Annotated in this window: 103 protein-coding genes and 7 tRNA genes; 45 read left to right on the top strand and 65 right to left on the bottom strand. The window is 58.6% G+C overall.

Annotated features, from left to right (window positions below):
* The first annotated feature begins 364 nt into the window (after window positions 1-364).
* On the top strand, window positions 365-490 hold the full coding sequence (locus B5G42_RS18810) for a hypothetical protein (RefSeq protein ID WP_275532422.1): 126 nt from the start codon (window positions 365-367) through the stop codon (window positions 488-490).
* Between the two features lie 130 nt (window positions 491-620).
* On the opposite strand, the gene pepT is transcribed toward B5G42_RS18810, so the two are convergent.
* Entirely contained in the window at window positions 621-1,832 is a 1,212-nt protein-coding gene (gene pepT, locus B5G42_RS00540) for a peptidase T (RefSeq protein WP_087265672.1), read from the bottom strand.
* 113 nt (window positions 1,833-1,945) lie between these two features.
* Here pepT and B5G42_RS00535 point away from each other — a divergent pair, with 113 nt between their 5' ends.
* Entirely contained in the window at window positions 1,946-2,893 is a 948-nt protein-coding gene (locus tag B5G42_RS00535; RefSeq protein WP_087188234.1) for an alpha/beta fold hydrolase, read from the top strand.
* Window positions 2,894-2,935: 42 nt separating this feature from the next.
* Here the strand turns inward: B5G42_RS00535 and B5G42_RS00530 are convergent, their stop codons facing one another.
* Window positions 2,936-3,274 (bottom strand): histidine triad nucleotide-binding protein, encoded by a 339-nt coding sequence (locus B5G42_RS00530; protein WP_087188235.1) that lies wholly within the window; start codon window positions 3,272-3,274, stop codon window positions 2,936-2,938.
* Between the two features lie 116 nt (window positions 3,275-3,390).
* The gene (gene rpmB / locus B5G42_RS00525) at window positions 3,391-3,579 is read right to left on the bottom strand and encodes a 50S ribosomal protein L28 (protein ID WP_087188236.1); all 189 of its coding nucleotides are present in this window, start codon (window positions 3,577-3,579) and stop codon (window positions 3,391-3,393) included.
* Between the two features lie 524 nt (window positions 3,580-4,103).
* Here rpmB and hprK point away from each other — a divergent pair.
* The 8 genes from hprK (at window position 4,104) to B5G42_RS00485 (ending at window position 11,948) form a co-directional block, all read left to right on the top strand.
* Window positions 4,104-5,057, top strand: a complete 954-nt coding sequence (gene hprK, locus B5G42_RS00520; protein ID WP_087188237.1) for an HPr(Ser) kinase/phosphatase — start codon at window positions 4,104-4,106, stop codon at window positions 5,055-5,057.
* An 89-nt stretch (window positions 5,058-5,146) separates the two neighbouring features.
* The gene (locus B5G42_RS00515; protein ID WP_087265669.1) at window positions 5,147-6,589 is read left to right on the top strand and encodes an MBOAT family O-acyltransferase; all 1,443 of its coding nucleotides are present in this window, start codon (window positions 5,147-5,149) and stop codon (window positions 6,587-6,589) included.
* A gap of 15 nt (window positions 6,590-6,604) precedes the next feature.
* Complete coding sequence (locus tag B5G42_RS00510; protein WP_087265667.1) at window positions 6,605-7,624, top strand: SGNH/GDSL hydrolase family protein; 1,020 nt, start codon at window positions 6,605-6,607, stop codon at window positions 7,622-7,624.
* A 104-nt stretch (window positions 7,625-7,728) separates the two neighbouring features.
* Window positions 7,729-8,229, top strand: a complete 501-nt coding sequence (locus tag B5G42_RS00505; RefSeq protein WP_087265664.1) for an RNA polymerase sigma factor — start codon at window positions 7,729-7,731, stop codon at window positions 8,227-8,229.
* Window positions 8,210-9,394, top strand: coding sequence for a DUF4179 domain-containing protein (locus B5G42_RS00500; protein WP_087265662.1), 1,185 nt, complete (start codon window positions 8,210-8,212; stop codon window positions 9,392-9,394). The genes B5G42_RS00505 and B5G42_RS00500 overlap by 20 nt, the downstream gene beginning before the upstream one ends.
* 209 nt (window positions 9,395-9,603) lie before the next feature.
* Window positions 9,604-10,329 (top strand): 30S ribosomal protein S2, encoded by a 726-nt coding sequence (gene rpsB / locus B5G42_RS00495; RefSeq protein ID WP_087188242.1) that lies wholly within the window; start codon window positions 9,604-9,606, stop codon window positions 10,327-10,329.
* 80 nt (window positions 10,330-10,409) lie between these two features.
* Entirely contained in the window at window positions 10,410-11,324 is a 915-nt protein-coding gene (gene tsf, locus B5G42_RS00490) for a translation elongation factor Ts (RefSeq protein WP_087265659.1), read from the top strand.
* Window positions 11,325-11,477: 153 nt separating this feature from the next.
* Window positions 11,478-11,948, top strand: a complete 471-nt coding sequence (locus B5G42_RS00485) for a GNAT family N-acetyltransferase (protein ID WP_087189608.1) — start codon at window positions 11,478-11,480, stop codon at window positions 11,946-11,948.
* 55 nt (window positions 11,949-12,003) lie between these two features.
* On the opposite strand, the gene B5G42_RS00480 is transcribed toward B5G42_RS00485, so the two are convergent.
* Window positions 12,004-12,675, bottom strand: coding sequence for a Crp/Fnr family transcriptional regulator (locus B5G42_RS00480; protein WP_087265658.1), 672 nt, complete (start codon window positions 12,673-12,675; stop codon window positions 12,004-12,006).
* A gap of 104 nt (window positions 12,676-12,779) precedes the next feature.
* On the opposite strand from B5G42_RS00480, the gene hcp reads away from it, so the two are divergent.
* A complete protein-coding gene (gene hcp, locus B5G42_RS00475) occupies window positions 12,780-14,417 on the top strand; it encodes a hydroxylamine reductase (protein ID WP_087265656.1) in 1,638 nt (545 codons plus the stop codon).
* Window positions 14,418-14,452: 35 nt separating this feature from the next.
* Here the strand turns inward: hcp and B5G42_RS00470 are convergent, their stop codons facing one another.
* The 5 genes from B5G42_RS00470 to B5G42_RS00450 all read right to left on the bottom strand — a co-directional run bounded on the left by B5G42_RS00470 (window position 14,453) and on the right by B5G42_RS00450 (window position 17,114).
* A complete protein-coding gene (locus B5G42_RS00470; protein ID WP_087265653.1) occupies window positions 14,453-14,929 on the bottom strand; it encodes a TspO/MBR family protein in 477 nt (158 codons plus the stop codon).
* 48 nt (window positions 14,930-14,977) lie between these two features.
* The gene (locus B5G42_RS00465) at window positions 14,978-15,583 is read right to left on the bottom strand and encodes a hypothetical protein (RefSeq protein ID WP_087265650.1); all 606 of its coding nucleotides are present in this window, start codon (window positions 15,581-15,583) and stop codon (window positions 14,978-14,980) included.
* Entirely contained in the window at window positions 15,571-16,083 is a 513-nt protein-coding gene (locus B5G42_RS00460; RefSeq protein ID WP_087265648.1) for a flavodoxin family protein, read from the bottom strand. The genes B5G42_RS00465 and B5G42_RS00460 overlap by 13 nt, the downstream gene beginning before the upstream one ends.
* Window positions 16,084-16,229: 146 nt before the next feature.
* On the bottom strand, window positions 16,230-16,811 hold the full coding sequence (locus B5G42_RS00455) for an HD domain-containing protein (RefSeq protein ID WP_087189425.1): 582 nt from the start codon (window positions 16,809-16,811) through the stop codon (window positions 16,230-16,232).
* 72 nt (window positions 16,812-16,883) lie between these two features.
* On the bottom strand, window positions 16,884-17,114 hold the full coding sequence (locus B5G42_RS00450; protein WP_242961078.1) for a hypothetical protein: 231 nt from the start codon (window positions 17,112-17,114) through the stop codon (window positions 16,884-16,886).
* Between the two features lie 26 nt (window positions 17,115-17,140).
* Here B5G42_RS00450 and B5G42_RS18045 point away from each other — a divergent pair, with 26 nt between their 5' ends.
* From B5G42_RS18045 to deoC, 3 genes are all read left to right on the top strand, one after another.
* A complete protein-coding gene (locus B5G42_RS18045; RefSeq protein WP_162611021.1) occupies window positions 17,141-17,299 on the top strand; it encodes a hypothetical protein in 159 nt (52 codons plus the stop codon).
* 313 nt (window positions 17,300-17,612) lie between these two features.
* On the top strand, window positions 17,613-18,740 hold the full coding sequence (locus tag B5G42_RS00445) for a DUF362 domain-containing protein (RefSeq protein ID WP_087265644.1): 1,128 nt from the start codon (window positions 17,613-17,615) through the stop codon (window positions 18,738-18,740).
* Window positions 18,741-18,764: 24 nt separating this feature from the next.
* On the top strand, window positions 18,765-19,430 hold the full coding sequence (gene deoC, locus B5G42_RS00440) for a deoxyribose-phosphate aldolase (protein ID WP_087265642.1): 666 nt from the start codon (window positions 18,765-18,767) through the stop codon (window positions 19,428-19,430).
* A 218-nt stretch (window positions 19,431-19,648) separates the two neighbouring features.
* Here deoC and ptsP read toward each other — a convergent pair whose 3' ends face one another.
* The 6 genes from ptsP to B5G42_RS00410 form a co-directional block, all read right to left on the bottom strand.
* Entirely contained in the window at window positions 19,649-21,361 is a 1,713-nt protein-coding gene (gene ptsP / locus B5G42_RS00435; protein ID WP_206406148.1) for a phosphoenolpyruvate--protein phosphotransferase, read from the bottom strand.
* Between the two features lie 40 nt (window positions 21,362-21,401).
* Window positions 21,402-21,665: an HPr family phosphocarrier protein gene (locus tag B5G42_RS00430; RefSeq protein WP_087189431.1), complete on the bottom strand. Its 264-nt coding sequence runs from the start codon at window positions 21,663-21,665 to the stop codon at window positions 21,402-21,404.
* Between the two features lie 55 nt (window positions 21,666-21,720).
* On the bottom strand, window positions 21,721-23,640 hold the full coding sequence (locus B5G42_RS00425) for a PTS fructose transporter subunit IIABC (RefSeq protein ID WP_087265640.1): 1,920 nt from the start codon (window positions 23,638-23,640) through the stop codon (window positions 21,721-21,723).
* A gap of 21 nt (window positions 23,641-23,661) precedes the next feature.
* Window positions 23,662-24,564, bottom strand: coding sequence for a 1-phosphofructokinase (gene pfkB, locus B5G42_RS00420; protein ID WP_087265637.1), 903 nt, complete (start codon window positions 24,562-24,564; stop codon window positions 23,662-23,664).
* Window positions 24,561-25,310, bottom strand: coding sequence for a DeoR/GlpR family DNA-binding transcription regulator (locus B5G42_RS00415; RefSeq protein WP_087189434.1), 750 nt, complete (start codon window positions 25,308-25,310; stop codon window positions 24,561-24,563). The genes pfkB and B5G42_RS00415 overlap by 4 nt, the downstream gene beginning before the upstream one ends.
* Before the next feature lie 264 nt (window positions 25,311-25,574).
* Entirely contained in the window at window positions 25,575-25,757 is a 183-nt protein-coding gene (locus B5G42_RS00410) for a hypothetical protein (protein ID WP_087189435.1), read from the bottom strand.
* Between the two features lie 145 nt (window positions 25,758-25,902).
* Between B5G42_RS00410 and B5G42_RS00405 the strand changes: the two genes are divergently transcribed.
* A complete protein-coding gene (locus B5G42_RS00405) occupies window positions 25,903-26,583 on the top strand; it encodes a Crp/Fnr family transcriptional regulator (protein WP_087265635.1) in 681 nt (226 codons plus the stop codon).
* A 201-nt stretch (window positions 26,584-26,784) separates the two neighbouring features.
* Here B5G42_RS00405 and rpoD read toward each other — a convergent pair whose 3' ends face one another.
* The 6 genes from rpoD to csaB form a co-directional block, all read right to left on the bottom strand.
* Window positions 26,785-28,131, bottom strand: a complete 1,347-nt coding sequence (rpoD, locus tag B5G42_RS00400) for an RNA polymerase sigma factor RpoD (RefSeq protein ID WP_242955465.1) — start codon at window positions 28,129-28,131, stop codon at window positions 26,785-26,787.
* Window positions 28,124-29,914, bottom strand: a complete 1,791-nt coding sequence (gene dnaG, locus B5G42_RS00395; protein WP_087265633.1) for a DNA primase — start codon at window positions 29,912-29,914, stop codon at window positions 28,124-28,126. The genes rpoD and dnaG overlap by 8 nt, the downstream gene beginning before the upstream one ends.
* 127 nt (window positions 29,915-30,041) lie before the next feature.
* Window positions 30,042-31,046, bottom strand: coding sequence for a deoxyguanosinetriphosphate triphosphohydrolase (locus tag B5G42_RS00390; RefSeq protein WP_087265631.1), 1,005 nt, complete (start codon window positions 31,044-31,046; stop codon window positions 30,042-30,044).
* A gap of 96 nt (window positions 31,047-31,142) precedes the next feature.
* Window positions 31,143-31,838 (bottom strand): HAD family hydrolase, encoded by a 696-nt coding sequence (locus tag B5G42_RS00385; RefSeq protein ID WP_087265630.1) that lies wholly within the window; start codon window positions 31,836-31,838, stop codon window positions 31,143-31,145.
* Between the two features lie 65 nt (window positions 31,839-31,903).
* Window positions 31,904-32,980 carry a glycosyltransferase family protein gene (locus B5G42_RS00380; RefSeq protein WP_242961077.1) on the bottom strand — a complete coding sequence of 359 codons (1,077 nt, stop codon included), beginning with the start codon at window positions 32,978-32,980 and terminating at the stop codon, window positions 31,904-31,906.
* Entirely contained in the window at window positions 32,977-35,208 is a 2,232-nt protein-coding gene (gene csaB / locus B5G42_RS00375) for a polysaccharide pyruvyl transferase CsaB (protein WP_087265628.1), read from the bottom strand. The genes B5G42_RS00380 and csaB overlap by 4 nt, the downstream gene beginning before the upstream one ends.
* A 122-nt stretch (window positions 35,209-35,330) precedes the next feature.
* Between csaB and B5G42_RS00370 the strand changes: the two genes are divergently transcribed.
* From B5G42_RS00370 to B5G42_RS00360, 3 genes are all read left to right on the top strand, one after another.
* Window positions 35,331-35,846, top strand: a complete 516-nt coding sequence (locus tag B5G42_RS00370; RefSeq protein WP_087265626.1) for a DUF4330 domain-containing protein — start codon at window positions 35,331-35,333, stop codon at window positions 35,844-35,846.
* 77 nt (window positions 35,847-35,923) lie between these two features.
* Window positions 35,924-36,478, top strand: coding sequence for a phosphatase PAP2 family protein (locus tag B5G42_RS00365; protein WP_087265624.1), 555 nt, complete (start codon window positions 35,924-35,926; stop codon window positions 36,476-36,478).
* Between the two features lie 2 nt (window positions 36,479-36,480).
* Window positions 36,481-37,026 (top strand): GNAT family N-acetyltransferase, encoded by a 546-nt coding sequence (locus tag B5G42_RS00360; RefSeq protein WP_087265622.1) that lies wholly within the window; start codon window positions 36,481-36,483, stop codon window positions 37,024-37,026.
* A gap of 45 nt (window positions 37,027-37,071) precedes the next feature.
* Here B5G42_RS00360 and B5G42_RS00355 read toward each other — a convergent pair whose 3' ends face one another.
* Both B5G42_RS00355 and B5G42_RS00350 read right to left on the bottom strand, forming a co-directional pair.
* Window positions 37,072-38,265 carry a coenzyme F420-0:L-glutamate ligase gene (locus tag B5G42_RS00355; RefSeq protein ID WP_087265619.1) on the bottom strand — a complete coding sequence of 398 codons (1,194 nt, stop codon included), beginning with the start codon at window positions 38,263-38,265 and terminating at the stop codon, window positions 37,072-37,074.
* 107 nt (window positions 38,266-38,372) lie between these two features.
* Window positions 38,373-39,257: a LysR family transcriptional regulator gene (locus B5G42_RS00350; RefSeq protein ID WP_087265617.1), complete on the bottom strand. Its 885-nt coding sequence runs from the start codon at window positions 39,255-39,257 to the stop codon at window positions 38,373-38,375.
* A gap of 111 nt (window positions 39,258-39,368) precedes the next feature.
* Here B5G42_RS00350 and B5G42_RS18040 point away from each other — a divergent pair, with 111 nt between their 5' ends.
* Entirely contained in the window at window positions 39,369-39,512 is a 144-nt protein-coding gene (locus B5G42_RS18040) for a hypothetical protein (RefSeq protein ID WP_158094701.1), read from the top strand.
* 83 nt (window positions 39,513-39,595) lie between these two features.
* Here the strand turns inward: B5G42_RS18040 and B5G42_RS00345 are convergent, their stop codons facing one another.
* From B5G42_RS00345 to B5G42_RS00335, 3 genes are all read right to left on the bottom strand, one after another.
* The gene (locus B5G42_RS00345; RefSeq protein WP_087265615.1) at window positions 39,596-40,801 is read right to left on the bottom strand and encodes a hypothetical protein; all 1,206 of its coding nucleotides are present in this window, start codon (window positions 40,799-40,801) and stop codon (window positions 39,596-39,598) included.
* Window positions 40,801-41,280 (bottom strand): RNA polymerase sigma factor, encoded by a 480-nt coding sequence (locus B5G42_RS00340; protein WP_162611020.1) that lies wholly within the window; start codon window positions 41,278-41,280, stop codon window positions 40,801-40,803. The genes B5G42_RS00345 and B5G42_RS00340 overlap by 1 nt, the downstream gene beginning before the upstream one ends.
* Window positions 41,281-41,471: 191 nt before the next feature.
* Window positions 41,472-41,545 (bottom strand) — tRNA-Gly (locus B5G42_RS00335).
* A 193-nt stretch (window positions 41,546-41,738) separates the two neighbouring features.
* Here B5G42_RS00335 and B5G42_RS00330 point away from each other — a divergent pair.
* Entirely contained in the window at window positions 41,739-42,374 is a 636-nt protein-coding gene (locus B5G42_RS00330; RefSeq protein ID WP_087265611.1) for a TetR/AcrR family transcriptional regulator, read from the top strand.
* A gap of 53 nt (window positions 42,375-42,427) precedes the next feature.
* Here B5G42_RS00330 and B5G42_RS00325 read toward each other — a convergent pair whose 3' ends face one another.
* The gene (locus B5G42_RS00325; RefSeq protein WP_087265609.1) at window positions 42,428-43,702 is read right to left on the bottom strand and encodes an adenylosuccinate synthase; all 1,275 of its coding nucleotides are present in this window, start codon (window positions 43,700-43,702) and stop codon (window positions 42,428-42,430) included.
* Window positions 43,703-43,995: 293 nt separating this feature from the next.
* On the opposite strand from B5G42_RS00325, the gene B5G42_RS00320 reads away from it, so the two are divergent.
* From B5G42_RS00320 to B5G42_RS00270, 11 genes are all read left to right on the top strand, one after another.
* A complete protein-coding gene (locus B5G42_RS00320; protein WP_087189093.1) occupies window positions 43,996-44,304 on the top strand; it encodes a YerC/YecD family TrpR-related protein in 309 nt (102 codons plus the stop codon).
* On the top strand, window positions 44,294-45,040 hold the full coding sequence (locus tag B5G42_RS00315; protein ID WP_087265607.1) for a class I SAM-dependent DNA methyltransferase: 747 nt from the start codon (window positions 44,294-44,296) through the stop codon (window positions 45,038-45,040). Before B5G42_RS00320 ends, B5G42_RS00315 begins: the two co-directional genes overlap by 11 nt.
* 4 nt (window positions 45,041-45,044) lie before the next feature.
* Complete coding sequence (hslO, locus tag B5G42_RS00310) at window positions 45,045-45,923, top strand: Hsp33 family molecular chaperone HslO (protein WP_087265601.1); 879 nt, start codon at window positions 45,045-45,047, stop codon at window positions 45,921-45,923.
* A 105-nt stretch (window positions 45,924-46,028) separates the two neighbouring features.
* Window positions 46,029-46,104 (top strand) — tRNA-Val (locus B5G42_RS00305).
* A gap of 36 nt (window positions 46,105-46,140) precedes the next feature.
* Window positions 46,141-46,217, top strand: a tRNA-Asp gene (locus B5G42_RS00300).
* Window positions 46,218-46,220: 3 nt separating this feature from the next.
* Window positions 46,221-46,296 (top strand) — tRNA-Phe (locus B5G42_RS00295).
* A 92-nt stretch (window positions 46,297-46,388) separates the two neighbouring features.
* A tRNA-Gly gene (locus B5G42_RS00290) sits at window positions 46,389-46,464 on the top strand.
* A gap of 41 nt (window positions 46,465-46,505) precedes the next feature.
* Window positions 46,506-46,579: transfer RNA gene (locus B5G42_RS00285), tRNA-Cys, on the top strand.
* Window positions 46,580-46,828: 249 nt separating this feature from the next.
* On the top strand, window positions 46,829-48,007 hold the full coding sequence (locus B5G42_RS00280; protein ID WP_162611019.1) for a transglutaminase domain-containing protein: 1,179 nt from the start codon (window positions 46,829-46,831) through the stop codon (window positions 48,005-48,007).
* Window positions 48,008-48,061: 54 nt separating this feature from the next.
* On the top strand, window positions 48,062-49,855 hold the full coding sequence (locus B5G42_RS00275) for a hypothetical protein (protein WP_087265597.1): 1,794 nt from the start codon (window positions 48,062-48,064) through the stop codon (window positions 49,853-49,855).
* A 95-nt stretch (window positions 49,856-49,950) separates the two neighbouring features.
* Window positions 49,951-50,430, top strand: coding sequence for a GNAT family N-acetyltransferase (locus tag B5G42_RS00270; protein ID WP_158094699.1), 480 nt, complete (start codon window positions 49,951-49,953; stop codon window positions 50,428-50,430).
* Between the two features lie 51 nt (window positions 50,431-50,481).
* Here B5G42_RS00270 and purD read toward each other — a convergent pair whose 3' ends face one another.
* The 9 genes from purD to purE all read right to left on the bottom strand — a co-directional run bounded on the left by purD (window position 50,482) and on the right by purE (window position 59,726).
* Window positions 50,482-51,738 carry a phosphoribosylamine--glycine ligase gene (gene purD, locus B5G42_RS00265; protein WP_087265595.1) on the bottom strand — a complete coding sequence of 419 codons (1,257 nt, stop codon included), beginning with the start codon at window positions 51,736-51,738 and terminating at the stop codon, window positions 50,482-50,484.
* Window positions 51,739-51,980: 242 nt separating this feature from the next.
* A complete protein-coding gene (locus B5G42_RS00260; RefSeq protein WP_087189086.1) occupies window positions 51,981-53,153 on the bottom strand; it encodes a phosphoribosylaminoimidazolecarboxamide formyltransferase in 1,173 nt (390 codons plus the stop codon).
* 19 nt (window positions 53,154-53,172) lie between these two features.
* Complete coding sequence (locus tag B5G42_RS00255; RefSeq protein WP_087189085.1) at window positions 53,173-53,880, bottom strand: IMP cyclohydrolase; 708 nt, start codon at window positions 53,878-53,880, stop codon at window positions 53,173-53,175.
* 4 nt (window positions 53,881-53,884) lie between these two features.
* Complete coding sequence (gene purN / locus B5G42_RS00250; RefSeq protein ID WP_087265592.1) at window positions 53,885-54,517, bottom strand: phosphoribosylglycinamide formyltransferase; 633 nt, start codon at window positions 54,515-54,517, stop codon at window positions 53,885-53,887.
* On the bottom strand, window positions 54,514-55,557 hold the full coding sequence (gene purM, locus B5G42_RS00245; protein ID WP_087265591.1) for a phosphoribosylformylglycinamidine cyclo-ligase: 1,044 nt from the start codon (window positions 55,555-55,557) through the stop codon (window positions 54,514-54,516). The genes purN and purM overlap by 4 nt, the downstream gene beginning before the upstream one ends.
* Window positions 55,558-55,578: 21 nt before the next feature.
* Window positions 55,579-57,000 carry an amidophosphoribosyltransferase gene (purF, locus tag B5G42_RS00240; protein WP_087265589.1) on the bottom strand — a complete coding sequence of 474 codons (1,422 nt, stop codon included), beginning with the start codon at window positions 56,998-57,000 and terminating at the stop codon, window positions 55,579-55,581.
* Between the two features lie 52 nt (window positions 57,001-57,052).
* A complete protein-coding gene (locus B5G42_RS00235; RefSeq protein WP_087189081.1) occupies window positions 57,053-58,474 on the bottom strand; it encodes an amidophosphoribosyltransferase in 1,422 nt (473 codons plus the stop codon).
* Between the two features lie 3 nt (window positions 58,475-58,477).
* A complete protein-coding gene (gene purC / locus B5G42_RS00230; protein ID WP_087189080.1) occupies window positions 58,478-59,197 on the bottom strand; it encodes a phosphoribosylaminoimidazolesuccinocarboxamide synthase in 720 nt (239 codons plus the stop codon).
* A gap of 37 nt (window positions 59,198-59,234) precedes the next feature.
* On the bottom strand, window positions 59,235-59,726 hold the full coding sequence (gene purE, locus B5G42_RS00225; RefSeq protein ID WP_087189079.1) for a 5-(carboxyamino)imidazole ribonucleotide mutase: 492 nt from the start codon (window positions 59,724-59,726) through the stop codon (window positions 59,235-59,237).
* A 381-nt stretch (window positions 59,727-60,107) separates the two neighbouring features.
* Here purE and cls (B5G42_RS00220) point away from each other — a divergent pair, with 381 nt between their 5' ends.
* Window positions 60,108-61,640 (top strand): cardiolipin synthase, encoded by a 1,533-nt coding sequence (gene cls / locus B5G42_RS00220; protein WP_242961076.1) that lies wholly within the window; start codon window positions 60,108-60,110, stop codon window positions 61,638-61,640.
* A gap of 41 nt (window positions 61,641-61,681) precedes the next feature.
* On the opposite strand, the gene B5G42_RS00215 is transcribed toward cls (B5G42_RS00220), so the two are convergent.
* Window positions 61,682-63,781: a glycogen debranching protein gene (locus B5G42_RS00215; RefSeq protein ID WP_087265587.1), complete on the bottom strand. Its 2,100-nt coding sequence runs from the start codon at window positions 63,779-63,781 to the stop codon at window positions 61,682-61,684.
* A gap of 56 nt (window positions 63,782-63,837) precedes the next feature.
* A complete protein-coding gene (locus tag B5G42_RS00210) occupies window positions 63,838-66,084 on the bottom strand; it encodes a hydratase (protein ID WP_087265585.1) in 2,247 nt (748 codons plus the stop codon).
* 191 nt (window positions 66,085-66,275) lie between these two features.
* Here B5G42_RS00210 and B5G42_RS00205 point away from each other — a divergent pair, with 191 nt between their 5' ends.
* Window positions 66,276-67,781: an N-acetylmuramoyl-L-alanine amidase family protein gene (locus B5G42_RS00205; RefSeq protein ID WP_087265583.1), complete on the top strand. Its 1,506-nt coding sequence runs from the start codon at window positions 66,276-66,278 to the stop codon at window positions 67,779-67,781.
* Between the two features lie 59 nt (window positions 67,782-67,840).
* Here the strand turns inward: B5G42_RS00205 and B5G42_RS00200 are convergent, their stop codons facing one another.
* The 6 genes from B5G42_RS00200 to larA form a co-directional block, all read right to left on the bottom strand.
* The gene (locus tag B5G42_RS00200) at window positions 67,841-68,554 is read right to left on the bottom strand and encodes a FadR/GntR family transcriptional regulator (protein WP_162611018.1); all 714 of its coding nucleotides are present in this window, start codon (window positions 68,552-68,554) and stop codon (window positions 67,841-67,843) included.
* Window positions 68,555-68,775: 221 nt separating this feature from the next.
* Entirely contained in the window at window positions 68,776-69,918 is a 1,143-nt protein-coding gene (locus tag B5G42_RS00195; RefSeq protein ID WP_087265579.1) for an acyl-CoA dehydrogenase, read from the bottom strand.
* Window positions 69,919-70,056: 138 nt separating this feature from the next.
* Entirely contained in the window at window positions 70,057-71,061 is a 1,005-nt protein-coding gene (locus tag B5G42_RS00190; RefSeq protein WP_087265577.1) for an electron transfer flavoprotein subunit alpha/FixB family protein, read from the bottom strand.
* A 14-nt stretch (window positions 71,062-71,075) separates the two neighbouring features.
* Window positions 71,076-71,882 (bottom strand): electron transfer flavoprotein subunit beta/FixA family protein, encoded by an 807-nt coding sequence (locus B5G42_RS00185; RefSeq protein ID WP_087265575.1) that lies wholly within the window; start codon window positions 71,880-71,882, stop codon window positions 71,076-71,078.
* A 22-nt stretch (window positions 71,883-71,904) separates the two neighbouring features.
* Window positions 71,905-73,326, bottom strand: coding sequence for an FAD-binding oxidoreductase (locus B5G42_RS00180; protein ID WP_087265572.1), 1,422 nt, complete (start codon window positions 73,324-73,326; stop codon window positions 71,905-71,907).
* A gap of 60 nt (window positions 73,327-73,386) precedes the next feature.
* Entirely contained in the window at window positions 73,387-74,661 is a 1,275-nt protein-coding gene (larA, locus tag B5G42_RS00175) for a nickel-dependent lactate racemase (protein ID WP_087265570.1), read from the bottom strand.
* A 380-nt stretch (window positions 74,662-75,041) separates the two neighbouring features.
* On the opposite strand from larA, the gene B5G42_RS00170 reads away from it, so the two are divergent.
* On the top strand, window positions 75,042-76,601 hold the full coding sequence (locus B5G42_RS00170; RefSeq protein WP_087189241.1) for an L-lactate permease: 1,560 nt from the start codon (window positions 75,042-75,044) through the stop codon (window positions 76,599-76,601).
* Window positions 76,602-76,653: 52 nt separating this feature from the next.
* Here the strand turns inward: B5G42_RS00170 and B5G42_RS00165 are convergent, their stop codons facing one another.
* Window positions 76,654-77,355, bottom strand: a complete 702-nt coding sequence (locus B5G42_RS00165; protein WP_087265568.1) for an ATP-binding protein — start codon at window positions 77,353-77,355, stop codon at window positions 76,654-76,656.
* Between the two features lie 132 nt (window positions 77,356-77,487).
* Entirely contained in the window at window positions 77,488-77,736 is a 249-nt protein-coding gene (locus B5G42_RS00160) for an IreB family regulatory phosphoprotein (RefSeq protein ID WP_087189243.1), read from the bottom strand.
* Window positions 77,737-77,979: 243 nt separating this feature from the next.
* On the opposite strand from B5G42_RS00160, the gene B5G42_RS00155 reads away from it, so the two are divergent.
* On the top strand, window positions 77,980-78,447 hold the full coding sequence (locus tag B5G42_RS00155) for an RNA polymerase sigma factor (RefSeq protein ID WP_087265566.1): 468 nt from the start codon (window positions 77,980-77,982) through the stop codon (window positions 78,445-78,447).
* Window positions 78,448-78,449: 2 nt separating this feature from the next.
* Window positions 78,450-79,925, top strand: a complete 1,476-nt coding sequence (locus B5G42_RS00150) for a serpin family protein (protein ID WP_087265563.1) — start codon at window positions 78,450-78,452, stop codon at window positions 79,923-79,925.
* A 41-nt stretch (window positions 79,926-79,966) separates the two neighbouring features.
* Here the strand turns inward: B5G42_RS00150 and cls (B5G42_RS00145) are convergent, their stop codons facing one another.
* The 10 genes from cls (B5G42_RS00145) to B5G42_RS00100 form a co-directional block, all read right to left on the bottom strand.
* The gene (gene cls / locus B5G42_RS00145; protein WP_242961075.1) at window positions 79,967-81,511 is read right to left on the bottom strand and encodes a cardiolipin synthase; all 1,545 of its coding nucleotides are present in this window, start codon (window positions 81,509-81,511) and stop codon (window positions 79,967-79,969) included.
* A 25-nt stretch (window positions 81,512-81,536) separates the two neighbouring features.
* Window positions 81,537-85,013: a DNA polymerase III subunit alpha gene (locus B5G42_RS00140; RefSeq protein ID WP_087265561.1), complete on the bottom strand. Its 3,477-nt coding sequence runs from the start codon at window positions 85,011-85,013 to the stop codon at window positions 81,537-81,539.
* A 30-nt stretch (window positions 85,014-85,043) separates the two neighbouring features.
* Entirely contained in the window at window positions 85,044-85,574 is a 531-nt protein-coding gene (locus B5G42_RS00135; RefSeq protein WP_087265559.1) for a hypothetical protein, read from the bottom strand.
* Window positions 85,575-85,609: 35 nt separating this feature from the next.
* A complete protein-coding gene (gene whiA / locus B5G42_RS00130; RefSeq protein WP_087265557.1) occupies window positions 85,610-86,503 on the bottom strand; it encodes a DNA-binding protein WhiA in 894 nt (297 codons plus the stop codon).
* Window positions 86,504-86,515: 12 nt separating this feature from the next.
* Entirely contained in the window at window positions 86,516-87,532 is a 1,017-nt protein-coding gene (locus B5G42_RS00125) for a gluconeogenesis factor YvcK family protein (protein ID WP_087189249.1), read from the bottom strand.
* Between the two features lie 13 nt (window positions 87,533-87,545).
* The gene (rapZ, locus tag B5G42_RS00120) at window positions 87,546-88,406 is read right to left on the bottom strand and encodes an RNase adapter RapZ (protein ID WP_087189250.1); all 861 of its coding nucleotides are present in this window, start codon (window positions 88,404-88,406) and stop codon (window positions 87,546-87,548) included.
* Window positions 88,407-88,417: 11 nt separating this feature from the next.
* Complete coding sequence (gene murB / locus B5G42_RS00115; RefSeq protein WP_087265555.1) at window positions 88,418-89,332, bottom strand: UDP-N-acetylmuramate dehydrogenase; 915 nt, start codon at window positions 89,330-89,332, stop codon at window positions 88,418-88,420.
* A 63-nt stretch (window positions 89,333-89,395) separates the two neighbouring features.
* The gene (locus B5G42_RS00110) at window positions 89,396-90,145 is read right to left on the bottom strand and encodes a glycoside hydrolase family 25 protein (protein ID WP_087265552.1); all 750 of its coding nucleotides are present in this window, start codon (window positions 90,143-90,145) and stop codon (window positions 89,396-89,398) included.
* A 115-nt stretch (window positions 90,146-90,260) separates the two neighbouring features.
* Window positions 90,261-91,550, bottom strand: coding sequence for a branched-chain amino acid transport system II carrier protein (brnQ, locus tag B5G42_RS00105; RefSeq protein WP_087265551.1), 1,290 nt, complete (start codon window positions 91,548-91,550; stop codon window positions 90,261-90,263).
* A 115-nt stretch (window positions 91,551-91,665) separates the two neighbouring features.
* On the bottom strand, window positions 91,666-91,836 hold the full coding sequence (locus B5G42_RS00100) for a DUF362 domain-containing protein (protein ID WP_087189254.1): 171 nt from the start codon (window positions 91,834-91,836) through the stop codon (window positions 91,666-91,668).
* A gap of 328 nt (window positions 91,837-92,164) precedes the next feature.
* On the opposite strand from B5G42_RS00100, the gene B5G42_RS00090 reads away from it, so the two are divergent.
* From B5G42_RS00090 to malQ, 3 genes are all read left to right on the top strand, one after another.
* Window positions 92,165-94,657, top strand: a complete 2,493-nt coding sequence (locus tag B5G42_RS00090) for an ATP-dependent Clp protease ATP-binding subunit (RefSeq protein WP_087265546.1) — start codon at window positions 92,165-92,167, stop codon at window positions 94,655-94,657.
* On the top strand, window positions 94,642-95,157 hold the full coding sequence (locus B5G42_RS00085; RefSeq protein WP_087265544.1) for a DUF4358 domain-containing protein: 516 nt from the start codon (window positions 94,642-94,644) through the stop codon (window positions 95,155-95,157). Before B5G42_RS00090 ends, B5G42_RS00085 begins: the two co-directional genes overlap by 16 nt.
* A gap of 102 nt (window positions 95,158-95,259) precedes the next feature.
* Entirely contained in the window at window positions 95,260-96,738 is a 1,479-nt protein-coding gene (malQ, locus tag B5G42_RS00080) for a 4-alpha-glucanotransferase (protein WP_087265542.1), read from the top strand.
* A gap of 88 nt (window positions 96,739-96,826) precedes the next feature.
* Here the strand turns inward: malQ and B5G42_RS00075 are convergent, their stop codons facing one another.
* From B5G42_RS00075 to B5G42_RS00065, 3 genes are all read right to left on the bottom strand, one after another.
* Window positions 96,827-97,309, bottom strand: coding sequence for a GNAT family N-acetyltransferase (locus B5G42_RS00075; RefSeq protein ID WP_087266053.1), 483 nt, complete (start codon window positions 97,307-97,309; stop codon window positions 96,827-96,829).
* Window positions 97,310-97,374: 65 nt separating this feature from the next.
* The gene (locus B5G42_RS00070; protein WP_087265540.1) at window positions 97,375-98,349 is read right to left on the bottom strand and encodes an HAAS signaling domain-containing protein; all 975 of its coding nucleotides are present in this window, start codon (window positions 98,347-98,349) and stop codon (window positions 97,375-97,377) included.
* Window positions 98,342-98,668: a PadR family transcriptional regulator gene (locus B5G42_RS00065; RefSeq protein WP_087265538.1), complete on the bottom strand. Its 327-nt coding sequence runs from the start codon at window positions 98,666-98,668 to the stop codon at window positions 98,342-98,344. The genes B5G42_RS00070 and B5G42_RS00065 overlap by 8 nt, the downstream gene beginning before the upstream one ends.
* Window positions 98,669-98,916: 248 nt before the next feature.
* Between B5G42_RS00065 and B5G42_RS00060 the strand changes: the two genes are divergently transcribed.
* The 4 genes from B5G42_RS00060 (at window position 98,917) to B5G42_RS00045 (ending at window position 105,178) form a co-directional block, all read left to right on the top strand.
* On the top strand, window positions 98,917-101,853 hold the full coding sequence (locus tag B5G42_RS00060) for an acyl-CoA dehydratase activase (protein ID WP_087265537.1): 2,937 nt from the start codon (window positions 98,917-98,919) through the stop codon (window positions 101,851-101,853).
* Between the two features lie 19 nt (window positions 101,854-101,872).
* A complete protein-coding gene (locus B5G42_RS00055; RefSeq protein ID WP_087265535.1) occupies window positions 101,873-103,183 on the top strand; it encodes a 2-hydroxyacyl-CoA dehydratase in 1,311 nt (436 codons plus the stop codon).
* Entirely contained in the window at window positions 103,176-103,739 is a 564-nt protein-coding gene (locus B5G42_RS00050; RefSeq protein WP_087265533.1) for a GNAT family N-acetyltransferase, read from the top strand. Before B5G42_RS00055 ends, B5G42_RS00050 begins: the two co-directional genes overlap by 8 nt.
* 98 nt (window positions 103,740-103,837) lie before the next feature.
* The gene (locus B5G42_RS00045; RefSeq protein ID WP_087265530.1) at window positions 103,838-105,178 is read left to right on the top strand and encodes an MATE family efflux transporter; all 1,341 of its coding nucleotides are present in this window, start codon (window positions 103,838-103,840) and stop codon (window positions 105,176-105,178) included.
* A 53-nt stretch (window positions 105,179-105,231) separates the two neighbouring features.
* On the opposite strand, the gene B5G42_RS00040 is transcribed toward B5G42_RS00045, so the two are convergent.
* The 3 genes from B5G42_RS00040 to B5G42_RS00030 are packed head-to-tail and all read right to left on the bottom strand — an operon-like array spanning window position 105,232 to window position 108,186.
* The gene (locus tag B5G42_RS00040) at window positions 105,232-106,455 is read right to left on the bottom strand and encodes an aspartate kinase (protein ID WP_087189413.1); all 1,224 of its coding nucleotides are present in this window, start codon (window positions 106,453-106,455) and stop codon (window positions 105,232-105,234) included.
* 52 nt (window positions 106,456-106,507) lie between these two features.
* Entirely contained in the window at window positions 106,508-107,719 is a 1,212-nt protein-coding gene (locus tag B5G42_RS00035; RefSeq protein ID WP_087265528.1) for a homoserine dehydrogenase, read from the bottom strand.
* A 26-nt stretch (window positions 107,720-107,745) separates the two neighbouring features.
* Window positions 107,746-108,186 (bottom strand): ACT domain-containing protein, encoded by a 441-nt coding sequence (locus B5G42_RS00030; RefSeq protein ID WP_087189411.1) that lies wholly within the window; start codon window positions 108,184-108,186, stop codon window positions 107,746-107,748.
* 174 nt (window positions 108,187-108,360) lie between these two features.
* Between B5G42_RS00030 and ytvI the strand changes: the two genes are divergently transcribed.
* A complete protein-coding gene (gene ytvI / locus B5G42_RS00025; RefSeq protein ID WP_087265524.1) occupies window positions 108,361-109,443 on the top strand; it encodes a sporulation integral membrane protein YtvI in 1,083 nt (360 codons plus the stop codon).
* 32 nt (window positions 109,444-109,475) lie between these two features.
* On the opposite strand, the gene B5G42_RS00020 is transcribed toward ytvI, so the two are convergent.
* Window positions 109,476-109,865: a PaaI family thioesterase gene (locus B5G42_RS00020; RefSeq protein WP_087189409.1), complete on the bottom strand. Its 390-nt coding sequence runs from the start codon at window positions 109,863-109,865 to the stop codon at window positions 109,476-109,478.
* 10 nt (window positions 109,866-109,875) lie between these two features.
* A complete protein-coding gene (locus B5G42_RS00015; protein ID WP_087189408.1) occupies window positions 109,876-110,445 on the bottom strand; it encodes a xanthine phosphoribosyltransferase in 570 nt (189 codons plus the stop codon).
* A gap of 617 nt (window positions 110,446-111,062) precedes the next feature.
* Between B5G42_RS00015 and B5G42_RS00010 the strand changes: the two genes are divergently transcribed.
* Window positions 111,063-111,156, top strand: a tRNA-Ser gene (locus B5G42_RS00010).
* 40 nt (window positions 111,157-111,196) lie between these two features.
* Here the strand turns inward: B5G42_RS00010 and B5G42_RS00005 are convergent.
* The coding region (locus B5G42_RS00005) for a tyrosine-type recombinase/integrase (protein ID WP_242961074.1) at window positions 111,197-112,510 on the bottom strand (1,314 nt) is incomplete at its 5' end.

Here is a 112,510-nt window from a genome sequence, read left to right as displayed (position 1 = left end):
CAGACGGCTAAACCGCCCATATACTTTACTCCTGACAAATTAAAGTATATGGTCGTCTCTGCTTTTTTCAAGAGGTTTCAGTGATTTGTCTATAACTTGTTTTTATCAAGTCACTGAAAATCTTTTGGAAAGGAGGACGAGCGTTTGAATAATGACATGAAGTTAGTTCGAACTGAACGGGACGATTCGTCGGTTACTTACGTTTACACGGCATATATCACTACTCGTAGTGGTAGACGGATTTATGCCAAGGCGTATGGCCTGAATGCGTTCCGCATTCCTGTTCAGGCTAGCAAGCAGTAACTAATCTCTAGGGAGGATGTTGGCGGTTTCATCCCCCTCATCGTTGAAAGGAGACCATTCAATGGCAGTACACCATGGTGGCAAAGTAGGAAAAGCCGCTAAAACACTTGCAACCAAGTCATCTACCAGCAAGGCCAAAAGCAAGGCAGGAAAAACTCTTGCAGAGCATAAGGCAAAAGAGCATTAAGCATTCCCAATAAAATACCCACCCTTGATTTCTAAAAAATCAAGGGTGGGTATTTTTCTAGGCCGTAAAAAAACCTAACTTAATGACATTGCTCCGTTCGGAGGGGACTTTTTCATGATTGTTCAAAGGTTCAGGCCTTCACCAGATGGACCAGCACGTCGGTCATCTTGTGCAGGGCGTCCACCGGGATATACTCGTGGACCCCGTGGAAGTTGACGCCGCCGGTACACAGATTGGGGCAGGGAAGACCCATATAGCTGAGCCGGGCGCCGTCGGTACCGCCCCGGATGGGCACCTCCAGGGGCGTGACCCCCACCGCCTCCATGGCGGCCCGGGCCCGATGGATCAGGTACATATGGGGCTCGATCTGCTCCCGCATATTGTAATAGGAATCCTTCAGCTCCAGCTCCACCGTGCCGGCGCCGTATTTGGCGTTCAGATAGTCGGCAATGCGGGTCAGGCAGGCCTTGCGGTCCTCAAACTTGGCCCGGTCGTGGTCCCGGATGATATAGGAGAGGGTGGCGGTGGTCTCGTCGCCGGACATCTCGCACAGGTGGTAGAAGCCCTCGTAGCCCTCGGTGTGGGCAGGGGTCTCTGCGGGAGGCAGCAGATTGACCAGCTCCACGGCCATGAGAATGGCGCTCTTCATCTTGTTTTTGGCCGAGCCGGGGTGGATGTTCACGCCATGAATGGTGATCTGAGCGCTGGCGGCGTTGAAGTTTTCATACTCCAGCTCGCCCAGTTCGCCGCCATCCACGGTATAGGCCACCGCCGCGCCGAAGCCCGCCACGTCGAAGTGGTCGGCACCGCTGCCCACCTCCTCGTCGGGGGTGAAGCCCACGGCAATGCGGCCATGGGGGATCTCGGGGTGGAGGGTGAGATATTCCACAGCGGACATGATCTCCGCCACACCGGCCTTGTCGTCGGCTCCCAGCAGGGTGGTGCCGTCGGTGACGATCAGATCCTGGCCCACATATTTGGACAGGCTCTCAAACTCGGCGGCCTTCATGGTGATCTGCTTTTCCTCGTTGAGGAGGATGTCGCCCCCCTCATAGTGGACAATGCGGGGCTTTACATCGGCGCCGGGGGCGCTGGGGGAGGTGTCCATGTGGGCGATAAGGCCCATGCAGGGGATGCCCTCACAGCCCGGAGTGGCGGGCAGCCAGGCGTAGACGTAGCCGTATTCGTCCATGTGGGCGTTGTGCAGACCCATCTGACTCAGTTCCGCGGCCAGGGTCTCCCCCAGTACCTTCTGCTTTTCGGTGGTGGGAGTGGTCTGGCTGTGTTCGTCCGACTGAGTGTCGTAGGTAACATACTTCAAAAAGCGTTCCGCAGCGTTCATGTTCCGCGTCCTTTCTCCCGGTTTCCGTCCCTTGCTCTTGACGGATACCGGGCAATGGAATAGACTAAACTAAATAGCACCCAATATTATACCATAAGAGGAGCCGGATTTCTATGGTGACGACGCAGGAATTTACCTTCCCCTCCAGCGATGGAGTCCATCTGGTGGGAGCCACCTGGTGGAAAGGGGAGACGGAGCGGCCCAGGGCTATCGTGCAGCTGGTCCACGGAATTTCGGAGTATATCGGCCGGTATGACGATTTTGCCCGGTTTCTGGCAGAGTGCGGCTACTGGGTGGTGGGTCACGACCATCTGGGCCACGGCCGCACGGCGACGGACCCGTCGGAGTACGGCTGGTTTGCCGACAAAGATGGGTGGAAGTATGTGCTGAAGGACACCCGCACCCTGCGGCGGTTGGCAGGGGAGGCCTGCCCGGAGGCTCCCTATTTTATCATGGGTCACTCCATGGGCTCCTTTGTGGTGCGGGGTTATCTCAGTTACTGGCCGGGTACAGTGGACGGGGCCATCCTGTCGGGTACAGGCCAGGAAGCGCCCGCCAAAGTGAACGCGGGGCTGGCCCTCTCCGGCCTGCTTCTGAAAACCAAAGGCCCCAGGGCCCACAGCAAACTGCTGGACAACCTGTCCGTTGGGGCCTACAACAAGCAGTTCAAGCCCACCCGCACCGGGGCGGACTGGATCTCCCGGGATCAGGCGGTGGTGGACGCCTACTGCGCCGACCCCCTGTGCCAGTTCCTGCCCACGGTGAGTATGTTCCACGACATGATGCACGGGCTCAATCTGCTGGCCAGGAAGAGCACGTTGGCCCGGCTGGACCCGAATACGCCGGTATACTTCTTTGCCGGAGACCGGGACCCGGTGGGCCAGCAGGGCAAAGGTGTCAAAAAAGTGGCCCGCTGGTTCAAGGAGGCGGGTGTAAAGGATGTTGCCGTCAAGCTTTACCCGGAGGGCCGCCACGAAATGCTCAATGAGACCAACCACCAGCAGGTCTATGAGGATGTGCTGGCCTGGCTGGAGGGGCATTTAAAGAAGAAAGAGGCATGACAAAAGCGGCCGCGCACAGCGCGGCCGCTTTTCTTTGGGGGATTAGCCCGGAGGCCAGGTCATATCCCGGCCTGCCAGCACATGGAAGTGCAGGTGGTGGACCGACTGGCCCGCCTGCTCTCCGCAGTTGGACACCACCCGGAAGTCGGTGATGCCAAGCTGGGCGGTCACTTTGGAGATGACCTCAAAGATATGGGCCACCACACCGGCGTTGTCGGCGGTGATCTCGCCGCAGGAGCCGATGTGGGCTTTGGGGATCACCAGGAAATGGGTGGGCGCCTGGGGATCGATGTCATAGAAGGCAAAGACCTGATCGTCCTCGTAGACCTTGTTGGACGGGATCTCCCCGGCGGCGATCTTACAGAACAGACAGTCGCTCATAGCAGGACCTCCTCATTTGTCAAGCTGGGTCCAGTATAGCACAGAAGGGAGGGCTTGTCATGCCTGAAAACGAAAAAAGGACCGCCCGACTGGGCAGTCCTTTTTCTATCGGTCAATCACACAGCGCGGGTGACCTTACCCGAACGGAGGCATCTGGTGCACACATAAACGTGCTTGGGCGTGCCGTTGACGATCGCCTTGACGCGCTTCACATTGGGCTTCCAGGGGCGGTTGGTGCGGCGGTGAGAGTGGGACACCTTAATACCGAACACGACACCCTTGTCGCAAAATTCACATTTGGCCATTCACTTATACCTCCTCGCTCGTCAGGATACGCTTACAAAAGCATCGAACGATATGATAGCAGAACTTTCGAAAAAATGCAAGTGCTTTTTTCAAAATGACTGGAATTTTTCTGCAGGGGCCTGTACACAGGTTCTTACCACACCGCTTCTTTTGGCAAATTGCCTTCCCGGTTGCAAATCGGGAGGAGAGAATGGTATAATAATGTCTACTGAATAAACCGCGATGCGGTTTATTCGCGCGGAGGTAGCCGCGCAATTTCATAAAAACAGCTCGAAGTGGCCGTTTTTATGAAATTCAGCCATTGTTACAATGCGTATTTCCGTTGGCGCGTCTCAACGCACCAACGGAAAGTGCGAGGTTTTTTGGACGAGATCGTCCAAAACCCTTGCACTTGAACAAAGCCATTTGGCCTTGAAAACCTTGGTTTTCAAGGTTTGTGGCTTTGTTCAGTACGCATTATAATAAAACAAATCGCTTTGAAATGACCGGCGGGGGACAACCCGCCTTTATAGGAGGAAGAGCTATGGAAAGCTTGTACACCGTCAAACTGGGCGAATTGATCAAAAAGTTTAATCTGGAGGTGCTCCGCGGGGCGGAGGGCTATGAGGACCAGGCTATCTGCACGGAGGACGTGAATCGTCCCGGCCTGCAGCTTACCGGATTTTTTGACTACTTCGATCCCCATCGGCTCCAGGTCATTGGCAAGGTGGAGGATACCTACCTCTCGGGCCTGACACCGGATCAGAGGCGGGAGAGCTTTGAGTTGCTGCTGAGCCAGGATATTCCTGCCCTTATCGTCTCCCGGGGCATTGATCCCTTCCCGGAGTGCATGGAGATGGCGGAGAAATATGACCGGACGGTGCTTCGCAGCCAGGACACCACCAGTGTGCTCATGAGCACCATCATTGCCTCCCTGAAATCCTACCTGGCTCCCCGCATCACCCGCCACGGTGTGCTGGTGGAGGTATATGGCGAGGGCGTGCTGCTGCTGGGCGAGTCCGGCGTGGGCAAGAGTGAGACCGCCATCGAGCTGGTGAAGCGTGGACACCGCCTCATCGCCGACGACGCGGTGGAGATCAAGCAGACTGTCACCGGCGGCCTGATGGGTACTGCGCCCGAGCTCATCCGCCACTATATCGAACTGCGGGGCATCGGCGTCATTGACGTGCGCCGCCTCTTCGGTATGAGCGCTGTTAAAGAAGAGGCGGAGATCGACATGGTCATCAGCCTGGAGCAGTGGAAGGACGGGGCCATGTATGACCGGCTGGGCCTGGAGAACCTGTACACCACCATTCTGGACGTACAGGTGCCCTCCCTCACCATTCCGGTGAAGCCGGGCCGGAATCTGGCGGTCATCATCGAGGTGGCGGCCATGAACAACCGCCACAAGAAGATGGGCTACAACGCCGCTCTGGAGTTCACCAAGCAGATCAACGAGCACTTTGACCAGGCCATGAGCGCCCAGATGAACAAGTAATCCCTCAGATCACGGCCCGCCGCGGCGGACTTCGGAGCCAGAGGCCCCGGAGCAAAGCCCGGCGGGCTTTTTAAAGGATGTGACCGCTCTTGACCTTTTTATCCCTGCCCTTCTTCTGCTTTTTTCCGGTAACAGCGCTGGGCTATTTTCTGCTGCCCCGGAAGGTGCGGAACCTGTGGCTGCTGTTGGCAAGCTGGTTTTTCTATCTGTGTGCCAAGCCGGTCTATCTCACCCTGCTGCTCTTTGTGATCCTCACCTCCTATGTGGCGGGGATCTCCCTAGGAAAGAAGAAAAAGCGGTGGGTGTTGGTGCTCTGCCTGCTGACCGACGTGGTACTGCTTTTCCTATTCAAATATGTCAACTTCGCCCTATCTATGGTGGGAGAAGTTCTTCACGGCATGGGGATTGCCTGGAATGTGCCGGTACTGGACATTGTGCTGCCGGTGGGTATCTCCTTCTACCTCTTCCAGGCCATGGGCTATGTAATCGACGTATGGCGGGGCAAGGCGGAGGCCCAGGGAAATTTCCTGCTCCATGCCCTGTTTCTCTCCTTCTTCCCCCAGGTAGTGTCCGGCCCCATCGGACGGGCGGCAGAGCTCACCCCTCAGTTCCGGCAGCCCCACCCCTTCGACTGGGACAGGTTCCGGCAGGGACTGGTGCGCTTCCTGTGGGGCGCTTTTAAGAAGATGGTGCTGGCCGACCGGCTGGCGGTGCTGGTTAACACCATCTTTGACGCGCCGGAGAGTTTTGGCGCAGTGCAGGTGATGGGAGCGGCGGTGGCCTTTTCCCTTCAGATCTACTGTGACTTTTCCTCTTACACAGACATGGCCCTGGGGGTGGCCCACAGCATGGGCTTCACCCTGCGTGAGAACTTCGATACCCCCTATTTTTCCCGCACCATTGCGGAATTCTGGCGGCGGTGGCATATGTCCCTGACCAGCTGGTTCCGGGACTACCTCTACATCCCCCTGGGCGGCTCCCGACGGGGCGCGGCCAGAAAATATCTGAATGTACTCATCGTCTTTGCAGTCAGCGGCCTGTGGCACGGGGCGGCCATGACCTTTGTAGTGTGGGGCGTGCTCAACGGCCTCTATCAGGTGATGGGGGCGGTTACTGCGCCCCTGCGGGATGGCGGGTACCGGCTGCTCCACATCAGGGAGGACGGTCCCTTCCGGCATGGGGTGCAGATCCTGATCACCTTTCTGCTGGCCACGGTGGCCTGGGTGTTCTTCAAGGCCAGTTCTCTGTCCAATGCCCTGGCGGTTCTGGGCGGGATGCTCCACGGCCCTCTGTGGGTGCGCCAGAGCATGGGCCTGGACCGGTGGGAGCTGCTGGCGGCCGCTGCAGGGCTTCTGCTGCTCTTGCTGGTAGATTTGTTGAGCAAGCGATACAATCTATGGAAGACCTATTTGCAACAGCCCCGGCTGGTACGGTGGTGCATCCTGTGGGTGCTCCTCTTTGGCTGCCTGATCTTCGGCAGCTATGGAGCAGGGTATGACGCTCAGGATTTTATGTATGGATTTAGTTTTTAAGGAGGGGATACACCAATGAAGCGCCTGAACAAGGGGAAAGAGTGCTTCTTTGCCCTCCTCTTCCTGCTGCTGACGGCAGTGATGGTCAATTTTATCTCCGACGTTCTGCGGCCCTCACAGACCATGTACGGAGCCACCTGGAGTGCCTTCCGGGCGGAACCGGAGGACAGCCTGGACGTGATCTATCTGGGCAGCTCCTTTGCCTACTGCGATTTCAACCCCTCGGTGGTGTACGATGCCTCCGGCCTGACGGGGTATGTGATGGGAGGCTCGGAACAGCCTCTGTCCATTACCTATTGGTATTTGAAGGAGATTTTCCAAACCCAGTCTCCCTCCGCCGTGGTGCTGGAGGGTACCTCTCTGTACTTTAAGCAGTACCAGAACTATACCCAGCAGAATGTGAGCCAGATGCCCTTCTCGGTCAACAAACTGGGCGCTATTTTCACAGCGTCTGAGGAGGACCTGCGGACCGGACTGCTCTTTGACCTGTCCCTCTACCACAGCCGGTGGAAGGAGCTGCGGAAAAGCGACCTGAAAAAAGCGGTAATCCCGGTACAGGGGGACCACTACAAGGGCTTTACGCCGGTGGATCAGGTACTGGACGGCGTGGGAGAAACGGTGGTGGAAGGTAACCGCACAGTGTCGGAGGAGGACTACGCCGCCAACCTGGAGTGGCTGGGCAAGATCCTGGCCCTCTGCCGGGAACACGGTGCCCAGCCCATCATTACCTTCAATCCCAGCTATACCCGCTGCACCCAGGAACAGTACGCCCGCAATACGGCAGACATTCTGGCTCTGGATGGGGAGACGCTGGTATACAACTGGTCGGACAGCTTCGAGGAGATGGGGCTGATCCCCACGGAGCATCTCTACGATGGCGGCCACCTGAACCAGGACGGGGCAGCTATTTTCTCCGCCTGGCTGGGCCGATTCCTGACAGACGAGGTGGGGCTGGTCCCCAGAACTCAGACTACGGAAAATACCGCTGCCTGGCAGGAATCTGCCGCCTGGTGGCGGGAGAAAAACCAGAGCTGACTTGAAAAACCTCCGGCTTCGGCCGGAGGTTTTGTCACGTTTGGCTTTGCCCAGGTGTATTCCAGGTGAACGCGTTCCAATCCACAAGGCAAGGAGGGAGGACCATGGAAGGACAGGACAGGGAGGCGCTGGCCCGGCGGCTGGTGGACACTTATTCCGATCAGCTGCTGCGGCTGGCCTACTCGCTGCTGAACAATGTGCCGGACGCACAGGATGTGTGCCAGGAGGCGCTGCTTAAGAGGCTGGACCACGCCCCCATCTTTGAAAGCCGGGAGCACGAGCGGGCCTGGCTGATTCGGGTGACCATCAATCTGTGCAAAAATTTGCGGCGCAGTCCCTGGCGTACCCGGACAGTGGGGCTGGATACGGTGGCCGAACAGGCGGCTTTCCAACCGGAAGAGGGGGGCGTGCTGGAGGAGGTCCAGCAGCTACCTGCCAAGTACCGGGAGGTATTGGTGCTCTATTATTATATGGGCTATGACACCAATGAAATTGCGGATATCCTGGGTATCCGGGCGGATGCGGTACGGGCCCGGATGAGCCGGGCCAGACAGAAGCTGAGACTGGGATTGGAGGTACAGGGCTATGGCAAGCTATCGAGATGAACTGGACCGGCTGAAATTTTCGCCGGAGGAAAAGAATGAACTGACCCGCCGCCTGACGGCGGAGCGTGCGACCACGACGGCGCGGCGGATGCGCCTGCCCTACCGGGTTCTGGTGGCTGCGGCAGCGGCCATCTCCCTGCTGGTGGGGGCGGTAGGCGCGGTATCTCTGGCAGGGGTATCTCCCGCCTTCCGGGAACTGTTTGGTATTACCGATGATGCTCAGGCCCAGCAGCTGGGCGCGGAGCAGTTGAATCTGGTCTTTGAGGATCAAAATGGCTCCGGTGCCTCCATTATCGTCAAAGAGGTGGTCAAGGATCAGGAGCGGGTCTATGTGATGCTGGACTTCACCGCTCCGGCAGGGGTGGTGCTTCCCATACCGGAGGAGACGGCGGACGGCCGGAACTTCTGGCTGGGGGAGGAAGAGGGGGACTGCTCCGCAGCCTTCTATGGAGATGAGGCTTGCACCCAGCGGGTGGACCCCCGCAGCTGGGGCTGGGGGTTCCGGGCAGTGGACGATACGGATACCACCGACCAAGTGATCCCCCTGATGCTCCAGATTACCTGCGATGAGACCCTGCCTGAAGAAGCGACCTGGCTGAAGGTTACCCACCTGTCCAACCTGTGGGCACTGGAAGACGGGAAAGAGACCTGTGTGCTGTCCGGAATGGACTTTACCCTCGCCATTCCGATCGAGACCACGGCGGAGATCTACTCCTTTGAGGGGCGCTGCGGCGTAAATCTGAACGGCGTCACGCTGGCCACGGCGGAAAATCTGACCATCTCACCGGTCAGCGTGGCCATGGATCTGGTGATCCCAGACGGGGCGGCCTACGATGCTGCGTTCGAGGCCCAGGGCCCCTGGCAGGTGTATGTGCTGCTGGAGGACGGTACCCAGGTGTGGACCAAGTTTGAAAAGGGCGGCGGCGTTCAGGATGTGTTCCACGACGACGCGGGGCAGACCTTCTTCCGGGCTGACCACGTCCGCTTTGAGTTGGACTCCCCCATTGATGTGGCCCAGATCAAAGATATCGTCTTTGTAGGCGACAACAGTCTGGCGTATGGGGAGGAAGAGAGTGACGCGGTGATCCACTTCCGCTTCACCCCCCACTATTTCCGTAACGAGACCTACTGGAACCAGGTCAATGAAAGGTGGAAGAACAGCTGAATCCAGGCGAAAAAGAGCTCGGAATGATCCGGGCTCTTTTTCATTTTTTGCTGCGAAAAAATCCTTGCAAAACTGGAAACACTGTGATATTATATTCGGGCATGATTACGCACACCCGCGGACGGGGGGCCAGGTGCTTCCGCTTGGAGGTTGGCCGGCTCCGAATGAACCGGGTGGAGGAATCAACAATTAAAGGAGGAATTTTTACCATGGCAGTCGTATCTATGAAGCAGCTTCTCGAGGCGGGCGTTCACTTCGGTCACCAGACCCGTCGCTGGAACCCCAAGATGGCCACCTATATCTACACCGAGCGCAACGGCATCTATATCATCGACCTGCAGAAGACCGTGAAGAAGCTGGAGGAGGCCTATAACTTCGTCCGTTCTCTGGGCGAGTCCGGCCAGACCCTGCTGTTCGTGGGCACCAAGAAGCAGGCTCAGGAGGCTATCAAGGAAGAGGCTGAGCGCGTTGGTATGTACTATGTCAATGCCCGTTGGCTGGGCGGTATGCTCACCAACTTCAAGACCATGCGCGGCCGCGTGGAGCGTCTGAACCAGCTGAAGAAGATGCAGGAGGACGGCACCTTCGATATGCTCCCCAAGAAGGAAGTCATGAAGCACCTGGGCGAGATCGCCAAGCTGGAGAAGTACCTGGGCGGCGTCGTGGAGATGAAGAAGCTCCCCGGTGCTCTGTTCGTGGTTGACCCCCGCAAGGAGCGCAACGCCATCAACGAGGCCCGCAAGCTGAACATCCCCATCGTGGCTATCGTGGACACCAACTGCGATCCCGACGAGATCGACTATGTGATCCCCGGCAACGATGACGCCATCCGCGCCATCAAGCTGATCTCCGGTGTGATGGCCAACGCCATCCAGGAGGGCAAGCAGGGCCAGGACGCCGCTGAGGAGACCGAGAAGACCGAGGCCGCTGAGTAATTTACCCAAACAAAGGACAGGAGCGCCCGCCCGCGCGGGCGGGCGCTCCTTTTTATAATTGAGATGGAGGTAATGTGATCATGGCAATCACTGCAAAAGACGTACAGGCCCTGCGCGAGATGACCGGCGTGGGCATGATGGACTGCAAGAAGGCCCTCACCGAGGCCGAGGGCAACATGGATAAGGCTGTTGAGATCCTGCGCGAGAAGGGTCTGGCTGCTTCTCAGAAGAAGGCTGGCCGCATCGCCGCCGAGGGTATGGCTTACGCTACCGTGGTGGACGGCATCGGCGTGGTGGTCGAGGTTAACGCCGAGACCGACTTCGTGGGCAAGAACGAGAAGTTCGTCGACTTCGTGAAGGGTGTTGCCGCTGTTGTGGCCGCCAACAAGCCCGCTGACCTGGACGCTCTGATGGCTCTGCCCTATGGCAACGGCCGCACCGTGCAGGAGGAGCAGCAGGAGATGGTGCTGGTCATCGGCGAGAACATCAAGGTCCGCCGCTTTGCCTTCTTCACCGATGGTATCTCCGTGCCCTATGTCCATGCCGGCGGCAAGATCGGCGTGCTGGTGAACCTGGAGACCAGCCTGTCCGCCGAGCAGGTTGAGACCGTTGGTAAGGACGTGGCCATGCAGATCGCCGCTCTGAATCCCCGCTTCTGGGATAAGAGCCAGGTGGATCAGGCCACTCTGGACGAGGAGAAGAAGATCCTGCTGGTCCAGATGGAGAACGATCCCAAGATGGCTTCCAAGCCTGAGAAGGTGAAGGAGGGCATCGTGGCCGGCAAGCTGGGCAAGTTCTATAAGGAGAACTGCCTGCTGCAGCAGGAGTTCGTGAAGGACAACTCCATGACCGTGGAGCAGTATATCGCTTCCGCTGCCAAGGCTCTGGGCGGCGCTGTGACCTTCAAGAACGCTGTTCGCTTTGAGAAGGGCGAGGGCATCGAGAAGAAGCAGGAGAACTTCGCTGAGGAGATCGCCAAGCAGCTGGGCAAGTAATTGCATCAGAGAAACGAAGCGCCGGGCACGCAAGTGTCCGGCGCTTTTCCGTGCTGATGAAGTTCTCCTGTACCCGCCTGCCCTTGACGCAGACAGGAAAAGCCCCTATAATGAAGGCGTTCCAACAGGCAAAGTGCAAATAGGAGGGCTGTCATGCAGGAAGAGATCAAGATCCTGAATCTGGCCGATGTACCGGAGTATATGGAGGAGGTTTCCCAATGGCTGTGGCTGGAGTGGGCCAAGGCCGACGGGTATTCTCTGGATGAGATCGTTTATCGCACAAAGTATGCTTCCCAGCGGGACACGGTGCCCCAGATGTTGGTGGCAGTCATGGGAGACAAGCCGGTGGGTGTGGTGTCCCTGTGGCTCAATGACGCCAAAACCAGACAGGACCTGTCGCCCTGGATGGCGACTCTGTATGTGAAGGATGAGTACCGCAATCTCCACATCGGACAGCGGCTCCAGGCGGCCAGCATTGAGGCTGTTAGAGCGCTCAAACGTTACCCCTGCCTTTATCTTATTACCAAGTTGGAGAACTACTACGAGAAGATCGGCTGGAAGTTCGTGGACCGTATCCCGGTGGGTGAAGGCGCCACGGAAAAGGTATACCGTTACGATCTGTGAAACTAAAAACCACATGAAACGGGCCTGCCGCATTTGCGGCGGGCCCGTTGTTGTTTCAGAGATGAGACAAATCGGAGGTGAGGGTAAAGCGGTTTCTCTCCACCACCAGCAGCCCGTCCCGCTGCATTTTGCTCAACTCGTTGGACAGAGCGCTGCGCTCCACGTTCAGATAGTCGGCCAGCTGCTGACGGTTGAAGGGAATGGTAAAACTGGGGCTGCCGCTCCGGCGGGCCTGGTAGGACAGATAGGAGAGCAGTCGCCCCCGGATGGTTTTGGAAGCGGTGTGGAAGATCTTCCGGGACAAATTCAGATTTTTCTGGGCGGACAAAAGGAGCAGGTTTCGGATCAGCTTGCTGTGGTGGGCGCAGGTATGGGGGCATACTTGTAACACTCGTTCAACATTGAGGAAGAGTACCTGGCTCTCCTCTGCTGCCACTACATCCACCATCAGAGGTTCTCCCGGTACACAGGCATAGGTTTCGGCAAAAATCTGTCCAGGGCCAATTTTGTCCAATACAGTGGTGTTGCCCCACAGGTCGTCGGTCTGGATCAGTATGCTGCCAGAGAGTACCATGCCCAGATCAGTGACATAATCTCCGCTATGGTAGATCTGCTCCCCCTTGGCATATCCTCGCTCCATTGCGCCGAGGCAGTTCAGCATGGCCTCCGCCTCCTGGGGAGATGTTCCCCGGAACAGGGCGGTGTTGGCCAGCAAGGTTCCCTTCATATTTCCCTCCTGAGTGTTGTTTTAACAACAGACTTGTTGATAATATTATACTATACTAAGCCCACAACGGCAAGCGGGCCGTGCAAAACCAGGAGGGCTTATCAATGGAACACAATATGTTTTGCTATCAGTGCCAGGAGACCGCCGGCTGCACCGGCTGCACCCGGGTGGGTGTTTGCGGCAAGACCGCCGATGTGGCGGCTATGCAGGATCTGCTGGTCTATGTGACAAAGGGGTTGTCCGCGGTGACCACCGCCCTGCGGGCGCAGGGCCTGCCGGTGGAGCGGTCGGTCAATCACCTCATCACCTTGAATTTGTTTACCACCATCACCAATGCTAATTTTGATAAAGAGGCCATTGAGGCCCGCATCCGTGCCACCCTTGAGGCCAAGACGGATTTGCTGGCCCGGGTAAAGGAACGGGAGAGCCTGCCTGAGGCCGCCCTGTGGGACGGCTCCGGGGATTGGACGGTCAAGGCTGCCCAGGTGGGAGTACTGTCTACTGAAAATGAGGACATTCGCTCTCTGCGGGAGCTCATTACCTACGGCCTCAAAGGCTTGTCCGCCTACTCCAAACACGCCAATGCGCTGATGCAGGACGATGACGAGGTGGACGCCTTCCTTCAGCGGGCTCTGGCGGCTACCATGGATGACGGCCTCACCGCCGACGACCTGGTGGCCCTGACTCTGGAGACCGGCAAATACGGCGTTCAGGGCATGGCCCTGCTGGATAAGGCTAACACTGGGGCCTACGGCAATCCGGAGATTACCAGGGTCAACATCGGCGTGGGCAAGAATCCGGGTATTCTGGTATCCGGCCACGATCTGAAAGACCTGGAGCAGTTGCTGGAGCAGACCCAGGGCACCGGCGTGGATGTGTATACCCACTCGGAGATGCTGCCTGCCCATTACTACCCCGCCTTCAAGAAATATTCCAACTTTGTGGGCAACTACGGCAATGCCTGGTGGAAGCAGAAGGAGGAGTTTGAGTCCTTCCATGGCCCCATCCTCATGACCACCAACTGCATCGTGCCGCCCAAGGAGAGCTACAAGGACCGGCTGTATACCACCGGAGCCACCGGATTCCCCGGCTGCAAGCACATCACCGGCGGTGTAGGGGAGAAGAAGGACTTCTCCGCCCTCATCGAGCACGCAAAGAAATGCGCTCCCCCTGAGGAGATCGAGACCGGCGAGATCGTGGGCGGCTTTGCCCATGCTCAGGTGCTGGCCCTGGCCGACCAGGTAGTGGAGGCTGTTAAGAGCGGCGCCATCAAAAAGTTTGTGGTGATGGCAGGCTGTGACGGTCGGGCCAAGAGCCGGAACTACTACACCGAGTTTGCCAAGGCCCTGCCTCGGGACACGGTGATCCTCACTGCCGGCTGCGCCAAGTACAAGTACAACAAGCTGGACCTGGGGGACATCGGTGGAATTCCCCGGGTGCTGGACGCGGGCCAGTGCAACGACTCTTACTCTCTGGCGGTCATTGCCCTGAAGCTGAAGGAGGTCTTTGGGCTGGACGACATCAACGACCTGCCCATCGTGTACAACATCGCCTGGTATGAGCAGAAGGCGGTCATTGTGCTGTTGGCGTTGCTGTACCTGGGGGTGAAAAACATCCACCTGGGGCCCACGCTGCCCGCCTTCCTCAGCTCCAATGTGGCCAAGGTGCTGGTGGACAACTTTGGTATCGCCAGCATCGGTACCGTGGAAGAGGATATGAAGCTGTTTTTTGGGGAGAACTGAATAGAAAATCCGGCAGGCTATGCCTGCCGGATTTTTTATCGATTGAGATACCAAACACCCAAGTTGAGGTAGGCGGCAAAACTCACCCACAGCAGGTAGGGGAGCAGCAGCCAGGCGGCAATGGGGTCAATCTTGCGGAAGGTGAGGAACATCCAAAGGATCAGCGCCCATAGCACCACCAGCCAAATGAGGGCAAAGCCGAAGGCCTGGAGATTGAAGAACAGGATACTCCAGAAAAAATTGAAGGCCAGCTGTACGACATAGAGCGCCAGTCCCCGGGTTCGGAGGTCCGACGGCGGCGAGAGCCAGATCCGGGCGGCGGCGATGGCCATCAGGGCAAAGAGAATGCCCCAGACAATGGGAAAGACGATGGCAGGCGGGGACAGGGGCGGCTGTATAATGGACTGACTGTAGGCCTGAGCTCCGTCCCGGGTGAGCCAGCCAGAGAGAAAGCCTATTCCCTCCGTGATGAGGATAAACAGGGCATAGATTTTCCAGGGAACTTGTTTCATATCGTATCACCTGGAGTCAGTATATACAGGGCCGCGCCCCATTATACCTTACGGGCCTTCGATGTCCATGGTGGCCATCTGGGTCTGGGAGTTCCCGAATTGCGCGCCCCGGCTCAGCCAGTACCGGTTGGCGGCCCGCAGGAACAATCCCTTTGTCAACGGCATGGTGATGGAAAGCTGAACAGAGCGGCCTTTTTGAATGGATCGGGCCAGCTTTTGGATCTTTCGACGAGCCATCCCCATAAACGGAGTGGTTGGGAAGGCCTCGCCGCAGCCCATCCGCAGAACACTTCCCAGCTTATGCCCGCCCCGTTTACAGAAGAGCCGGATCATGTCTATCGCCACATCGTTCTGATGGGGCTCCCGAAAGCCGCAGTTAATGATCACATGGACGGTAAGGGGGGCGGTAGGCTGCTCCAGCATGGCCTTCAAAAATTCCATCAGACCGGAAGGTAGGCCATCGGTATAGAGGGGAAAAACCAGCAGCAGGTCGGAGCATTCCCTCAACTGTTCCAGGCAGGCGGTGTGCTGCCGCTGGAGTACGCTGTACTGTTCATATGAGCCGGACCAGGCGGACAAAAAGGCCTGAATGTATTGCTTGGAGTTGGATTTAGGGGCCCGGGGGCTGCCGTTGATAATCATCAGTTTGCCCATGTCTGTACCACCTTTCCGGCCAGCTCTTCCGCCTGGGCCTGGGAATCTGCAAAGTGAATGGTGTAGTGCTCTGCAAGCGTGTTCAGAGCATTGCGGGCCAACCAGCGATCGAACACGGCCTGCTCCTCCTTATCCTGAGCTCCGTAGGCCACCACCGTCAGTTCTTTTGGCTTCACGGCACGCTGGACGTGGTGACTTTCTCCGTGGTGAAGGCGGATAAAGGCCTGTTGATTGGGGAGGGAACGCTCCATCAGCCGCTTCATGGGCAGATCATAGCAGCCCAGAAACAGATGACCGACCACCAGCAGTCGGTCACAGCGGGCAATATCCGGGTAGATGGACGGGGCGTCATCCCGAATGACGCAGCGTCCTGGCGTCTTGATCCAGCAGCCGAAGCAGCCAACGCAGGGAGCAATCGCCTGTTTCGCCACGTTGACCAGCCGTAAATCACTACCTGCGGGCAAGGAAGAGAGGGGGCAGTCTGTCAATATCAGGTCCATGGGTATGCTACGCTCCTTTTTTCTGTGGGTATACAACAGCTAACAGTATATCATAGATGAGGCGGAAAACCTAGTAAAATAATATGAATAAAGAAAAAAGAAGGACCTGCTGTCGGGAGGGGCAGCAGGTCCTTAGATCAGTGAGCTCAAAGGTCGGCGCACTGGGCCTCAATGGAGGCCTCACAGTCCTTCATGGCCTGAAGGGTGCGCTCCAGCAGGTCGTTCAGTTCCCAGCCCAGCAGTTGGGCGCCCTGGGCGATGGTTTCCCGGGAGCAGCCGGCGGCAAAGCGTTTGTCCTTGTACTTCTTTTTCAGACTGGATAACTCCATATCCTGCACGCTCTTGGAGGGACGCATGAGGGCGGCAGCCCCGATCAGGCCGGTGAGCTCGTCGACAGCAAAGAGAACCTTCTCCATCTGGTGCTCCGGCTCTGCGTTGCCCTCGGTCATACCCCAGCCGTGGCTGACCACCGCGTGGATGAGGGCGGGGTCCAGGCCTTGCTCCTCCATGATCTCCCGGACCTTGACGCAGTGCTCGTCGGGATACTGCTCAAAGTCCAGATCGTGGAGGAGTCCTGCTGTGGCCCAGAAGTCAGCTTCCGTCTCATAGCCCAGCTGACGGGCAAACCAGCCCATGACAGCCTCTACGGTAAAGGCGTGACGGAGATGGAAGGGTTCCTTATTGTATGTTTTCAGCAGGTCCAGGGCCTGCGCGCGGGTCAATTCCATGATAACGGCCTCCTTTTGTGCTTTGTCACATTATAGCACAGAAGAACGCCCGATGCAAAGCAATGTGCAGATCTATGGCTGCACCGGCGGAGGAAGAAAGGTTTGCCCGCCGATACCCTCCAGAGGAAAGAGGGGCGCGTGGTAACGGGCAGCAAAGCGCTCCAGCTGGTCCATGGAGTCAATCTGGCGGTATTGAGCGCTGATGCGGTCCTGTACATGAGCGGGCAGGTGGTCAAAGTATTCCTGCGCTCTGGAATTGTGGCGAAACAGGACATAAAGATCCCTGTAATATGCTCTCATCATATCACCCCGAAGTTAGGATGTGCGGTATGAAGCTGCTCTATAGGTGGAAAAATGAAGGAGTTGCTGCAAGAATAGGTTCGTCGATTTGGCCAGGAAAAAAGATGAATGAAAAAAGGCGGAAAATGGGTGCTGATATTTGCGGCAAACCTGGAAAAAACGACACTCTGAAAAGGCAATCAAAATAGAATGATAGTTTACATAATTAAATGCATGAGAGGCGGAAATATGAGGGCCAGAATGGAGATGTCTGATTTGTGGATGAATTTGTCCACATATCCACAGAGATTTCCACAATGGGGAAAAGAAGAAAAAGGAAACTGCCTGGTTTTCGGTAACATAATGCAAAAATAAGGCGCAGATGAAAGAAAGTGGAGAGGGCCTTTCAAAGCGGGGAGGCTAAAAGGGGGTGCACAAGAAAAGCACTTGCGGTTCCTGGAAAACCGGTATAAAATAAGTTGAATAAACATTACAGTGTAAACCGGGAGGAATGTTACACCTATGGAACAGGCAAAGGTATACTACTCTGACCTGCGCTGTCAGCCTGGGAAAAACCTGCTGAATAAGTTGGAGAAGCTGATCCGCACTGCCGGGATCGGCGAGATCGATTTTGACCATAAGCTGGTAGCTATCAAGATGCACTTCGGAGAGCCGGGCAATCTGGCCTTTCTGCGGCCCAACTACGCGAAAGTGGTTGCGGATGTGGTAAAGAGTCTGGGCGGCGTGCCCTTCCTGACCGACTGCAACACCCTGTATCCCGGCCGGCGGAAGAATGCCCTGGAGCATCTGGATGCCGCTTTTGAGAATGGTTTCTCTCCGCTGTCTACCGGCTGTCAGGTTATTATCGGCGACGGCCTGCGTGGTAACGATGATGTGGAGGTGCCTGTGGAGGGCGCGGAGCACATCACCACGGCCAAGATCGGCAAGGCCATTATGGAGGCTGACGTGATCATTTCTCTGTCCCACTTCAAGGGTCATGAGCAGACCGGCTTTGGCGGTGCCATTAAGAACCTGGGCATGGGCTGCGGTTCCCGCCGGGGCAAGATGGAGCAGCACGCTCAGGGTAAGCCGGTGGTCAATCAGAAGCACTGCGTAGGCTGCCGGAAGTGTTCCGCCCAGTGTGCCCATGATGCCATCTCCTACGGGGAGGACCGGAAGGCTTCCATTGATCAGAATAAGTGTGTGGGCTGCGGTCGCTGCATCGCAGTGTGCAACGCCGACGCCATCCACGCGGGCTACGACGCCGCCATGGAGGAGCTGAGCTGCCGTATGGCGGAATATGCTAAGGCAGTGGTGGACGGCCGTCCCCAGTTCCATATCAGCCTGGTCATCGATGTGTCCCCCTACTGTGACTGCCACAGCGAGAATGATCTGCCCATCCTGCCTGACGTGGGGATGTTTGCTTCCTTCGATGCCGTGGCGCTGGATCAGGCCTGTGCCGATGCCTGCCTGCGTCAGACTCCCATCCCCGGCTCCGCACTGGATGAACAGATGCACCGGTCCGGCTTCTGCGACCACCACGACCACTTTATCAACAGTATGCCGGAAACTGACTGGAAGGTTTGTCTGGCTCACTGTGAAAAGATCGGTGTGGGGACCCGTGCCTATGAGCTGATCGAGGTAAAATAACGCCCAAAGAAAGGAAGATTTGACATGGACGTAAAGGAGATTCTGACCCACTGTGACCACACGCTGCTCAAGCAGGAGTCTACCTGGGGGCAGATCAAGGCCGTGTGTGACGATGGCCTGAAGTATGAGTGTGCCTCCGTCTGCATCCCTGCCTCTTTTGTCAAGCAGGCAGCTGACTATGTGGGAAACGATTTGAAGATCTGCACCGTCATTGGTTTCCCCAACGGCTACTCCACCACCGCAGTTAAGGTTTTTGAGACTGAGGACGCTATCCGCAATGGCGCTGATGAGATTGATATGGTCATCAATATCGGCTGGGTCAAGGACCAGCGGTGGGATGACCTGCTGGAGGAGATCAAGTCGATCAAGGCCTCCTGCCAGGGGCGTATCCTGAAGGTCATCGTGGAGGCCTGCCTGCTCACCCAGGAAGAGAAGGTCAAGATGTGCCAGATCGTCACTGAGGCGGGGGCCGACTATATCAAGACCTCCACCGGTTTTTCTACCGGCGGCGCTACCCGGGAGGATGTGGCCCTCTTCAAGGCCAACGTGGGTCCCCAGGTGCGCGTCAAGGCTGCTGGAGGTATCCGCACCCTTCAGGACGCTGAAGACTTCATCAACCTGGGCGCCGATCGCCTGGGTACTTCCGCCATCGTCAAGCTGGTAAAGGGCCAGACCCCTCAGGGCTACTGAGCTGGTCAAGCGTTCAGAACACAAAAAGGCTTCCCTGCACGACAGCGCGGGGAAGCCTTTTTGAGCGTATTCACAAAATCAGGAAACCTGTGACACTGGTCAAATCCGATCCGCCAGGGCGACCGCTTTTGAACCAAGCGGTTGAATCCTGACAGAGCGGCCCCCGGCTTTTGCGGGGGGCCGCTCTGTTTGATGAGGAAGAAGGAAAAAGGATAGGTTTAGTCTTTGACTGCCGACTGGAGATAACCCTCCACGCCGGAGGCGGTGGACAGGCTCATGGCCTCTTGGGTTACCTGGGCTGCCTGGGCAGCGTGCCAGCGATGGATCTGGGCGCGGGTGGCCAGTACAGCGGAGGAACTGACGGAAAACTCATCCAGTCCCCAGGTCATGAGCAGGGGAATGAGCCGGGGATCGGCGGCAGCCTCGCCGCACATACCCACCGGAATACCAGCCTCTTTTGCCGCGGTAATCACGCTGCGGATGGAACGGAGGACAGCGGGATGGAAGGTGGTGTACAGATTTTCTACCTGAGCATTGCCCCGATCCACCGCCATGGTGTACTGGGTCAGGTCATTGGTACCGATGGAGAAGAAGTCGCACTCCCGTGCCAACAGGTCGGCGATGAGGGCGGCAGCGGGAGTCTCCACCATGATACCCAGGGGGATGTCCTTGTGGTAGGGCAGACCCTCAGCTTCCAGCTCGGCCTTGCAGGTCTCCAACAGAGCCCGGGCGCCGCGGATCTCCTCCAGAGAGGTGACCAGGGGCAGCATAATCTTGATGTTCTTTTCCTCAGCGCCTGCCCGCAGCAGGGCCCGAAGCTGGACCTTGTACAGGTCGGGGTTGTCCAGGCAGTAGCGGATGGCCCGGTGGCCCAGGAAGGGGTTGTCCTCGTGTGCCATCCCCAGGTACTCTACCGCCTTGTCGCCGCCTACATCCAGGGTGCGGATGATAACCTCTTTGCCCGCCATGATGCGGGAGACAGCCAAATAGGCCTCATACTGTTCAGTTTCAGTAGGCACGCTGTTCCGGTCCATGAACAGGAACTCGGTGCGGAACAGGCCGATGCCCTCGGCGCCAGCTTCCGCGGCTGCGCCAGCCTCCGCGGGGGAGCCGATGTTGGAGTACAGGGCGTAACGGTTGCCCTCGGCATCCACGGTCTCCCGGTCCCGGTAGACAGCCAGCAGGGCCTTTCTGCGGAGGAACTCCTCCTGCTTGGCCAAATACTCGGCCAGAGTGCGCTGGTCCGGGTTGACCATGGCGGTCCCTTCGCTGCCGTCCACGATGACGTTGTCGCCGTCCTTCAGCTGCTCCATGACCCGGGGCACGCTGAGTACGGCGGGCAGCTCCAGGGCCCGGGCCAGGATGGCGGAGTGGCTGGTCCGACCGCCCACCTCGGTGAGGATGGCTGCAACGTGCTCCTTGTCCAGGCCCACCGTCATAGAGGGCGTCAGATCATGGGCTACCAGCACACTGCCTGCGGGCAGATGACTCACATCCACGCCGGTGACCCCCAGCAGGATGGCCAGCATCCGGCTGCGGATGTCCCGCACATCGGTGGCGCGCTGGCGCATGAGCTCATCGTCCACTCCGGCGAACATCTCGGCGTACATGGTGCACACCTGATCCACCGCTCCCTCGGCGCACTGGCCGGCATCAATGACCTCCTCCATCTGGCTCTGCATAAAGGGGTCGCTCAGCATCATGATCTGGCCGGTGAGGATCTCGGATTCCTTTTCTCCCACCTGTGCCCGGATGTGCTCCGCCATGGCGGTGGTCTTCTCGTTAAACTGGGTGATAGCTGCCTGGAGCCGATCTTTCTCTACCTCTTTGCCTCCGTATTTCACGGCGGAGTAGTCCAGACTTTGCTCCCGGACGCAGACGGCCTTACCGATGCCGATCCCGTCCGAAGCGGCGATGCCCCGTAAGATCATAGCGGTCTCCTCCTGTTTGTCGGTTCGGGGGTCCGGGCGATCACTCGCCCAGACCGGATTCCACCAGCTCCACAGCGGCCTTCAGAGCGTCGGCCTCCTGCTCGCCGCAGCACTGGATCTCGATCTCGCTGCCCTGCTTGATGCAGGCGGCCATCAGATGCATGATGCTCTTGGCGTTGATGTTCTTGCCGTTGAAAACGATGGTGACGTCGCTCTTGTACTTGGCCATGGTATTGACAAAGAGCTGAGCGGGACGCATATGCATACCCTGAGGATTGACGATCTTAGTCTTAGCGGTAACCATAGTAATACTTCCTTTCTGTATTCAGTCAAATGGGATGGATGAGGTGATAATTTGGTTAAGCCTTTTTCTTTTTGAGCAGGCCCAGCAGAATCATGCCGACCAGAGAGCCAACCACAAGGGCGACCACATAGCCCAGGATATTGGTCATGACGGGGAAGACGAAGATGCCGCCGTGAGGTGCGGGGAGGGCGCAGCCAAAGGCCATGGACAGAGCGCCGGCCACACCGGAGCCCACAATGCAGGCGGGCAGGACACGGAGAGGATCGCTGGCGGCGAAGGGAATGGCACCCTCGGTGATGAAGCACAGGCCCATGATGTAGTTGACCACGCCGGACTTGCGCTCATCCTCGGTGAAACGGTTGCGGAAGAAGGTGGTGGCCAGAGCAATGGCGATGGGGGGCACCATGCCGCCGATCATGACGGCAGCCATGATATCAGAACCCTGTCCGGCGGCCATGGTGGCCAGGGTGGAGGTGCCAAACACATAAGCGGCCTTATTGAAGGGACCGCCCATATCCACGGCCATCATACCGGCCAGTACGATACCGAGCACGATCTTGCTGCCCTCGCCCATGGCCTCCAGACCGGAGTACAGGGCGGTGTTGATGGCGCCCACAATGGGATTGATGAGGCACATAAACAGGCCGATGATGAGAAGTCCCACCACGGGGTAGATCAGGATGGGCTTGAGGCCCTCCAATGCCCGGGGCAGCTTGTCGCAGACCTTCCGCATACCCAGCATCAGGTAGCCGCCGGCAAAACCGGCAATGAGAGCGCCCAGGAAGCCTGCGGAGACGGAAGTGCCGGAGGGGGAGGCGAAGGTAGCGCCGGACACGGCCAGTGCGCCGCCTACAAAGCCGACCATCAGGCCGGGCCGGTCGGCAATGGACATGGCGATGTAGCCGGCCAGAATGGGCAGCATGAAGTTGAAGGCCACGCCGCCGATGTTTTTGAACCATGCGGCAATGGGGGTGTTGGTGCCGAAGTTGGCGTAGTCAATGGAGGCGTCGTCCAGCAGGAAGGCCAGAGCGATGAGAATGCCGCCGCCGATCACGAAAGGCAGCATATGGCTGACGCCGTTCATCAGCTGCTTGTACAGCTTGCGGCCAAGGCTTTCATTGGAGGTCTCCTGAACCACCTGGCCGGCGTGATGATAGATGGGGGCGTTGGGTGCCTGACGGATCAGCTCCTCCGGCTTGTGGATGCCATCGGAGACGGGTACACGCAGGACGGGCTTACCGTTAAAGCGGGCCAGATCAACCTCTTTGTCGGCGGCAATGATGATGCCGTCACAGGTGTCGATCTCTGCCTGGGTCAGAATGTTTTTGGCGCCGCCGGAGCCCTGGGTCTCCACCTTGACGGAGATACCGATCTCTTTGCCCTTTTTCTCCAGAGCCTCGGCAGCCATATAGGTGTGGGCAATGCCGGTGGGGCAGGCGGTGACAGCCAGGATGCGGGGACCGGCTGCGGGGTTTTCAACAACGGAGGCGGGGGTTTCTGCGGGGACCTCTTCAGGGAATTTGGCAGCTTCGTATTTATCGATGACTTCCATGAAGGTTTTGGGGTCAGAGGCGGCGCGCAGCTCGCTGACAAAGTTGAAATCCATCAGCAGCACCATCAGATGGGAGAGAATCTCCAAATGCAGATCCCCGTCCATGGGAGCGGCGATCATGAAGAAGAGGTCGGAGGGCTGGCCGTCCATGGCTCCGTAATCCACGCCTTCTTTCAGAATGCAGGCGGCCAGACTGGGGGATTTGACGCAGGCGCTTTTGGCGTGGGGCACGGCAATGCCCATCTCAATGGCGGTGCTGGTCTGGGACTCACGAGCCAGAATGGCCTGCTTATAGGTCTCCCGATCGGTGAGACAGCCACTTTTGCTTTGCAGGTCCACCAGCAGATCGATGGCGCCTTCCTTATCGGCGGCAGACGCTCCCAGTGCGATTTTTTCCGGGCTCAGCAGATCGATGATGCGCATGGTAGTGAGCTCCTTTCTGATTTAGAAGGTATGGATCAGTGCCATGATTTGTTCTTTGGTGGCCAGTCCGTCGGCAAAGGCAGTGGCGGAACCGGCAGCAGCGCCCAGACGCTGGGCATAGGCGTAGTCGCCGGTTTCCAGCCAGCCGGCCAGGAAGCCAGCTACCATGGAGTCACCGGCCCCCACCGAGTTGCGAACCGTACCCTTAGGTACGCCCAGACGGTGGCAGTTTCCCCGCTCGTCCACCAGCAGGGAGCCGTCTCCTGCCATGGAGACCAGTACGTTGCGGGCACCCTTGGCCTGCAGCTGGGCGGCGCAGTGCCGGATCTCGGTATCGGTGACAGGAGTCTTCCCGAAAATCTCACCCAGCTCGAGATTGTTGGGTTTGATGAGGAAGGGGTGATAGGGGAGTGCGCTGCACAGCAGATCCCGGGTGCTGTCCACCACAAACTGAATCCCCCGATCTTCCAGCCGGGCCAGAATCTGCTCGTACACGTCGTGAGACAGGGCGGCAGGCACGGAACCGGAGATCACCAGGATGTCCCCGGCCTCCAGCCGGTCCAGCTTATCTTGCAGAGACCGCAGAGCCACCGGCCCGATGGTAGGACCCTGGCCGTTGATCTCAGTCTCGTCGCCTCCCTTGACCTTGACATTGATGCGGGTCAGCCCATCGGGAAGCCAGATGAAGTCGGTGCGGATGCCCTGGCTCCGGAGACCCTCCTCCAGGGCCCGGCCGGTGAAGCCGGCCAGGAAACCAAGTGCTATGTTTTCCACACCCAGGGCGGACAAAACAGTGGACACGTTGATGCCCTTGCCGCCATACTGGATCTCCTCGCTCTGGGTGCGGTTGATCTGGCCCGGACGCAAAGCGTCCATCCAAACCACATAGTCCAGAGCGGGATTAAAGGTTACTGTATAGATCATGCGGATACCTCCTTGATCACCGTGTGTTCCAGATAGCTGGGGTCGGGCAGATGCTCGGTAATGATAGTGGCCTTTTCCAGAGGAAGTACAGTCACAGTGGATACCAACTCAAATTTGCTGCTGTCGGCCAGTACAAAGGTGAGGTAGGACTGCTCGGCGGCTTTGGTCTTGATGGCGGCCTCTTCCGGGTCGGGGGTGGTGAAGCCTTGACGGATGGTAATGCCGTTAATGCCCAGGAAGGCCTTGGTAAAGTTGTACTTACCAAGCTCCTCCAACGCGCCGGTGCCCACCACAGCCCAGGTGCCCGGCTTAAGATAGCCGCCCAGCACATAGCCGCGCAGCCCCAGTTCCATCAGCCGTTGGGCGCAGGCAATACCGTTGGTGACAAAGGTGGCGCGGGAGCCCTTTAAATACTCCAGCATCCGTACCGTGGTGGTACCTGCGTCCAGGTAGACCACGTCGTCATTGTTGATAAGCTCGGCGGCATAATGGGCGATGAGATCTTTTTCATCCCGGTGGAGCAGGGACTTGGTGGTTACGTCCGGTTCTTCCCCCTGAAAGGTGCTGCTGGTCAGAACCGCTCCGCCGTGTACCTTGTTTAGTCTGCCCTGGCGGGCCAGAATGGTAAGATCCCGCCGGATGGTGGCCTCTGATGCGCCGGTGAGCTCGCACAGACGCGTTACGCTGGCAGCCCTGCTGTTGGTCAGTTCCTGTAGGATGGTTTCAAAACGCTGCTCTGCCAACATTGAGAATCCCTCCTCTACGCTCTAGTTTGATTGAAAATGACTGTTCTATCTTGTGACTTCAATATAGCACTGATAACAATCATAGTCAATCATAATCAATCAAGTTTACACACAAAAAATCAGACTGCTTTTTAGACAGTCTGACGAATTGATCGGGGGCGTCCTCTGGTAAAATCCAGCTAAAAAAGAAAACTCAAGATAGGAAACAAGCAAAAACGATCAAAAAAGGTGCGCCGGTGGAGAAAACACACCGGCGCATAGATATTACTGGAGCAGACCCATAATCATGGTAACGATTCCGGCTACCAGGAGCACAGCTCCACCCACTTTTGTAGTGATGCTGGAGCGCATCCGCCGAAAAACGGTTTGCAGTTTTTCAAAGGGGATCAGAAGGAAAATCAGGCCCAGGATGATGAACAGAGCGCCCAGGGAGAAATAGACCATCATGGTTTCACCCACCGTTTCTTATGGAGTAGTTCCATCTTACCAGTTCTGGCCTGGTATTGCAAGAGTTCCTTGTATTTCGAAGGGACATCTGATAGGATAACAGAGAAATCAGGTGAGGAGCCGAGAACTTCAATGGAGGGCATCCATGCGGGAATATGGGGGAGCGCTGCGCCGGACGGCGCTGTTTCGCGGAATGGAAGAGGAGGAGCTGTTTGCTCTGCTGGATTGTATGGGCGGCGGTGTGCGGCGGTATCCGCGGGGGACTGCGGTGCTTCGAGCGGGAGATCCAGCTACCCATTTGGGCGTAGTGCTGGTCGGTCAGGTGCAGGTGAGCCGCATCCGACCTGACGGGCAGCGGATCGTGATGGGGGAGATGGGGCCAGGACGGCTGTTTGCCGAGTCCTATGCCTGTGCCGGGGCGGAGAGTTTACCGGTCACCGTTACCGCCACAGCGGATACAGCGGTGCTGCTGCTGGATTGTAGGCGGCTGTCTACCCCCTGTGCCTCGGCCTGCGGAGCCCACGGAAAACTGATCCACAACCTGCTGTGGGTGCTGGCGGAGAAAAATCTGTTTCTCACGGGGAAACTGGATCACCTCTCAGGACGAACCATTCGGGAGCGGCTGCTCTCCTACCTGGAGGAGGAGGCAGCCCGCACCGGTCGGACCACGGTAGTGGTGCCCTTTGACCGCCAGGCGCTGGCGGACTACCTCTGTGTGGATCGAAGCGCACTATCCCGCACCATCGGCCAGCTGCAAAAGGAAGGAGTGCTGGAGGCCGACCGCCGGCGATTCCGTCTGAAGGGGCTGCCAGAGTCTCAGAAATAAGAAAGCGGGCCTGTTGCAAAATGCGCAGCTCGTACAAAGACCCGTCATTCCGAGAAAAACGGCCGCCCGGTGGGCGGCCGTTTTTCGTGGGAATCCGCCCCTTTTGCCGAGGAAACGGATTGCCACGCCAGTGTGCGCACTGGCTCGCAATGACAGGCTTGTGCAAAACAGCTATTTTGCAACAGGCCCGCTTTTCGTTTGTTAGTTCAGGAAATCCTTCAGCTTCTTGGAGCGGGAAGGATGACGCAGTTTACGCAGGGCCTTGGCCTCGATCTGACGGATACGCTCACGGGTGACCTTGAACTCCTTGCCCACTTCCTCCAGGGTGCGGGTGCGGCCGTCCTCGATGCCGAAGCGCAGCTTGAGCACCTTCTCCTCGCGCTCGGTGAGGGTACCCAACACGGAGACCAGCTGCTCCTTCAGCAGGGTGAAGGAAGCAGCCTCAGAGGGCTCGGAGGCGTCCTCGTCGGGGATGAAGTCGCCCAGGTGGGAATCCTCCTCCTCGCCGATGGGGGTCTCCAGAGAGACAGGCTCCTGGGCAATCTTCAGGATCTCCCTTACCTTGTCCACCGGCATATTCATCTCCTCGGAGATCTCCTCGGGGGTGGGATCGTGGCCCAGCTCCTGGAGAAGCTGACGGGAGACACGGATGACCTTGTTGATGGTCTCTACCATATGGACGGGGATACGGATGGTACGGGCCTGATCGGCAATGGCCCGGGTAATGGCCTGACGGATCCACCAGGTGGCGTAGGTGGAGAACTTGTAGCCCTTGGTGTAGTCAAACTTCTCCACGGCCTTGATGAGACCCAGGTTGCCCTCCTGGATCAGGTCCAGGAAGAGCATACCGCGGCCCACATACCGCTTGGCGATGGATACCACCAGACGGAGGTTGGCCTCGGCAAGGCGCTGCTTGGCCGCCTCGCCACGCTTCACCAGACGGCGAAGCTCCTTGATGTCGTCCTCAGACAGGGCGATCTCCTCGCCGGCCTCCTTGGCCCGCTCCATATCCTCCAGCTGCTCCTTGGCAGCGTCACCGGCGCCCATATCCTGGGCCAGCTGTACCTCCTCATCGGGGGTGAGCAGGTTGACTTTGCCGATCTCCTTCAGATACATACGGACCGGATCGTCAATGCCGAAGGAGTCCACCAGAGTGTTGGGGTCTACGATCTCCTCTTCGGGCAGGTCTTCGATTTCATTGAGCTCCTCCAGAGGAGGCATGGTGTCGTCGGCCAGCTCGGGCAGATAGTCGTCGCCTACCGTGTCGATGCCCAGGTTCTCCAGGGTATCGTAGATCTTGTCCATCTGCTCGCTTTCTAGATCCAGGTTCTCCAGCACGTCCATCAGTTCGCTGGAGGAGAGCTTGCCGTTTTTCTTGCCGCGCTCGATCAGCTCCGCCAGTTTTTCGGCGCCCTGGACGCCTTCCACCACCTTCATGACCTCGATCTTGCCCTGCTCCATCTTCTTCGCGTTGTCGCGGGCCAGCTTGGCCTGATCCTCCAGGGTCAGGGTGAGCTCTTTTTTACCGGTGGTCTTCTTTTCACTCATGCGGTTGTCCTCCATATGATTTTTTCTCTCTGAATTTATCCCGGGCTGCCAGCAAAGGGTCAAGCCCGACGCCGCCCCGCTTGGCGGCTTCTGTTTCGATGATCTCTAAGTAGTCGCGCAGCGCTTGGCTGCGATTGGAACGGGTCTCCGGTTGTTCCAGAATCCCGGTGATATGACTCATCTCCTCTGGGTCCAGCGATCCGGACAGCGCGCCCAGTTGTAAGCTGAGCCCTTGGCTGTGCCGCTGCTTGAGCAGCACATAGAGCTTGGCCAGCAGGGGAGAGGAGAACTGGGACGGGTCCAGTCCATCTGTCTCGGGCAGCAGGCCCGGGTCCAGCAGCAGCAAGCGGATCACACCCTCCTCCGCACGAGCGGAGCGGATATTCTCGTAGTGCAGCTGCCTGGATTTGGGCTGGAGCTGAACGGCGGGGGTCAGGTCCTTTTTTGCCTGGACTTTTCTGGCCCGCCAGGCCCGGTCCTTTCGGTAGCGGGCTACCTCCTGGGCCATGGCGGTTCCGGAAATGCCGGCTGCTGCTGCTGCTTTATTGCCGTAGATTTCCCGCTCAATAGGGCTTTGAAGGGCGGCGATGGTGGCCACAGCTTCCTTTAGATAGGCCAGCCTGCCCTCTTCGCTTGACAGGTCATGTTTTGCCTGCAGGCTGTCCAGCCGGTAGTCGTTTTGTCCGGCGCTGCCATTGAGGCACTTCTCAAAAGCGGCAGGGCCAAACTTTTTAACGAAATCATCCGGGTCCTGTTTGATGGGCTTGCCCTCGGCATCAAAAGCGTTGGGCAGCTGAAGTACCCGGACGGTGAGGTTGGCGTTTTTCAAAATGTTAAGCACCCGGTCGGTGGACTGCTTGCCGGCGGCATCATTGTCGTAGCAGAGCACCAGCTCCTTGGTGTACCGGGCCAAAATGCGGGCGTGCTCCTCAGTGAGGGCGGTTCCCATGGTGGCAACCACATTATCAAAGCCCGCCTGGTGCAGGGTGATCACGTCGATGTTGCCCTCCACCAGAATCAGGTTGGGCCGCTTGGTGTTCTTGGCGAAGTTGAGGGCGTAAATGAGACGGCCTTTTTTGAAGAGCACCGTCTCCGGAGTGTTCAGGTACTTGGCGCCCTCCAGTCCGGGGAGCAGGCGGCTGGTGAAGCCCACCACCTCGCCCCGCACATCAATGACCGGGAGCATAAGCCGGGACCGGAACTTGTCATAGATGCCGCCGTTCTTTCCGGCTACTGCCAGACCGGCGTCAATCAGATCCATTTTGGTGTAGCCCTTGGCAGTCATGGCCTTTGTGAGGGCATCCCACTGATCGGGCGCGGCCCCCAAACCGAACCGGGTAGCGGTACGGGGAGAGATCTGCCGTTGGGCGATATAGTCCCGCACCTGCTGGCCGCCGGGACCAATGAGATAGTCGTGGTAGAAACGGGCTGCGTCTTTGGACAGCTCCAGCAGTCGGGACCGCTTTTTGCGATAGGCCTCGTTTTCTCCGGCCTCCGGCACCTCAAGACCTGCCCGCTTGGCCAGCAGCTTTACCGCGTCCAAAAAGGGGAGATTCTCCATCTCCATGACAAAGGAAATTACGCCGCCACCCTTGCCGCAGCCGAAGCAGTGGTAGATCTGCTTATCGGGAGAGACGGAGAAGGAGGGGGTCTTTTCGTTGTGGAAAGGGCACAGGCCCCACAGGTTGTTTCCCTTTTTCGTGAGGTGGACATAGGAAGAGACCACGTCGGCAATGTCGCTGCGGGCCACCAGATCGTCAATGAATTGTTCTGGTATCGCCACAGGCATCCTCCTTCCGACTATTTTTTCCAATCAATGCCAATTTCATACGCTGGTATATGTAAAGTTAAATGCCCTTACGGCACAAACGCCTTTAAAAGCATTTATACTCTAATGGTGTAAGCATAAATCACTTTACGCTCCAGGACTTCGGGATGAAAGCGTCGCTGAACTGATCCACGGCATATTTATCGGTCATGCCGGAGATATAGTCGCATACGGCGCGCTCTACGCCCTCCTCCACCCGGATGTCCTGATATTCCGGAGGCAGCTTGTCCGGGTCCTTCACATAGTACTCAAACAGGCGGCGGATCATGTCCTGGGCCTTTCCCTCCTCGCCCTTGGCTACCGGGCTGCGGTAGACATATTCAAACATGAACTCCCGCAGTTCATTCATAGCGTCCCGGCAGGCGGGGGACTGGACAATGTCATTCTTTCCGGCGGACTGGGTGATGATGTCCACCGTCAGAGTGTTGATTCGCTCAGAGTGGGTGAAGCCCAGTACCTGGGAGACCGAGAGGGGCAGGTCCATGGGATAGATGATCTTGCCCCGCATGGCGTCGTCAATGTCGTGGTTGATGTAGGCGATCTTGTCGGCCAGCCGCAGCAGACGGCCCTCCAGGGTCTCGGCCCGGTCGGAGCCGGTGTGGCAGAGAATGCCCCGGCGCACCTCGTAGGTCAGGTTGAGTCCCTCGCCGTCCCGTTCCAGACGGTCCACTACCCGAAGAGACTGCTCGTTATGGGCAAAGCCTCCGGGCATGATCTCATTGAGGACCCGCTCTCCGGCGTGTCCGAAGGGGGTGTGGCCCAGATCGTGGCCGTAGGCGGCCGCTTCTGCCAGATCCTCATTGAGGCGTAAGCCCCGGGCGATGGTGCGGGCAATGCGGCTGACCTCGATGGTGTGGGTCATGCGGGTGCGGTAGTGGTCCCCCTCCGGCTCCAGAAAGACCTGAGTCTTGTGCTTGAGCCGCCGGAAGGCCTTGGAGTGGACAATCCGGTCGATATCCCGCTGAAAGCAGGTTCGGGTGGGGCATGGCTCCAGAGGTACCAGACGTCCCCGGGAGCGGGCGGACAGGCAGGCATAGGGGGAGAGCAGGGCCGCTTCGGCGGCTTCGGTCTGTTCACGCAGTACCATGGGCGCTCACCAGCCTCTCAGCAAATTTCAACCTTTACTCTTTATACGCCGCGGCCTGGATAAAACCCTTCTTTTTTTGTAAATTTTCTATTGTGCTCACAAATCCCCCTGATGAGGGCGGCTGGATTCGTCATTTTGCTCGCCGGTAAGCAGGGCCAGAAGCTCGGCGGGGGTAGAGATGATCTGCTGTGCACCCTGTTCGGTCAGAAATTGCGCGTCACGGAAGCCCCAGCTCACCGACAGACAGGGCAGACCGGAATTGCGGGCGGTCTGGATATCCACCTCGGAGTCGCCTACATAAACGGCCTCTTCAGGCTGAGCGCCCAGTTCCTTCAATGCGCGGAGCACCGTGTCGGGAGCAGGCTTGCGGGCAACTCCCTGGGATTCACCAATGGCCACCTTTACCCGATCGCCAAAGTAGGTCTGACACAGGCCTTTGACAGCGCCGTCAAATTTGTTGGATACCACTGCCAGTTTGATCCCGGCCTGATTCAGACCGTCCAGCAGCTCCAGCACACCGGCGTAGGGAGCGGTGCGGTTCTCCATGTTCAGCAGGTAGTGGGCCCGGAAATCAGCCAGACACCGGGCCTCCAGTTCTTCAGGGGTTCCCTCGGGCACGGCACGGTGAATGAGCAGGCCTACGCCGTTGCCCACAAAGCGGCGTACCTCATCCAAAGAGCGGGCGGGCAGTTTGTGGAGGGCCAGAGCATAGTTGGTACTGTCGGCCAGATCCTGAAGGGTATCCAGCAGGGTGCCGTCCAGATCGAAAATCACGGTGGAATAGGGAATCATAACAAGCCTCCTTATCAGCAATGGCAGGAAATGCGGGCGGTCCGTGGGACCGCCCGCATTGTGGGTCAGTAGAGTCCGTTGGCAGAGAGAATCTGGGTAACCTGCATGGCACGGTTGGACCAGGCGGCGGCAGCCCCATGTTCCCGCCGGCGGACGGCAGGCCAACCATCCGGTTCTTCCAGAGCACGGATGCACAGCCGCACAAACTCGCCGGGGCTGTGGGCGGCGTAGATTACGTCAGGGAAATGCTCCACATGGTCGGGGTAGAACATAGCCACAATGGGCTTGCCGGAAGTGAGATATTCATAGACCCGGCTGGGTACGATGTCGGCGCCGTAGTCAGACTGCCGCAACAGATGGAGGCACACGTCGAATCGGGACAGATAGTCTGGAATATCCACCGGCAGCTGGCGGCCCAGCAGACGGACGTTGGGCAGGGCCTCCAGGGTGCGCAGCTGGGGATTGTAGGGCTCTACCTGCCCTACAAAGACAAAAGTGCACCGGGGCAGAGCCCGGGCGGCCTGGATGGCCGGTGTCAGGTCAAGATCCTCCCAAATGGTGCCCACAAAGCCCAGAATGGGACCGGTGAGGTCGGCCAGGGGAGCGGGGCACTCATTGTCTGGCCGGGAGAACATGGGATAGCTTACCCCATTGGGAAGCAGGGCAATGTTGTCGCTGCAGGGGGAGAGGTGGTCCACCAGCCCCTCGGAGGCGGCAAAGATCACGTCGGCAGCCAAGGCCAGGTCGCTCTCCCACTCGGGTGGAGTGTCCAGCCAGTCCTGGGCGCAGTCATATACCAGCCCCTGATGGGGGATGGCGTCCAGCAGATGGACCTGCTCCGGGGAAGTGCACCAGAGCAGGGGCTCCCGAAAGCGATGCATATCCATCAGCTTAAGAATATGGCGGGTCAGCTTGCGGTCCCGGACAAACCGGAGCAGCCGCTGATCCTCGGAGGCCTCGGGAGCAGGCGGGAGAGCGTATACGGTCAGGCCGGGGCGTACTTTGCGGCCGGGCTTGCGGTAGTTCCGGGAAGGCGGCTCCAGAAAGAGAATCTTGGCATCCTTCAACCGGGTCATCAGCTGCTGGGTGCGGGTGGGGATGGTGCTCCAGGGTTGGGAGGAGAGGCACAGGATCTGTTTCAACGGGACACACCCTCCAAAAGCCGGCGGGCAGTCTCCTGGTTGCGTTCCTCTACCTGGCGCAGCCGCTCCACGCCGCCGGACAGGAATTCGGTGTCTCCGATTCGGGCATAGACTGCGTCGATGTAGCCGCACAGGGATTCCGCCGTCACCTTATCCAGGTCGGTGTACAGATCCTGGCCGATATAGGAGAGGAAAGAGCTGATTTTCTGGTCGTATACCACGCCCACCAGAGGCACACCCTGGCCGGCGGAAAAGACGAGGGCGTGCAGCCGCATAGAGATAACCGCCTGCATCCGTGCAAACAGACCGATAGTGTGGTCGGAACTGCCGGTATGGGTAAGAATATGGTGGGGGGCCTTCATATACTTAGCAGCCAACTTGGCGGCATCCACATCCAGACGCCGCTCAATGGGCAGAAAGACGGGGGTCAGGCCGTATTTCTCATAGGCGTAGTCGGCGGCGGCGGCAAAAACGGGGGCCTTGGCCTCAAAGCCCGGCCAGGGCCGCAGGGCAAAGCCGATATATTTGCCGTTGGGATCGATGCCCTGGCTCTCCAGAATGCCGTCCACCACGGGCGCGGGAGCGGCGGGCAGAATGACCGTGGGGTCGGCGGAGAGAATGATTTCCGGGTGGGTGACCTTCATGTCGGTCAGCTCCTCACGGGAGTGAGTATCCCGCAGGGTGATGGCGTCCACGCTCTTCTGGAGCACCTTGGAGGCCCGTTTCCGATTGGAGGGGGAGTGGATGGGACCGATGCCGCAGCCGTACATCATAACCTGATTGCCCAGCCGCTTGGCCCAGGAGATGGTGAAGAGATAGAACCACAGGGAACGATGGCTGGTTACGTCCTGCATCAGGGAACCGCCGCCGTTGATATACAGCTTGGTTTTTCGCATCCGCCACAGGAACTTGGGGAAGGCAAAGGTGTAGATGGAGTTGACACGATAGGTGCGCCGGGTATCTTCCGGGCTGCGGGAGAGCACCCAGATGGGAAGGTCAGGGTCCACCTGGCGCAGCTCGGTGACAATGGCCTCCAGAATGGCATCGTCGCCGGCGTTGCCCCGGCCATAGGCTCCGCATACCAGAGCGCCATCCCGCCGGCCGGTCTTGCGGGCCTGGCGGCGGAGAATGGTGTCATAAATGGAGAGCTGCCGCTGGAGGGTACTCTCCAGAGAGTAGTCCTCCTTGGCCCTCTGATAGAGCCGCTGGCCCATATGCTGGCGCAGCTCCGGGTCCTGAGCCAGCGCAATGAGGTGGCGGGAGAGTCCCTCCGCGTCCCCTGCCTCAAAGAGGAAACCGTGGATACCATGCTCGATCAGGTAAGGCACGCCGCCTACCCGGCTGGCCACTGTGGGCAGGCCCGCCCGGGCGCCTTCGGTGAGGGAGTAGGGGAAGGTCTCGGAGAGAGAGGTGAGGGTATTGATGTCCAGAGCATTGTAGAAGCTGTCGGTGTCGGACACCCAACCGGCAAAGCAGACCTGCTTGGCTACTCCCAACTGGTTGGCCAAGTCCTTCAGCATTCCCATCTGCTCGCCATCACCGGCGATAAGCAGCCGCAGATGAGGGCAGACTTTATAGGCCAGAGCAAAGCCGCGGATCAGAGTAGCAATATCCTTGACTGGGTTGAGGCGGGCGGCAATGCCCACCACAACGGAGTCCTGGCCGGCGTCCAGCCCCACGCTCTTCCAGTATTCCTCCCGGGAGAGGGCGGGGGTACGGGGGGCAAAATCGATGCCGTTGTAGATGGTGAACAGCTTGTCCGGATCAAAGCAGCGGGAGATGAGCAGATCGGTCATGGCATCGGACACGCCGATGCGGTAGTCCAGCTTCCGCAGAGCGATGGTGTTGATGGTGCCGTAAGTGATGCGGGAGAAGGGGCGGCCCAGGTAGTCCAGTCGATAATCGGAGTGGACAGTGGTAACCACGGGCAGACCGGTGGCCTTCCGCAGCAGAGCGCCCATCAAATTGCCCCGGGCGCCGTGACAGTGAAGGATCTGATAGCCCCCCTCCACGATCATCTTTTTCAGGGTGTTGCGGGTTTTCAGCAGATTGTGTCCAGGCAGGACCACAGTGGGAATGCCAAGTTCCCGGGCCTCCTGAGCAAATGGACCTTCCATAAAACATACCATGGTAACATCGATGGTATGGGCAAGATTTTTTAGCAGGGAATGAACGTGGGTCTTGGCGCCGCCGCTGTCGCCGCCGGAGATGAGGTGCATGACCTTCATGGAATCAAAACCTCCAAAGAAAAAAGAAAGTACTTGTGTCTCGGTGGGGATCTATGATACAATAACCCGGTACCATTGTACCAAGTGCGACATGAATTTACAACCTCGGAGGCTGCAAAAAGATGATAGACGAAAAGGGAAGACTGTTTGGTAAAATCAACATCGTGGATCTGCTGGTGATCCTGGTGGTTATTATTGCGGCAGTGGTTTTGGGTATGAAGTTCCTCAAGCCGGGCAGCAGTGGTGTTGTAGGCGGAGGTTCCACCACCACCCATGTGGAGTATACCGTGCTGGTAGAGAGCGTCCAGCCGGCGGTTTATGAGAGCATCAAGGAGAATTATATCCCCTCCACCCTGATGGCCTCTGGCGAGCTGCTGGACGGCCAGGTCACCGCTGTGGAGGCTAAGCCCCACGGCGGAGATGTGACGGTGAGCACGTCTGGCGACACAGTGGCCTTTACAAATGACAAGGGCCTGCTGGATCTGACCTTCACGGTTGAGTGCAATGTGGCCAACCCCATTACCACTGAGATTGGCACCCAGGAGGTGCGTGTGGGTAAGAACCACATCCTCAAAACCGATAAGTTTGAGCTGAATGGCGTGGTCCTGGACTGCACCTGGAGCGAGAACGCCGAGTAAACCGGCTGAGATCGATCAAAATAGAGAGGGCGGCGGTCATGGTACCGCCGTCCTTTTTCCAATAGGAGGAACTTATTATGCCCCAATGTCTGCTGCAGATAGACGGCGGTATTCTGCTCTGGATCCAGAACTTCCTGCGCTGTGCTGTGCTGGACCCGATCATGATCATTTATACCCAGATGGGTGATGCTGGCATCCTGTGGATTGTGCTTTCTGTGGTGCTGCTCTGTATTCCCAGGACCCGCAAAGCGGGTTTTGTCAGTTTGATAGCCATGTTGCTGGGCCTGCTGTGTACCAATGTGGTGCTCAAGCATCTGGTGGGCCGTACCCGGCCCTGGCTGATGGTAGAAGGGCTGATTCCGCTGGTGGCAGAGAACGACCCCAATTCCTTTCCTTCGGGCCATACCTGCGCCGCCTTTGCGGCGGCCTCTGCCTGGTGCCGTACCCTGCCCCGGCGGTGGATGAAGATCGTCGCCGTGGTAATGGCGGCTCTGATGGGCTTCTCCCGGCTCTATGTGGGAGTTCACTTCCCTACAGACGTGTTGGCCGGTATGGCGGTTGGCCTGCTGTGCGGCTGGCTGGCCTGGCTCATCTGGAAGCGGCTGGCCGCCTGGCGGGGCTGGGAGGCATAACCATGCGGGCGGAAGAAATGCAGACCACTCTGCGGAATGGAAGCCGGTGTCTGCTTCGCAGTCCCCGCCCGGAGGACGGGGAAGCGGTGCTGCGCCATCTGCGCCGGGTGGCAGCAGAGAGCCCTTTTACTGCCTTTCTGCCGGAGGAGATCAGCAATACCCTGCGGGAGGAGCAGGCCTTTCTCAAGCGGCAGCTGGCCAGTCCGGGCAGACTGATGTTGGCCGGATTTGTGGAGGGCAGGTTGATTGGGCTGGGGGGCGTGGGCCCTGCGGCAGCCAACCGAAAATGCGGTCACCGGGCTGAATTGGGATTATCTGTCCGCTGCCGCTGGTGGGGGCAGGGCCTGGGCCGGATGCTGATGGATGGACTGTGCCGGGAAGCCAGGCATATGGGCTATGCCCGCATGGAGCTGTCAGTGATGGAAGACAATGTCCGGGCGGTGGCCCTCTATGAGAACTGTGGGTTTGAGCGTTTTGGCCTGCTGCCCGATGCCTACCGTACAGAGGGAGACAGTCAGGCCGCCATTTTGATGAGCAAGGTATTATAAAATGGACGCCAGTCCCTATGGGACCGGCGTCCATTTTATATGTGCTTATTCGGTGGTGTAGTTGTCGAAATAGCCCTGGATGTAGACAATGGGGGTGCCCTTGTCGCCGGAGCCGGAGGTCAGATCGCACAGAGAGCCGATCAGATCGGTCAGGCGGCGGGGGGTGGTGCCCTGAGCAGCCATCTTACCCACCAGGGAGCCGTCCTTCTTCTTGATCTCGCCCTTAATGGCCTCGCGCAGAGCCTCGCCGGACAGAGCGGCAAAGTCATTGTCAGCCAGGTACTTCAACTTCAGCTCGTTGGGGGTGCCTTCCAGACCGGCGGTGTAAGCGGGGGAGACCACCGGGTCGGCCAGCTCCCAGATCTTGCCCACGGGGTCTTTGAAGGCGCCGTCGCCGTAGACCATGACTTCAACGTGCTTGCCGGTAGCCTTCAGAAGCCGGGCCTGGATTTCCTCCACCAGATCCTGGCAGGGACGGGGGAAGAGCTTCACCTTGTCCTCGGTGGACTTGTTGGAGCCCAGCAGGCCATAGTTTTCATTGTAGCCGCTGCCGTTGATGGGAGCGGTCATGATCTCATCCAGGCAGAACACCTTCTCGGCGCCGGCGGCAACCAGGCGGCGCTTGGTGCGGGCGCGGGTGTGGATGTCGCAGGCCAGCACGTTCTTGGTGTAGGCCAGAATAGCCCGGGGATCGTTGGCGAAGATGACCTCCACCTCAGCGCCAGACTCACGGATCAGATTGGAATAATAGTCCACATAGTCCACGCCGGTAAAGGGGTGGGTGGTGTAGCCGAACAGCTCGCGGTAGCGCTCCAGAGAGAGCACATCCTTGTAGGGGTCCACACCCTTTTCGTCCATCACGTCCTCATCAATGAGGTGATTGCCCACCTCGTCGGAGGGATAGGACAGCATCAGGACCACCTTCTTGGCGCCCTTGGCGATGCCGCGCAGGCAAATAGCAAAACGGTTGCGGCTGAGGATGGGGAAGATCACGCCAATGGTCTCTCCGCCCAGCTTTGCCTTTACATCGGCGGCAATATCGTCCACCGAGGCATAGTTACCCTGGGCGCGGGCCACAATGGCCTCAGTCATGGCGACTACGTCGCGGTCGCGTACGGAGAACGCGCCATCGTTGACCGCCTCCAGGACAGACCCGGTGACGATCTCGGCCAGGTCATCTCCGCTGCGGATAATGGGGGCGCGGATACCCATGGATACGGTGCCGACCATCCGGCTCATAGAACAACACTCCTACTATAGTTGGATTCGCTGCGGTATTCCCGTAACATTGAAATTATACTATATTTTTTTCTGCTTGTAAAAGGTTTTTTCTTTGCAAACGAACTTTATTCGACGGATACCCACTGCCGGACCACGTCAAGAAAACGGGCGGTCAGAGGGGAAAGCGGCTTGCCCCGGCGAACGGCCAGGGTGATGTCCCGATAGCGGGGATGTTCCAGAGGGATGGCGGCGAAATTGCGGCCGGTACCCTGCAGAACCAGTTCTGGTCGGATACTGACACCCAGCCCCTGCTCCACCATGGCCAGGATGGCAAAGTCGTCGTTGACGGTGTAGCGCAGGTTGGGATGGATGCCCTCCTCCTGGAAGATCTCTCCGATCTCCACATCCCGCTCCTCAGGAATCCAGATGAAAGGGTCCTGGGCCAACCGTTCTATGGGATAGAAGGGGGCGTGTGCCAGAGGGTGGTCCGGTGGGAGCACCGCCATAAACTGATCACGGCGCAGGGGAAAGACCTCCAGATCGTCTCCGGCGGGCAGTCCCAGAAAACCACAGTCTGCCTGCCCCTGGCGGATCAGGTCCTCCACCTCTGCAAACTCCCACTTGCTCAGTAATTCAAAATGGATGCCGGGATAGCGCTGGAGAAAGAGCTTCATAATAGGAGGCAGCCAGTGGATGGATACGCTGGCGAAGGTGCCCACCCGCAGGGTGCCACGGGTCAAACCGTGGAGATGGGCAGCCTGCTCCTCCAACTCCTTCTGGGCGTTGCACACAGCTCGCAGATATGGAAGCAGTGACTCACCGGCTGCACTTAGATGCACGCCGCCCCGTCCCCGGACCAGCAGCTCCATGTCCCATTCCTGTTCCAGCGCGGCGATCATCCGACTGGCCGCCGATTGGGTGTAGCCCAACGCCTCAGCTGCCTTGGTGATTCCACCCAGTTCTACTGTTTTCAGCAGGATCTGATACTTGATCAGGCTCATATCAATCATTCCGTTTCATCATGAATTTCATGAAAAAGATTCGTTTGCATCATAGTAAACTCTATTGTATACTATAACCAGAAGGAAGGCAAGAGCGAACGACAGAAAGGAGCGATTTCCATGAAGAAGAACAACGCAATGGTAATGAATCGGAAGAACAACGGCTATGAGCTGATGGGAAAGGGTATGTCGGTCAACGTCATGCGCACCTATTGGAAGGGAAGCCCCTGGAAAGCGCTTCGGGACTGCGTCCGCAGCGTATAATTTGATCTTTGCTCCGGTTGGGGAGAACCGATAGAAGCCCGGAGGGTCTGCCGAATGGCAGGCCCTCCGGGCGGTTTTTTATATTATGCCCCCAAGTCTGCTGCCTGAGGGAAGGGATAGGTTGTGCTGCCGATGGTAATGGATTCCACCTGGCTCAGGTCAAAGGCCTGGGCAGGGGTAAAGCGGAAGACATGGATGCCGTCCCGACTAGACCCGGGGTAGGGACTCTCGCCAGATCCCCAGGTTCCGGCATAGGCGCTGGGAATCTGAGTAATCAGCTCCGAAGTGCCGTCCCGGTAGTTCAGCCGTGCATCTGCCAAAATTTCCTTTACGCTGACCAGCCAGCTGCCGCCGTATGTGTCCCTGACCAGATAACCCTCCAGCTGCGGGGGCAGCTCTATGTCGGAAAGCTTCTCCAGATCCAGAAGTACCTCCGCACCGGAGACGGCTGTCCACTCCTCCAGAGTGGGGGTCTGCATCTCCAGTTCAATATAACCTGCGCAGATGGAGATTTGATAGATGGTGCCCTCCTGGGTATATTCGGAAAATTCCGGCTGGTCGGGCCGCAGACCCCAGGCTTCCTCCATCTGCCGGGTGGTATTGACCACTGTAATGTCTGCCGGGCAGCTGAGGGTCTGGCTCTCGGTCACCGGTATGATCACCGGGCCGTAAGCAGCGATGGGCTTAAAGTTATGATTGAGGTTCATGCTCACTTCTACCTGTTTCAGCTCAGGATCTTCTAAAGTCATGGATACCTTGACAAGAGAGGTTTGCGTATCTGGGTCGTAGCTGGCCTGCTCCAGATTAAGGGTGCTGCATCCCTCGAAACCGCCCCGGGGCCCCCATTCATATTCCGGCGAGTTGTCCGCAAGAACCACACCTGCCTCCTGGGATACCGGAGAAGCCGCAATGTAGGCATACAGTTGGTTCCCGCTGCACATGGTTGCTACCAGAGTGGCCTGGGGCTCCGACTGGGTGACAGTCTGAGTGGGAGCATCATATTCTGTCCATTCTTCGATGGGGTCCTCCTTGGATATGCCCATATCTGCCCGTGCTGCGTCCCGCAGCGTAAGCACCACCGCAAAGGCGGTGAGGCAGCAGAGAGACGCAATAATTGCTGCCACCAGCAAGCCCCGGGTCAGGCGGCGGGTTCTTCCTGTTTTATGGTTCTGTTTGAATCGTTTCATCGTCAACTCCTCAATCCTGGCAGGGGAGAGGGGGGTGGTATCAGTTAAGAGAATGCTGTCCTCCTGATAGTGGTCCAGCAAATCAAAGATCTCCCGTTTCATCAGCCTGCTCCCCCTTTCGTCAAAGCTTCCTTGAGTTTCATGCGACCGCGCCTCAGCTTGGTTTTTATGGTGGATTCGTTCAGGGCCATGTGATCTGAGATCTCTTTGATCGATTGGGCGTAATAGTAATGCCGGAGAAAGATTTCCTTGTCCTCTGGGGGCAAAGCGTCCACTGCTTGGCGGACCAGACGCCGCTCCTCGTCCTGCTCCATGGCCTCTGAAAGGTCATTTGGGGCTGGAATATCCACACTGTTTTCTTCCAGGGATATGGTGCGGCCCATCTGGCGGAGTTTGTTTTTCGCTTTGTTTCTGGCGACCGTGCCCAGCCAGCCCTTGACATGACCGGCCTTCAGATCGGCGGCCTGTTCCCATGCGGCAAGGAACACATCGGAGACCACTTCCTCTGCGTCCTGGGGAGACATGGCATCCCGAAGAATGTTCCATACGATAACGGAAATATACGGCACATAGCGCTCCATCAGTGCCTTTAGACCGGATGGGTCGCCGGCTTTTATGTTCTGTAAGATCATTGATTCTCTCATATATGGCCCCCAACTTATGCGAAAGCAGCTTTCACTTATAATATCACACGGATACTGCTTCTGGTTTCATCTGCGAACCTCGGGGGGTAAAAACAAAAAGAGACACGACGTATGTCGTGTCTCTTTTCTGGAGCAGGTAAAGGGAATCGAACCCTCATATTCAGCTTGGGAAGCTGACGTTCTGCCACTGAACTATACCTGCATGGGCTTATTGACTTAGGCATTATAGCATATGCCCTTATATTTGGCAAGAATTTTTTTGTGACAGCGTTCTCATTCTTTCGCTATGAGCGCTGAAAAATCACAAAAAACCTTGCAATCTATTCCAATCCGTGATATCATTTCTTAAACCAAAGGTATAATAACTGAAAGGGTATGGAAAGGTTGGAAGTACGATGAGCAAAAAACAGGCATTGACTGAATTCCATCGGGGCTCCATCCTGGCCGCTGCCGAGCGGCTGTTTGCGGAAAAGGGCACCGAAAAGACCACCATGGATGACATTGCCCGAGAGGCCGAGTACAGCAAGGCGACTTTGTATGTCTATTTTCAGAGCAAGGAGGAGATCATCAACGCAATCCTCCTCAGTGGGATGGTGCTGCTGAAGAAGAAGCTGCATGAGGCCATTGAGAGCCACAGTGATTGGTTCCAGGCCTATGACGCGGTGTGCCAGGCGATCGTGCGTTTCTATGATGAAAATCCCACTGCCTACGATGCCGCCACTGGTTCTATCCCCCTGTCTCAGGATGGCGACACCCTCCAGAAGGGGTTGTCCGATATCCTGCGGGTCAGCGATGAGATTGAACAGGAACTGGCTGATTTCCTGGTACGGGGTGCAGCGGACGGCGCGGTGCGTTCTCAGCTGCCTCCCATGGAGACCGTTCTCCTGTTCTGGTCTGCTCTCTCCGGTATGGTACATACCGCTGAGCAGAGGGAGAATTACATCCAGCGCACCTTGGGCCTGACCCGGGAGGAGTATCTCCAGCACGGTGCCCGGCTGCTGCTGGCCTCCCTGACCAAAGCGAATATGTAAGTACTGTATACAGTATGAACCCGGTCCGGATTTCCGGACCGGGTTCTCTGTTTTTATCGATAGCAGATCTCGTGGCGCTTGGGGCCGGTGGAGACGATGGTGATGGGACACTCGATCTCCTTCTCCAGGAAGGTCACATAATCCTTGGCCTGCTGGGGCAGGGCATCAAAGTCGGTAACGCCCCGGATATCGCACTTCCAGCCGGGCAGAGTGGTATAGACCGGCTTGGCCTGATCCAGCAGGGCGGGTACCGGGAAGTCCCGGGTCACTTTACCGTTGATCTCGTAGCCAGTACATACCTTGATCTCATCCAGATAGCCCAGACAGTCAATGGCGGTGAGAGCCACCTGAGTGGTACCCTGCACCATGCAGCCGTACCGGGTAGCCACGGCGTCAAACCAGCCCACCCGGCGGGGACGACCGGTGGTAGCGCCGTACTCGCCGGCGTCACCGCCCCGGCGGCGCAGCTCCTCGGCCTCATCCCCGAAGAGTTCGCTGACGAAAGCGCCGGCGCCCACGGCGGAAGAATAGGCCTTGGTTACAGTCACGATGTCGGAAAATGCCGTGGGAGGTACTCCGCCGCCCACAGTACCGAAGCCGGCCAGCGTGTGGGAGGAGGTGGTCATGGGGCAGATGCCCAGGTTGGGATCCTTCATGGAGCCCAGCTGACCCTCCAGCAGCACCTGCTTGCCCTCCTTCAGGGCCTGGTGCACAAAGCTGACCGCGTCGCCCACGTAAGGCTCCAGGATCTTCTTATAGCCCATCAGTTCCTCAAACAGATCCCTGGGGTCCAGAAGAGGCTTATGATACAGATGCTCCAGAAGAACGTTTTTCAGGGCACAGATATGTTCCAGCTGAGCCTTGAGCCGGTCCTCATACCACAGATCGGCCACCTGAATACCGATTTTGGCATACTTGTCGGAATAGAAAGGAGCGATACCGGACTTGGTGGAGCCGAAGGCGGCGCCGGCCAGGCGTTCCTCCTCGCAGCTGTCCAGCAGCACATGGTAGCTCATCAGCAACTGAGTCCGCTGATCCACGATAATGTGGGGGGCAGGTACGCCGCCGTCCTCCAGATGCTTGAGCTCAGCAGCAAATTTCGTTACATCCAGGGCCACACCATTGCCGATGATGTTGGTGGTGTGGGAGTAGAATACGCCGGAAGGCAGCTGATGCAGAGCGAATTTACCATAATCGCAGATAATGGTATGGCCTGCGTTGGCGCCTCCCTGGAAGCGGATGACTACATCGGACTTCTCCGCCAGCAGATCGGTGATCTTGCCCTTGCCTTCGTCGCCCCAGTTGGCGCCTACAATTGCTTTCACCATATTGGATTCCTCCTGCCGCGGGGATTCGCGCATTGGCCTTTTCCCGTCGGCAATCCATGGGGATATCATTCCCCATGCGGTATTATAGTACGCTTTCTCCCTTGAATCAAGGCAAAAAAAGAGAAAAAATGTCATAAAATGATTGGCATCACCTTCCAGAACACCGCGTTTTGTTGGAAAAGCAAAAAAAGAGGTTTACTTCCACACTTCACTTTGATAAAATAAGAGAAACGGGCGGCTAGGAAGCTGCCCGCCGGTTTCCGAAAGAGAATCATCAGGAGGTCAAACACTCTATGACGAAAAACGAAAAGCGGGAACACAGTGATCTGCTGTATGAAGCGATCCTCACCCTGAAGGACCTGGACGAGTGCCGGAAGTTCTTTTCCGACCTCTGTACGGTGGCGGAACTGCGGGCCATGGAACAGCGTTTTGAAGTGGCAATGCTGTTGTCCGAGGGCATGATCTACAATGACATTCTGGAGCGCACCGGCGCTTCCAGTGCCACCATCAGCCGGGTGAACCGGTCTTTGCAGTACGGTGCCGACGGCTATCAGGCCGTGCTGCCCCGGATCAAGGAGAAGCAGAGCGGCAATGGCGTATGAATATCTGGCCGGCTGTTATGACCGTTTTACAGCCGACGTTCCTTACGCCGCTTGGGCCGACTACCTGGAGAAGCACTTTGCCCGCAGTAAGCTGCCCATCCATACTGTGCTGGATCTGGCCTGCGGTACTGGTACCCTGACCTGTGAGTTGGCCCAGCGGGGGTACGAGATGATCGGCGCCGACCTGTCAGAGGAGATGCTGGCCCAGGCAGCCGAGAAGGCCCGGGACGTGGAGGGGATTCCTCCTATCTTTCTGCACCAGGCCATGGAGAAGTTGGACCTGTATGGTACCATCGATGCCTGTGTCTGTTGTCTGGACAGTGTAAACTATGTTACCCAGCCCAAAAAACTGGCGCGGGCCTTTCAGCGGGTCCATACCTTTTTGATGCCGGGAGGACTGTTTCTCTTTGACATCAATACCCCGGACAAGCTGAGGGGGCTGGACGGTCAGCTTTTCATGGATGAGGACGAGGACGCCTGCTGTATCTGGCGGGCGGAATACTCGCCCCGCCGGCGTATCTGTACCTACGGCTTTGATATCTTCTGCCGGGAGGAGAATGGACTGTGGAGCCGGATGGAGGAGGTCCATGAGGAATACGCCTATGAGCCGGAAGAGCTGGAGCAGATGCTGCGCCAGGCCGGTTTTCGGCAGATCAAGCAATATGGCGAACTGAAGATGCGCCGCCCCGGACCGGGGGAACAGCGCATCTTTTTCGCCGCACGAAAGGAATTTTAAACGTATGTCAGATTCGATCATTCGCGTTCTGGCCAAGGACGCTCCCGTCAAGGCCTCGGCCATTTCCGCCCGGGCCATGGTGGAGCGGGCCAGACAGATCCATAAGACCCTGCCGGTGGCTACTGCGGCTCTGGGCCGCTCCCTGATGGCCGCCTCCATGATGGGCAACCAACTGAAGGAGGAAAACGGCTCTGTTACCCTGCGGATCAAGGGCGACGGACCTCTGGGGGGCATCACTGTGGTGTCCGACAGCGCCGGCAATGCACGGGGCTATGTGGTCAACCCCCTGGTTGACCTGCCTTTGAAAGGCCCTGCCAAGCTGGATGTGGGTTCTGCTGTGGGCAAGGACGGCTCTCTTACCGTCATCAAGGACATGAACATGAAGGAGCCCTATGTGGGTACCATCCCTCTGGTATCCGGTGAGATCGCCGAGGATATCACTTCTTATTTTGCGGAAAGTGAGCAGATCCCTTCCGCCTGCGCCCTGGGTGTGCTGGTGGACGTGGATCAGAGTGTACTGTGCGCCGGTGGTTATCTGATTCAGCTGCTGCCTGGTGCAGACGACAGCGTTATTACTGCTATTGAAGAGGGCATTGCCAAGGTGGGCCCCGTTACCGAGGCTATGCGCAACGGTGAGAGTGCCCGCAGCCTGGTGGAGCGTGTTCTGTCTGCCTTTGACCTGGAGGTCCTCAGTGAGGAGCCGGTGGAGTACCGCTGCTATTGCAGCCGTGAGCGGGTGACCCGCGCCCTCATCAGTATGGGCCGGGAAGAACTGGAGTCTCTCATCAAAGATCAGGGCAAAGCGGAGCTCACCTGCCAGTTTTGCGACAAGGTTTATGACTTTACAGGCGAGGAATTGCAAGGCCTTCTGAATTCGATTTGATTTTTTGAAAAAAATCGAAAAAAGTTGTTGACAACTGGGGGTCGTTCTTGTATAATAACTTTCGTCGCTTGGCCCGACAGCCAAACGAAAGCGAAAGAAGAACGAGGGAGCATAGCTCAGCTGGGAGAGCGCATGCCTTACAAGCATGATGTCACAGGTTCGAGCCCTGTTGTTCCCACCACTCCCTTTCTGGGAGCTCCCGTACCCCCTACCGTCTGGCGCGGTAGTTCAGTTGGTTAGAACGCCGGCCTGTCACGCCGGAGGTCGAGGGTTCAAGTCCCTTCCGCGTCGCCATTCGCCTCTGTAGCTCAGTTGGTAGAGCAGGGGACTGAAAATCCCCGTGTCGCTGGTTCGATTCCGGCCGGAGGCACCACCGTTCCTGGTGGATACCGCAAGGTATCCACCAGGGGCACCTTCAAAATTTAGGCATATGTATTCCATTCTTTTCATAGGATGGAAACAGATGCAGGTGTAGCTCATCTGGTAGAGCGCCACCTTGCCAAGGTGGAGGTAGCGAGTTCGAGCCTCGTCACCTGCTCCAAAAATGATAAAAGGAAGGTCCACCCTTCCTTTTATCCATATGGCGACATAGCCAAGTGGTAAGGCAGAGCTCTGCAAAAGCTCCACCCCCAGTTCGAATCTGGGTGTCGCCTCCAAAAACCGACTATCGAAAGATAGTCGGTTTTCTTTTTGATTTCTTGAGCAATCAAAATGTTTGGCGTAAATGCGCCGCTCACTGCTTGGGCTGCTAGTCTTAGCTTGCATCTATATTGTTTGGACAAGAAGAGAACCGGTTATCGGAAGGTAACCGGTTTTCTTCTTTGTATATACTGGAAAATATCATATGATATGGTATAATGAGAAAAATGTAGAACAAGAGTATGGTGGAGAGAGGAAGTGCGGACATGAAGAAAAAGAGAAGATCGAAGAGACGCAGGCGGAGCGCCTCCGGTGTGGTGCTGCTGATTGTTTTGTTTCTGGTGATAGGCATAGGTGTGGTGCTGGTGCGGATGCTGCTCTCGCCCAAGGAAGGGTCTGCAGCGGCCTCTCCGACTGAAACAGAATTACCCTTCCCCCAGGTCACGACAAGTCTTCAGACGCCGTCTGCGGTCGTTACAGGGCGCCCTGAGAAGGAAGATCCGGAGAGCATTCTCTACCAATATCTCTATGAACAGGTAGACGGGCAGCAGCAGGTAGTGAACTTTACAGCGGAAGATATGAGCATGGAGCAAATCGGGCAAGTGCTGGAACAGCTCCAGCGTCAGCCGGAATTCTTCTGGTTGAAAGGCTACGAATTGGCTGGCAGCGGCACAGAGTACCAGGTGAAGTTTGACTGGAAATATACGGATTTGATTACCAGGCGGGAACAGGTGGAGCAAGCGGCGGCCCAGGCGCTGGCTGCCATTCCGGAAGGGGCGGGAGACTATGAGACTGCCCTGAGCCTGCATGACTGGCTGTGTGATCACATTGTATATCAGAGCAGCAGCGACGGCAGCGATCAGGACCTGTACGGTGCGTTGGTAAATGGACGGTGTGTGTGTTCCGGATACAGTCAGGCCTACGTGTACCTCCTGCGCCGAGCCGGCATCCAGGCTGAGACCGTGCGAGGTACTGCTGACAATGGAACAGGTGCCCAGTCCCATGCCTGGACAAAGGTGGTTCTGGATGGGGAGGTATATTATACCGACGTGACATGGGACGACCAGGAGACACATCCGGACGGACATACTTATAGCTGGTTTGCAGTTACCAGTGAGCGTATGGCGTCTACCCATTTTGCGGAGCCGGAGCGAGGCGCGGAGATGACGCCCAGTTCCGCGGTGGCGTGCAATTACCACTACCGCAACGGCTGGGTGCTGGAGCAGTTCAACACAGAAGAACTGGTCCGGATCTTCTCCTCTCAGACTGGCGGAAGCCTTACTGTACTGGCCGCAGATGAGGCGGTATATGCTCAGCTGATGGAGTTGGTACAGGATGGGGCGGCTATGACCGCTGTGCTGGAGCAGGCAGGCTATCCGGTCAGTCAGTATACCTATTTCCACTCAGAAGGTTCGCTCTGTCTGGACCTGTTCCCGGAGGCATGAGCGAGTCTAAAAAGCTGCATGGCGGACAGGCCGCCTCACAGGAAGGAAATTGATATGTGGGCAGATTGTTGTTTTTACCTTTCGGTGCTGCTTCTGGCGGGCAGCCTGATCGCCGCTGTCAGGATATATAGAGCGCCCTATCAGCGGGGGCGGTTTCTGTCGCCGGTCAAGTGCGTCCTGGCCGGGGTATTCCTTGCTGCGGTCCTGCTGTTTCTCCCCCTTCATCTGGAGCAGCTCCCAAAGGATTTTGTGGGAGGGATAAACAGCGTACTGCTGTCCATTCACAGTACCATGAGGCTGTTTGTGCTGGATGGGGAGTTTGACGGTGTACTGTCATTTACCTCCGCTTTACCAGACGGTGTGGTACGTACCGGGTACTCGGTTGTTGCCGCAGTGCTGTATGTACTGGCTCCCGCTCTTACCTTCGGCTTTGTCCTGTCCTTTTTTAAGAATATTTCCGCTTATCGCTCCTTGCTGTTTCACTATGGGACCGACGTTTATGTTTTTTCCGAACTGAACGAGCAGGCTCTGGTTCTGGCGCGAAGCATCCAGAAGAAGGACAGACGCTGTCTGCTTGTTTTTATGGATGTATTTGAGAACCATGAGGAGTCTATCTTTGAGCTGTGTGAGAAGGCAAGAGAGCTGAAAGCGGTCTGCTTCAAAAAGGACATCGTTGATATCAGCTGGAACGTCCACAGCAAGAGAAGCTGTGTGTCTTTATTTGCGATAGGGGAGAATGAGTCCGAAAATATTGAGCAGTCCATCAAGTTGGTGGAGGCGTATAAAAACCTCCCCAATTTCCGCCTGTATGTTTTCTCCACCAGGGTGGAAAGCGAGGTTTTGTTCCAGACTGCTGTGGATGGCGGAATGCGGGTCCGGAGAGTGAATGTGATCCGGTCTCTGATCAGTCAGACCCTGTACCGGGAAGGCGGTTCTCTGTTTGAGGGGGCCATAGACTGCGGGACCTATAAGCTGATATCGGTGGTACTGATTGGTTTGGGCCGGTATGGCACGGAGATGCTGAAAGCCTTATCCTGGTTTTGTCAAATGGACGGGTATCAGGTAAAAATTCACGTCTTTGACCAAAGAAATGACGCAGAGGAGCGGTTTACCGCGCTGTGTCCGGAATTGATGGCGCCGGAGCGCAACGGAACCGCTACGCCGGGCGAAGCGCAGTATCATATTGTGATCCATGGAGGAATGGATGTGCAGACCGCCCGGTATGCGGACTGCTTTCATGCCATCGGACCAATCAGCCACGTCTTTGTAGCGCTGGGGGATGATGGCCGGAACGTTGAGGCGGCGATCAATGCCAGAATCATGTGTGAACGTCAAGGACAGCATCCTACAATTCAGACCATTGTATATGATCCTTTGAAGAAAAAGGCATTGGAGGGGATTACCGATTACCGGGGTAATCGGTATCGCATTTCCTTCATTGGGGATTTGAATGAATCCTATTCTCAAGAAGTCATTCTGGACTCGGAGTTGGAACAGGCCGCATTGGAGCGGCATCTGAAATGGGGAACAGAGAGCGCCTTTTGGGCATACGAATTTAACTATCGTTCTTCCGTTGCTGCGGCAATCCATTTGAAAATGCGGATCTTATGCGGAATCCCTGGGGCCTCAAAGAAGGAAAGTGAGCTGACTGCGGAGGAGCGGAGAACCATTGAGGAGCTGGAGCACAGGCGCTGGAACGCCTATATGCGGTCCGAGGGCTACCGGTTCAGCGGATCTGTCTCACCGGAGAGCAGAAATGATCTGGCAAAGCTCCACCATGATCTGGTCCCCTTTGTGAAGCTCAGCGAGGAGGAGAAACGAAAGGACTCCCGTGTGGGGACGGCCTGAATTGACGCAAGCGTCTTGTCAGCCTCTGAATATCGGCGTATACTGAGAGCGAATTAAGATATCCGCACCGACGGATGAAAAGGAGCGAGAAGATAGTGGAACAAATCTGCATACGCCCCATGGAGGAGAACCAGGTGGCTGAGGTATCGGCCCTCATCGGCCGGGTGTTGCTGGAGGTCAATATTCGGGACTATCCCCGCGAGGCTCTGATGGAGTTTGTAGAGTATTACAATCCGGAAGGTGTGGCTGCTATCCCCAAATCAGGCGGACACAGCTATGTGGCTATGCTGGGGGATGAGCTGCTGGCCTGCGGCTCTGTGGCGCCCATGGAGGACCGGCCGGGGGAGTGCGAGATCAGAGCCCTGTTTGTACGGCCTGACTGGGAAGGCAAGGGTGTGGGCAGAAAATTGGTGCAGACCCTGGAGGCTGACCCGCTGTTCCGGGCTGCCAAGCGTGTGGCGGTTTCCGCTTCTCTGACCTCCCACGAGTTCTATTTGAAACTGGGCTATCGCTACCAGGACGGGATCAAAGTCTGTGAGGATAACGACCATTACTGGATGGAGAAATTCAACTAAGAAAAAGGCCTCCAGCCGGGATTTCCCGGCCGGAGGCCTTTTTTATGGCGTTTATACCCGACCAATGTCAGTGCGGAAGTGCATATCCTGGAAGTGGATGTGCTTGGCGGCGGCGTAAGCGCCGTCGATGGCCTCATCCAGACTGTCGCCCACGGCGGTGACGCCCAGAACACGACCACCATTGGTAACGATATCACCGTTGTCGTCCAGCTTGGTACCGGCGTGGAATACCACGGCGGTCTCGCCGGCCTCCTCCAGGCCGGTAATGGGGTAGCCCTTCTGATAGCTGCCGGGGTAGCCGCCGGAGGCCAGCACAAGGCAGCAGGCCGCGCCGGGCTTCCAGCGGATATCCATCTTGTTGAGCTGGCCCTCACGGCAGGCGGCGAAGATCTCCATCAGGTCGGAGTCCAGCAGAGAGAGGACGGCCTGACACTCGGGATCGCCGAAGCGGGCGTTGTACTCCACCACCTTGGGACCCTCGGGAGTAATCATGAGGCCGAAGTAGATGACGCCCTTGAAGGGGCGGCCCTCCGCCTTCAGTGCTGCTACGGTGGGCAGGAAGATGTCCCGCATACACTGGATGGCCACGGCGGCGGTATAGTTGGGGGAGGGGGAGATGGCGCCCATGCCGCCGGTATTGGGGCCCTGGTTGTCGTCATAGGCCCGCTTATGGTCCTGAGAGGAGGGCATACACAAAATATGCTCTCCATCGCAGAAGGCCAGCACGGTGACCTCGGGTCCGGTCATGCACTCCTCGATGACGACCTTGGCCCCAGCCTCGCCGAAACGGTGATCGCTCATCATGGAGCGGACGGCATCCTTGGCCTCCTCCACAGTCTGGGCCACAATCACGCCCTTACCCAGAGCCAGGCCGTCGGCCTTAACCACGATGGGGGCGCCCTGAGCTTCCACATAGGCCAGAGCGGCGTCCATGTCGGTAAAGGTCTCATATTTGGCGGTGGGGATGTTGTACTTCTTCATCAGGTTCTTGGAGAAGATCTTGCTGGCCTCGATGATGGCGGCGTCCGCGGTGGGGCCGAAGGCAGGGATACCCGCCGCCTCCATGGCGTCCACCATGCCCAGAGCCAGGGGATCATCGGGGGCTACCACCACAAAATCCATGGCGTGGCTCTTGGCCCACTTCACCATACCGTCCACGTCGGTGGCGGCGATGGGAACGCACTGGGCGATGGATTCAATGCCGCCGTTGCCGGGGGCGCAGTAGAGCCGGGTGACATGGGGGCTCTGGGACAGCTTCCAGCAGATGGCGTGCTCCCGCCCGCCTCCGCCTACGACTAATACCTTCATGTTCAAACCTCGTTTCGTTACCCCCGTCCTTTTCGCGTAGCGAAAAGCTTTTTCGCGGAGGGTGTTGCGCTCCGTGACCCCGGAGCGAAAAAATCAGATGTATGTCTGGGAGAATTCACTTCTCCCAGACATACCCCGACCCGCGCCGTGGGCGCGAAACCGGGGGTATCGCAGAACTGCGCCAATGTACATTGGCGCAGTTCTGCGTATCCAGGGGGTATTGGATACCCCCTGGAACTGGTTTAATGGTGGAACAGCCGCATCCCGGTAAAGGCCATGACAATGCCGTACTTATTGCAGGTGGCAATGACGTGGTCGTCCCGGATGGAGCCGCCGGGCTGCACGATGTAGGACACGCCGGACTTGCGGGCCCGCTCCACGTTGTCACCGAAGGGGAAGAAGGCGTCGGAACCCACGGTCACACCGGACTGGGTAGCGATCCAGGCCTTCTTTTCCTCGGCGGTGAGCACCTCGGGCTTGACCTTGAAGGTGTTCTGCCACACACCCTCGGCCAGCACATCCTCGTACTCGTCGGAGATGTACACGTCGATGGCGTTGTCCCGATCGGGGCGGCGGATGCCGTCCACGAACTGGAGGCCCAGAACCTTGGGATGCTGGCGCAGCAGCCAGTTGTCCGCTTTGTTGCCTGCCAGACGGGTGCAGTGGATGCGGCTCTGTTGGCCGGCACCCACACCGATGGCCTGACCGTCCTTCACATAGCACACCGAGTTGGACTGGGTGTACTTCAGGGTGATCAAGGAGATGAGCATATCCCGCTTGGCGTGCTCGGGCAGCTCTTTGTTGTCGGTAACGATGTTGTTCAGCAGATCGGCGTTGATCTCATAGTTGTTGCGGCCCTGCTCAAAGGTGATGCCGAACACGTCCTTGTGTTCGATGGCCTTGGGGACGTAGTTGGGATCGATCTCCACCACGTTGTAGCCGCCCTTACGCTTGGTCTTGAGGATGGCCAGGGCCTCCTCAGTGTAGCCGGGGGCGATGACGCCGTCGGACACCTCCAGAGCCAGATAGCGGGCGGTCTGGGCGTCGCACACGTCGGACAGGGCGGCCCAGTCGCCGTAGGAGCACAGCCGGTCGGCGCCACGGGCCTTCACATAGGCGCAGGCGATAGGGGACAGGTCCATGTCCTCCGCAAAGTAAATCTTCTTTTCTACGTCGGTGAGGGGGGTACCCACAGCGGCGCCTGCGGGGGAGACGTGCTTGAAGGAAGCGGCGGCGGGCAGGCCGGTGGCCTCCTTCAGCTCCTTGACCAGCTGCCAGGAGTTCAGCGCGTCCAGAAAGTTGATGTAGCCCGGTTTGCCGTTAAGCACCTTGATGGGCAGCTCGCCGGACTCCATAAAGATGCGGGCAGGCTTCTGGTTAGGGTTGCAGCCGTATTTCAGCTCCAGTTCGGTCATGTTCTGTGCTTCCTCCTTTTTACTGATGCTTGTTGAGGATGACGGTCTCCCAGTTGCCGGTCATGATGTCGATATAGCGCACAAAGAGGGAGACCTTGTTCTCCTCATTGAGGCTGTTCCAGATCAGCTGGGCAAATTCCTCGGGAGTCTCGCTGGTGATGGCGATCTGCTCCGGCTCACCCTCGAAGGAGGGCAGGGGATTGCCGTCACCCATGTAGGTGTGGATGAAGTGGCCCTGACCGGCCAGGGGCTTCTCATAGGCATAGAAGTAGCGGCGGCAGGAGGCGGGATCGCCGTCGGCGCTCTTCAGGATGGAGAGCACATAGTCACCGTCCTTCTTTACCAGACCGGAAATACGGGGGGTGTAATTAGGCTCGTCCGGCTCGAAGGTGCGGGTATGGAGGGCCTGAGAGAAGGTCTTGCCGGCGGCCAGGCCCTCCCGGATGGTGTCGGTCTGGTCACCGTTGGTGACAATGGTGGAGGCGCCGAACACCCGGACTGGATTGTAGATGATGAGGGAGGGGTCGGTCATCTTGGAGGGATCAAAGGCCTGGGTGCGGATGCCGTCGGGGGTCTCCACAAACACACGGTTGCGGGAGTTCTCGCTGCGGCCCATGATGAAGTAGGCAATGACCGCCTTGGTGTCGTCGGCGGAGCGGCCCAGCACGATGCCGCGGCCGGGATAGGGATTGCTTTGCAGCAGTTGGGTCAGGTCCAGCGTTTTCATAACATCATTCCCCTTCTTTGATGGTAACGATCCGTCCCTCCACGGAGAGGCGGCTTTGACAGAACAGAGCGACGGCCTGGGGCAGAATATGCCACTCGGCCTGCTCCATGACCCGGCGCTGGAGCACCTCGGGGGTGTCGCCGGGAAGAATGTCCACCGCTTTCTGGAGGACGATGGGGCCGCCGTCGGGCTCCTCATTCACAAAGTGAACGGTGGCGCCAGTGACCTTCACACCGTAGGCCAGGGCCTTTTCGTGGACGTGAAGGCCATAATAGCCCGCCCCGCAGAAGGACGGGATGAGGGCGGGATGAACGTTGAGGATGGCGTTGGGGTAGGCCTGCACCATTTCCTCAGTCAGAATGTGCATGAAACCGGCCAGCACCACCAGATCGATGCCCAGTTCCTTCAGCTTGGCTACCAGGGCCTGGGTCATGGCGCGGTTTGAGTCGTAGTCCTTCCGGGCTATCACATAGCCGGGGATACCGGCGTTTTTTGCTCGCTCCAGGGCATAGGCGTCGGCTTTGGAGGAGATAACGGCGGCCAGTTCTCCGCCGCCCAGCTCTCCCCGGTCCCGGGCGCCGATGAGGGCCTGGAGATTGGTCCCGCCGCCGGAGACCAGTACAGCGATTCGGGTCATACCAGCTCCACCCCGGCGTCGCCGTCAACCACAGAGCCGATGACGTAGGCCTGCTCGCCGGCCTGGGCCAGCAGTTCCATGGCCTGCTCCGCCTGAGCGGCGGGAAGGGCCAGGATCATGCCGATGCCCATGTTGAAGGTGTTGTACATATCCCGGGTGGGAATGCCGCCCTTCTTTTCGATGAGGTCGAAGATGGGCAGGCGGGGGAAGGAGTCCAGCTTAATCTGAGCGGTGAGGCCCTCGGTCATCATGCGGGGTACGTTCTCGTAGAAGCCGCCGCCGGTGATATGGCTGATGGCGTGAACGTCGATGCCGCCCTTCAGCAGGGCCAGGATCGCTTTGACATAGATGCGGGTGGGAGTGAGCAGGGTCTCACCCAGGCTCTTGCCGCCCAGCTCCTCCATGGGGGAGGTCAGGTCGGCGTGCTCCACGTCCAGCACCTTACGGACCAGGGAGAAGCCGTTGGAGTGGACGCCGGTGGAGGCCAGACCGATGAGGGTATCGCCTGCGGCCAGGGCCTTGCCGTCGATGATCTTCTCCTCGTCCACGATACCCACGGAGAAGCCGGCCACATCGTAGTCGTCCTCCGCCATCAGGCCGGGATGCTCGGCGGTCTCGCCGCCCACCAGGGCGCAGCCTGCCTGGCGGCAGCCCTCGGTGATACCGGCCACAATGTCGGCGATACGGGCGGGATCGTTCTTGCCGCAGGCAATGTAGTCCAGGAAGAAGAGAGGAGTGGCGCCGCCGCAGATGATATCGTTGACGCACATGGCCACGCAGTCAATGCCGATGGTGTCGTGCTTGTTCATCAGCTGGGCCAGGCGCAGCTTGGTGCCCACGCCGTCGGTGCCGGACACCAGCACGGGCTTCTTCATGCCCGCCATATCGGGGGCAAACAGACCGCCGAAGCCGCCCAGGGTGCCCATGACGCCGGGAATGTAGGTGGATTCCACCATGGGCTTGATGCGCTCCACCGACTCATAGCCGGCGGTAACGTCCACGCCGGCGGCGGCGTAGGACTCAGAGTGAGAATTTTTCATACGGAGAAACCTCCTCGATTATTAGGTTTGACCGATTTTCTGTTCAAAACGGAATTTTTCCCGGGCTTCCGGTACGGGCACCGGATAGCTGCCGGTGAAGCAGCCGTCGCAGAAGGTGCAACCGCAGCCGTTGGCCAATTTATGGACGCTGTCCACGCTGAGGTAGCCCAGGGAGTCGGCGCTGATAATCTTGGCAATCTCCTCCACCGTGTGATTGCAGGCGATGAGGTGATCCCGGGAGTCGATATCGGTACCGAAGTAGCAGGGATGGAGGAAAGGGGGCGCGGAGACCCGCATATGGACCTCTGTGGCCCCGGCCTCCCGCAGCAGCCCCACGATGCGGGCGGAAGTAGTACCCCGGACGATGGAGTCGTCGATGATGACTACCCGCTTGCCCCGTACTACGGAGGAAATTGGGTTGAGCTTGATACGCACCTTGTCCTCCCGGTTTTTCTGGCCGGGGGCGATGAAGGTGCGGGCGATGTACTTGTTCTTGATGAAGCCGGTGCCGTAGGGGATGCCGGACTGCCGGGCATAGCCGATGGCGGCATCGATGCCGGAGTCGGGCACGCCGATCACGATGTCGGCCTGGACCGGATGCTCCAGGGCCAGGAAGGCTCCTGCACGGAGCCGAGCCTCGTGGACGCCGGCACCGTCGATCACCGAGTCAGGCCGGGCAAAGTAGATAAACTCAAACACACACAGGCTGCTCTTGGCCTTGCCGCAGTGGGTCCGTATGCTCCGCAGGCCGGACTGGTCGGCGATGACGATCTCGCCGGGCTCCACATCCCGGAGGAAGTGGGCGCCGATGGCGTCCAGAGCGCAGCTCTCCGAGGCGAACACATAGCCGCCGTCCAGAGTACCGATGCACAGAGGCCGGAAGCCGTTGGGGTCCCGGGCGGCAATCAGCTTGCGGGGGGAGAGGAGCACCAGGGAATAGGCCCCCTGGATCACATCCATGGCGGCGGACACGGCCTCCTCGATGGAGGGGGCTTTCAGCCGGGCGCCGGTGATGGTGTAGGCGATGACCTCGGTGTCGCTGGTGGTGTGGAAGATGGCGCCGGACAGCTCCAGCTTCTCCCGCAGCTCGGCGGCGTTGGTCAGGTTGCCGTTGTGGGCCAGAGCCATGGAACCCTTCACATGGTTGATGACCATGGGCTGGGCATTGGTACGGCTCTTGCGGCCGGTGGTGGCGTAGCGCACATGGCCCACGGCCATACTGCCGGGACCCAGGTGCTCCAGAACTTCAGGGGTAAATACTTCGCTGACCAGTCCCACGTCCTTGTGGCTGGTGATGACGCCATCGTCATTGATGGCCATACCGGCGCTCTCCTGGCCCCGGTGTTGGAGGGCATAGAGCGCGTTGTAAGTAACAGAGGCGGCGTGGGTCATACCGGCCACACATACGCCGAAAACACCACATTCTTCATGAATTGTTGCCATGGCTTTTCTTCCTTTGCGTCAGGGGCTTGGACGTGGAAACCGGACGGACCGGTTATTCCTTACCGGTCCAGCAGTAGGTACAGATCTTGTCGCGGTCGATGCCGATGGCCTCCAGCAGGCCATCCAGAGACTGATAGCCCAGGGAATCAAAGCCCATTTCCTTACAGATAGCCTTGAGCATACACTGGCCTCGCTCTGTGGAGGAGTCGGCATATTCCTCCAGGTGCTGCTGCCCCTCGTCACCCTCCAGGTTCTGGATGGTGCGCCGGGCCAGCAGCTCCATGTCGGAGTTGCTGCGGGAGAAGTTCAGATATTTGCAGCCGTACATGATGGGGGGGCAGGCCGAGCGCATATGAACTTCTTCAGCACCAGACTCGTAGAGAAATTCTACGGTTTCCCTCAGCTGGGTGCCGCGGACGATGGAGTCGTCCACAAAGAGCAGCTTCTTGCCCTCGATGAGCTCGGGCACGGGAATCTGTTTCATTTTGGCCACCTGGTTGCGGGCCGCCTGATTGGCGGGCATGAAGGAACGGGGCCAGGTGGGGGTGTATTTGACGAAGGGGCGGGCAAAGGGCTTACCGCTGCGGTTGGCAAAGCCGATGGCGTGGGGCACGCCGGAGTCAGGCACACCGGCCACGTAGTCCACCTTGGGCAGCTGGCCCTTCTGGACCTCGTCCCGGGCCATGATCTCGCCGTTGCGGTAGCGCATAACCTCCACGTTGACTCCCTCGTAGTTGGAGTTGGGGTAGCCGTAGTAGGTCCACAGGAAGGCGCAGATCTTCATTTTGTCTCCGGCAGGGGCCAGGGTCTCCCAGCCTCTGGCGGTTACCTTGACCACCTCGCCGGGGCCCAGCTCGTAGGCGTCGATGTAGCCCAGCTTGTGGTAGGCGAAGGATTCAAAGGAGACGCAGCAGCCCTCGTCGTTCTGGCCGATGAGTACCGGCAGACGGCCCAGCTTGTCCCGGGCGGCGATGATGCCGTCGGGGGTGAGGATGAGCATGGTGCAGGAGCCATCGATCTCCTCCTGGGCGTGGCGGATGCCGGACACCAGGTCGTCCTTCTGGTTGATGAGGGCGGCGGCCAGCTCGGTAGCGTTCACCTTACCCGAACTCATGGCCATAAACTGGTGACCATGGTCGGAAAAGTATCGCTCAATCAGCGCCTCGGAGTTGTTGATGATGCCTACCGTAATGATGGCGTACAGACCCAGATGGGAGCGTACCAGCAGGGGCTGAGGGTCGGTGTCGCTGATGCAGCCGATGGCGGAACAGCCCTTGAACTCGGCCAGGTCTTTGTCGAACTTGGTACGGAAGGGGGTGTTCTCGATATTGTGGATCTGGCGCTGAAAGCCGATCTTGGGATCATAGACCGCCATGCCGCCCCGCTTGGTACCCAGGTGGGAATGGTAGTCGGTGCCGAAGAACACGTCCATGACGCAGTCGCGCTTAGAGATAGTGCCAAAGAAACCGCCCATGCCTTACTTGTCCCCCATCAGACGGCGCATGACCTCTTCATAGGCCTCTTCGGCGCCGCCCAGATCCCGGCGGAAGCGGTCCTTGTCCAGCTTCTCGTGGGTCTTCTCATCCCACAGACGGCAGGTGTCGGGGGAGATCTCGTCGGCCAGCACGATGGTGCCGTCGGCGGTCTTGCCGAACTCCAGCTTGAAGTCCACCAGATCGATGCCGATCTCCTTCATGAAGCCCTTCAGCAGGTCGTTGACAGCAAAGGCGTACTTCTTGATGAGCTCGATCTCTTCCTTGGTGGCCAGCTTCAGGGCCAGAGCGTGATAGTCGTTGATGAGGGGATCGCCCAGGTCGTCGTTCTTATAGGAGAACTCGATGGTGGGCTCGTCAAACACGATGCCCTCCTCCACGCCATAGCGCTTGGCGAAGGAACCGGCGGAAATGTTGCGGATAATGACCTCCAGGGGGACGATGGATACCTTCTTCACGGCGGTCTCGCGGTCGCTGAGCTCCTCCACATAGTGGGTAGGCACGCCCTTCTCCTCCAGGCGGCGCATCAGGTTGTTGGTCATGCGGTTGTTGATGGCGCCCTTACCGGTGATGGTGCCCTTCTTCAGGCCGTTGAAAGCGGTAGCGTCGTCCTTGTAGGACACAATGACCACCTGGGGATCGTTGCTGGCGAAAACCTTCTTAGCCTTGCCTTCGTAGAGCTGCTCTTTCTTCTCGTAAGCCATGACGTGATGCTCCTTTTTCTATTCTAAATTGATTTGATTACAGTTTTTCTACAATATGGCGGTCTTTTTCCATCACTTCTTCCGCCATGCGGGCCTTGAACTGGACCAGCTTGTCGGTCAGTTCGGGATCGGACAGGGCCAGCATCTGAGCGGCCAGGATAGCGGCGTTGTCAGCGCCATCCACCGCCACGCAGGCCACGGGGATGCCCTTGGGCATCTGGACCATGGACAGCAGAGAGTCCAGGCCGCCCATCATGGATGTCTTGATGGGAACGCCGATGACGGGCAGGGTGGTGTAGGCGGCCAGCACACCGGCCAGATGGGCGGCCTTGCCGGCAGCGGCAATGATAACACCGAAACCGTTTTCCATGGCGTGGGAGGCCAGTTCCTCAGCGGCGGCAGGGGTGCGGTGGGCGGAAATAATGCGGACCTCAGCGGGAATGCCGAAGGACTGCAGACGCTGGATGCAGGGGCGCATGGTGTCCAGATCGGAGTCGGAACCCATGACAACAGCAACTTTTTTGCTCATAAGACCCTCCTGTATACCTAAAAATTTTTCAGGGCTGGAAAAAATAAATCAGGGCATCCGGTATACGGATGCCCTGACGGTTTCAGACCCTGAGGTTGGACAGGTTGGTGCCGTGGATGGATCGCCAGTTTGCGTAAAACCAGTGCAGTGATGACATCCCCGTACCTCCCCATTTGTTTGATTCATGTAAAATAATATCGGATTTTTTTGTGCTTGGCAAGGGCACTGGTGGATTTTTGTCTTGTTATACAACTTTGACGAAAAAAGGAAGGGGTACGTTGTGGAAGAAGAGAGGAACCGCGCCGAAAGAGGTTGCGTTCCGGAGCGGCAGAGGCTATACTTGCCATAGGAAGAATCCGTCGAAAAGGGGAGGTGGCCCGAGTGAAATCCAGCCGGAACGAGACGGTAAAAAACAGTGTGGGACGAGCGCTGTTCGTGGCTCTCAGCGTACTGCTCCAGGTGGCCTGGATCGTAGGGCTGGTACTGCTGCTCAACGATTATTATTATGCTGTCTCTCTTATTACCAGCGTGCTGGCCTTCTTGGTGGTGCTCAATCTCTATGGCAAGCAGATGACTGGCCCTATGAAGGCATCCTGGATCATTTTGATCCTCTTTTTCCCTGTGATGGGCCTGTGCATCTATCTGATGTTTGGACGTCCCAACTGTACCCGTGTCATGCGCCGGCGGTTTGAGCGCCTCCAGCAGCGGACCCAGGACCTCCTGCCCGACAGTGAGACGGTGCTGGCCCGGATGGAGGAGCAGGACAAGGGGATCGCCAATCAGCTGCGCTATCTCTCACGACGGGCCGGGTTTCCGGCCTATGAGAATACCGATGTAGAGTATTATGCCACGGCGGAAGAGGGGCTGGAAGCCCAGAAGCAGGCCCTGCGGCAGGCGGAACACTTTATCTTTATGGAGTACCACGCCATTGAGGACTCCCAATCCTTCCACGGCCTGGAGGAGATTCTGGTGGAGAAGGTCCGGCAGGGTGTGGAAGTGCGGCTGCTGTACGACGACATGGGCAGCATGGGCTTTATCAGCCCGGCTTTCATCAAGCGGATGGAAAAGCTGGGCATCCAGTGCCGGGTATTCAATCCCCTGATGCCGGTACTCAATATTTTTATGAACAACCGGGATCATCGGAAGATTACCGTCATTGACGGCAAGGTAGGCTTTACCGGCGGTTACAATCTGGCGGACGAGTACTTTAACCTGACGCATCCCTTTGGTTGGTGGAAGGACACAGGGGTCAAGCTGACGGGGGATGCAGTGCCCAGCCTGACGGTGATGTTTCTGACCATGTGGAACGGAATCAAGGAGACCGACAAGGACTTTACCCCCTACCTGCCCAAAGTGGACTATCAGGCCAGGGAGCGGTGCGTGGTGGTCCCTTATGGGGACAGCCCTCTGGACGATGAACAGGTGGGGGAGACGGTCTACCTGAATATGGTCAAAAACGCCAAGGACTATGTATATGTCATTACGCCCTACCTGATTTTGGACGACGAGCTCATCTCGGAGTTGACCCTGGCGGCCATGCGGGGGGTGGAGGTGCGGATCATCACTCCCGGTATCCCGGATAAAAAGCTAGTCTACAAGGTGACCCGCTCCTATTATGGATGTTTAGCGGATCGTGGCGTGCGGATTTTTGAGTATACCCCTGGCTTTTGCCACGCCAAGATGATGCTGTGTGACGGGGAGACGGCGGCGGTGGGTACCATCAATCTGGACTATCGCAGCCTGTATCTCCACTTTGAAAACGGCGTGTTCCTCTATGACTGCAAGGCGGTGGAAGATGTGGGGAAGGATTTTGTGGAGACCTTTGCCCAGTGCCGGGAGGTCACAAAGGATTACCGGGGCAGGAAGCTGGGCCTGGGCCGGACGCTGCTCAGGCTCTTTGCCCCCTTGATGTAACAGAAAAGCCTGCCGGAAAATTTCCGGCAGGCTTTTTTGTGTTAACTGCGTCCGCTGACCGCATGAAAGACGGCCACCGAGCGGGGGCCCATCTGCAGTCCATTGCCGCTGAACAGAGGACCGGCGGCAAAGGGATCGGGGCAGGCGGTATGGAGCACCAGACTCCACCGCAAGCCGGAGGGCAGCTCAGGCAGGCCCTGCCAATGTGCCTCCCAGTGGGAATTGACCGCCAGCAGAATCAGGTCGTCGGCGGTGTCATCCTGGTTCCGGCCGGTAAAGAGCACGCCGATCTGCCGGGTCTGCTCATCCATCTTAGCGTTCCAGGCTGCCCCGTTGTGAAGGGACACCGAGGGCCAGCCGCACCGGGCAGGGGCGGTCTCTCCGCGGATAATGGGGTGTGCTTTGCGGAAGGCGATCATTTGCGAGACAAAGTGGAACAGATCCTGGTGGTTTTCCAGCCGGGACCAGTCCAGCCAGGAAATCTCGTTGTCCTGACAGTAGGCGTTGTTGTTGCCGAACTGGGTGTTGGCAAACTCGTCACCCGCCAGGAACATGGGGGTGCCCCGGCTGCACAGCAGCACGGCAAAGGCGTTTTTCATCAGCCGGTCCCGAAGGGCCAGCACCTCCGGATCCGTGGTGTCTCCCTCCACGCCGCAGTTCCAGCTGTTGTTGTCGTTGGCGCCGTCGGTGTTGCCCCAGCCGTTGGCCTCGTTGTGCTTGACGTCGTAGGAGTACAGGTCGTACAGGGTAAAGCCGTCGTGGCAGGTGAGGAAGTTCACCGAGGCGTTCTGCCGCTGGGAGGGGGGATACAGGTCGGCGGAACCGGTGATACGCTGGACTGCCGCCCAGGCCAGACCTCCGTCTCCCTTCAGGAAGCAGCGCAGGTCGTCCCGGTACTTGCCGTTCCATTCTGCCCACCGGTTCCAGGAGGGAAAGGACCCCACCTGGTACAGTCCGCCGGCGTCCCAGGCCTCGGCAATGAGCTTCACCCGGCCCAGAATGGGGTCGAAGGCCAGGCTCTCCAGCAGGGGCGGCTCAGACAGGGGAGCGCCGTCGGTGTCCCGGCCCAGAATGGAGGCAAGGTCAAACCGGAATCCGTCCACCCGGTACTCCACCACCCAATACCGCAGGCAGTCCAGAATGAACTGACGCACCACCGGATGGTTGCAGTTGAGGGTGTTGCCCACGCCGGAGAAGTTATAATACTTGCCGTCGGGGGTGAGCATATAGTAGATGTTGTTGTCCAGACCCTTGAAGGAGAAGAAGGGGCCCTGCTCGTTGCCTTCGGCGGTGTGGTTGACCACCACGTCCAGAATAACCTCAATGCCGTGCTCGTTGAGGGTGCGGATCAGATGCTTGAGCTGGGTGCCCTCGTGGTTGAACTCCGGAGTGGCGGTGTAGCTGGTGTTGGGGGCGAAGAAGCAGACGGTGTTGTAGCCCCAGTAGTTGAGTAGCTGGCGGCCGTCCACGATGCGCTCGTCGGCCATCTCGTCAAACTCAAAGATGGGCATCAGCTCCACTGTGTTGACCCCTAGCTCCAGCAGATAGGGCAGCTTCTCCAGCAGGCCCTCAAAGGTGCCGGGGTGCTTGACACCGGAGGAGGGATGCTGGGTAAAGCCCCGGACGTGGGTCTCATAGATGATCATATCCCGGAAGGGGAGATGGGGGTCGTGGAAGTCCCCCCAGTCAAAGATATCCTCCACCACCCGGGCGTGGTAGGAGCAGCCGGGGGTCTGGTTCACGCCCCAGATGCTCTGGCCGGTGACCGCCCGTGCATAGGGGTCCAGCAGGTATTTGGTTTTGTCAAAGAGCAGGCCCCGGTCCGGGTCATTGGGACCGTCCATCCGATAGGCATATTCGATCTCGTAGATGTCCAGGTCAAAAACGATCATGGAGAAGGTGTTGCCGATACGGAAGTTATCGGGAAAGGGCAGGATGGCAAAGGGTTCCTGCTGGGTGCGGCGGAAGAGGCACAGCTCGCAGTAGGTGGCGTTGATGGAGTGGATGGTGAAGCTGACTCCGCCGGGCACCACGTTGGCGCCGTTGAGGAGAAATAGGCCGGGCCGTACCCGAAAGCCGGAGATGTTGTTGGTGGCGGCCAGGGGTTTGGCGGGCAGCAGGGGGATAGGCTTTGGGACCATGGGAAAGTCTCCTTTAAAAAAGAGGGGCGCTGCATCGGTGTGCAGCGCCCCGGCTTTTATTTGGCGTAGTAGTTGATGAGGCAGCCCGCCAAAACAATATCACGTTCTTCGCGGGTCATACCGGGCAGCTTCAGGGTGACGGTGTGCTCCGTACCGTTCTGGATAAGGACGGCGGGGATCACGTCGGCGCCGCTGTCCAGGGCAGTGCGGACGCCGGGGATGTACAGCTTGTCGCCGGGCTGGATGTTCCAGTCCTTTACGTCCTCGTTGATGAAGGGCAGCATACCCCAGTTCACCACGTTGGAGCGGTAACGCTTGGTGGCGTACTCAGCGGCCAGGTTGGCCACGCCGCCCAGCACACGCTGGCAGGAGGCAGCCTGCTCACGGGCGGAGCCGTCGCCGGGCTTGAGGGCCATGACCAGGGAGCCCAGGCCGGTGTTGGCGGGATCATGGCCCATCAGGGCCTCCTTCACCTCGGGGGCCTCGGGGTTGGTACGGCGCAGCTTCTCCACAGCCAGCACTTCCTTAGCCCGGGGCACATACTGGGGATCCTTCCGGCTCAGAGCGAACTCGGACAGCTTGATGGGGTTGGAGCGGTAGGAGGAGGTCTCGCCGGAGGGAATCAGCTCGTCGGTGGTGGTGACGGGATCATAGATGGCGGAGCAAACGGTGAGCAGCAGGTTGTCGGGCAGAGCCACCTGCTCCGGCCAGTCGGCGATGTTGGGACCAAAGACCAGCTCCTGGCTGGGATCAGCCTTGCCCACGCCGAAGTACACCCGGGCCTTGTAGGGAGTGTCGTCATAGGCGAAGGGCTCCACGGCGGGATCAGCGGGGGCGTTGGGCAGCTCGTCGGCTCCGGTGAGGGCGCCGCCGTTGAGGGCGGTGGCGGCGATGGAACGGGCGTCCATCAGGGCCACATAGGACACCTGGCCGTCGGAGGGCTTGGAGCCCTCCCGGTTGGGGAAGTTGCGGGTGGAGTGGCGGATGGAGAAGGCCCCGTTGGCGGGCACGTCGCCGGCGCCGAAGCAGGGACCGCAGAAGCAGGAGCGGATGGAAGCGCCAGCCGCCATCAGGGAGGCGATGTAGCCCCGGCGGGTCAGCTCCAGGTTGACGGGCTGGCTGGTGGGGTAGACGGACAGCCAGAAGGCGTCGGAGCCGATGGCGTGGCCGTCCAGCACCTGGGCTGCCCGGACAATGTTCTGATAGGTGCCGCCGGAGCAGCCGGCGATGACACCCTGATCCACCATGAACTTGCCGTCCACGATCTTGTCCAGCAGGGAGGCAGGCTTGCTCTTCAGCTTCAGCTGGTGCATGGTATCCTCGTCCACCTGATGGAGCAGGTCGGCCATGTTCTCCTTGAACTCCTGAATGGTGTAGGCGTTGGAGGGATGGAAGGGCAGGGCGATCATGGGACGGATCTTGTCCAGCTCCACATGGATAACGCCGTCATAGTAGGCACCGTCAGCGGGGGCCTGGGGCTTAAACTCGCCGCCGCGGCCCAGCACCGCCAGGTGGTCCTTCAGGGTGTCGTCGGCCACCCACACGGAGGACAGGCAGGTGGTCTCAGTGGTCATGACGTCGATGCCGGAGCGGTAGTCCATGGACAGGTTGGCCACGCCGGGGCCGAAGAACTCCATGACGGCATTCTTGACAGTACCGTCTTTGAAGGTGGAGCGGATCAGCTCCAGGGCCACGTCCTGGGGACCCACGCCGGGGATGGGGGCGCCGGTGAGATAGATGGCAATGACCTTGGGATAGCTGATGTTGTAGGTCTTTTCCAGCAGCTGCCGGGCCAGCTCGGGACCGCCCTCACCGATGGCCATGGTGCCATAGGCACCGTAGCGGGTGTGAGAGTCGGAGCCCAGGATCATCTTGCCGGGGGCAGCGTACCGCTCTCTCATATAGGAGTGGATCACGCTCTGGTGGGCGGGGACGAACTCGCCGCCGTACTTCTTGGCAGCGGACAGACCGAACACATGGTCGTCCTCATTGATGGTGCCGCCCACGGCGCACAGGGAGTTGTGGCAGTTGGTGAGCACATAGGGGAGCGGGAACTCCTTCATGCCGGAAGCCCGGGCGGTCTGGATGATGCCGACGTAGGTGATGTCATGGGAGGCCATGGCGTCGAACTTGATGGCCAGACTGTCCATAGAATCGCTGGTGTTATGGGCCTTCAGAATGGAATAGGCCATGGTGCCTTTCTTTGCCTCCTCGGGAGCGGGCAGGCCGGCGGCGGGGCCGTCCTGGACAGGCACAAAGGCGTTGTTTTTATAGTAGACGCCCTGACGGGTGATGTTCAGCATATGATTCCCTCCGATGCTCTTGAATTATCTTTCATCATACCAACTTTTTCTTGCAAGTGCAAGAGCTTTGTCCGTCATTTTCTGGATGATGAAATTTATGTCAACTTTTTCTGCCGGTGTTTTCTTGACGGCTCTATGGGAAATAGGATAAAATATGTCGAAGATATCCCAGTTCTGGCAAGGAGCATACCATGAAGAAACGCATATTTACGCTGTTTTTGCTGCTGACGGCGGTAGTTGGACTGTTTCCGGCCGCTATGGCGGCGGGGACGGAGCAAATCACCGTCCGGTTTTACGATGAGGTAAGCCAGCGTTACAGTGAACCTACAGTGACCGATCGTGTCAATCTGACTCTGGACGGGGAGGCGTTAATACCGGAGGACGTGCCGGCGCTGGCCTACTATCCGGAGGGAAGCACCAACGGCCGTACCCTGGTGCCTGTCCGGCTTATCTCCGAGGCACTGGACGCTACAGTGACCTGGGTGCCTGAGACCCGGCAGATCATCATCCTGCGGGAGGAGAGCACCATTGTACTGACGGCAGGCAGCGCCACGGCCCTGGTGGACGGTCAGGCGGTGGAGCTGCCCGACGGAGTGCCCGCCGGCGGCGTCATGTGGGATGGCAAGGAGAGCACCATGGTACCTCTCCGCTTTGTGTCTGAGCAGTTGGGGGCCGGTGTGGAATGGGTGGGGGAGACGGCTACAGTGGCCATTACCTCCCCGGAGGAGCCTCAGCAGCCCGACCCCACCCAGCCCCAGGAGGGAGATCTGGGGTGGATTACCGAGTTGTCCTTTGATGAGGAGGAGCAGACCTTTACCATCACCGCCGACCATACGCCCAAGTACCGCATTGTGGACCTGGGGGACCGGCTGGCCATAGACTTGCTGGGGGCAGTGTACGCCCCGGCGGTAGGGAAAGATCTGACTCTTCAGGTGGAGAGCGACGCCATTGAGAAGATCCGCTGTTCTCAGCATGGGGATGATCTGGGCTACGGGTATCCCCACACCTTGCGGGTGGTGCTGGACCTGGCCTCCGGTGTCAGCTATGCACAGAATCTGTCCGTATCTTCCGGTGGGAATCAGGTGCGGGTCAGCGTCACCGATGTGCCGGAAGAGCCGGAGGTGCCCCCTCTGGATCCGAGCAAGATCACCATTGCCATTGATCCCGGCCACGGCGGCAATCAGCCGGGTGCGGTCTATCCCGATGAAAATGGAAATGATGTAAAGGAAAAAGATCTGACCCTGCCCATGTCCCTGATGCTGGCAGATATCCTGGAGGAGCGGGGGTACAACGTGGTACTTACCCGGACGGGGGACGACTCGGTGAGCCTGGCCGACCGGGCCAAGATGGCCAACGCCGCTCAGGCGGAGGTCTTTGTCAGCATCCACTGCAATGCCCTGGACCGGACGGATTATGAGGGGATCTTTACCTATTATTATCCCAACAGCACCCGGGGAGAGGCCTTGGCCAAGCAGGTACAGGCCGGAGTAGTAGCAGCCACCGGCGGCATCGGGCGTGGTACCCCCTCCGCCAATTTCCAGGTGCTGCGGGAGACCACCATGCCCGCCGTGCTGGTGGAAACCGGATTCATGACCCATCCGGGAGAGCTGGCCCGGCTGTGTGACCCCGACTATCAGCAGCAGATTGCCCTGGGTATTGCCGACGGCGTGGAGGCATATCTGAAGGCCGGAACATAAAGAAAAAGCCGCGTTTTCTCTGATAGAACAGAGGAAACGCGGCTTTTTTGTGAGAAGGATCAAAAAATCTTGCGCCCGGCCAGTTCATCCTTCTGGATGGAGGTGTTGACCACCTCAAAGTGGGTGAAGGTGGCCCGGATGGCGGCCAGCTCGTCATGGTCGGCCAGGGCTTGGGCCAGTTGGATATGGGCGTTGTGCAGGAGGGAGGCCTGTTCCTTGTCCTCCATGATACGGACGTAGACGGTGCCGATAAAATCATTTACGGTGGCCCGGATAGCGCCGAACAGGGAACGAATCAACTTATTTCCTGAGGCGTCGCACAGCAGGTTGTGAAATTCCTGGTCATATTGAGAGGCCTTCGCCGCATCCGACTCACCTCGCATCTTGAAGGCCAGTTCCATCAGTCGGGCGGCCTGACCGGGGAGAATACGATTGGCTGCCAGTCGGGCGGTCTCGCTTTCCAGACCACGGCGCAGCTGGCTGACTTGCAGATAGTTGGTCTCGCCCAGCAACAGCATCATACGGAAGCTGGCGCTCAGATTCTGCTCCAGATCGCAGGTGAGAAAGTTGCCCGCTCCATGGACGCTGGAGATAAAGCCCATCAGGCTCATGGTGCGCAGGGCTTCCCGGACGGAATTGCGGCTGACGCCCAGCAGTTCGGCCAGATCCCGTTCAGGGGGCAGGTGCTCACCCCGTTTCAGATTGCCTTTCCAGATTTCACTCTGGATATAATTGACTACCTTTTCATAGGTGCGTTCCGATCGTTCGTTCATGGAGCCTCCAAATTCGAGCATTTTCTATAACCTAACTATTATATCATAAAAAATATCACGACACAACTGCAACCCGCAGGACCAGATTTGGAGAGAAGACAGAAACACCGGCAAGGATGGATCGGCCTTGTCGGTGTCTCTGCGTTCATATGGAGGAAGACGATACGCGGAGCAGGTCCGCGAGAATAAACCGGGCAAGCGGTTTATTCACAAAAGGGAAATTATTTGACGCCCATCCAACCGGAGATGACCATACGCTGGACCTCAGAGGTGCCCTCGTAGATCTCGGTGATCTTGGCGTCGCGCATCATGCGCTCAAAGGGATACTCACGGGTATAGCCGTAGCCGCCCACCAGCTGCACGCAGCGGCGGGTCACGTCGCTGGCGGTCTCGGAGGCGAAGAGCTTGCCCATGGCGGCCAGATGGCTGTAGGGCTCGCCATCCTGCTTGGCCTGAGCGGCCCGGTAGATGAGCAGACGGGCGGCGTCCACCTTGGTCTGCATATCGGCCAGCTGGAACTGGGTGTTCTGGAACTGGCTGATGCGCTTACCGAACTGGATGCGCTCCTGAGTGTACTTCACGGTCTGGTCGATGCAGCCCTGAGCGATGCCCAGCGCCTGGGCGCCGATGCCGATGCGGCCGCCGTCCAGGGTCATCATGGCAATCTTGAAGCCCTTGCCAACCTCGCCCAGCAGGTTCTCCTTGGGTACCTTGCAGTTGTCGAAGATCAGCTCGCAGGTAGAGGAGCCGCGGATACCCATTTTCTTCTCGTGGGCGCCCACGCTGAAGCCCGGGGTGTCCCGGTCCACGATAAAGGCGGAGATGCCCTTGGTGCCCAGAGACTTGTCGGTCATGGCGAAGACCACGAACACAGAGGCAAAACCGGCGTTGGTGATGAAGATCTTGGAGCCGTTGAGCAGCCAGTGATCACCCTTATCCTCGGCGACGGTCTTCTGCATGGCGGCGTCGGTGCCGGCGCCGGGCTCGGTCAGACCGAAAGCGCCCAGCGTCTCGCCGGAGCACAGGCCGGGCAGATACTTCTGCTTCTGCTCCTCAGTGCCGAACTGGTAGATAGGCCAGGTGCACAGGGAAGTATGAGCGGAAACCATGACGGAGGTGGTGGCGCAGTGCTTGGCCAACTCCTCGCAGCAGCCGATGTAGGTCAGGTAGCTCATGCCGGCGCCGCCGTACTCCTCGGGGAAGGGAACGCCCATCATGCCCATGTCGGCCAGCTTGTGCCAGGTCTCCTCGGGGAAACGCTCATCCTCGTCGACCTCGGCGGCAATGGGAGCCACTTCCTTGAGGGCGAAGTCGTGGAGCATATCAATGATTTCCTGCTCTTCTTCGTTGAACTTAAAATTCATAAAACAGCACTCCTTCTATCATGGGCGGCGAACGGTGTGACCGGCGGAAGGGAGAGGGGAGAGGGGAGCAGGGGCGGGGGGACGCCCCTGCCGGTCTTGCCGGCCGTTCCGGCCGCGGCCCAACGGGTCTGACAATACTTAGCCTTTCATCTTCTTGATCTCGGCGGTCAGGGCGGGCAGCACCTCGAAGAGGTTGCCCACGATGCCGTAGTCGGCAACACCGAAAATGGGAGCGTCGGGGTCCTTATTGATGGCCACGATCACATCGGAGGAGCTCATACCAGCCAGATGCTGGATGGCGCCAGAGATGCCGCAGGCGATGTACAGCTTGGGTCCCACGGTCTTGCCGGTCTGGCCAACCTGATGGGAGTGAGAGATCCAGCCGGCATCCACAGCGGCGCGGGAGGCGCCCACGGTGGCGCCCAGGGCCTCAGCCAGCTGGCGGACGGGCTCAAAGCCCTCGGCGCTGCTCACGCCGCGGCCGCCGGCCACAATGATATCGGCGCCCTCCAGGTCCACCAGCTCACCGGCGGTCTCCTTGATAACCTCCAGGATCTCGGTGCGGATGGACTCGGCGGGGAAGGAGAAGTCCACCTTCACGATCTCAGCCTTGGCCTCACCAGCCTCGGGCTTCTTGAACACGCCGGGACGGACGGTGCCCAGCTGGGGACGGTGGTCGGTGCACAGGATGGTGGCCATCAGGTTGCCGCCGAAGGCCGGACGAGTCCAGGCCACACAGCCGGTCTCTTCGTCGATAGCCAGGCCGGTGCAGTCGGCGGTCAGGCCGGTCTGCAGGCGGCTGGACAGGCGGGGACCCATATCCCGGCCGTTGGGGGTGGCCCCGATGAGCATGGTGGTGGGGCCATAGGTCTCCACCAGATGATTCAGCGCCGCCACATAGGCGTCGGTGGAATACTGACGGAACTCCTCGCCGTCGATGTAGAGCACCTGATCCGCGCCGTGGCAGGCGGCCTCGTCCACTGCGGCCTTCACGCCGCAGCCGATGACCACAGCCACCAGCTTGCCGCCCTGCTTGTCGGCCAGCTCACGGCCGGGATTCAGCAGCTCGATGCCCACGTTCTTGGCGGAGCCGTCCTCCTTGGTTTCTACAAATACCCAAAGGTCCTTGGTTTTCGCTTCCATGTTGTACGCCTCCCTTAAATCACATGGGCCTCGCTCAGCAGCGCGAACAGCTTCTGAGCGGATTCTTCGCCGGTCTCTTCCTTAATCACCACGCCGGCCTCCTTGCGGGGGGGCACGAAGGTCTTTTTCACCTTGGTGGGGGAGCCCTTCAGACCGGCCCGGGCGGGATCGATGGCGGTCAGCTCGGCGGAGGTCAGGCTCTCAATGACTGCCTTGCGGGCGGCCATCTTCCGCTTGATGGTGGGGAAGCGGGGGTCAAAGGCGGGCTTGGTGAAGGTGATCAGGCAGGGGGTCTTGACGCCGATCAGATAGTTGCCGTCCTCGCCCTCCTTCAGGATGTGCAGGGTGCCGTCGGCATTGGTGGCCTCCAGCGCGTAGGTGACCTGGGGGTAGTCCAGCAGCTCGGCCAGCTCGGGACCCACCTGAGCGGTGTCGCCGTCGATGGCCTGCTTGCCGCAGAAGATAGCGTCGAACTTGACGCCCTCCAGCTCCTCCACCTTGGAAATGGCGTTATAGAGGATGTAGCTGGTGGCCAGGGTGTCGGAACCGCCGAACATACGGTCGGTGACCAGATAGGCCTTGTCGGCGGCGATGGCCAGGGCCTCACGCAGAGCAGCCTCGGCCTGCTTGGGACCCATGGACAGCACCACGATGCGGGTGTCCGGGTCGTTGTCCTTGATGCGGGCGGCGGCCTCCAGGGCGTAGCCGTCAAAGGGATTGATGATGCTGGGAACGCCGTCCCGGACCAGGGTGTTGGTGACGGGATCGATCTTGATCTCCGTCGTGTCCGGGACCTGCTTGATGCATACCAGAATATTCATAACGAAACTCCTTTCCGAACGATCACAGAGTGCAGCACACCTTGCCGGGATTGAGGATCATCTTGGGATCAAAAACCTTCTTGATGCCCTGCATCAGCGCCATATTCACCGGGCCAACAGCCTCGGCCAGGTATTTGACCTTGCCATAACCGATGCCGTGCTCGCCGGAGATCTGTCCGCCCAGCTCCACAGCCTTCTGATAGATGGCGCTGAGGAACTGATCCACCTGCTTGCGGAACTCGGCCTCGTCCATGGTGTTGGAGCACTCATAGATGTGCAGGTTGCCGTCGCCGGCATGACCGAAGTACTTGACCTCGAAGTCGTAATTGCTCTTGGTCTCGTTGACAAAGGCCACGTAGTTGGCGATCTGATTGACGGGAACCACCACGTCGCACTCGTCCAGCAGCTTGGTCTGCTCCTCGATGCCCTCCAGGAAAGAGGAACGGGCGGCCCAGGCGTCCTTCAGCTTGCCCGGGGTGTCGGCAATGAGCACGTCCAGCGCGCCCTCCTCCACCAGCATCTCGGCGGCTCTCTCCACGATGGGATCCAGCTCGTCCATGGAGTCGCCGTCGAAGGTGAGCAGCAGATAGGCACCCACATCCACGCCGTCAAAGGTGTGGGGGAAGGCTTGCTTGCCCAGATACTCCTCGGAGGAGACCAGGATCTCCTTCTCAAAGAACTCCACAGCCTGGGGCTTGAAGTGATTCATAAAGATCTTGGGCACAGTGGAGATGCAGGCGTCCAGATCCTCGTAGGGGACGATGAGGCTGACGGTGGCCTTGGGGGCGGGGATGAGCTTCAGGGTCAGCTCGGTGATGATGCCCAGGGTGCCCTCGGAGCCCACCATCAGGTTGGTCAGGCTGTAACCGGAGCTGGTCTTGGACACGGTGCTGCCGAAGTGGGTGATCTCACCGGTGGGGAGGACCACGGTCATGGCCCGCACATAGTCACGGGTGGCGCCGTACTTGACAGCCCGCATACCGCCGGCATTGGTGGCCACGTTGCCGCCCAGGGTAGCCATCTTCTCGCCGGGATCGGGGGGATAGAGGCAGCCGTGGGTGAGAGCATCGTCGGCCAGCTGCTGCAGCAGCACGCCGGGCTGGACAGTGACGGCGAAGTTTTCCAGGTCATAGCTCAGGATCTTGTTCATCCGCATGGTGCAGAGTACCACGCCGCCGCACACGGGGGTGCAGCCGCCCACCAGGCCGGTGCCCGCGCCCCGGGTGGTGACGGGGATGTTGTTGTCGTAGCAGATCTTGACGATGCCGGCCACCTCTTCGGTGGTGAGCACGTCAATGGACACCTCAGGCATCTTCACGCCGTAGATGGGCATTTCGTCCCGGGCGTAGTCAGGATTGACGTCGGCCCCCACCACGACGCGGCCGGGTACCACCTGCTCCAGCTGAGCGATGATTTCAGGCGTGACAGGATTGTACGTTGCCATAAGTAGAACCTCCTCCATACATAGTGAAAGAAATAGAAATAAACGGATGGAAAACGGAACTTACTCCCGTACCATGACGGAAATACCATTGGGAATGACCACCAGATGGGCGTCGGCGCCCTTGGCCTGACGGGCCCGCTCCAGGGCGGTGTCCACGTCGGGGGCCCACTCCATCTTCATGTCCTCGATGGTCTGGCGCTGTTCGGGAACGGTGACGTAGATCACGCGGTGCTTGCACAGGACCCGGGCCAGGATCTGAAATTCCCACTGATCCGGCTTGGTCTGATCCTGCGGCGTGGCCAGGATCTCATCGGTCAGGGCCTGGGGGGAGGAGGCGTCCCGCAGGGCATGATAGAAGCTGTCCCCGCCGGCCCCGTCCATGCAGGAGCTGACCATAATGAGCACGCCGCCCTCGGCCGCGGCGGCCTCCGCCGCGGTCAGGCCCTTGACGCTCTGGTAGATGTTCTGATCCAGGGGGTAGCCGCCGTTGCTGGAGATGACGATATCGCCCCGGCGCTCCGGCTTGACCTGGCAGTAACCCAGCAGGAAGTCACAGCCCTTGCGGTGGGCGGTCTCCGGGTCGCCGGCAAAGGCGGCCACTACCTTCTTGTCCTCGTCAATGATGACGTTTACGATGTAAGCCAGCTTGGCCATACTGGCCGCCGCCAGCATATCGGCGTGGAGGGGGTTGCCGTCCAGCACGCCGGTGCGGGCGCAGGGGGAGGCAATAAACTTGGAGCAGTGGTTGCCCAGAACGGTGACCTGATCGCACACGCCGGGCAGCACGCTCTTGCGGCCGCCGGAGAAGCCGGCGAAGAAGTGAGGCTCAATGAAGCCCTCGGCCACCAGCAGGTCGGTCTCCACCGCCAGCCGGTCAATGACGCAGTCGGCGCCGGAGGGGAGCACACCGATCTTCACGTTGGAGGCGGCGTCCCGGCTGTCGTGAATCACGATGGTCTCATGGTCCACGATGTCCTGCCCCAGCTTGCCAACCAACTCCTCCTTGGTGGTGGGGCGGTGGAAGCCGGTGGCAACCAGCAGGGTGATCTGGATGTCCGGATTGCCCCGGCGCAGCTGGGCCAGCATATGGGGCAGAATGTGCTTGCTGGGCACCGGACGGGTATGATCGCTGATGATGATGGTGCAGGTTTTCTTGCCGGCGGCCAGCTCCTCCAGAGGCTTGGAGTCGATGGGGTTGGCCATGGCGGCCAGCACCAGGGCGTCCTCTGAGTCGGAGGCAGTCAGCTCCCCGATGTGAGAGGTGAGCACCTCAGCCCCGGACAGATCCGCGTGCAGCGTCATGCCGGAAGATCCAAAGGGAATGGTAAGGGCCATTCGAAATACCTCCTTGCAGATCGGAATTAAGAATGAAGTGGTACAACCACTTTGCTGACGTCATCACTTTACCACAATTTTTGAAAAATGCAATCCCCAGTTTTTAATTTCTCACATATTCCGAAAAAATGGGTTTGAATTTATGCAAAGCGCCAATTTTGAGCTGAAATAAAGAAAGGGAGTGGACAATTTGCTGGTACGAATTTATAATAAGACCAGTCAGTTTATCGAAATATCATTTACTGCGGAAAAGTATGGAAAATTAAGGAGGGAGAGAAGGGCGAATTTCGGTTTTTGTATTTTGATTGGTAGAACCAATAAAAAGTGGGCCGCCGCCCTGTGTCCGGCGGCGGCAGGAGACAAAGGAGGTCCCGTTTTCAATGCCGTTGTTGATGTCGATCCTTACGCTGCTGCCTATTGTCTGGCTGATAATTGCGCTGGCTGTTCTGAAAATGCCGGGCCATCGCGCCTGTCTCATCGCGCTGCTGCTCACGGCGGTGCTGGCCCTGACCCTGTGGAAGATGCCGCCGGTGGATTGCCTGACCTCCGCCCTGGAGGGCTTTGCCGCGGCCCTGTGGCCCATCATTCTGGTGATCATCGCCGCCATTTTTACTTACAATCTGTCTTTGCGCACCGGCGCTATGGATGTGATCAAGCGGATGCTGTCCAATGTGTCGGGGGACCGGCGGGTCATCATCCTGCTGATCGGCTGGTGCTTCGGCGGATTTCTGGAGGGAATGGCGGGCTTTGGTACCGCCGTGGCCATTCCCGCCGGTATGCTGGCAGGTATGGGTATGGACCCGGTGCTGTCCTGCCTGGTGTGTATGCTGGCCAACGCCTTCCCCACGGCCTTTGGCTCGGTGGGTATTCCCACCACCACGCTGGTCAGTGTGACCGGGCTGGATGCCATCCCGCTGGCCTTTACCACCGTGGTGGAAATGGCTCCCTTCATGATCCTGATGCCCTTCCTGATGGTGATTGCCGGCGGCGGTGGCGTCAAGGCCCTGAAAGGGGTGGTGGGTATCACCCTGGTGGCCGGTCTGTCCTTTGTGGTGCCTGAGCTGGCGGTGTCCTACTTCCTGGGGCCGGAGCTCACGGTAGTGGTGGGCAGCGTGGTGTCCCTGGCCTGCACGCTGGCCATGGCCCGGCTGCGGAAAGGTAAGCCGGTGCCCGCGGAATATCAGATGTCCAGTGGGCAGCCCGCCCAGACGGGGGAGCGGGGGACGATGTCCCCGGTGGTGGCCTTTTTGCCCTTCCTGCTGATCTTTGTGCTGCTGCTGCTTACCTCCAAGCTGGTGCCGCCGGTCAACAGCTTCCTGTCTCAGTTTGCCTCGTCCTTCAAGATCAGCACTGCTGAGACGGCGGGGCTGACCTCCTTCAGTTGGGTCAACACCCCCGGTGTGGTCATCTTTGTGGCGGCCATCATCGGCGGCGTGGTGCAGAAGGCAGGGGCACGGTTGATGTGGGAGACCTTCCTGGCCACCCTGAAGCAGATGAGCCGCACCATTGTTACCATTATGGCGGTATTGGCGGTGGCCAAGATCATGACCTATTCCGGCATGATCTCTGACATGGCAGGACTGTTTGTCTCCATTACTGGTGTGTTCTATCCCTTTGTTTCCCCCATCATTGCTGCCATTGGTGCCTTTGTTACCGGCAGCGGTACCAACACGGAGGTATTGCTGGGCCGGCTTCAGTCGGAAGCGGCCACAGCCATCGGCGCTTCGCCCTACTGGCTGGCGGCAGCAAACTCTGTGGGTGCCGGTATCGGAAAAATCCTCTCTCCCCAGTGTATTGCCACCGCTGTGGCGGCGGTTGGCCTGGTGGGTCAGGACAGCAAGGTGCTGTCTGCGGTTCTGAAATGGGCCCTCTTCATGCTGGTTCTGGCCTGTATTCTGGTGGGCTGCTTCCAGTGGCTTGCCCCTTATCTGGTTGGCTGAAATCAAATACCCCCGGACCGCTGTTTTCAGCGGTTCGGGGGTATTTTGATAGTTACTGTATGGAGCCGTCGGGGGCTACGATGGCAACCCGCAGGGGAATATTCTTTCCGCTGGCGGCCACGGCGTTCTGAACTGCCCGCTGGATACCGCCGCAGCAGGGTACCGTCATGCGGACTACGGTGACACTCTTTACGTCGTTGCCCGCCAGGATGGCAGTCAGTTTCTCAGTATAATCGCCCTCATCCAGCTTGGGACAGCCAATGAGCGTTACCCTGCCCTTGATGAAATCCTGATGGAAGTTACCGTAGGCGTAGGCGGTGCAGTCGGCGGCAATGAGCAGATGACAGCCGTCGAAGTAGGGGGCATTGATGGGGGCCAGCTTGATCTGTACCGGCCACTGACGCAGCTGGCTGGGTACCTGCCCGGCGCAGGGGGAAGGGGAGGCTTCATCACGATGGATGGCCCGGCTCATGCTGCCGGGGCAGCCGCAGGGCAGGGGAGGGGCTGCTTTTTCCTTGGCCGCCTTGGCGGCCAGCACGGCAGCGTGGTCGTAGGCAGGAGCTTCCCGCTCTTCAAACGTGATGGCTCCGGTGGGGCAGGCGGGCAGACAATCGCCCAGCCCGTCACAGTAGTCCTCCCGGGTCAGTTTGGCCTTACCATTTACCATCTCGATGGCGCCCTCGTGGCAGGCGGCGGCGCACAGGCCGCAGCCGTTGCACAGGGCCTCGTCAATTTTTATGATCTTGCGTTTCATATGGAACGCCTCCTTGTGTTTGTGTGAGCCAAGGATACCAGAGTAAGAGCCCATGGTATGTTGCAGAAGCAACACAAACAGAAAAAAAGATGTCTGCGCATAGCGCAGACATCTTTTTCTCGCAATCAAACATCAATCCCTGAGATACTGCTTGACCAGCTCCTGCAACAACTCGTCCCGGTCCAGCTTACGGATGAGGGCCCGGGCGTTGTTATAATTGGTGATATAAGTCGGGTCCTCCGAGAGGATGTACCCCACGATCTGATTGATGGGGTTATATCCCTTCTCCTGAAGGGAGTTGTATACGGAGGTCAGCACCTCTTTGATCTCAGGATCTTTTTCATAACGGATGCTGAATTTGCGAGTGTAATCGGTCTCCATACCTGTCGCACCTCCTAGTTCAATCTGTTTCCCATTGTAGCCGAAAATGCTTGTGCTGTAAAGGGGGAGCGTGAAAATTTATCAATCTTTAAGATGTTGGAAAGGAAAATATCTGGTAGATGCAACCATTGGATGGGTGCTGTGGTATTATGGATACCAGAGGACCGGCGGGGCCTGCGCTTACGGGCATGAGCGCAGGAGGAATCGGCGGCCTCCGGATGCCCGTAAGGGAGGGGAAAGAGCATGACGGACGAACGGAAAGCCAGAGCTCAGGTGGAGCGCTGGGGAGATATGGTGTGGCGGCTGGCCCTGGCCCGCACCCGCCATATCCAGGACAGCGAGGATGTGTTCCAGGAGGTGTTTGCCCGCTTCTTCCGTCATGAGGAGGAGCTGGACAGCGATGAGCACCGGAAGGCCTGGCTGATCCGCTGTACCCTCAACTGCACCAATACCCTGCTGTCCGCCCGCTGGCGGACCCACCTGCCCCTGGAGGAGGCGGTGACAAAGGCCATGGAACCGGCGGACCGCACGGTCTATGAGGCGGTACTGTCCCTGCCAAAAAAGTACCGGACTGCCCTTCACCTGCATTACTATGAGGGGTATTCGGTGGAGGAGATTGCTTCCCTCACCGGAGCCAAGACGGGTACAGTGAAAAGCTGGTTGTCCCAGGGGCGGGACCGGCTGTCTCAAGCACTGAAAGGAGACAAGTGACCATGATGAATGAATATAAACGGGCCAATGATACCCTCCATCCCACCCATTCCGCTGTGGAGTGGGCGGTGAGGGGGGAGGATTCCAAGAGAAAAGGAAGGCCGCTGAAAGCACTGGTGCCGGCGGGAGTGGCGGCTGTGGCAGCCGTAGCTCTGCTTATCACCGGTATCCCCGGCACGGACGGCGAGACCGGCGGCGGGCCATTGACAGGCAGCGCCTATGCCATTGCCTTGCCGGAGTACCCTGATCTGCCCAAGCACCCAGCTGAACCCCTGGGGGGCAGCGACGCGGAGTGGGAGCAATTCAATGCAGACCTGGATGTCTATCTGGACGCCTGGGAGGCCTACCAGGACGAGACCGTCAGCCTGCGTGACACCCCTGAGCTGACTGCCGCCCTGGCGGACTATACCGGCACCAGCGCCGCCCTGGCTCTGGCAGGGGAGGGCAACCGGGTCTATTCTCCCGTATCCCTGTGGTTTGCTCTGGCCATGCTGAGCGAGACTACGGACGGAGAAACTCAGCAGCAGATACTGGATGCTTTAGGGGCTTCCGATGTGAATCAGCTGCGGGAGTGGGCCGACATCCTGTGGCACACCCTCTACCTGGATGACGGCACCGCCGCCACGCTGCTGGGCACCTCCATCTGGCTCAGCGAGAAGTTAGACTTCAACCAGGACACCCTGGAGCGGCTGGCGGAGTACTATTATGCCGGCTCCTTCCGGGTCCCCATGGGTACCGGCGAGGCGGACAGAGCCATCACGGAGTGGGTATCGGAGCAGACAAAGGGGCTCATCGGCTCCGACGGCAAGGTGCTGACCACCAGGGCCGAGACTCTGGCGGTGCTGGCCTCTACCCTGTACTTCCAGGCCCGGTGGAGCGACGAGTTTGATCCCAGCCTCACGGCGGAGGATGTGTTCACCGCTGCGGACGGCAGCGAGACGGCGGTGGATTTCATGCACAAGACCCAGACCGCCGGCTTCCTCCGCCAGAACGGCTACCAGGCGGCCAGCCTGGGCACCACCGGCGGCACGATGACCTTTGTCCTCCCTGACGAGGGGGTCACCCCCGCCGAATTGCTGGCCGACCCGGATTTTCTGACGGAACTCACCGATTCTGAGAGTAAGATCTACGGCGAGGTCCAGTGGTCGGTGCCCAAGTTCGATGTCAGTTCCGATCTGGATTTGATTCCTGCCCTGACAGGTATGGGGATCACCGACGTGCTGTACAGGGGGACCGCCGACTTCACCCCCCTCATCGACCTCACTCCGGTGTGGCTGGACCAGGCCAGACAGATCGCCCGGGTGAAGGTGGATGAGGAGGGGGTGGAGGCCGCCGCCGTCACCCTGCTGGCTGCCGACGCCTCGGAGGCCATCGTGGAGGACCCCGCTATCTGCGTTATGGATCTGGACCGGCCCTTCCTGTTCGTGATCCGGGATGGGGATGCCGTCCTCTTTGTGGGCGTGGTGGAGCAGGTATAAGCACAGCCCCCGCGGCAAGATGCCGCGGGGGCTGTGTTCGTTTATACCAGGGGAGCCAGTACACGCAGGATGGATCGGAACAGCCGCCGGGGCCAGGAGCGCTCCAGGCACTGCTCCAGGGTGACTTTTTGGCTGGCCAGCTGGGTGGCCAGAAAGTCGGCCTTGATGTCCAGCGCTGTGGGGTCTTGGTAGAGGAGCACCGCGTCCTCAAAGTGGAGGAACATACTGCGATAGTCCATGTTGATGGTGCCTACAACTCCGCACACGTCGTCGGACACCAGATTTTTGGCGTGGACAAAGCCGGGGGTGTACTCAAAGATTTGTACTCCAGCCTCCAGCAGAGGCTGGTAATGGGATCGGGTCAACTCAAATACCAGCTTTTTGTCCGGGATATGGGGGGTGATGATGCGTACATCCACTCCGGATTTGGCGGCATTGCACAGGGCGGTATTGACGCTGTCGCTGACGATGAGGTAGGGAGTCATAATATAGACGTACCGCTTGGCCTTGGAGATCAGGTTCAGATATACTGTCTCACCCACCGGCTCGTTGTCCAGGGGATTGTCGGCGTAGGGCTGTACAAAGCAATCTTTTCCCAGAACAGCCTCGGGAGGCAGGGCGGTGGGCCGCAGGGCAGCATAGTCCACCTTGATCTCCCGGATATATTCCCACATGGTGAGGAACATCACCGTCATGCTCCAGGCTGCCTCTCCTTTTACCAGGATGGCGCTGTCCTTCCAGTGACCGAAGCGGGGTTTCTGGTTGATATACTCGTCGGCCAGATTGATCCCGCCGGTGAAAGCGGTGTGTCCGTCGATGATGCACAGCTTCCGGTGGTCCCGGTTGTTCATGCGGATGGAAATGACCGGCTTGAACCGGTTGAAGAAGCAGCAGGGGATACCGGTCTCCTGCTCAAATTTTTCGGCGTAATTGGCGGGCAGGGTGCCAAGGGAGCCCACATCGTCATAGATCACCCGTACGTCCACGCCGGCAGCGTGCTTTTCCTTCAAAATCTCCACGATGGAGTCCCAGAACACACCGGGGGCCAGGATGAAATACTCCAAAAAGATATAATGTTTGGCCTTTTTCAATTCCTCCAGCATGGCGGGGAAGGCGTCGTCTCCCAGCGGGAAGTACCGTGTCCAGGTATTGGTATACACCGGGCAGCGGGCATATTGCTCCAGATAGCGGGCCTGATTTACCGCGTCACGGCCCAGCACCGCCAGCTTCTGAGCCTTGTAGTCCCCCTCCAGCTGCTCCAGCATGGTACGGTCCATACCCTGCATCTTCCGGCGCATCCGGGCAGACAGCTTGTTGCCGCCGCACAGCAGATAGACCAGCCAGCCAAACATTGGGAAGAGCAGGATGGGGATGATCCAGGCGATCTTATACCCCGGATCGGTCTGCCTGCGGACAATGACCAGTACAGCCAGCAGAGAGAGTACCACACAGGCCCAGTATACGTAGACATAGTAACTCCAGGCCCATATCATGGGAACCAGAAGTACCGTGGCCTGCAAAATGATGAGCACAGCCACGATTACGGAGCGCTGAAAGAGAAAGGAAGATAGCTTTTTGATGTTCACGGGGTTACTCCTTGTCGCATGATGGTTACTTCACGACCACATTTTCTCCGCCCAGCAGCTCCTTCAGTTCTTCGACGAGGGCTGGATGGATCACGCAGGGGGTGGACAGCAGCTTGCCGGTATCGGCACAGCGGATCACCAGCTGCTCCGTGCCGGGGAACATGGTGAGCACCAGTTTGATCCGGCGCCAGCGGGAGTCCTCCAGGCTGGGGATACGGATGTATAGCTTTTTGATCTTCAAAGTGGGCTGGTCCGGCTCCTCGTAACCGTCCCGCAGGTGGTCCAAAGGCTGTACCCGGTCACACATGAGCTGGGGGGCCTTTTCATCCCGGACGGAGATGCGACCCTCGGCCAGCAGCGGCACATTTTCCTTCAGATAGGGGCCGCACTCGCCCAAGGCGCGGGCAAAGACCAGCATCTCCATGGAGCCGGTGTCGTCCTCCAGGGTGACATAGGCCATCAGAGTGTTGTTGCGGGTGGTGCGGGTACGGGAAGCAGACACCACACCGGCAATGGTCACCCGCTGCTCGTCCCGGAAGGTGGTGGGCCCGCCCTCCTGAGCGAAGTCGGAGAGAATGGCGCCGATGGAGGCCGCCTTCCGCTTTTTCACCAGGTCCCGGTACTCATCCATGGGGTGGCCGGACAGGTACAGGCCGGTGGTCTCCTTCTCCATGGTCATCAGCTCCCGGCGGGAGAACTCAGGGATGTTTTTCAGGTTGAGCTGGGGGGCGGACTGGGGCTCGTCCCCGCCGCCGCCGAAGAGGTCAAACTGTCCCTCCAGATTTTTGCGCTTGTTCTGGGTGATGGAGTCCACCAGGGACTCATAGGCGTCCAGCAGCTGGGAGCGGAAGATTCCCATGCTGTCAAAAGCGCCGCACTTGATGAGACTCTCCAGCACCCGCTTGTTCAGGTCGGAATCAAACATTCGCTGGCAGAAGTCGGGGAAGGAGGTGAACGCCCCCTTCTTTCGTTCTGTCAGTACGTCATTGATAAAGCCCCGGCCCACGCCCTTGACGGCCACCAGGCCGAAGCGGATGTGGTCGCCGGACACGGTGAAGTCGGCCCCGGACTCGTTGATGTCCGGGGGGAGGAGAGGAATGCCGCAGTCCTTGCATTCGGCGATGTACTCCGCCACCTTTTCGCTGGAGTCCAGCACCGAGGTGAGGAGGGCGGCCATGTATTCCTTGGTGTAGTGGCACTTGAACCAGGCGGTGTGGTAGGCCACAATGGCGTAGCTCACCGCGTGGGCCTTGTTGAAGGCGTACTGGGCGAAGGCCTCGATCTCGTCATAAATGTCCTCGGCGGTCTGTTGGGGGATGCCGTTTGCCATACATCCGGCAATGTTCCGCTCGGGGTCGCCGTGGACAAAGGTGTGCCGCTCCTTCTCGATCTGGGCCTTCTTCTTTTTGGAGATGGCCCGGCGCACCATGTCAGCCTGGCCCATGGTGTACCCCGCCAGACGGCGGAAGATCTCAATGACCTGCTCCTGATACACGATGCAGCCGTAGGTCACCGACAGGATGGGCTCCAGGGCGGGGTGCTTGTACTTCACCTTGTCCGGGTTGTGCTTGCAGGCGATGAACCGGGGGATGGAGTCCATAGGGCCGGGACGGTAGAGGGCAATGATAGCGGTGATGTCCTCGATGTTGTGGGGTTTCAGGCCCACGCACACCCCGGTCATGCCCGCAGACTCCATCTGGAACACGCCGGAGGTCTTGCCGTCGGACAGCATCTGGAATACCTCAGGGTCGTTATCAGGGATGTCGGCCAGAGAGAAGCCGGGACGCTTCTGGGCCACCAGCTTCACCGTGTCGTCCAGGATGGTCAGGTTCCGCAGGCCCAGAAAATCCATTTTCAGGAGGCCAAGCTCCTCCAGAGTGGTCATGACGTACTGGGTGACCACCGACTCGTCGTTTTTGGCCAGAGGTACATAGTCCATCACCGGGCGGCGGGTGATAACCACGCCAGCGGCGTGGGTGGAGGCGTGGCGGGGCATCCCCTCGATGGCCTTGGCAGTGTCGATAAGCTCCTTTACCCGCCCGTCCCCCTCGTAGAGGTCCTTCAGAGGCTTGGACAGCTGGAGGGCCTGGTCCAGGGTGATGTGGAGGGCGCCGGGGCCGCTGGGTACCTGTTTGGCCACCGCATCCACGTCAGCGTAGGGAATGTTCAGGGCCCGGCCCACGTCCCGGATGGCCCCTCGGGCGGCCATGGTACCGAAGGTGACGATCTGAGCCACGTGGTCCTCGCCGTACTTGCGCTGGACGTACTCAATGACTTCCTGCCGCCGACGGATGCAGAAGTCAATGTCGATATCGGGCATGGTGACCCGCTCCGGGTTGAGGAACCGCTCGAAGTAGAGGGAGTACTTCATGGGGTCCACGTCGGTGATATTCATGCAGTAGGCCACCATGGAGCCTGCCGCCGAACCGCGGCCGGGACCCACCGGGATGCCCTGGCTTTTAGCATACCCAATAAAATCCGAAACGATAAGGAAGTAGTCCACAAATCCCATTTGCCGGATGACGCCCATCTCGTAGGCCAGACGGTCCTGGTACCCCTCGGGATTGTCAGGGTAGCGGCGGGCGTACCCCTCCCGGCACAGCTTCTCAAAATAGGCGTCCCCGTCGGTGTAGCCCTCGGGCAGCTTGAATTCCGGCAGGTGGTAGGTGCCGAACTGGAAGTCCATGTTGCATAGGTCGGCGATCTTCAGGGTGTTTTCCACTGCCTCCGGGTAGTCGGGGAAGAGGGCGGTCATTTCCTCGGTGGACTTGACGTACAGCTCGCTGGTCTCCATTTTCAGGCGGTTGGGGTCGTCCACCGTCTTGCCCATCTGGATGCACATGAGGGTATCCTGCATCTGGGCGTCCTCCCGGCGGAGGTAGTGGGCGTCATTGGTCACCACCAGGGGGATGCCGGTCTCCTGGTGGATGCGGATGAGCGCCTGGTTGATGGCGGGGTCATTGGGCAGGTTGTGGTCCTGGAGCTCCAGGTAGTAGCCGTCCTCTCCAAAGAGCTCCCGCATCTCCAGGGCGATGGCCTTGGCGCCCTCATAGTCCCCGGCCAGGATGCGCCGGGGCACCTCGCCGGACTGGCAGGCCGACAGGGCGATAAGTCCGCCGCAGTGCTGGCGAAGCAGCTCCTTGTCGATGCGGGGACGGATGTAAAAGCCCTCAGTGAAGGCACAGGAGTCCAGGTAGCACAGGTTGCGGTAGCCCTCCTCGTTACGGCAGAGCAGGATCAGGTGGTACATGGCGGCATCCAGCTCATGGATCCGGTCGGTGCGGCCCCGGGGGGCCACATAGACCTCACAGCCGATGATGGGCTTGATGCCCTCCGCCTTGCAGGCCTTGTAGAAGTCCACCACGCCGTACATGACCCCGTGGTCGGTGATGGCCACGGCAGGCTGTCCCAGCTCCTTCACCCGCTTGACCAGTAGGGGAATGCGGCAGGCGCCGTCCAGCAGGGAAAACTCGGTATGGACGTGCAGGTGGACAAAGGACATAGGGATACCTCCTTGAGATGGTAGCGGAGTTCAGCGGGGAATTGTCGTATGCTGACAGAACGTTTGGGTCAGATAGTCCCGCAGGATCTTGCGGTTGGCCTGCTCCTCCACGTTGACATTGGAGCTGAGCAGAATCAGGAAGCTGACAAAATAGCAGCCCAGCAGAGGAATCACAATTCCCCAGAAATCTCCGTATAGGGAGAGAAAGAATACTTCAAATAGTGATAAGTGCCGCAGGCCAGAGCGACTGCTACCTGTCAGTAATAACAGCAACAAGAAAAATATTAAGGACAAAGGTATGGCAAACAAGAGGCACTGAAACAGGGAGAGGCCGAAGTAGCCGCGCATGACAGCACTGCCATCCTTTCTGGACAGAATGCGGCCTTTCCATTCGCTGAAAGTCTCTTTGCCCTCAGCACCTTTTTTAGCGAGGGTTATCTCAGTCTTCCAGTTGTATATCTTCACATTCAGACGACTGCCGTCAGGCAATATAGTCCCGTTCAGGGACATCAGCAGGCGGTACAACTGCTCCTGGGACAGAGAAGTGACAAAGCGTGCCATAGCCTTCGCTCCTTTCTGTGCAGCGGAACCAATGACTATCGGTTGGCCAGTTCTACCAGTTTGCGCAGACGGTGATTGAATGCAGATTTGCTAACCGGCGGATCGCACAGCTCGGCCAGCTGGGACAGGGTGAGCTCCGGATGGGCCATACGCAGGTCCACCGCCTCCTTCAGCTTGTCCGGCAGATTTTCCAGCATACCCCGCTCCTCAAGCTTATAGATGGCCTCGATCTGGCCCTGGGCGGCGTCCACCGCCTTGTCCAGGTTAGCGGCGTCACAGTTGACCCGGCGGTTGATGCTGCCCCGCAGGTCCTTCTCCGCTTTGGCGTTCATCAGATCCATGGCCGCCAAGGGGGCCCCCATGGCGGTAAGAAAATCCTCAATGGCGTTGCTCTGCTTGAAGTAGGTAATGGCGTTGGCCTTGCGGCGGCTTTCTTTGGGGGAGAAGCCCATCTCCAGCAGCAGGGCGTGGAGCTCCCGGCTCACCGACAGATGGGAGGTGGCCAGTTCCAGATGATAGCGCTTGGCCGGGTCGGTCACCGAGCCGCCCGCCAGAAAGGCGCCCCGCAGAAAGGCGGTACGGCAGTGATCTTCCTCCAGAACAGCGTAATTGATGTGGTGAACCAGCGCCTCCGCCGGATCATGGCCAAAAACGGACCAGAGGGCGGACAACTTGTCCGGAGCGGTGATGGAAAAGATGCGCTTGCCCGCCCCCTCTGCGGGCAGGCGGTCAAAGCGCACCTGAAAAGCCTTTTGAAACAGTTGGGGCAGCCGGTCGGCAAACTCCGGCGACTCGGTGGTGATGCGGACCTCGGTGGGAGTGGACAGGGAACAGTAGAGCAGTACCCCGTAGGCTTCCGCCTGGGCGCAGCACTTCCGGTTGAGGGGGGCGCGGCACAATTCCGCCTTGACCTGAGTGGAAAAGGACATGATACGCCCTCCTTACAGAATCCGGGTGGAGGCCCGCTCCTGGTAGAGATCCATCACCGCGGCGGACAGCCGGGCAAAGGAGTGGCGGGCATAATCCAGGGTTTCAGAGGCCAAAGGACGGGTGACCAGCTCCACCCCCAAGGCTTCAATGGCCTCTTTGTCCACGACGATGGGAGTGGCGTCCTCCTCCTTATACCGCTCCAGCAGGCCGGGACGTACCGGGGCGGAATTGCACAAACAGATATCAATAAGGCAGGGACCGGAGTGGCGCAGCAGGGCCTTCACATGGTCGGAGGCGGTCATGCCCTCGGTCTCGCCGTCCTGAGTCATAATATTGCAGATATAGATCTTCAGGGCCTTGGAGGCGCATACCGCCTCGGAAATGCCGTCCACCAGCAGATTGGGAATGACGCTGGTATACAGGGAGCCGGGCCCCAGCAGGATCAAATCGGCCTCCTGGATGGCACGGATGGCCTCGGGCAAGGCTTTGGGGTGCTCGGGCAGCAGGCGCACACCCTGGATGCGGCAGTCCTGGGCCTTTTTAAAGTCGCTGATCTTGGATTCACCCTGGACTCTGGTGCCATTCTCAAAGGTGGCCTCCAATACCACGTCGGCGTTGGTCACAGGCAGTACCCGGCCGGTGATGGCCAGAACCTGGCTCATTTTGGATACCGCCTCGTCAAAGGAGCCGGAAATGCCGTTGAGGGCGGCCAGGATCAGATTGCCGAAGGACTGGCCGGTCAGGTTGCCGGAGCCCTGGGGGAAGCGGTAGGTGAGCAGCTGCTGCATCAAAGGCTCGGCATTGGCAAGAGCCTCCATGCAGTGGCGGATGTCTCCCGGAGGGGGCATCCCCAGATCCTGCCGCAGCATACCGGAGCTGCCGCCGTCGTCGGCCACGGTGACGATGGCGGTCAGATTCTTGGTGTGGTTTTTCAGACCGCGGAGCATGGTGGACAGACCGGTGCCGCCGCCGATGGCGACGACCTTGGGCCCCTGGGCCCAGCGGCGCTCATAAAAGGACTGATACACGGCGGCTCCTCCTTTATGCCCGGGTCATGTCCCGGTGATTTTCGGTGGCCTGATAGCCCTTCTGCTTGATGTACTCGGCCAGAGCGTGGGTAATGGCGACCGAGCGGTGCTGTCCGCCGGTACAGCCCACGGCGATGACCAGAGCAGCTTTGCCCTCCGCCACATAGAGGGGGAGGAGGAAACCAATGAGATTCTCCAGATAGTTCATAAATTCGGTGGTCTGGCGATAGCCGAACACAAAGTCGTATACCCCGTCGTCCAGTCCGGTCTGATGGCGCAGCTCGGCAATGTAATAGGGATTGGGCAGGAAGCGTACGTCAAACACCAGATCAGCCTCGATGGGGATACCGTACTTGAAGCCGAAGGAGATGACGCTGACGCTCATCTCGGGGGTATCGCCGCCGTGGCCGAAGAGGCGCAGCACCTCCCCCCGCAGCTTGGCGGTGGAGAGGGCGGAGGTGTCGATGATGTATTCCGCCCGCTGGCGGACAGGGGAGAGGACGGTGCGCTCCAGCCGGACGGCCTCGTCCAGGGAGTGGGCGGAGCTGGCCAGGGGGTGGCTGCGCCGGGTCTCCTTGTACCGCTTGATGATGGCCTCCACGCTGGCCTCCACAAAGAGGATCTTATACTCGCACCCCATCTCCTGGAGGGCGTCCAGGGCGGAGAACAGCCCGTCGAAGGTCTGACCGCCCCGGATGTCGGTGACCAGAGCCACCCGGTCATACCGGGAGGGATTTGCCATACACAGCTCGGCAAATTTGGGGATCAGGGGGGCGGGCATATTGTCGACCACATAAAAGCCGATATCCTCCAGGAAGGAGGCGGTTTTACTCTTGCCTGCGCCGGACAGGCCGGAAATAATAATAAAATCCATAGGAACTCACCTCAAAAACCCAAAAACTTCACTTCTGGTTCCAAAGCAATGCCGGTCTCGCGGAGTACGGTGTTCTGGATCAGCTCCATCAGTCGGCGTACATCGTCGGCGGTGGCCCCACCGCGGTTGACGACAAAGCCGGCGTGCTTTTCCGACACCTGGGCGCCCCCTACGCCCACGCCTTTCAGGCCGCACTGCTCAATGAGAGCGGCGGCAAAGTGGCCCTCGGGGCGTTTGAAGGTACTGCCCGCGCTGGGCAGGTCCAGGGGCTGTTTGGAACGGCGCTTTTGGGCCAACTCGTCCATTTTGGCTTTGATTGCAGCGGGGTCTCCGGGGGTGAGGGCAAACTCGGCCTCCAGAATGAGCCATTCCGGATGGTCGGTAAACAGGCTGTGCCGGTAGGTGAGAGCGCACTCCTCCACAGGCAGAGTGACCTCATCTCCAGCCTCGTTGAGGAAGGTGACGGAGGTCAGAACCTGAACCAGCTCGCCGCCGTAGGCGCCGGCGTTCATGGTGACGCCGCCTCCCAGGGTACCGGGGATGCCGTGGGCAAACTCCAGGCCGGTCAGTTCTCTGCCCAGGGCCGCCATGGCCAGCCGGGCCAGGGGAATACCGCTCTCCGCCCGCAGACGGTGGTTTACCTCCTGCACATCATCCAGTCCAGCGGTTTTCAAGACAAAACCGTCATATCCCTGATCGGACACCAGCAGATCGCTGCCGTTGCCCAGAAAGAAAGGGGAGATGTCCAGTTCTCTGGCCGCCTGGACCGCGGCGATGGCCTCCTTCCGGCTTCTGGGCAGGGCGATCAGCCGGGCGGGACCGCCGATGCGGAAGGTGGTATAGGACGACATAGGCTCCTGCTCCCGCAGTTCCAGCTGAGGGACACGGCGGCGCAGTTCCTGAATCAGAGTATCAAAACGGTCCATAGGGGCCTCCTTACAGTTTTGCATACTGGTATTATATCAAAAAGAGGGGGAAATTAGAAGTTCTTATCCCAGGCCAAAGGCATCAAACTCCGCTTGGCTGCCCCGGAATACGTTCAGATCAATAAGGGGCTGAGCGCCGGTATAGCCTTCCAGTTTTGCGGAGTGGGAGTACTGCCAAAAGTGCCACCGGGGCACCAGCGGGAACACCGTGGGACTGGAGCACCACACCGGATAACCGGCGTATTTGGCGTCGGTGAGGTAGCTGTAGTAGGAGCGGTAGGTTACATAGAGAATAGGCTTGACCCCATAGTGCTCCTCCAGCCGTGCCAGCAGAGGGTCCAGAATGCTCTGGACCTGGGCTTTCTCCGGCGGATTCTCCAGGTATTCGCCGTAAAATTCAATATCCACCACCGGAGGCAATGCCCCATCGGTGACCGGGACCATGGAAATAAAGTTGTCAGCCTGGGTCTCCCCGGGGCTGTCATAGCTGAGGAAGTGGTAGGCGCCGGGCCGGACTCCGGCCTCCAGGGAGCCCTTCCAGTTGGAGGCAAACTGCTTGTCCTGAAGGAGGGAACCTTCCGTAGCCTTGATAAAGGCAAAATCTACCCCCTGGCTGGCCAGGGCGTGCCAGTCCACCGTCCCCTGATAGGAGGATACGTCCACACCGAATACCTCCCACTGGTCCGGGTTGGATTCGTGGGAGTACAGGATCAGCCCGCGCCAGCGCAGGAAGAAAAAGCCCAGCAGGAGGATTGCTCCCACCAGAAGAAGGATCAATATCGTGCGCCGCAGAATGCGGAAAACTCGTCTCAAAAAGCATCACCAAACAGGATAGGGATTCAATAGACAATATGATACCCGTATGCGTGGGAAAAGGCAAGCAAAAACCAACGGGATACCGCGTTGGCGGTATCCCGTTTGGGAAAGGTTACTGCTTTTTAGGGGACAGAAGCAGACCAAGCAGGATGCCCACAACGGCGGGGAGTACCCAGCCCAGCCCCATGGAAGCCAGAGGCACATAGGTCAGGAAGGAGAGGGGGAGGCCAATGCCCTGGAGGGCATAGAGCAGGCTGGCCACGCCGGTAAACAGAATGGCCACCGGATAGACCAGCCGCTCTCCTTCCAGCCAGCGCTGGAAGAAGGATAGGGCAATGAGCACAATAGCCATGGGGTAGAGCACCCCCAGCACGGGGGCGGAAACGGAAATGATCTGGGCCAGACCGGCATTGGAGATCACCATGCTGACCACGGCAAACAGAATTGCCCAGCCCCGGTAGCTGAGACGGGGGAAGAGCTTGTGGAAGAACTCGCCGCAGGAGCTGATCAGACCGACGCACACATTGAAGCAGGCGATGATGAAGATGGCGGCCAGCAGGGCGTTACCCAGAGGACCAAACAGCAGACCCACCACATTGGTGAGAGCGGCAGCACCGTCAGTGGGGTTGGGGACTGCGCCGCCGGACAGAGCGCCGATGTGCGCCAGCATGGCATAGACCACCAGCAGCATGGCCCCGGCAATGAAGCCGGAGCGGATGGTGCCTTTGACCACAGCTTTGTCCTCCCTGACTCCTCTGGCTTGGATATTCACCGCGATCACAATACCAAAGGCCAGCGCGGCAATGGTGTCCATGGTCTGGTAGCCCTCCAGAAAGCCCTTGACCACCGGGTGGGTCACATAGTCGCCGGAGGCGGCTCCATAGCCGGACAGGGGGTTGACCAGGCAGCCGGCAAAGGTGACCACGATGAGGAGCACCAGGATGGGGCAGAGGATCTTGCCCAGCCGGTCGGTGAGCTTTTCCGGCCGCAGGGCAATGACCAGAGCGGCGGCAAAGAACACCAGAGAGTAGATCAGCCGGAAGAGGGACAGAGGAGCATCCGGTCCGGCAAAGGGGGGCACCGCCATCTCAAAGGAGGTGGTGGCGGTACGGGGAATGGCCAGGCAGGGACCGATAGCCAGATAGGCGGCGATGGTAAAGGCCTTGGAAAAGAGAGGATGGACCCGACTGCACAGGGTATCCAGACCACCGGCGCGGGCCACTGCCACCACGCCCAGCACCGGCAGGCCAACAGCGCTGATGGCCAGGCCCAGAAATGCGGGCCAAGTGGCGGTTCCGGCCTGGGCGGCAATGCCGGGCGGGAAGATCAGATTGCCTGCTCCGAAAAACATGGAGAACAGCGTGAGGCCCACCAGAAGCAGGCTTTTGCCCTTAAGCTGCATAATATCCTCTCTTTCTGCGGGAGAGGGCCTTACCGGCCCCAATGTGGATTTGGTATGGAAGTAAAAACAGCGGCATACCAGTGGTATGCCGCTGTTTTCTTACGTAGTGCGTCAATTAGCCCTGGGAAATAGCACCCGTGGGGCAGGTGTCGGCACAAGTACCGCAATCGATGCAGGAACCGGCGTCGATCACGTAGTGGTCATCGCCCTGAGCGATAGCACCGACGGGGCAAGCGCCCTCGCAAGCGCCACAGCTCACGCAAGCGTCGCTGATGACATAGGCCATTGGATACACCTCCAAACTTCAAAGCTAACGATATTGTATCATAACTTTTCAAAATTGCAATGCTAAAATGTGTGTACCATGGGTATATTTTTTTCTGGCGGGAAAAATGATAACTGCGATGCGCAGCCGGAAGGGAGCGATCCGATGGACAGAACATCGAGGTTCCGCATGGAAGCGGCAGGGGATCTGACCCCTGAGCTGAACGGGGCTCCGTGCAGCGGGGCCCATCCGCATAGAACAAAGGAAAAGGGGCGTGGCACAAGGTATGAAGCCCGTCAAGAAAAAACGCAGGCTCTTCCCCTGGAGGAAGGGATGGCGAAGCGCCGGCATGAATGAGACCCGGTTTACCCAGCGGGCCCAGGCCGCGCTTCGGCTGGCTCAGGAGAGCGCGGCGGAGCTGGGCCATGGCTATGTGGGCAGCGAGCACCTGCTGCTGGGGCTGGCTGGGGAGGGCCGTGGCGTGGCCTCCAAGGTGCTTTTGGCCGCCGGCCTGGAGCCGGAGAAGCTGAAAAAGACCGTGGCCCAGCTGGTGGGGGTGGGTACGCCGGGCGCTGCCCCCTCCCAGGGACTGACCCCACGGTGCAAGAAGATCATTGAACTCTCCCTCACCGAGGCGGTGCGTCTGGGCCACCAGTATGTGGGCACGGAGCACCTGCTGCTGGGTATCCTCCGTGAGGGGGACGGCGTGGCGGTCCGGGTGCTGGACGCCGCTGGGGTGGAGCCCCGCCGTCTGCGGGGCGACCTGTCCGCCGCCATGGGAGGGGAGGCGCCGCCGCCTCCCTCCTTTCGGGGCAGCGGCAAGCCCCGTACCGAGCGGGATTATCCCGGCGAGTCCAAGGTGCTGGAGCAGTTTGCACGGGACCTGACCCGGTTGGCGGCTGGCGGTCAGCTGGACCCGGTGGTGGGGCGGGACAAGGAGATCCGGCGGGTGATCCAGATCCTGTCCCGGCGGCAGAAGAACAACCCTGCCCTCATCGGAGAACCTGGCGTGGGCAAGACGGCGGTGGCCGAAGGCCTGGCCCGAATGATGGTGGCCGGAGAGGTACCGGAGGAGCTGCAGCGCAAGCGGCTCATCTCCCTGGACCTGTCCGCCATGGTGGCGGGGACCAAGTACCGGGGCGAGTTTGAGGAACGGGTCAAAAACGTCATGTCCGAGGTTCGACGGGTGGGGGATGTAATCCTCTTCATTGACGAGCTCCATAACATTGTAGGGGCAGGCTCCGCCGAGGGGGCCATCGACGCGGCCAATATCATCAAGCCTGCTCTGGGCCGGGGAGAGATCCAGGTCATCGGCGCCACAACCACCGAGGAGTACCGCAAATATATTGAAAAAGATGCGGCCCTGGAGCGGCGGTTTCAGCCGGTACTGGTGGGAGAGCCCGATCAGAAGACGGCGGAGGCCATCCTCTTTGGCCTGCGGGATCGGTATGAGGCCCACCACCGCATCACCATCAGCGATGGGGCGATCACCGCTGCTGTGGCCCTGTCCAGTCGGTATATCGGGGATCGCCGCCTGCCTGACAAGGCCATCGATCTCATGGATGAGGCGGCGGCCCGGGTGCGGCTGGACCGGCTGGCGGCCCCTCCCGATCTGCGGGAACTGGAGAGCAAGGTGGCCCGGGCCAGAGGGGAAAAGGAGGAGGCCATCCGCAGCCAGGACTTTGAGAAGGCCGCCATGCTCCGGGACGCGGAGGAGGATTTCCGCCGGGAGCTGGACCAGCAGAAGGCCCTGTGGCGGGCAGGCCAGAATACCGGCGCCGTAACCGCCGAGGATGTAGCGGCGGTGGTATCGGGGTGGACCGGCATCCCGGTCACCACCCTGACCCAGGCCGAGAGCGATCGCCTGCTCAAGCTGGAGGAGGACCTCCACCGCCGGGTGGTGGGACAGGAGGAAGCCGTCAAGGCGGTGGCTCGGGCGGTGCGCCGGGGCCGGGTGGGCTTGAAGGAGCCGGAGCGGCCCACTGGCTGCTTCCTGTTCCTGGGTCCCACCGGCGTGGGTAAGACGGAACTGAGCCGTGCCCTGGCGGGGGCCCTCTTCGGCAGCGAGGAAGCCCTGTTTCGATTTGATATGTCGGAGTATATGGAAAAGCACGCCATCTCCCGGCTCATCGGCTCCCCGCCGGGCTATGTAGGCCATGAGGAGGGAGGACAGCTCACCGAGAAGGTGCGGCGGCGGCCTTACTGCGTGGTGCTCTTTGATGAGATCGAGAAGGCTCACCCTGACGTGTGGGGCATTCTGCTCCAGATCATGGAGGACGGTGTGGTCACCGACTCCCAGGGCCGCAAAGCCGACTTCCGCAACGCGGTAGTGGTGCTTACCTCCAACGTAGGTGCGGCCAAGATTACCGCAAAGGGCAGCAAACTGGGCTTTTCCGCTGCCGAGCACCGGGACGGTGAGACCCGCACCCCGGAGGAATTGCGCAGTGCAGTGCTGGAGGATTTGAAAAAGGTATTTCGACCGGAATTTCTCAACCGTCTGGACGAGACCATCGTCTTTACCCAGCTGGGCCGCAGCGAAATCAAAGCCATTGCCTGCCGCCTGCTGTCCCGGGTGGGGGAGCGGCTCAAAGCCCTTGGGGTGACGCTCACCTGGACTGACGGGGCGCTGGAGGTGCTGGCCAGGCTGGGATTTGACCCTGACTATGGGGCGCGGCCCCTTCGCCGGGCCATCCGTACCCAAATAGAGGACCCGGCAGCCGAACTGCTGCTGGGCGGCAAGGTTGGCCGGGGAGATACCCTGGTGGTGGATCAGGCCGGTAAAAGTCTGACCCTGCACAGACAGGAAGCAGAAAAGGAGAAGGAACCATGCGAAAACAACTGATGATCCCTCTGGCGCTTCTGATGCTCGTCATGGCGGGCTGCGGAGACAAACAGGAGGAGAAAAAAGACCTGACGGCGGAGGAAAGGACTGTGCTCTATCAATCCGCCATTGAAAACGCCAGGGATGCGGAAATGAACGAGGCGGTGCCTGCCATAACCTCGGAAGAGGCGGATCTGGCCCCCGCCATCTTTGGCCTGATTGGTGTGACGGAGGGGGATATGCAGGCCTATGCCATTGCCATCTCTCCCGTCAATGTCAAGGCCTATGGCATTTCGGCCATTCTGCCCGCCGAGGGCCGGGAGGCCGTGGTGGTGGACGGATTGCAGGCTTTTATTGACCGACAGAAGAGCAATTTCCAGACCTACCTGGCCGATCAGTATGCCATCGCGGAAAAAGCCAGGCTGGAAACCCTGGAGGACGGCACAGTGCTGATGGTTATGTGTGAGGATTCCGACCAGGTGCTGGACACCATTAAAACGGCCATAGAGGCCGGTACCTGATCAGAGGGCAACCCTTGAAAGCCGCGGCTTTCAAGGGTTGCGGCTTTTTGGGGGATGTAATATAATAGGAACGTCCGTAATCAATGAAGTGGAGGCCTGTTTATGCAAGCAAGAGCCAGCGGGATCCTGCTTCCCGTATTCTCCCTGCCGGGGCCTTACGGCATCGGCACGCTGGGCAAGCCGGCCCGGCAGTTTATCGACTTTTTGGCGGCTGGAGGTCAGAAATTCTGGCAGATCCTGCCTCTGGTACCGCCGGGCGGGGGTAATTCCCCCTATATGTCCCCCTCGTCCTTTGCCGGAAACCCCCTGTTTCTGGATCTGGATGAGCTGGCGGAGGAGGGACTGCTGACCCAGGATGAACTGCGGTCTGCCTGCCGGGACAATCCGGACCGGGTGGATTATGCCTGGCTTCACGAGACGCGGCTGCCTCTGCTGCGGAAGGCGTTTGAGCGGGGACGTGCAAAGTATGCCGCTCAGTTCAAGGAATTTGAAGAACAGGAGGGGGACTGGCTGCCCGATTACGCCCTCTTTTTGGCGCTGAGGGAGCACTTCGGCGGCAAGGAACTGGCTGACTGGCCTGACGAAGTTCGACTGCGTCAACCCAAGGCCATGGAGCAGTACCGGGTGGAACTGGCGGAGGAGTGCGCCTTCCAGGTTTTCCTGCAATATCTGTTCTTCCGCCAGTGGAAGGCGGTCAAGACCTACGCCAATTCCAAGGGCATCTCCATTATCGGGGATCTGCCCATCTATGTCTCGCCTGACAGCGCCGAGGTGTGGGGCAATCCGGAACTCTTCCAGCTGAAAAAGGATATGCGCCCCTCCGGCGTGGCCGGTGTGCCTCCCGACGCCTTCTCCGACAAGGGCCAGCATTGGGGCAACCCTCTGTACGACTGGGATTATCACAAAAAGACCGATTTTGCCTGGTGGAAACGCCGGGGCGCCCATATGGCCAAACTGTATGACGTGGTGCGTATCGACCACTTCCGGGCCTTCCACACCTACTGGTCCATTCCGGAGGACGCCAAGGACGCCCGGGAGGGCCACTGGGAGAAGGGGCCTGGTAACGCCCTGCTGGATGTGCTGAAAAAGGTACCCGGCCTGGCTCTCATTGCCGAGGATCTGGGAGACCTGGACGCCGACGCCCTGGCGTTTATTGCCCAGAGCGGCCTGCCCGGCATGAAGGTGCTGGTCTACGCCTTTGATCCGGTGGGGGAGAGCGCCTATCTGCCCCACAACTGTCCCCGGGATGCGGTGATGTACACCGGCACCCATGATACCCCCACCTTTGTCCAGTGGCTCTTTACCGAGGCCAACCCGGCCGAGCGTCAGTACGCCTTCGATTACCTGCGCCTGCGGGAGGATGAGGGCTTCGGCTGGGGCGCGGTGTGTGGGGCCTGGATGTCTCCCTGCCGTCTGGCCATCGCTCCCTTCCAGGATCTGCTGGGTCTGGGCGGGGATGCCCGGGTCAACGCCCCAGGCACCCTGGGGGATCAGAACTGGTCCTGGCGGGTGCGCGCCGATGCCCTTAATCCAACGGTATCTGGAAAGCTGGCCGGGATCACCCGTACGTATCGGAGATAACGTCAAAAACTGCCTGCCGCAGTCCTGCGGCAGGCAGTTTTTTGCTTATTGGGAAGCTATCAGAGCATTGGACAAACTGGAGATTGTCTTAAAGTTTTAATACGGCAATCTGTTCCTCTCCGTCTTTTTCTCCGGTCTCTATAAATCCAAAAGAGGCATACAGCGCTTTGGCTACCACATTTTCTGGCTCATATGACAGCCAGCAGTAATCAGCTTTACCGCAGGGAAATGTTCGGATAAAACTTAGCGCAAGTTCTAGCGCCTGTTTCCCGTATCCCCTGTTTTGATGGTTCTTATCAATCATCAATCTCCACAGGTTATAATTCCCATCTGCTATGGCAGGCGCATCTTTCCAGTAATCATCTTTATCATAACCGATCATCACAAAGCCGACGGGATTATTACCTTCAAAAATTCCAAACGGGAAAGCATATCCATTGGATGTAATAGCGATATACGCTTCGATCATGCTGATATCATTGCTGGCAACAAAACTTTTCTGAATATCTGAGACATTTAACTTTAAAATGTCCCAGATATTTTCACCGTTTATTTTTTCCAGATGAATCATTTTATTTACCTCTGCAAATCCCGATTCTCTGCTAGAAAAGTCAAATATGATCTCAACAGAAAGACTCATTGAAATTCCAGACTGACATCTCCTGTGCCGCTGGTCAGGGAGAGAGACCGGTCCCCATTGCCGCCCGTGGCGGTAAAGGTGAAGGGAGCCGCTGTCTCCCCATTCAAGCGGATGTCGCCGGTGCCTGTGCTCAGCTGCCAGGCGTAGTCGGACTGACTGCCTGTGACCTTCAAAGTTACATCGCCTACGCCGGTGGAGAGGTCGGCCGTCCCCAATGGAGCCGACACATCCAGATCGCCTACGCCGCTTTCGACGCTCAGCTTGCCGCTGACGGTGCAGCCATCCCAGTCCACATCGCCCACGCCGATGCCTAGATCCGCCTGCTCCAATGCTGTGCCCTTTGGGACAGTGATCAGGATCCGCACATCAGGAGAACTTTCGCCGGAGGCGATGTTGTCCGAGACGCTCCAGACAGAGAGGGTATCGCCGTTCTGGCTGTACTTCAATTTCTGTGTGGTGTCGTAGCGGCTGTCCCACCCACGGTTGATCAGACGCAGGTGCCACTGGTCGCCTTCCTCCACCTGAACGTTGCCCAGGCCTATTGAAATGTCCAGTTTTGTGAAGGGGTCCACTTCGCCCTCCCAATCGCCCTGAATGTCAGGGGTTTGGACGGCGTCCGCCGTTTGGCCGGGAAGGAGGACAGAGTCGGAGGGATCGGGCCGGACCAGGAGAAAATAGAGGAGAAGGGCCAGAACGACAGCTCCGCAGAACACTATGATTGGTAAGAAAGCCCGATTTCTTTGCTTGCCAGGTTGGGGCGCAGGCACCTCTTCGGTCGGCTCATTCCGATCCTTCAGCACTTGCTCCGCCACCGAGGCGGGGGAGCCCAGACGCTCAGCAACGGTCTCCTCATCCTCTTCGGAATCGGCAAAATAGGCCTCATAGTAGGAGAGCACATCGTCCAGTTCCTCCGGCGGCAGCTTGCCCGCCAGAATGTCATGCAGTTCTTTTAAAAATTCTGCCTTATTCATGGTTCTCCTCCTTTTCCCCCAGCAGAAGCGCCTCGATCTGGCTGCGGTAGCGTACCCATTCCTCTCGATAACCGGACAACAGCGCCCGGCCGGCCGGTGTGATGGCGTAATAGCGCCGGTTGCGGCCCTGAAAGGGCTTGTCGTAGACGGTGAGGCAGCCGCTCTGCTGCAGCCGCCTGAGGACGGGGTATAGGGTGGATTCCGATAGCTCCACCTGTTCTTTCATGCGCTGGGTCAGACGGTAGCCATAAGTGTCCCCCTCATCCAGAACTGCCAGTACACAGGCATCCAGCAGAGGAGCGCCCAAAGGAAAGGTCATATCCAAGGCCTCCTTTCATTCTAATAATATTATATAACGTATAATATTGCTTGTCAACATAGATGCTGCGGTCAGAAGGCGTTGGTAAAAATGCGTCAGCGGCCTAGGATAGAAGTCGGATTTTTAGGCACAATTCTTTCCGGATACGGAACATCCTGTATTTTCGAGGTTTGGTCTTGTAAAAAAATTTTTTTTGTTATATTATGATGGATACGAAATTCTTTATAATAAGGATACCAGGTGAATCTATGAGTCTGCGGATTGGAATTGACATTGGTTCCACCACGGTAAAAGTGGTGGTGTTGGACGAGGAGAACAAGCTGCTCTTCCGCTCTTATGAACGGCACTACTCCAAGGCCAGAGAGCGGGCAGCGGAGACTCTGCGTTCCATCGAAGAAAAGCTGCGGGGCCAGCAGGTGCGTATTGCCATCACCGGCTCCGCCGGTCTGGGCGTGGCCAAAGCGGCGGACATCGACTTCGTGCAGGAGGTGTACGCCACCGCTGCCGCTGTCAACACCTACATACCGGATACGGATGCCGTCATCGAGCTGGGCGGCGAGGACGCCAAGATCATCTTCTTTGGCGGTGCACTGGAGGAGCGGATGAACGGCTCCTGTGCCGGCGGTACCGGTGCTTTTATCGATCAGATGGCCACTCTGATGAACGTCACGGTAAACGAGTTGGATGAACTCTCTCTCAAACATGAGAAGATCTATCCCATTGCCTCCCGCTGCGGCGTGTTTGCCAAGAGTGACATCCAGCCTATCCTGAACCAGGGCGGACGGAAAGAGGACGTAGCGGCCTCTATCTTTCAGGCGGTGGTGGACCAGACGGTGGCCGGTCTGACCCAGGGCCGTGAGCTCAAGGGTAAGATCGTCTTTCTGGGCGGCCCCCTCCACTTCCTGCAGGGCCTGCGTCAGCGCTTTGTGGAGACCCTGAAGCTGGACGAGGCCCACGCCATTTTCCCGGAGGACGGCGATTGCTTTGCCGGCATCGGCGCAGCTCTGTGCGCCACCGATTTTGCCGAGTGCTCCTTTGACGAGATGCTGGACCGGCTGGAGAAGAGCGTGGATAATGTGGGTCTGGTGGATACCATGCCGCCTCTGTTCCAAGACCAGGCCGAGTATGATGCCTTCCTGGCCCGCCACAATGCCATGCATCCCCCGGAGGTGGACATCAACACCTATTCCGGCGATGCCTGGCTGGGAATTGACGCCGGCTCTACCACCACCAAGATGGTGCTGATCACTGCCGATGGCGGTCTGCTGTACACCTACTACCACTCCAACCTGGGCAACCCGGTGGCCATTGTGCTGGACCAGCTGAAGGAGCTTTACAACCTGTGTGGTGACCGCATTGTCATTAAGGGTGCGGCTGTCACCGGCTACGGTGAGGATCTGATCAAGAACGCCTTCTCCTGCGATGCCGGTCTGGTGGAGACGGTGGCCCACTACAATGCCGCCCGTCACTTCAACCCCGACGTGGATTTTATCATCGATATCGGCGGCCAGGATATGAAGTGCTTTAAGATCCGCAACGGCGCTGTCGATTCCATTATGCTCAACGAGGCCTGCTCCTCCGGCTGTGGCTCCTTTATCGAGACCTTTGCCAAGGCGCTGGGCTACAACATCGCCGACTTCTCCAAGCTGGGGCTGCTGGCCCAGCACCCGGTGAACCTGGGCTCTCGCTGCACCGTGTTCATGAACTCCTCGGTGAAGCAGGCCCAGAAGGACGGTGCCAGCGTGGAGGACATCTCCGCCGGCCTGTCCATCTCCATCGTGAAAAATGCCGTGTATAAGGTTATCCGCGCCGCCAATGCCGACGACCTGGGCAAGCACATCGTGGTACAGGGCGGTACCTTCCATAACGACGCGGTGCTGCGCGCCTTTGAGCTGGAGCTGGGCCGCAATGTGACCCGGCCCACCATCGCCGGCATCATGGGCGCTTTCGGCGCGGCACTGGCTGCCCGGGATCTCCATCTGGACAAGAGTTCCATCCTGACGGCGGAGGATCTGAAGACCTTCTCCCACACAGCCAAGCCGGTGACCTGCAACCTGTGCACCAACCACTGCTCTTTGACCGTCAACACCTTTGACGGCGGTCGGCGGTTCATCTCTGGTAACCGGTGCTCCCGGCCTCTGGGCAAGGAGCGTACCGAGAATCCTGACCTGATGCACTATAAGTACAAGCGGCTGCGGGCCCTCCACGGCAAGGGCGCCGGCAACGGCGTCCGGGGCCGGATGGGCATCCCCTTTGGCCTGAATATGTACGAGAACCTGCCCTTCTGGTTTGAGTTCTTTACCCGCCTCAACTTTGAGGTTGTGCTGTCCCCTGAGTCCTCCCGCAAGCTCTATCTAAAGGGTCAGCACACCATTCCCTCCGATACGGTGTGCTATCCTGCCAAGCTGCTCCACGGTCATGTGGAGGCCCTGGTGGAGGAGGGGGTGGACGCCATCTGGTACCCCTGTATGTCCTACAACAACGACGAGGGTATCGGTGACAACCACTATAACTGCCCGGTGGTGGCCTATTACCCTGAGCTGCTGGCTGCCAACGTGCCCATGCTCAAACAGACCAGGTTCCTCAATCCCTATGTGGGCCTGTGGCGCCATAAGGACTTTACCAAACGCATTGCCGTGATTATGGAGCAGGAGTTCAATATCCCCAAGCGGGAGACTGAGGCGGCTGCCAAGGCAGCCTACACGGCCTATGACACCTACCTCCACGATGTGCGGGAGACGGGCAAGCGATACATTGAGTATGCAAGGGCCCATGATATGCCCATCATTGTGGCCTGCGGCCGGCCCTACCACATTGACCCGGAGATCAACCACGGGATCAATGATCTGATTACCTCTTTCGGGTTTGTGCTGGTTACCGAGGACGCCCTCAGCTATCTGGAGGGCTACGCGCCCCGAAAGGTGCTCAATCAGTGGACCTTCCAGTCCCGGATGTACAATGCCGCCCGCTATGTGTGCACCCAGCCTGATATGCAGGTGGTACAGCTGGTCAGCTTCGGCTGCGGTACTGACGCCATTACCACCGATGAGATGCGCGACATTCTGGAGAGCGGCGGTAAGCTGTACACCCAGCTGAAGATCGACGACATCAGCAATCTGGGCGCCGTTACCATCCGGGTCCGTTCTCTGATGGCGGCTATGGACGCCCGAAAGCACCAGGACTGAGAAAGGAACCTTCGTTACTATGGCAGAACTGATTTATGACAAGACGGGGCGGCTGTTGTTCACCAAGGAGATGAAGGAGGAGTATACCATCCTCTTTCCCACCATGCTGCCCGTTCACTTCGGCCTGATCGCCCGGATTATCGAGCGGGAGGGCTATAAGCTGGAGATGCTCACCACCAACCACCGCAACATCGTGGACGAGGGGCTCAAGTACGTCCACAACGACACCTGCTACCCCGCCCTGCTGGTCATCGGCCAGCTCATTGACGCAGTGAAGAGCGGCAAGTACGACCCCCACAAGGTGGCCCTGCTCATCACCCAGACCGGCGGCGGCTGCCGGGCCTCCAACTACATCCACCTGCTGCGCAAGGCTCTGGTGAAGGCGGGGCTGGAGTATATCCCCGTCATCTCCCTGAACCTGTCCGGCCTGGAGCACAACCCCGGCTTCAAGCTCAATCTGGACATCATCCGCAAGGCCATCTTTGGCCTGATGTATGGCGATATCATCGTCCAGTCGGCCAACCAGGTCCGCCCCTACGAGGTGGAGGAGGGCCAGACCGAGCGCACCATCGAGGAGGTGGAGAACCACCTGCTGGAGGAGATGGAAAAGGGCAAGGGCCTGTCCTTCAAGAGCATGGTGGAGAACTTCGACCACATCGTGGCCGCCTTCAAGGCCATCCCGGTACAGGGCGAGCCCAAGGTCCGGGTAGGCGTGGTGGGGGAGATCTACATCAAATACTCCCCCCTGGGCAACAACAATCTGGAGCAGTTCCTCCTCTCCGAGGGGGCGGAGCCGGTGGTGCCCGGCCTCACCGACTTTATCATCTTCAAGATCTATAACCGGGAAGTGGACGTGGATATCTACGGCGGGAAGCTGGCCAAAAAGGCCGCCTGCGCCGCCCTGCGCCACTACATTGAGAAGTGCCAGCGGGCCATGATTGATGCCATGAAGCGAGGCGGTTTCCGTGCCCCCGGTACCTTCCAGGATCTGCGCCGGCTCATCAAGGGCTATCTGGGCGAGGGCAACAAGATGGGGGAGGGGTGGCTGCTTACCGCCGAGATGCTGGAGCTCATCCACTCCGGCACCCCCAACATCGTTTGCACCCAGCCTTTCGGCTGCTTGCCCAACCACATCGTGGGTAAGGGCATGATCCGCAAGCTGAAGGACGACTATCCCAGCTCCAACATTGTGGCCATTGACTACGACCCCGGCGCCACCAAGATCAACCAGGAGAACCGTATCAAGCTGATGCTGGCCAACGCCCGGGCTCTGGCCCGGCAGGCAGCTCAGCAGGAGCCCGAGACGGCAGGGGAAGAGGTCCATGTCTGATCCCCTGCGCTTTGTAGATGCCTGCTCAGAAGTGCATTTTGCCGCCATGAGTGCCATCCATTGCAGAGGCTGGAGGGCGGCCTATCCGGGCTTTGTGCCGGAGGACTACCTGAGCGAGGTCATCACGGAGGAGCATTGGATTCCGTTTTTCCGGGAAGACTACGCCACCAAGAGATGCAAAGGGCTTTTGCTTTACGAAAATGATATTCCTGTAGGGTGTTGTAATTACGGCCCCGTCCGCAGCGGCCCCAGTCCCCGCCAAAGCGAAGGATTGGTAATTGATTCCTCCAACTACAGCGGATGGGGTGAGGTGATTTCCCTTTACGTTGAGCCTGCCAGAACCGGTTGCGGGTATGGAGGATTGCTTCTGGAGGAGGCGGCTCGTCGCCTGAAAGAGGCGAGCTATCCAGGCTGTACGCTGTTTGTTCTGAAGGAGAATGAAGGGGCCCGCCGGTTCTATGAGCGGCACGGCTTTGCATGGGACGGCACCATTCAAAAGGTGCCCTTTCCTCATGATATGGTGTGCAATGATTTGCGGTATATCAAAACTTTATAAGTATCCAGCGGGCTGCCACGCCGCTGGAGGAGAATAGATCGGGGCGTGCGTCAGCACGCCCCGATTTTTACAGAAAGAGAATCATTGGAGGAATTTGGGTGGAAGAGAACAAGATGGCGGTGATGCCGGTACGCCGGTTGCTGATCAATATGTCCTGGCCCATGATGCTGTCCATGCTGATCCAGGCCCTGTATAATCTGGTGGACAGCCTTTTTGTGGCCAACCTGAGCCGAGACGGTTTTGAAGCGCTGGCGCTGGTATATCCGGTGCAGACACTGATGATCTCGGTATGTGTAGGCGTAGGTGTGGGCTTCAACGCGCTGCTGGCACGCAGACTGGGGGAGCGGCGGCAGGCGGAGGCCGATCAGGTGGCGGCCAACGGCTATTTTGTCTACTTTGTCTGCTGGCTGGTCTTTCTGATCCTGGGAGTTGGTTTTGCCCGGCCTTTCCTGTGCCTGTTCTCAGATGTGCCTCAACAGATTGAATATGGAGTGCAGTACCTCTCCATTGTCACCGGCCTCTCCATCGGTGTGTGTATGCAATTTGCTGGCGAACGTACCCTGCAGGCCACAGGAGATACCGTGGGGCCCATGATTATTCAGGGTATCGGGGCGGTGGTCAACCTGATTCTGGACCCGCTGTTCATATTCGGCATCGGCCCCTTCCCGCGGCTGGAGGTTGCGGGGGCCGCTTTGGCTACCGTTCTGGGTCAAATTGTGGGCCTGGTGGCCAGCTTCTGGATGGTGCGGCGCAGCAAGGTGGTGAAACTCTCTTTCCGGGGCTTCCGGCCCAACGGGGAGATCATTCGTATTATGTTCAAGGTGGGCTTTCCTGCCATTGTCATGCAGTCGCTGTCCAGCGTTATGAACGTTGGCATGAACCTGATCCTGCGCCTGTTTACTCCCTTTGGCGTCTTTATCCTGGGTGCTTATTACAAGATCCAGTCCTTTATCTTTATGCCGCTGTACGGCATGAACAATGCCTTGGTGCCCATCGTCAGTTTTAACTACGGCGCCAAGAGCAAGGAGCGCATCACCGGCACGGTGCGCTTTGCTATGGTGCTGACGGTAATCATTATGGGTGTGGGGACCTTGTTCCTGATTTTCCTGGCTGGACCGCTGATGACTCTGTTTGACGCCGACGGTGAGCTGCTGGCGGCTGGTGCGGTGGCCCTTCGTATGGTTGCGCTCTCCTTCCTGTTTGCCGGCATTTCCATTATCCTGTGTTCTGCGCTGCAGGCCCTGGGATCTGCCAACGCCAGTCTGCTGATTTCTTTGCTGCGGCAGGTGATTTTGCTCTTTCCGGCGGCGCTGGCCTTCGGCTGGCTATACACGGATCTGATATGGCTGGCCTTTTTGGTGGCAGAGGTGATTTCCTGCGGAGTGGCGCTGCTGCTCTATCGGGTGGTCTATCACAAAAAAATATCCGTATTGCAATAAAAAATGCTGGCCCGCGCAAATGCGCGGGCCAGCATTTTTTATTGTATGAACGATCAGTTACCGCCAAACTCATGGAAGAAACGGTCGTGGATGACCTGCACGGCCCGATCCGCCTCAGGCAGATCCACCAGGACGGATACCTTGATCTCGCTGGTGGAGATCATATTGATATTGATCCCGGCGTTATACAGAGCCTCGAACATCTTGGCGGCCACGCCGGGGTTATGGATCATACCGGCGCCCACAATGGAGACCTTGGCAATGGAATCATTGACGTCGATATGGTCAAAGCCCAGCGCACCCTTGTGGGCCTCCAGAATCTCCTTGGAGCGATCCATATCCTGCTTGCCCACGGTAAAGCTGATGTCCTTGGTGTTGTTGCGGCCGATGGACTGAAGGATAATATCCACGTTCACCTTCTCTTTTGCCAGCAGAGAGAAGATCTTAAAGGCGATACCGGGCTGGTCGGCCAGCCCCACAACGGCCAGACGGGCCACGTTCTTGTCGCAGGCCACCCCGCTGACGTGCATTTTTTCCATGGTTTTTGCAACCTCCTTGACTTTGGTGCCGGGCTTGCCGGAGAAGCTGGAGAGAACCTCCAGATTGACGCTGTAGCGTTTGGCCATTTCCACCGAGCGATTGTGCAGGACCTGAGCGCCCAGAGTAGCCAGTTCCAGCATTTCATCATAGGTGATCTCTTCCAGCTGGAAGGCGCCGGCCACATGGCGGGGATCGGCGGTGAACACGCCGTCCACATCGGTGTAGATCTGGCACAGATCAGCGCGGAGGGCAGCAGCCAGGGCCACGGCGGAGGTGTCGGAACCGCCCCGGCCCAGCGTGGTGATGTCGTCGTACTTGTTCAGACCCTGGAAGCCGGTGACGATGACGATGGCCTTCTTATCCAGCTCAGCCAATACACGCTCGGTGTCCAGCCGCTTGATGCGGGCGTCTCCGTAGACGGAGTTGGTGCGGAATCCGGCCTGCCAGCCCGTCAGAGAGATGACAGGATAGCCCATGGCCTCGATGGCCATGGCGCACAGAGAGCAGGAGATCTGTTCGCCGGTAGAGAGAAGCATATCCATCTCTCGCTTGGAGCCGTTGGGGTTGATCTCGGCGGCCTTGGCGATCAGGTCGTCGGTGGTGTCCCCCTGGGCGGAAAGCACGGCCACAACACTGTGGCCCCGGCGGTAGGTCTCGGTGATGATGCGGGCCACGTTGCGGATGCGGTCTGCATCAGCCACGGAGCTGCCGCCGAATTTTTGTACAATGAGTCCCATTGGCGTTTGTACCCCCTAAATCAGGTGAAATCTCTTACGATATCCTATGCGCTCAGTCCAGCACACGGAACACAGAGCAGGGCTTGAGCCCCGCCAGCTGGCTGTCCAGTGCGGAACGGGTCATGGACGGTGTCAGGAAAGCAAATTCATTTTCCGGTGCTCCGGCACGGGGCAGCAGAGCACAGTCGGGGAAGGCAGCCTTCACGGCCTCCAGCGTGCCCTCCACCCGGACATACCAAACGCTTTCCAGGTCGGTGGGGGGAACGGCCACATCGTCGCCGCCCTCGGCCCATACCATCCGTTTCTTGGCGTCCTTATGGCGGGCGGCATCAATGACGTCGGCCACCACGGCGGAGGCAGTGGGAAGCTTACCGGCGCCCCGGCCGTAGAACATGACATCGCCGATGGCGTTGCCCTTGACGGCGATGGCGTTGAACACATCCTCCACGCCGGACAGAGGATTCTCCACATCTACCAGGTGGGGAGCCACAAAGGCGCACACCTTTCCATCGGGGCGACGGATGGCGCGGCCCAGCAGTTTGATCTTCTTGCCGCAGGCGTCGGCATAGGCCACATCGGCCAGCGTGACGCCGGTAATGCCCTCGGTGGGCACTTGGCTGGGATAGACGTGCCGGCCAAAAGAAAGGGAGGAGAGGATGCAGATCTTGCGACAGGCGTCGTGACCTTCGATGTCGGCGGTGGGATCCTGTTCGGCGTAGCCGTTTTGCTGGGCTTCTTTCAAAGCGGCATCAAAGCTGAGACCGGCCCGGATCATCCGGGTCAGGATATAGTTGGTGGTGCCGTTGAGGATGCCGGCAATCTCCTCGATCTCATTGGCGGCCAGACACTGGTTCAGGGGGCGGATAATGGGGATACCGCCACCTACGCTGGCCTCAAACAGATAGCTGACGCCCTTCTCCTGGGCCAGCTTGAGCAGCTCACAGCCGTGCTCGGCCACCAGCTCCTTGTTGGAGGTGACAACGCTCTTTCCGGCGGCCAGAGCCCGGCGGGTGAAGTCCAGGGCTACCTTGGCGCCTCCGATGGTCTCCACCACAATGTTGACCTCGGGGTCGTTCTCGATGATGCTGAAATCGTGGATGACCTTGTCGGCAAAGGGACTGTCGGGGAAGTCCCGTACGTCCAGAATATACTTCAGGCGAATCAGATCGTCCACCTTTTTATCAATGTGAGGGCCGTTGGTGGCCAGGACCTCCGCCACACCGGAGCCTACTACGCCGAAACCCAGGATTGCTACATTCACCATTATAATGCCTCCTTACTCCAAAGGTATTACCCTGATATTACTTCGCTGCGCAGGACGCCTTCCACCTTCAGCAGCCGCTCCAGCAGCTCCTCCATGGAGATCTGAAGACCAGAGGTCTCGGCGCCAATGGTTACTGCTGCACAGCCGCTGACCGGGATGGCCTGGTTGATGGTTAGAATATTTCCGCCGGTGATGGCAAAGATATTCAGGACCGCGGACAATACGCCCGGCTCATCCTTCAGTACGATCTGGAAGGTGACGATCCGTCCGTGGAGCATATCGTTGAACGGCCGGACCGCATCCTTATACTTATAAAAGGCGCTGCGGCTGATCCCGACCCGGCGTACGGCCTGATTGACCGCTCCGGCCTCGCCGGTTTCCAGCAGACGCTTGGCTTCTGCCACCTTCAGAAACACTTCAGGCAGCGCGCTGGCCTCTACAATGAAATAGGCTGGTGCCTTGCCCATTCTATGGACCTCCTCTTGTCCGTGACAGAAAAGCATTTGTTCTTGTATTGGAGCCTATTTTAGCACAATAAAGTCTTGGCTGCAAGGGCCAAGTTTTTCTGACGCGCCGATATCTTCCAGATTTTTGGCGAGATTTTCGTCATATTATACATAGTTCGGAAGGAGGGCGTCTTTATGAGGGAGGACAGGTACCTGCGGCGTGTGATCCGCCTGTTGTGGATCGGACTGGTTTTGGCGGCGGTTTGGGCGGGCGCACGGTGGGTATTGCCCTGGTTGGCGCCCTTTTTGGTGGCCGTGGTACTGGCATGGCTGCTGGAACCGGTTGTGGGTTGGCTTATCCGGTCCCTGCGGTTGCCCCGCCGGTGGGCAGCTGCCCTATGTGTGCTGGCTGCGGCGGGAGCGGCAGGAGGCCTTGCGGCATTGCTGGCCTGGAGGCTGTGGTATGAGCTGATGGGGTTGCTGGGACGGCTGCCGGGGCTGTTGACAGAGTTGAATGGCTGGGCAGAACAGGCGGAGGTATGGCTTTATCGTCTTTTTGTGGCGCTGCCTGCGGAACTGCGGGAGCCAGCCAGACAAGCGGTGGAAGAAGCGGTCCGGGGCATTCTGGCATTTCCGTCCTGGGCAGGGGAGACCCTGGCAGAAGGGGCGGGCGGACTGCTGACTGCACTGCCGGCCGCAGGGCTGTTTCTGTTTACTGCCTTCCTGGCGACTTATTTCCTCATGGCAGGCCGCCCCGGTCTGCAAGCGGCTGCCCAGCAGCTGCCGACGGCGTGGCAGGAACGGATGAAACGCTGGCAGCGGGCAGCGTCCGGAGCGGCAGGCAGTTGGCTGCGAGCCCAGGGAATTCTCATCCTCTTTACCTTTGGAGAACTCTCTGTAGGACTTTTGGTGCTGCGGGTGGAGCCGGCACTGCTGCTGGCCGGGATGATTGCCCTGGTGGATGCACTGCCCATTTTCGGAAGCGGAGTAGTGTTGCTGCCCTGGAGTCTGGTTTCTCTGTTGGCAGGAAGGACACCCTTAGGTCTGGGGCTGCTCCTTCTTTATGGGGTGGTCACACTGGTTCGAGGGGCGCTGGAACCACGCTTGCTGGGGAAACGTATCGGGTTGCCGCCCCTGGTGTCGCTGGTCAGTATGTATGTGGGATTTCAGACCTTTGGTGTGGCAGGTATGATCCTAATGCCGGTACTGACTATGATTGCCTGGCAGATTTGGCTGGACCGGGATGTGGTGATGGATAAGAAAGAGGGACGGCCTTGAAGCCGTCCCTTGCACGCCTTGTCATAAAGAACTCAGCGCTGCCCGATGCAGAAGAAGGTGAAATCACCGGTAGCCAGCAGAGCTCCGCTTTCATCTGTGATTTCAACATCAGCCTGACAGGTACTGCGGCCCCGGTGTCGGACCACGGCCCGGGCGGTTACGGTACCGCTGCGGGCGGAACGGATGAAATTCAGGCCTCCGTGCAGGGTGACGTAATTTCTTCCATCGGTACGGCAGGCGGTTCCGCAGGCGCTGTCAGCCATCGTATAATAGGCACCGCCATGAAGCAGGCCGTAAGGATTCAGGCTGTCTGGTCCCAACGTGAGTACAGACTCGCCGTGGTCTGGACCGGAAGAGCTGGAATGAATGCCGTTGAAAAGTGCAAATGCGTTAGGCAAAAGTGCGTTGGTGGTGTTTTCCATGGGGGTCTCCTTATGCTAGAATGATTTGACCGTGCTCAATGGCCTGTACAGTGGCCAGGGCTTCGACCCGGATTCCCATCCGACGCAGGACACGGCCGCCCTCCCGCATGGACTTTTCGATAGCAACGCCCACACCTGCGACTTCTCCACCCGCTTTGGATACCAGCTCCAGAAGGCTGAGCATGGTCTGTCCGTTAGACAGGATGTCGTCGACCAACAGAACCTGATCCTCTTCGGTCAGATATTTCTTGGATACCCGCAGGGTGTAGGACTTGTCCAGAGAAAAGGAGTGGGTGTCCGCAGAGTAAACGTCAGGATCGATGTATCCGGTTTGAAATTTTTTGGCGTAGATCACCGGCACACCCAGCGCCCGGGCGGTAAAGCAGGCAAGGGCGATTCCGGAACTTTCTGCTGTCAGTACTTTTGTAATGTGCTGACCACGGTATCGCTTGGCAAGGGTGGCGCCCATACGCTCCATCAATTCCATATCCATGCAGTGGTTGAGGAACATATCCACATGGATAATGTCGCCTTCTCCCACGATCGCTTCGCTGAGTATGCGTCGTTTTAGTTCTTCCATGATCTCCTCCTGCATATATTGCCAGGTTGCTTACATACAGCACTGATTATATCTTATTTCATACCTGGCTGCAATATTGACAAGCGAACAAAAATGAGGTATCTTATACATTACGGCGCCAAACCAGATAGTGTTGGCGAAGTGAATTTAGAAATGCAGCGGTATCGAAGTGGTCATAACGGGGCTGACTCGAAATCATGTTTCCACTTTGGAAGTCCAAACTGCCGAAAAGCCAGTAACCATGCGGGTTTGCGGGCAAGTTCAAATTGTGAATTGGGGTCTGTTCTATCCTGTTGTTCTTCCCAATTTCCACGGCTTGAATTTTGCGGGAAAATGGCTATAATGAGAGCAGCCATCTGACAGCCACTTTGAGAGGTATGTTTTGGGGTTCCGTAGTTACCGCTATCGTCCCTGATTTACCGTCATCATCCAAGTTGGTGTAATGATTCGAAATCAGGTTTCCTATGCGGAGTGCCAAACGGCTGAAACCCTTGGAACCATGCGGGTTCCAGCCGAGTTCAAATTGAATAATGTTGCTTGTTCTATCCTGTTGTTCTTCCCGATTTCCACCAGCTGAATTGGTCGGCGGGTCGGGACCAGGGATATAACATAAATTTGGAGATGTACCCAAGCGGTTGAAGGGTCCGCACTCGAAATGCGGTAGGTCGGCTCAAAACCGGCGCGAGAGTTCGAATCTCTCCATCTCCGCCATGAGGTCTGCCAGCGAAAAGCTGGTAGACCTCTTTCCTTTTTACGGAGAAACCGCCGATAGGTTTTGCAGCATGGGTGCCACAATGTCCTGCTCAATGGCTGCGGCGGATTGTTTTTTTGTGGCATATTGCAGATGCCCGTAAATATCCACCGTTGTTGAGATCTCACTGTGTCCCAGCCACTCCTTTACCTGTTCCATCGGGACACCGTTGGCCAGCAAAAGCGAGGCACAGGTATGGCGAAGATCGTGGAAACGAATGTGCCGTAAATTGTTCTTGGCAAGCAACTTTCCAAAGGTCGAGGACACATAGTTGGGTTTAATAAGATTGCCAATCACATCGACACAGACATATCCCAGATATTCTTTGTTGTAGGAACGCCCGCACAGCTTGCGATTTTCTTCCTGCTGTTTCTTGGCCTCCAGCAACCGCTCTTTCAAAAAAGGAATCAATGGATAAGTCCGCAGACTGGATTTGTTTTTTGCCTTGTCCTTCTTAATTGTGACCCGTTCTCCCTTTACATTGCAAGTTGTTACCGTATGCCGGATGGAGAAGCAGTTATGGTTGAAGTCAAAGGCACTCCATTTCAGACCGATAACCTCACTGCGGCGCAGGCCGTAAAAAGCAGTCAGAAGAACTACCAGTTCGATCTTATGCCCCTTGATGACTTCAAACAGATTCAGGACTTCCGAATCCAGGTAGTAGTCACCCTTGAAGGGTTCAGGCTTGGAAATGATAATCCGGTCAGCCGGATTGCTTGGAATCAGATTTTTGTCAACCGCATAATTCAACGCCCCATGAATCAGAGCGTGGTAGTGTTTAACGGTGGTCGGCTTGACCCGTTCCAATTCTTTCTCATAAAAAGCGAGAATATCTTGTTTGGTAAGGTCACAAAGGGCGACAGGATGCTCTCGGAAATACGGGGCGATGGGGTTATTAAGCTGCTGTTCATATCCCGAATAGGTCGAGAGTTCGATGGGCTTGCTGTCCATCACCCGTCCGGTAGCAGACTTGTACTTGTGCTCAAGCCACTGATACAGGAAATCCACAAAGGAAATCTCTGCGGATGACGGGCCAGACGGAGAAGCCGACTGCTGTGAGGCCGTAGCCTCCTGAAGCAGCTTTTCCGTCCATTCCTTTCGGATGGTGGGAAGCATATTGTTTGCCCAGGTCTTGTTGCCCTTGGCTTTCTTATGGGTGGGAATCCATTTGGGCTTTCTCTTACCGTTCTCATCGGTAAGGTTTAGAACCCAATAGAGATACCCTTTTTTCTCGGCCACATGGCCGGAGATTAGTTTGCTGTTTTCTTGCAGGTGTACCGCTGGCATACTGATCTGTTCCTCCTTTTGCGGTAT

The organism is Flavonifractor sp. An91 (genome assembly GCF_002159225.1).
GTDB classification, from domain to species: domain Bacteria; phylum Bacillota; class Clostridia; order Oscillospirales; family Oscillospiraceae; genus Flavonifractor; species Flavonifractor avicola.
Note: the sequence above shows the minus strand (reverse complement) of the source record. Positions and strands in the feature narration are given on the sequence as shown.

What these genes read in the sequence shown, in the direction of transcription:
- B5G42_RS00235 (WP_087189081.1), bottom strand. Translation starts at nt 58,474, where the DNA reads ATGGGCGGTTTCTTTGGCACTATCTCTAAGCGCGACTGCGTCATGGAC.
- B5G42_RS00430 (WP_087189431.1), bottom strand. Translation starts at nt 21,665, where the DNA reads ATGGTTACCGCTAAGACTAAGATCGTCAATCCTCAGGGTATGCATATG.
- B5G42_RS00510 (WP_087265667.1), top strand. Translation starts at nt 6,605, where the DNA reads ATGAAGCGCCTGAACAAGGGGAAAGAGTGCTTCTTTGCCCTCCTCTTC.
- pfkB (WP_087265637.1), bottom strand. Translation starts at nt 24,564, where the DNA reads ATGATCTATACAGTAACCTTTAATCCCGCTCTGGACTATGTGGTTTGG.
- B5G42_RS00355 (WP_087265619.1), bottom strand. Translation starts at nt 38,265, where the DNA reads ATGAGCCGGATGGTCGGCACCGTATCCATGGGTATCCGCGCCCCCATT.
- B5G42_RS00190 (WP_087265577.1), bottom strand. Translation starts at nt 71,061, where the DNA reads ATGGAAGCGAAAACCAAGGACCTTTGGGTATTTGTAGAAACCAAGGAG.
- csaB (WP_087265628.1), bottom strand. Translation starts at nt 35,208, where the DNA reads ATGAAGGTCATGCACCTCATCTCCGGCGGCGACAGCGGCGGCGCCAAG.
- B5G42_RS00340 (WP_162611020.1), bottom strand. Translation starts at nt 41,280, where the DNA reads ATGGAGCGCTATGTGCCGTATATTTCCGTTATCGTATGGAACATTCTT.
- purD (WP_087265595.1), bottom strand. Translation starts at nt 51,738, where the DNA reads ATGAAGGTATTAGTCGTAGGCGGAGGCGGGCGGGAGCACGCCATCTGC.
- B5G42_RS18045 (WP_162611021.1), top strand. Translation starts at nt 17,141, where the DNA reads ATGAAGCTGCTCTATAGGTGGAAAAATGAAGGAGTTGCTGCAAGAATA.
- B5G42_RS00020 (WP_087189409.1), bottom strand. Translation starts at nt 109,865, where the DNA reads ATGGAAAACACCACCAACGCACTTTTGCCTAACGCATTTGCACTTTTC.
- deoC (WP_087265642.1), top strand. Translation starts at nt 18,765, where the DNA reads ATGGACGTAAAGGAGATTCTGACCCACTGTGACCACACGCTGCTCAAG.
- brnQ (WP_087265551.1), bottom strand. Translation starts at nt 91,550, where the DNA reads ATGCAGCTTAAGGGCAAAAGCCTGCTTCTGGTGGGCCTCACGCTGTTC.
- B5G42_RS00415 (WP_087189434.1), bottom strand. Translation starts at nt 25,310, where the DNA reads ATGTTGGCAGAGCAGCGTTTTGAAACCATCCTACAGGAACTGACCAAC.
- B5G42_RS00425 (WP_087265640.1), bottom strand. Translation starts at nt 23,640, where the DNA reads ATGCGCATCATCGATCTGCTGAGCCCGGAAAAAATCGCACTGGGAGCG.
- hcp (WP_087265656.1), top strand. Translation starts at nt 12,780, where the DNA reads ATGGAACACAATATGTTTTGCTATCAGTGCCAGGAGACCGCCGGCTGC.
- B5G42_RS00360 (WP_087265622.1), top strand. Translation starts at nt 36,481, where the DNA reads ATGCGGGCGGAAGAAATGCAGACCACTCTGCGGAATGGAAGCCGGTGT.
- B5G42_RS18810 (WP_275532422.1), top strand. Translation starts at nt 365, where the DNA reads ATGGCAGTACACCATGGTGGCAAAGTAGGAAAAGCCGCTAAAACACTT.
- B5G42_RS00015 (WP_087189408.1), bottom strand. Translation starts at nt 110,445, where the DNA reads ATGGAAGAACTAAAACGACGCATACTCAGCGAAGCGATCGTGGGAGAA.
- B5G42_RS00485 (WP_087189608.1), top strand. Translation starts at nt 11,478, where the DNA reads ATGCAGGAAGAGATCAAGATCCTGAATCTGGCCGATGTACCGGAGTAT.
- B5G42_RS00410 (WP_087189435.1), bottom strand. Translation starts at nt 25,757, where the DNA reads ATGATGGTCTATTTCTCCCTGGGCGCTCTGTTCATCATCCTGGGCCTG.
- B5G42_RS00315 (WP_087265607.1), top strand. Translation starts at nt 44,294, where the DNA reads ATGGCGTATGAATATCTGGCCGGCTGTTATGACCGTTTTACAGCCGAC.
- B5G42_RS00055 (WP_087265535.1), top strand. Translation starts at nt 101,873, where the DNA reads ATGGCAGAACTGATTTATGACAAGACGGGGCGGCTGTTGTTCACCAAG.
- rpoD (WP_242955465.1), bottom strand. Translation starts at nt 28,131, where the DNA reads ATGAGTGAAAAGAAGACCACCGGTAAAAAAGAGCTCACCCTGACCCTG.
- B5G42_RS00370 (WP_087265626.1), top strand. Translation starts at nt 35,331, where the DNA reads ATGATAGACGAAAAGGGAAGACTGTTTGGTAAAATCAACATCGTGGAT.
- ytvI (WP_087265524.1), top strand. Translation starts at nt 108,361, where the DNA reads ATGAGGGAGGACAGGTACCTGCGGCGTGTGATCCGCCTGTTGTGGATC.
- B5G42_RS00465 (WP_087265650.1), bottom strand. Translation starts at nt 15,583, where the DNA reads ATGGGCAAACTGATGATTATCAACGGCAGCCCCCGGGCCCCTAAATCC.
- B5G42_RS00325 (WP_087265609.1), bottom strand. Translation starts at nt 43,702, where the DNA reads ATGGTGAAAGCAATTGTAGGCGCCAACTGGGGCGACGAAGGCAAGGGC.
- B5G42_RS00470 (WP_087265653.1), bottom strand. Translation starts at nt 14,929, where the DNA reads ATGAAACAAGTTCCCTGGAAAATCTATGCCCTGTTTATCCTCATCACG.
- B5G42_RS00205 (WP_087265583.1), top strand. Translation starts at nt 66,276, where the DNA reads ATGAAGAAACGCATATTTACGCTGTTTTTGCTGCTGACGGCGGTAGTT.
- B5G42_RS00390 (WP_087265631.1), bottom strand. Translation starts at nt 31,046, where the DNA reads ATGGTACTGCGTGAACAGACCGAAGCCGCCGAAGCGGCCCTGCTCTCC.
- B5G42_RS00280 (WP_162611019.1), top strand. Translation starts at nt 46,829, where the DNA reads ATGAAGAAAAAGAGAAGATCGAAGAGACGCAGGCGGAGCGCCTCCGGT.
- malQ (WP_087265542.1), top strand. Translation starts at nt 95,260, where the DNA reads ATGCAAGCAAGAGCCAGCGGGATCCTGCTTCCCGTATTCTCCCTGCCG.
- purE (WP_087189079.1), bottom strand. Translation starts at nt 59,726, where the DNA reads ATGAGCAAAAAAGTTGCTGTTGTCATGGGTTCCGACTCCGATCTGGAC.
- B5G42_RS00030 (WP_087189411.1), bottom strand. Translation starts at nt 108,186, where the DNA reads ATGGGCAAGGCACCAGCCTATTTCATTGTAGAGGCCAGCGCGCTGCCT.
- purC (WP_087189080.1), bottom strand. Translation starts at nt 59,197, where the DNA reads ATGGCTTACGAGAAGAAAGAGCAGCTCTACGAAGGCAAGGCTAAGAAG.
- B5G42_RS00215 (WP_087265587.1), bottom strand. Translation starts at nt 63,781, where the DNA reads ATGGTCCCAAAGCCTATCCCCCTGCTGCCCGCCAAACCCCTGGCCGCC.
- B5G42_RS00185 (WP_087265575.1), bottom strand. Translation starts at nt 71,882, where the DNA reads ATGAATATTCTGGTATGCATCAAGCAGGTCCCGGACACGACGGAGATC.
- ptsP (WP_206406148.1), bottom strand. Translation starts at nt 21,361, where the DNA reads ATGATCTTACGGGGCATCGCCGCTTCGGACGGGATCGGCATCGGTAAG.
- tsf (WP_087265659.1), top strand. Translation starts at nt 10,410, where the DNA reads ATGGCAATCACTGCAAAAGACGTACAGGCCCTGCGCGAGATGACCGGC.
- B5G42_RS00090 (WP_087265546.1), top strand. Translation starts at nt 92,165, where the DNA reads ATGAATGAGACCCGGTTTACCCAGCGGGCCCAGGCCGCGCTTCGGCTG.
- B5G42_RS00160 (WP_087189243.1), bottom strand. Translation starts at nt 77,736, where the DNA reads ATGGAGACCGATTACACTCGCAAATTCAGCATCCGTTATGAAAAAGAT.
- B5G42_RS00200 (WP_162611018.1), bottom strand. Translation starts at nt 68,554, where the DNA reads ATGAACGAACGATCGGAACGCACCTATGAAAAGGTAGTCAATTATATC.
- B5G42_RS00150 (WP_087265563.1), top strand. Translation starts at nt 78,450, where the DNA reads ATGATGAATGAATATAAACGGGCCAATGATACCCTCCATCCCACCCAT.
- murB (WP_087265555.1), bottom strand. Translation starts at nt 89,332, where the DNA reads ATGGACCGTTTTGATACTCTGATTCAGGAACTGCGCCGCCGTGTCCCT.
- B5G42_RS00165 (WP_087265568.1), bottom strand. Translation starts at nt 77,355, where the DNA reads ATGAAACGCAAGATCATAAAAATTGACGAGGCCCTGTGCAACGGCTGC.
- B5G42_RS00405 (WP_087265635.1), top strand. Translation starts at nt 25,903, where the DNA reads ATGCGGGAATATGGGGGAGCGCTGCGCCGGACGGCGCTGTTTCGCGGA.
- purF (WP_087265589.1), bottom strand. Translation starts at nt 57,000, where the DNA reads ATGGCAACAATTCATGAAGAATGTGGTGTTTTCGGCGTATGTGTGGCC.
- B5G42_RS00535 (WP_087188234.1), top strand. Translation starts at nt 1,946, where the DNA reads ATGGTGACGACGCAGGAATTTACCTTCCCCTCCAGCGATGGAGTCCAT.
- B5G42_RS18040 (WP_158094701.1), top strand. Translation starts at nt 39,369, where the DNA reads ATGAAGAAGAACAACGCAATGGTAATGAATCGGAAGAACAACGGCTAT.
- B5G42_RS00275 (WP_087265597.1), top strand. Translation starts at nt 48,062, where the DNA reads ATGTGGGCAGATTGTTGTTTTTACCTTTCGGTGCTGCTTCTGGCGGGC.
- B5G42_RS00350 (WP_087265617.1), bottom strand. Translation starts at nt 39,257, where the DNA reads ATGATTGATATGAGCCTGATCAAGTATCAGATCCTGCTGAAAACAGTA.
- B5G42_RS00050 (WP_087265533.1), top strand. Translation starts at nt 103,176, where the DNA reads ATGTCTGATCCCCTGCGCTTTGTAGATGCCTGCTCAGAAGTGCATTTT.
- hslO (WP_087265601.1), top strand. Translation starts at nt 45,045, where the DNA reads ATGTCAGATTCGATCATTCGCGTTCTGGCCAAGGACGCTCCCGTCAAG.
- B5G42_RS00480 (WP_087265658.1), bottom strand. Translation starts at nt 12,675, where the DNA reads ATGAAGGGAACCTTGCTGGCCAACACCGCCCTGTTCCGGGGAACATCT.
- B5G42_RS00040 (WP_087189413.1), bottom strand. Translation starts at nt 106,455, where the DNA reads ATGGGACTCATTGTACAAAAATTCGGCGGCAGCTCCGTGGCTGATGCA.
- B5G42_RS00085 (WP_087265544.1), top strand. Translation starts at nt 94,642, where the DNA reads ATGCGAAAACAACTGATGATCCCTCTGGCGCTTCTGATGCTCGTCATG.
- B5G42_RS00260 (WP_087189086.1), bottom strand. Translation starts at nt 53,153, where the DNA reads ATGACCGAACTGGAGCTGAAATACGGCTGCAACCCTAACCAGAAGCCT.
- B5G42_RS00365 (WP_087265624.1), top strand. Translation starts at nt 35,924, where the DNA reads ATGCCCCAATGTCTGCTGCAGATAGACGGCGGTATTCTGCTCTGGATC.
- B5G42_RS00155 (WP_087265566.1), top strand. Translation starts at nt 77,980, where the DNA reads ATGACGGACGAACGGAAAGCCAGAGCTCAGGTGGAGCGCTGGGGAGAT.
- rpsB (WP_087188242.1), top strand. Translation starts at nt 9,604, where the DNA reads ATGGCAGTCGTATCTATGAAGCAGCTTCTCGAGGCGGGCGTTCACTTC.
- rpmB (WP_087188236.1), bottom strand. Translation starts at nt 3,579, where the DNA reads ATGGCCAAATGTGAATTTTGCGACAAGGGTGTCGTGTTCGGTATTAAG.
- B5G42_RS00445 (WP_087265644.1), top strand. Translation starts at nt 17,613, where the DNA reads ATGGAACAGGCAAAGGTATACTACTCTGACCTGCGCTGTCAGCCTGGG.
- B5G42_RS00505 (WP_087265664.1), top strand. Translation starts at nt 7,729, where the DNA reads ATGGAAGGACAGGACAGGGAGGCGCTGGCCCGGCGGCTGGTGGACACT.
- B5G42_RS00345 (WP_087265615.1), bottom strand. Translation starts at nt 40,801, where the DNA reads ATGAAACGGGAGATCTTTGATTTGCTGGACCACTATCAGGAGGACAGC.
- B5G42_RS00450 (WP_242961078.1), bottom strand. Translation starts at nt 17,114, where the DNA reads ATGATGAGAGCATATTACAGGGATCTTTATGTCCTGTTTCGCCACAAT.
- B5G42_RS00075 (WP_087266053.1), bottom strand. Translation starts at nt 97,309, where the DNA reads ATGATTCATCTGGAAAAAATAAACGGTGAAAATATCTGGGACATTTTA.
- B5G42_RS00135 (WP_087265559.1), bottom strand. Translation starts at nt 85,574, where the DNA reads ATGGCACGCTTTGTCACTTCTCTGTCCCAGGAGCAGTTGTACCGCCTG.
- B5G42_RS00065 (WP_087265538.1), bottom strand. Translation starts at nt 98,668, where the DNA reads ATGACCTTTCCTTTGGGCGCTCCTCTGCTGGATGCCTGTGTACTGGCA.
- hprK (WP_087188237.1), top strand. Translation starts at nt 4,104, where the DNA reads ATGGAAAGCTTGTACACCGTCAAACTGGGCGAATTGATCAAAAAGTTT.
- B5G42_RS00530 (WP_087188235.1), bottom strand. Translation starts at nt 3,274, where the DNA reads ATGAGCGACTGTCTGTTCTGTAAGATCGCCGCCGGGGAGATCCCGTCC.
- B5G42_RS00460 (WP_087265648.1), bottom strand. Translation starts at nt 16,083, where the DNA reads ATGGACCTGATATTGACAGACTGCCCCCTCTCTTCCTTGCCCGCAGGT.
- B5G42_RS00140 (WP_087265561.1), bottom strand. Translation starts at nt 85,013, where the DNA reads ATGTCCTTTGTCCACCTGCACGTCCATACCGAGTTTTCCCTGCTGGAC.
- B5G42_RS00500 (WP_087265662.1), top strand. Translation starts at nt 8,210, where the DNA reads ATGGCAAGCTATCGAGATGAACTGGACCGGCTGAAATTTTCGCCGGAG.
- B5G42_RS00455 (WP_087189425.1), bottom strand. Translation starts at nt 16,811, where the DNA reads ATGGAATTGACCCGCGCGCAGGCCCTGGACCTGCTGAAAACATACAAT.
- B5G42_RS00180 (WP_087265572.1), bottom strand. Translation starts at nt 73,326, where the DNA reads ATGGCAACGTACAATCCTGTCACGCCTGAAATCATCGCTCAGCTGGAG.
- rapZ (WP_087189250.1), bottom strand. Translation starts at nt 88,406, where the DNA reads ATGGATTTTATTATTATTTCCGGCCTGTCCGGCGCAGGCAAGAGTAAA.
- B5G42_RS00255 (WP_087189085.1), bottom strand. Translation starts at nt 53,880, where the DNA reads ATGAAAACGCTGGACCTGACCCAACTGCTGCAAAGCAATCCCTATCCC.
- B5G42_RS00070 (WP_087265540.1), bottom strand. Translation starts at nt 98,349, where the DNA reads ATGAATAAGGCAGAATTTTTAAAAGAACTGCATGACATTCTGGCGGGC.
- B5G42_RS00330 (WP_087265611.1), top strand. Translation starts at nt 41,739, where the DNA reads ATGAGCAAAAAACAGGCATTGACTGAATTCCATCGGGGCTCCATCCTG.
- B5G42_RS00385 (WP_087265630.1), bottom strand. Translation starts at nt 31,838, where the DNA reads ATGATTCCCTATTCCACCGTGATTTTCGATCTGGACGGCACCCTGCTG.
- B5G42_RS00195 (WP_087265579.1), bottom strand. Translation starts at nt 69,918, where the DNA reads ATGAATTTTAAGTTCAACGAAGAAGAGCAGGAAATCATTGATATGCTC.
- whiA (WP_087265557.1), bottom strand. Translation starts at nt 86,503, where the DNA reads ATGTCCTTTTCCACTCAGGTCAAGGCGGAATTGTGCCGCGCCCCCCTC.
- B5G42_RS00060 (WP_087265537.1), top strand. Translation starts at nt 98,917, where the DNA reads ATGAGTCTGCGGATTGGAATTGACATTGGTTCCACCACGGTAAAAGTG.
- B5G42_RS00320 (WP_087189093.1), top strand. Translation starts at nt 43,996, where the DNA reads ATGACGAAAAACGAAAAGCGGGAACACAGTGATCTGCTGTATGAAGCG.
- B5G42_RS00210 (WP_087265585.1), bottom strand. Translation starts at nt 66,084, where the DNA reads ATGCTGAACATCACCCGTCAGGGCGTCTACTATAAAAACAACGCCTTT.
- purN (WP_087265592.1), bottom strand. Translation starts at nt 54,517, where the DNA reads ATGACCCGAATCGCTGTACTGGTCTCCGGCGGCGGGACCAATCTCCAG.
- pepT (WP_087265672.1), bottom strand. Translation starts at nt 1,832, where the DNA reads ATGAACGCTGCGGAACGCTTTTTGAAGTATGTTACCTACGACACTCAG.
- B5G42_RS00100 (WP_087189254.1), bottom strand. Translation starts at nt 91,836, where the DNA reads ATGGCCTATGTCATCAGCGACGCTTGCGTGAGCTGTGGCGCTTGCGAG.
- purM (WP_087265591.1), bottom strand. Translation starts at nt 55,557, where the DNA reads ATGAAAAATTCTCACTCTGAGTCCTACGCCGCCGCCGGCGTGGACGTT.
- larA (WP_087265570.1), bottom strand. Translation starts at nt 74,661, where the DNA reads ATGGCCCTTACCATTCCCTTTGGATCTTCCGGCATGACGCTGCACGCG.
- B5G42_RS00170 (WP_087189241.1), top strand. Translation starts at nt 75,042, where the DNA reads ATGCCGTTGTTGATGTCGATCCTTACGCTGCTGCCTATTGTCTGGCTG.
- B5G42_RS00035 (WP_087265528.1), bottom strand. Translation starts at nt 107,719, where the DNA reads ATGGTGAATGTAGCAATCCTGGGTTTCGGCGTAGTAGGCTCCGGTGTG.